Source organism: Pseudomonas sp. HP_14, from assembly GCF_055283875.1.
Map to the genome: position 1 here is coordinate 173,015 of NZ_JBTOQI010000042.1, position 115,343 is coordinate 288,357.

Here is a 115,343-nt window from a genome sequence, read left to right on the forward strand (position 1 = left end):
GACCCAAACCAGCCCAGGCGGCGCAGGCTTTAACGAGTTGCGCATCGAAGACCGCAAAGGTGCCGAGTCCATTTCCATCCGCGCTCAACGCGATTGGTCTGAGCGCATACTTAATGATCAGTCGATTCAGGTGGATAACCAACGCAAGGTCAACGTCACCGGGCTGTCCAGCCACGAGCTGCATGGCGAAGAACACCACCTCACCCATGGGGCACGCAAAACCCAGGTGCTGGCCGATGACTCGTTGACGGTAATTGGCAGTCAGCACATCAAAGCGGCCAATCATCTGGTCAGCGCTGCTACACAGGTGCATCTTCAGTCAAACGCAGATGTGGTCATTGATGCGGGACTCAGCGCCACGATCAAAGCCGGTGGCCACTGGATAAGCATTAGCCCGGCCGGAATTTTCAGCAGTGTGCCCATACAGCTCGGCGGAGTGCCGGTACAGGGAATGCCTGTGATTCCTGGCTTGCCTTCAGCGTTGATACCCCAAGTGGCGTTGCCCGCGAATCCGTCTTTGATTCCAGATGCACAACGCAAGGCTATCGTAGGCGGTACCTCGTTTTGCCAGGCGTGTGACAACGCCAGGAAGGCGTCGTCATGAGCAGCGAGCGCTCTGTGCGATCTCAACTGCCTGACGATTTCCCCTGGGGCCAGACGGTCGGACTTCTGCTTGATGCCATTCAGGTCAAAAACTTGCTCCAACGCCTGTATCAGTGGAATCCGGCACCTAAGGTGAGCGTGCTTTATCACGGGACCCGGTGGGCTGAAATCAGTCGGCTTTCACCGTGTCTGGTGCGCTTGCATGATGCTGATGACCCCGTTCTTTTGCAGTTTCTGGCCAACACTCAGGCGTTGTGGGGGTATCTGTTGATCTGCGATGGTTCATGGGATGAACTATTAGCGCACATGCGCTGGCTGACCTGTTTCAAGCCCCCTCACGGCGAAGACATGTATTTACGCATCTCTGATCCCGCAGTAGCGCGTGCGTTATTTGCAGCAGAGCGCGATCCGGGACCGGACCTTTTTGGCCCCTGCCAGCAGATTGTTGTCAGCAGCGCCGCCCGTGATGGATGGATACAACTCAAACGCCCCGGCGACAAGTACATCCCGCAGTACGACAAACCGCTTGTGGCAAGTGACGCGCAATGGGCTGCTCTGAAAGGCGTGGCTTTTGACAAATCCATGGGCGAGCTTTACCAGCACATGCAGCGCTTTTTCCCCGACTATTGCGCAGAGCTCACACCTGAGCTGCGCCTGGAACATATCCATCGGCTTGCTCGTTCCGCCATCGATAAGGGCTTCGAGACCGAGCAGGAAATCTGGTTGTACGCCAACGTTTTCGGTTTTCTGGGGGATGGCGTGCTCGAGCAGTACCCGGACATTGCTGAGTTGCTGACAGTTCGTTCGGAGCTAAGCATGCTGGAGCGTGTTGAGCACGCTGCGACGATGGCGGCAGAGATCGCTGGAACTGGAAATTTGTAGGCGTTGACCGAGCTTATCAAGCCAGCGATGGCGGTGTTTCAGACAGGTTGCCATCGCTGCCGTCGTTACCTCCGACAACTCCTACAGTACGTGAGTGGTAACCCGATCTGTAGGAGCCATCGGAGTTTACGACGGTCGCGATCGCGGTGTGTCAGACCTAACTTAATCGCTGCATCGCGCTGCTCGTGAGCTACAGAGTGCTCGCCTGCTGTACCTCGGTAAACCGCGCCGCAATGTTTTGATCAGGCTTTTGTCCGTGCAGCGTTTTGACCGCTTGGCTCATGCGCTTTAACTTTCCACTGGGCTTGGCCCATTGCTCCTCTGGCAGTGGCTCTGACCAGCTTTGCATCGCCTGCGGAATGCCGGCGCGGCGGATTTTTTTGATGCGGCGGATTTCCCATTCGGTAAGGTGATTGGGCAAAGTCCATAAGGTCAGCACGTGGTACATGTACCACCAAAACGGATAGAAGAAGCCCACCTCGCGATTCTTGCGCCGACGCCGCATGCGCTCCCGTGCGTTGTAAAACGTATGCAGCCCTTCATGAGGCGGATCACCAGGGTTTTGCAGGTCCAGCGGGTCCTGGATTTCCTTGAGGGTGTGAACCTCGTATTCCATGTACGCCCGAATCGCCTCCCAGTTGCACACCGCCAGATCAAACCCGGCACAGAAAAACTCCAGGCTGTAATGCTCGTCGTGGGGCGGATGATAAAACCCGACGCCCATAGCGTAGCGGATGTCCATGCCGTACTGCGTGACCGATTGCGCTTGAACGACCCATGCTGATAGCGATTCCCATGGCACGAAGATAGGCTCGGTATGACCGCGGGGGACGAAACAAACTTCCCGGCGTTGACGGTTGAAGCGGGTGGGGATGACTTCTTTGTATTTGAGGAGGTGGTGGAAGGTTATGGCGAGGTACATGGTCAGGGCGACTGCGGCGGCCCAGCAGCCAACTTCCATGCCAAAGGGCAGGTAATACAGAGCATTTTCCGCTGCTCGATCAAACCCATCACCCCAGGTAAGTGTCAGGAACCAAATGAGTGCTGGAGCAAAAAGGCCAGAGAACCAGACGGCCCAGAAAGGTAAGCCCAGCGTCATCTGCCATCCAAACACGGCAGGCAAACCTACACCAAAGTCCATATAAATATCGTTTACTTCGCCTACAGCGCCGCCGTAGTCCTGCGCCGGCAGATCGGTGGGTAATGGTAGTGGGGCCAGATAGGTCACCTGGCCGGTCGGGAACATCTCCAGCATGCCAGCGCTCGGCGCGTGATTGATGGGCGGCGGGCCAGTAATGTCTTTTGCCATCTTATTCTTTCACCTCTGGCATGAGGCCGGGATGGATAGCGAAGTATTCGCATTGTTCTCCCGGTGGATCGAGGTCAATCGCCGGGAAGTCGCCGCTTTCGCCAAACACCGGGAATCGCACCTCATACACGTTGGCCTCGTGCTGCCCCTTTGAAGTGATGGGTCCCAGCTGGATTGAGAGCACGATGTCAGTGTGGCTGGACAGATCTGAATTGATAAGGCTGCGCACATCCGTCAATTCCACGATCAGTGGGTTGCGCGCTTTGATGTGTAGACGATCCTCCAGGGCTGTGCCCAAGGGGCTCCATCGCTCTGGCCTGCCCATTCGGCCTTCGATCTTGCGTATCAATTGATAGCCGCCAATATTGAGCACGGAAGCACTGGCATGACTGCCAAGGGGCTTTGTCAGTTCAGCAGCAAACAGTGTCGGGAAATGCAGCAAGAACCGGCGAGGTGCATCATCGCTTCTCGGTATAATTTGTATACGCGGGGCCTGGTAATGCGCGCGTAGTTCTTTCAAATAATGATCAAGAGATAAAGAAAGGCACAGATCAGGGGCCTTGCCTTGGCCCCATGGTGTGTTCAGCAGCCAGCGATCGTGTCGGCTGAGGTTGTTGCGGTTGAAGTACCAACTGCCGGAAAGCTCCAGGGCAGTAAACAAAATCCCTGCCAGGTTGAAACGTAAAAAAACCGTGGACAGGCGAGTACCTGCTGCTGCCCATGCTGCTATCCGGGTAGGGGAGTTACTAGCGGTAGCCAGGACATTTTTGAAGGCAATACCTGTTTGTATTGCGCCATAACTATTGCTGGCCAGAAAACCGCTGTTGCCGAGCATGCTGATCACGGCACCATTCAGTGCTTCGCTGCTTCCGTTGCGAACCGCGTCCTGCCAATTGCTATGGGAGTTAGCTAGGCTCATACCTGCGGCAATTAACCCCGCAATATAGCCAGCCCCTCCTAAACCAATATGCAATTTTCCCATTTGCACATGAACGCCCAGCAGTTCAGCTTTCTTAAAGTTTTTCGCCATCTCTGCGGCATGGGCGCTTAGTGCTGTATCGGCAATGCCTTGCGCTGCACCAAATCCAGCCGCGGTAGTTGCAAATAGGCTGCTGGCAAATGCTGTCAGTTGCCTTTGTTTTTCCGCGCCAGAGAAGGTCTCTCTACTCACCACCATCAAATTCACCGCCTGCGCCACAAACACCAACAACCCAGCCCCATCCCCGAGCAGCCCGGCCTTCGGCGCCACCACCACACCCTTTCGATAACTCTCCAGCACCGACCGAACCTCACGATGCTGTTGCGCAGGGAATACCAACGCTAACCCCGGCTTGCCGGGTGACGAGAATTGCAGGTGAGTTGAGTCGGTCGGCAGCTCTGCCACCGGGCTCATGGCCTTGGCGAGTTGTTGTTCCAGTTCAGCCAAGGACTGTCGTTTGGTTTGGCGTTGCTCTTTAAACCAGTTGGCATCGGGACTCAGGTGCCAGGAACGGTCTGCGGCCCTGCGCTCGCGGGACATGCTGGTCAAGGTGCGCAGGCGATCACGATGCTGCTGCACGGCTTTGACGGTCTTGCCAAGGTTTTGCAGGTCTTCGGCGCTGGCCACCTGAAAGGTCACGTTCTCCCGGCGTGCTGCATCAAGAATCGCTACGCCCGCCGCCTTGGGCAGGCTGCGAAACAGCGCGTCCATATCCGGCAGCTGGCCTTTTTCCATCTGCTGCAAGAAGGCCTGCACCGCCTGCTGGATGCCCATCTGCAACGCTGGAGCCAGTGTGCCCCAGGCAGCCGTGAGGTTGACTTGAGAGGCGGGGGATAGCCGCCCGGTGTCGAGCACCAGCCCTGCTCCCCATTGTTTTAGGCGTTCCAGCCATTGCGGTGCGTCCTTGAAAAACAGCCAGCTCGCATTTGTGAATACTGCAAACTGCACGCCCAGCTCGGTTTGCGCGCTCAACGGCGCGGCGTAGAACATGGGGCGGGACATGGTCGGGTTGTTGTTCAGCCAATCCAGTACCGAATCAACGGCTTTGTCGCTGCGGCAGATATCTTTCAGGCAGGCGTATTCGGTGAGCAAGGCGTGATCAACCTGCTCGCTGTCTTCGACGTCGTAATACCAGATCGCTCGATGCAGGCGGTTTTTGAGCAGCAGATCAATTCGATCCTGGGTGATCTTTTCCAGTAGCTCGTTGAGTGGCTGCAGGATTGCCCGTTGCTGCTTGAGAAAGGCATCCATGCGCGGGCGATCGATCAGGTCATTGATGCCGCGCTGGCCGAATTTGGCGCCGAGGAGCAGTTCCTTCGTGCGCTTGTCCATCTGGCGATAGAGCCGCCAGAGGGGCTGGCGATGTCGGGCAATAAACGCCGGGCTGGTATTGGTAAAATGCTGCTCAAGGTAATACTGCTGAAGGGTGCGTATCCGATCCGCCTCCCCGGCATATGGATTCGACGGATCAGCGCTGGGCGGGATCTGTTTCAGCCTGACTTGCAGCTCGGCGGGCAACGATGGGTCATCGACGCTGGGCGCGGGGTGCTGACTGTTGTCCTCGCTCATCACTTCCCGCAAGGTTGCGCGGGTATCACTGCGTTCCGGCTCGGCAAGTTGCTCAATATCATCGAGCACGGATGCAAAAGCGGGATCAGCCTCAGCCCGCTTGCCGAGATCGGCCTCGCTGATCTGAGTGAGCGATTCGATGTAGCAGCCCAGCAAGTAGTCGCGCTCGACGCGACCTTCCTCGGTACCACTGTTAGCCCATTTTTCGATCTGGCCGACCACCTGATCCTGATAATGCGCCAGATCGCGCATCACACCGACGTCATCGCGAACAGCGAGAAACAGAAAATCACGCTTATGGGCGGTAGTGATCTGGCTGGTGAACTCTTCAATAATCGTCTGGCGATACAGCGGTGTGTGTTCCCAGACGTAGGGAATCTTCGTCGACGCATCGTCCGGTTTATCGGTCCAGGCCCCACTGCTTTCAGCCAGCCACACGGCCATGCGTTTATCGTCTATCAAGTCCCTGGCTTGATCTTTTTCAATACCTTCAAAGCTGACTCGCTGCATGAAGTACTCACGCTCGGTGGCGACCTTCATCACCTGCGCGCATTTGAAAGCCGTCCACTGGACCTCGGAAAAGGCGACGTGCAGCACGCTGCTGCGAGAGAACGCCAGCGCTGGATCAGTTTCAATCACATCAGTCCGACGATCCCCGGTGACCTGATCGCCCTTGAACAGCAACGCAGTCACTGAACCATGGGCTATCTGGTACTCGTGCAGCATGCCGGTGGCGCTGTCGATGATGTACAGATAGCCATCGCGCAGCAGGCGAAAGCCCAAGGGCAAGGCCTGCAATTTGTACGGCATAGTGATTTCGATGGACGGGTCGAGGTCTTCCACCAGCCCGTAACGCACCGGCAGCAGTTGCAGGGTCTGACTCATCAACGGACAAAATCCGCCCGCATCAGGTGCCTCGGCGGGTCTGGCCTTGGCAACCAGATTGGCCATATGGCCACGCGGCGTAATATGAGGGGTGGTCATGCAGGCTCCTTGCCTTGGGCTGGCGATTCGAGGAGGCCAGGGTCCAGATGGCGGAGCGCTTAATACTTGAGCCCGACCCTGAGCGAGGGCGGGAGAGTGGCTGATGCGCGGCGGGCCCTCAATCCCCGGAAATCACTTTGGGAAAAGCCCTACGCAGCGCGTCGTAGATTCATACGCCCGCTAACCAACCTGCGGCTTGCGCCAGATTTACTCACAGCCAAGCAAATCCGCGTGTCATTACGCTATAATCCCGCCCTTTAGCTGTTCCTCGCCCCGCTGCGAGGGCACATATTTTTCTCAGGCGTTTGCCGCCTGCATGCAGACTAAAGAGGCTAGACCCCAGTGGCATTGACGATTCTTGGCCTGTCCGGCGCCCTTAGCCATGATCCTTCCGCGGCGCTGTACATAGACGGCAAGCTGGTGGCAGCGGCTGAAGAAGAGCGCTTCGTTCGCGATAAACATGCAAAGAACCGCATGCCCTACGAGTCGGCGAAGTTCTGTCTTGAGCAGGCTGGCATCAAGCCATCGGACGTCGATGTAGTGGCGATTCCTTTTGCGCCGATCAGCTTGTTCGGTAAGGCACGCTGGCACTACGCCAAGCGTTACTGGTATGCCCCGGATCGTGCGCTCGACGCGCTGCTGATGGGCAACCGTCGCTATAAGCGTTATCGCAACAAGATCGTCTGGTGCCTTGAGCAACTGGGCTTCGATCCGAAGAAGATCAAGATCGAGCCGGTCGAGCACCACCTGGCTCACGCCTCCAGTGCCTATCACTGCTCCGGCTTTAAAGAGAAAACCGCGATCCTCGGTATCGATGGCAAGGGTGAGTACGCGACCACCTTCTTTGGCTACGGCGAAAACGGCAAGATCCACAAGATCAAAGAGTTCTTCGATCCGGACTCCCTGGGCGGCCTGTATGGCGCGATCACCGAATTCCTCGGCTTCGAGATGCTCGACGGCGAATTCAAAGTGATGGGCATGGCGCCATACGGCGATGCCAGCAAATACGATTTCTCGCGTCTGGCGACCTTCGAAAACGGCGAGCTGGTGATTAACACCGAGCTGGCCAACGTCATCGGCCTGCGTCGTTATAAAGAGAAGGGCAAAGGTTTCTACTTCTCGCCAAAACTGATCGAGTGGCTGGGTCCGAAGCGCGAAGGCGACATCGCCGACGAGCCTTACATCCACTACGCCGCAAGCATGCAAGCGCTGTTCGAGAAGCTGGCGCTGCAGATGATGGATCACTATCTGGGCGACATCCTCAAGGAAACCGGCAAGATCGCGTTCGCGGGCGGTTGTGCGCTGAACGTCAAGTTGAACCAGAAAATCATTGCTCGTCCTGAAGTCAAAGAGCTGTTCGTGCAGCCAGCTTCGGGTGATGCGGGCACTGCGGTCGGTGCTGCGGCTTATGTTTCCCACGCTCGTGGTGTGCCGGTCGAGAAGATGGAACACGTCTACCTCGGCCCGTCTTACACCAACGAGGATGTGATTGCCGCCTGTGCACGTCACCCGAGCAAGCCGGTGTGGCGTCAGATCGAAAACACCCCGGAGCGCATCGCGCAAATCATGGTTGCAGGCAATCCTGTGGCCTGGTTCCAGGGCCGTATGGAGTTTGGTCCTCGTGCATTGGGTGGCCGTTCGATCATCGGTTGCCCGAGCGTGGCTGGCGTGGCTGATCGCATCAACCATCAGATCAAGTTTCGCGAGCGCTGGAGGCCTTTCTGCCCGTCGATGCTCGACACTGTAGCGCCGCAAATGATCAAGATTGATCATCCTGCGCCGTTCATGACCTTCACCTTTGAAGTGGCTGAAGAGTGGAAAACCCGCGTGCCTGAGGTTGTCCATGAAGACGGCACTTCGCGAGCCCAGGTCCTGAAGCGTGAATACAACCCGCGCTATTACGACATGATGAAAGCGCTGGAAAACCTGACCGGTAACGGCGTGTCACTGAACACGTCGCTGAACCGTCGCGGCGAGCCAATGATCTGCTCGCCTACCGATGCCTTGAACATGTTCTTTGGCTCGGACCTCGAATACCTGATCATGGAAGATATTCTGGTGGTCAAAGACGGCGTGGAAGCCTATGACACGCTCGGCTGAGCGCCATGTGCTGCAGTTTTGTCACGGTTATGATGGCCCGTTTCTAGACTGTGCCCGGCAATACGCGAGTCTGTTCGTTGGCAAGGGATACCGGGTAACTACGGTATTCCTGACCGGCGCGGCTGATGCCGATGCTGCTGCCGGTTGTGCGTCCGATGAAGTGTTGTTCATGGAGTACCGCTCTGCGGCGATCCGGGGCCTGAAGCTGCGCGCTATTCGTGATTTGCGCGAGATCGTTGCTTCACGCAATTTCAGCTTCTGCATCGCGCACCGTTTCAAACCGGTGTACATCGCGCTTCTGGCGACTCGTCTGCCGGTCATTGGTGTGCACCATGCATTCGCTGACTATCGACGTCGCGGCCGCAAACTCTTTGCACATCTGTTTCGCAGGCGTTTGAGTTTGCTGGGCGTGTCCAACGCCGTACGTGACGACATGCAGAAAAGTCTGCCCGCGTGGCCGACCGGTCGTATCCAGACGCTCTACAACCGTGTTGATATCGAGCACTTGCAAGCCAGCCAGCTTAGCGCCGAGCAGGCGCGTAACGAGCTGGGTCTGTCTTCATCCGCCTGGATCGTCGGCAACGTTGGCAGGCTGCATCCAGACAAGGATCAAGCCAGTCTGCTGCGTGGCTTTGCGAAAGTGCTGCCAAGCCTGCCATCAAACAGCCAACTGGTGATTCTTGGCAGAGGCCCGCTCGAACAGGAGCTCAAGGCTTTGGCGCTGGAGCTGGGCATTGGCTCTCAGGTGCTTTTCATGGGGCAAGTGCCTCAGGCCAGTCTCTATTACAAAGCGTTTGATGTGTTCGCCCTGAGCTCCGATCACGAGCCGTTCGGGATGGTGCTGCTTGAAGCGATGGTGGCAGGTGTGCCTTTGTTGGCGACATCCTGTGGCGGGGCGAAGGAAGTGGTCGAGGGCGTGGGTGTGCTGTTCCCGCTCGGCGATACTGAACGCCTTGCTCACGGGCTGATTCATTTGTCGGCTCTCGATGCCGACCAGCGTCGCGAGTGCGCTGAACTGATGCTGCTGCGTTTGCGCGAACGCTTTTCTGATCAGGCGGTACGTGAAGTGTTCTGGCGTTTACCTCAGGTCACCAGCCTGATTGCGGAGTCCTGATGCTTAATCGATTTCAAGGCTGGCGCGAGCGTGGCTGGACGCTGATTGATGCGGCTGCTTACCAACAGGCGTGGCACCGTTATGGCGGTAGCGTGGCGACTCACCCGGTGGTGGTCGAGCGTCTGGCGGGTCTGGCGCAAATCCCGGTGCGTTACCTCGGCTGGGAAAAAGACGGTGAGATCAAGGCGGCGATCCCTACGTGGGGCCGGTCGCTCGCATTGTCGAAAGACGTGCTGAAAAGCCACGGCAAGAAAGGTCTGTTTGATCTCGGTAATGCCGAGTTGATAGTGCCGATTGCCGCCGATGTACAGGTACCGGTTCGTCACCGCGGGCGTTATTTTTCTGCCCTCAATGAAGGGCGCATCAGCACCCTCAAGCCTCAGGCCGAGTCGTTGGCCATGGCTCGCACACCAGAAGAACTGTCGAAGAAGTTCCGCTACAACCAGCGTCGTGAGCTGCGACTGCTGGAGGAAGCTGGCGGCGTTGTGCGTCCAGTAACCGATTTCAGTAGTGCCGAGCTGGCCCGTATGTACTGCGACCTGTTCCAGCGCCGTTGGGGGTTTCCTGCCACCGGTGCCGAACGTATGGCCGAGGTCATTGAGCTGCTGCGCGAACTGTTGATTGGTTCGGTGGTTTTTCTCAATGATTCGCCGATTGCCATCCAGCTGGTTTATCGGGTTGAGGCGCCAGAGTGGATCAGCGTCGAGTACATCAACGGTGGGGTTGACCCCGAAACCCGTGAGTTCAGTCCTGGCAGCGTGCTGAGTTTCCTGAACACGCAAAGCGCTTGGGAAGATGCTCGCAATCTGGGCAAGCCGCTGCGTTTTTCATTCGGTCGCTCAGACCGAGAGTACAAGGATCGTTGGTGCAACCCCGTGCCGGTATTCCAGATTTGAGCCGCAAGCAGGCTTTACTCAAGCGCCATCGCCGTAACAAGCGCGTGGCACTGCTGGTCGGGCTGCTTCTACTGATTGTCGTCGGTGTGCTGGTTGCCTGGTGGCTGCCGCTGCTGTTGGCTGTCGTTGGCTGGATCGCCCACGAAGCCTGGTTTGCCGATCACCTGTTCTATTCGCCGAAAGACGATTACCGCTATGACTTTCCGGCAGAGGCGGAGGTAGCGGGGGTGAGTCTCAAGGCCCAGACATTACACCTGCAAGCGCCTCTGGAGCTGGTCGGGGATGAAACCCTTGTTCTGGGCGTTGATGTTCAGAGTTCCTGGCTGGGGCGTTTTTTTGATCCTTGCGTTGAGCTGACTGGAGCAGATGTCGCGGACAGTCAGGCCTTCGAGCGGGGCGTTGGCGGTATGCGATACCTCAATCTGACCGGTCTTGGGCGGGGGCTGGCCGCGGGTTCGTTGCGCTTGCGGGGTCGCTTCTGCACGCTGCGCGGTGAGCCTCGGCTGTGGGTGTTCCGGCAGACAGATGCCCGCCAGCAAAGGGTCATGGTCATCGCGCCTCACGCCGATGACGCAGAGCTGGCAGCTTTCGGCTTGTACAGCCAGGCGGCCGATACCTGGATTGTCACGCTGACGGCGGGCGAAATCGAAGCCGGGCATTACCAGCAAATGGGCATGGATCAGGCCCAGGCTGCGCGTATCAAGGGGCGGCTGAGAGCCTGGGACAGTATCGCCGTGCCACGGTGGGGCGGAGTGCCTGAATCTCAGTGTGTTCAGCTGGGGTATTTCTGTCTGCAGTTGCCAGCCATGCAGGCAGCGCCGGACCAGCCTGTTGCCTCACGTGAAGCGCAGCTTGCCGATACGCGGATGTTTCGTCAGTTCAACAGCATGACGCTGCCCGGCGACGTTGACGGCGCGCCGACCTGGCACAACTTGCTGGCAGATTTGCGGGCGCTGCTTTTGCAGGCGCGACCTCAGGTATTGGTGATGCCTCATCCTGCCATCGACCCTCATCCTGATCATATTTGCGCTCAGGCTGCGGTCCTTGAGGCACTGGAAGGGCTTGAGTGGCAGCCTGAAGTGATCCTGGGGTATGCCAATCATTTGCACGACAATGACCGCTGGCCCATGGGTAATGCTTATAATGGTGTCTGTTTGCCACCATTATTTGATGCTTCGTTGAAGATGATCCCCTACTGCCTTGAACTGTCGGTTGAGCAGCAGCGTGATAAAGCCATGGCGCTAGGCATGATGCATGATCTGCAGCCACCCATGCCGTTCAAGCGGCGCGTGCGTCGCTGGTTGCAAAAGGTGCTGGCCGGGCGGCGTTGGCCTGCCGAGGGCGAAAACGAATTTTTCAGAAAGGCCGTTCGCCGACATGAGCTGTTCTGGCGCAGAGATATCTGAGCAGCAGCCTGCGGTACTGCAAGGAAAAAAATGAAAGTTTTACTTTTGGTTCAGAAAGAACAACGAGCCATTCTGGATCGCCTCTATGAGGGCATTGCCGCCCATTGCGAATGTGATGTGCGCTGGCTGACTTCTGCGGAACAACGCAATCTGCGCAGTTATTTCCGCCGCGAGGTGGACGTTACTCAATACGACCGTATTGTGTTCTTCCTGCGCTTCAAGCATGAAATCCGTCAGGTCGGTTTCATTCGCACGATCCCCAATCTGGTGATCCTCGAACACGATGCCTACCAGAACTACATCACCTGCAAGTACACCGGAAAGTTTAGTGCCCACTACCGCAAACTGCCGTGGGTGAGGGTTATGTGTTCCGGGTTCAATGTCAGTGAGCGGCTGCGCGAAGAAGGTTTTGATGCCGTATTTGTCCCGAAAGGCTACGACCAGAGCCTACTCCAGTGGCGTGATCGCGAGCGGGATATCGAGTTGGCGTTCGTCGGCAGCACCAACAGTGTGGCGTACAGTGGGCGCAAGGCGTTACTGGACGAATTGGGCCGTGTTGAAAAGCTGGTCGTGACCCGTACCAAGTCAGGTGAGGAGTATTGCGAAACCCTCAACCGGATTCGCTTTTTCGTCAGCGCCGACGTGGGTATGGGTGAATACATGATCAAGAACTTCGAGGCCATGGCCTGCGGTTGTGTATTGCTGGCCTACGATCAAGGTGCTGAAGAGAATCGCGCGCTGGGTTTCGTCGACATGCACAACATCGTGTTTTACAGCGACATCCCGCAGCTTCAGGAAAAACTGCGGCAACTAAGGGGTAACCCCGGCTTGGCAGATGAAATTTCGCGTAATGGGCAGACTTTGGTTGAACAACGCTTTACATTTCACGCCCTAGGGAAGGCCATAGTTGAAGAAATGCGTCCGCCACTGCGTACCATGCCTGCGATGGGCTGGGTGGACCGTTTGAGGTCCCGGCTGGGGCTTTGATCGCCTTTTTCAAATTTCAATGATTGAGTACACATGATGGTGTTAAGCGAAAGTAGCGATATCACACTGGTGGTCACCAGCTGTGGGCGGTTTGATTTGTTAAAGCGCACGCTTGAGACATTTGACCGCTTCAATACCGCACCAATACGCAGTGTCCTGATTACCGAAGACTCGGGCGACGCTCAGGTTGAGGCCTGTATTCCAGAGCACTGGCGGCCATTTACTCGCTTCATTATCAACAATCCCAAGCTTGGCCAGATGCGTTCGGTCGATGCGGCTTATGAGCTGATCGAGACGTCCTGGGTGTTCCACTGTGAAGACGACTGGGACTTTTATCGCCCGGGCTTCATCGAAGAGTCGATGACGCTGCTGGAGAACGATCCGCAGGCCTTGCAGGTATGGCTGCGCAGTTTCAATCACGACCTTCAGGTTCACAGCCCTTACGTTTATCTCAATGAGCGTGAAGTGTTTCAGGGCATCCCTTTCTACAAGCTTGGCTCGCACAAGCCCGAGTGGCAGGGTTTTTCTTTCAACCCTGGACTGCGCCGCCTTGTTGACTACAAACAGCATGCGCCTTATGCCTCTCATGGCGGCGAGAAAAAGTTGTCGGGTCTCTATGCCGCAGAAAACCGTTATGCATTGATTTTGGAAAATGATGCGGTGCTGCATACCGGTTTTGGAGATCATCTGGAGCTGCCACAAGAGCGCGTCAGCAAACAACGCCGTAAGAAACGTGATCGCGTCAAACTACTGGGGACACTGTTTCTCGGGCTGGTGATAGGTTGGGTAATTAGTAATGTTGTCTGAAAAATTCTATGTGAACCCGAAGGTCGCTGCTTACTTCAGTGCAGCGTTGGTTATTTTTCTGTTGAGCTTCATCTTTGGGGCTTCTTCCAAGTTAACCAATAATTTGTTTTATGCATTGATTGCGCTTCCAGGTGTCCTGTTCCTGATCAAAGAGCGTAGCGCTGGTCTATTTACCGATCGCTTGGGCTGGCTGTGGCTGGTATTCATGCTGGGTTTTCTCATGCCTGCCTATTTTGCAGGCGACTTCCAGTTCTATAAGCACATTGCCTACGTTGCATTGTTTGTTTTTGTGCTCGCCGGACTGACCAATGTCGATTTCTTCAACAGCGGTTTATTTGCCCGTAGTCAGTTCTGGGTTGTTTTTTTATACATGCTGCTTTCCGGCATCTATAGCTGGCTCACCGGGAAGTATGGATTTGGCGATCGCGTTGCGATGCTGCCCGCGCGCCTGGATAACGTTATTTATGCAAGCATCTGGTTGTTCTGCGCTCTAGGTCTTGCACTGCCCGTGATGCATCAGCAGCGCCGCTGGATAGAGGCCGTCGCGGCCATTGCTTTGTCGCTTTTTGTCGTGCTTTTCGTCGTTCAAACTCGCACAGCCATTATTGGCGCACTATTCCTCGGTGGTTTATGGGCGCTTCACGCCATGCGTCATTACAGGAAACAAGGCGTCATCGCGGTGCTTGGATTGGCCCTTGTGGCTCTGCTTCTGATCTGGCTGGTCAAGGATGAAGCATGGGTGCAGCAGTTGTTCGCACGAGGTGATTCCTATCGTCTGGAACTGTTCCATATCATGATTGGGGAGTGGCGCAATTGCGGCTGGATGATGGGCTGTGGGGTTGAGTTCCACACGACTCAAACCCTGCAGTACGGCATGCCCATTCAGCACCCTCATAACATTTTCATCGCGATGGGGCTCTATACCGGTGCCACCTCACTGGTGTTGTTCATTGCTGTGATGGCGCTGAGTCTCTGGAATGCGTGGCGCTTGCGCAGCGCATGGGGCGTTTATCTGGCCTGTGCGCTGGTGATGCTCAACTTCGATGGCAGCAAGTTGGTGGGTAACCCTGACGAGTTGTGGATTCTGGTGCTGTTCCCTGCGGCAATGATTTATGCCCAGGTCGTGCGCGAGCGCAGGCTAGAGCGGCAGTAAACCAGACAAAAAAATGGCCCTTCGAGGGCCATTTTTTTTGCGCTGATTAACGGTAGCGGTAGCGGTCAACGCATTGCCAGGGCCAACTCGTTTGCTGCGCAGAGTGCCTGTGCACCCAGGTATCCGTTAATAAATGCCTGATTGTTTTGCCCCAGCAGCCACTCGCGATCTTCGGTATAGCGCAGCATGTGTTTGAAGTTGCGCAGCCGAAGACTTTTACGCAGTGGGCCGCGGAAGGTTTTCATGTCAGCTATGTCGATCAGGCCCAACGTGCGTTCCGGGGTGAGTATCACATTCCCCAGATGGGCTGAGCGGAAGTAAATGCCTTTCTCGTGCAGTTCGGCAATGAAGCGCCCCAGTTGCGCGCGCAGTTTGTCATCGCTCTCGGGAGCGTGCATGACTTGGCGCAGCGTCAGGCCTGCCAGCGGCGTGTAATGCACCGCATCGCGCTGGATCTGTGCAATTCTGACGACGCTCAGCACTGTGGGGCAAGGAATAGCTCGTTGCGCGAGGGTGATGCAATTGTCAGCAAAGCGTCGCGCATACGGGTACCAGGCTGCCGAGCTGATCAACCGTTTGCGGCGAAATAGCTTCAGCATTGATCCATCGGTCAACCGCAGGACTTTATCACCTGAATGATCTGCTTCAAGGACTTCGGCCCCCGCGACCAAGGCAAGGTAATGTGCATGATCAAGCGCTTGCATCGATACTCCGGTTTCTGTGCCCTAGGGCTTGGACAGCCGCCTATGTTACCGCAGCAAGCCGTAGCAAAATGCGCTTGTGATACAATTCGGCCTCTTTTTATGCATGACGGATTCTCATGACATCCTCCGAATCGTCCAGCCAATCAAGCATGAAGATTTACTTCCGCTTGTTGTCCTATGTGCGTCCATATGTAGGGATATTCCTGCTCAGTATCGTCGGCTTTGTCATGTTTGCTTCGACCCAGCCTATGCTGGCGGGCATTCTGAAGTACTTCGTCGATGGGCTCAGTAATCCTGAGGCAGTATTGTTCCCCCATGTTCCGTACCTGCGCGACCTGCAATTGCTTCAGGCCGTGCCGCTGATTATCGTACTGATCGCGGCCTGGCAAGGTCTGGGGTCTTTCCTGGGTAACTACTTTCTCGCGAAAGTCTCGCTGGGCCTGGTCCATGACTTGCGCGTCGAGCTATTCAACAAGCTGTTGGTATTACCTAATCGTTATTTTGATACCCATAACTCGGGGCATCTGATTTCACGCATCACGTTCAACGTGACGATGGTGACAGGTGCGGCCACTGATGCAATCAAAGTGGTGATTCGCGAAGGCCTTACAGTCGTGTTTCTGTTCATCTACCTGCTGTGGATGAATTGGCAACTGACGTTGGTCATGTTGGCGATTTTGCCGGTGATTGCCGTGATGGTCGGCAGCGCCAGCAAGAAATTTCGTAAGCAAAGCAAGAAAATCCAGGTGGCGATGGGTGATGTAACCCACGTGGCATCCGAAACCATTCAAGGGTATCGCGTCGTTCGCAGCTTCGGTGGCGAACATTACGAAGAAACCCGTTTTGCCGATGCCAGTAACGACAACACCAAAAAGCAATTGCGCATGACTAAAACCGGCGCGATCTACACGCCGATGCTGCAGTTGGTGATCTACACGGCGATGGCTGTGCTGATGTTCCTCGTGCTTTACCTGCGTGGCGATTCCACTGCCGGTGATCTCGTCGCGTACATCACAGCGGCAGGTTTGCTGCCCAAGCCTATCCGTCAGTTATCTGAAGTCAGCTCAACCATTCAAAAGGGTGTTGCTGGCGCGGAGAGCATATTCGAACAGCTCGATGTCGAGCCGGAAGCCGACAATGGCACGATTGAACGTGATCGGGTCAGTGGGCATCTGGAGGTCAAGAACCTCAGCTTCACCTACCCGGGCACGGATCGGCAGGTGCTGGATGACATCAGTTTCTCGGTGGCGCCAGGTCAGATGGTTGCGCTTGTAGGGCGCTCGGGAAGCGGCAAGTCGACGCTTGCCAGCCTATTGCCGCGTTTCTACCAGCACAGCAATGGGCAGATCCTGCTTGATGGCGTGGAAATCAGCGACTACCGGTTGCGTAACCTGCGTCGCCATATCGCTCAGGTTACCCAGAGCGTGACGCTGTTCAACGATACCGTCGCAAATAACATCGCTTATGGCGATTTGAGCGGCGCACCGCGTGCCGATATCGAAACAGCGGCTGCCGATGCCTACGCCAAAGAGTTCATTGAGCAGCTTCCGCAAGGTCTGGATACTCAGGTCGGCGAAAACGGCGTGCTGCTCTCTGGTGGACAACGTCAGCGTCTGGCGATTGCCCGGGCTTTGCTCAAGAACGCACCGGTTCTGATCCTTGATGAAGCCACTTCGGCGCTGGATACCGAGTCTGAGCGTCACATTCAGGCAGCGCTGGATCACGCCATGAAAGGGCGTACGACGCTGGTGATTGCTCACCGTTTGTCGACCATTGAAAAGGCTGATCAGATTCTGGTGATGGATGCCGGGCGCATCGTTGAGCGTGGTACCCATGCACAGCTCTTGGCGCAAAATGGCTATTACGCACGCCTGCACGCGATGGGGCTCGATGAGCCTGCGCCGGTTGGCGCGATCTGACCAGGACAGGCGGTGTGGGAGCGAATCCGTTCCCACACCGCCTGTACAGATCGCCGCTTTCGCAATTCTCAATGTTGCGCAATCCCAAGCCTGCGCAAACCCTGTGCTAAGATTCCGCCCCTGTTCATTCTAGTTACGGGTTGTTCGATGAAGTTGTCCATGCCGCGTTTCGATCAAGCTCCAGTCTTGGTAGTGGGCGATGTCATGCTCGACCGCTATTGGCATGGCGGCACCTCGAGAATTTCGCCAGAGGCGCCCGTGCCTGTGGTCAAGGTGGAGCAGATCGAGGACCGCCCGGGCGGTGCCGCCAATGTTGCCTTGAACATCGCTGCACTGGGTGCTCCTGCTTCGCTCGTGGGGGTTACCGGTGAAGACGAGGCTGCCGAAAGCCTGTCCAACAGTCTCAAGGCTGCTGGTGTTCTGGCACGCTTTCAGCGTATTGCCAGCCAACCGACTATCGTCAAGCTGCGTGTGATGAGCCGCCACCAGCAGTTGCTGCGTATCGACTTCGAAGAGCCTTTTGCTACCGACGCCGAGGCCTTGAGCGCCGAAGTGGAAGGGTTGCTTGATGGCATCAAGGTGTTGGTGCTGTCTGATTACGGCAAAGGCGCCCTGAAAAACCATCAGGCGCTGATCAAGGTTGCCCGTGAGCGCAATATCCCGGTGCTTGCCGACCCTAAAGGTAAAGACTTCGCGATTTATCGTGGCGCCAGTCTCATCACCCCGAATCTCAGCGAGTTTGAAGCGATTGTCGGCCACTGCGTCGATGAGGCTGAGCTGGTTGCCAAGGGCGCAGAATTAATGGCCGAGCTGGATCTGGGCGCGTTGCTGGTGACTCGTGGGGAGCACGGCATGACCTTGTTGCGTCCGGAGCACCCGCCGTTGCATCTGCCTGCCCGTGCCCGCGAAGTGTTTGACGTCACCGGTGCTGGCGATACTGTTATTTCTACCCTGGCGGCCGCTATCGCTGCCGGTGAAGATCTGCCACACGCTGTAGCGCTGGCTAACCTGGCAGCTGGCATAGTGGTCGGCAAGCTGGGTACCGCTGCCATCAGCGCACCGGAGTTGCGTCGCGCCATTCAGCGTGAGGAAGGTTCAGAGCGAGGCGTATTGAGCCTTGAGCAGCTGTTACAGGCTATCGACGATGCCCGTGCTCACAACGAGAAGATCGTTTTCACCAACGGTTGCTTCGATATCCTGCATGCCGGTCATGTGACGTATCTGGAACAGGCGCGCGCGCAAGGAGATCGATTGATTGTTGCGATCAACGACGATGCCTCTGTCAGCCGTTTGAAAGGTCCTGGCCGTCCAATCAACAGTGTCGATCGGCGTATGGCCGTGCTGGCGGGTCTTGGTGCGGTGGATTGGGTGATCAGCTTCGCCGAGGGTACGCCGGAAAACCTCCTCAGCTACGTCAAGCCTGATGTGCTGGTAAAAGGTGGCGATTACAGCATTGATCAGGTTGTGGGTGCCGATATCGTTCAGGCTTATGGCGGTGAAGTGCGGGTGCTGGGGCTGGTGGAAAACAGCTCTACTACTGCGATTGTCGAGAAGATCCGCGGGCAATAACTCTGTAGGAGCGAGCTTGCTCGCGATTCGGTTTCTGGTTCGACGAATTTATCGCCTGACCTGGCGCCATCGCGAGCAAGCTCACTCCTACAGGTTCGGTGTTTGATCCGCGACTTTGCGGCGCCACTGATGCTCAACTCTTGAACGTCACCAACTGCAACAACTGCCGGGCCTTGCCGGTCAGACGCTTTAGTCCGGTTTTCTTCGGCGGTGGCGTCATGCCTTGCTGGCGTAGCCAGTCCTTCCAGCGAATTCGTTCGTCGCGCACTACCCAGCCTTCCTGAGCTGCAAAGCTTTCAGCCAGATACAGGCCGCGGGTTCCCGCAGGCGTCAGCTTGTCGCGCTTCAAGGTGTAAAGCTCGGGCAGCGGCACGCCGTTCTCGAGCGGCATCAGGTAAAGGTCAGGTTTACTGCGGTTCAACCGAGCAACCAATTGGTCTTTTTCCAGGCTTTCATCCACATGGAAAAGGCTCAGTGGCCGAGCTTCCCGAGGGACTTCCAGGCGCATGTCGTAAATGAGCTGCAGCGATGCAGTAGGAAGGTGCACGTAAGCCCGAGGTCGTTCGATCAGGGTCATGCTCCCGCAACGTACCGGCCGTGCTGCACCAGACAACGGGCTAAGGCGAAACGGCATCGCTTCGCGGTAATGCAACGCGGCTGCATAAGGCGCTGGCAGCCAGATGTCATTGAAACGTCCGCTTAACCAGCCCTGAGGCGTTTCAATGAGGCATTCCTCGGCAACCTCCTGAATGGCAGTGTGCAGCGGCAGGTTCAGCTCATGCGCCGGGACGTACCCCGAAATCAGCTTGAGCACCACGTCGCCCCGATCCTGGCGGCGTTGACGAACCAGCACCCAGTAATCACGGTTTTGCCAGTTCAGCGTCAGCCTGACTGAAACCCCAAGGTTGGCAAGCTCCGTGGAGAAGCGCTCTGTATCGGCCACCTCTATCTTGCGGCGGCGCTGCAGGGTCTGTGAGAAGTTCAGCGGCATCCCGATGCTCTGGTAGTTCAGGCCTTCGGGAGTGGCTTCGACGAATAACGGCAGGGTTTTGAAGTTGCTGGGATTCTTCCGAATCAAGGTTCGCGGCATATCGGCTCCTTCTTGCGTTGGGGTCGGCCGCCTACATCAGGCTGGACGGCGAATCACGGCAGCGGCAGTCGCTACGTTATGGGCCAGATGTAGCGGATTAATGGTCCCGACAATAGCACTGGCAACACCCGGATGGGCAAACAGCATTTCAAAGCTGGCTTGAACCGAGTCGACGCCAGGGCTCAGGCAGACGTGACCGCTGGCCAGCGCCTTCTTGACCAGAATGCCTTTACCGTGAGCAGCAGCGTAGTCGAGCACGGGTTTTTCGCCCTGCTCGGTAAGGTTGTAGGTCACCATGGCACAATCGCCGTCACGTAATGCCAGCAGGCCTCCCTCGACCGTCTTGCCGGAAAAACCGAAGCCGCGAATTTTGCCTTCACGCTTGAGCTCAGCCAGCGTCTGGTAAACATCGCTGTCGTTGAGAATGGCCAGATCATTACCGTCCGAATGGACCAGTACCAGATCAATAAAATCGGTTTCCAGACGTTTCAGGCTGCGCTCCACTGACATTCGAGTGTGGTCTGCACTGAAGTCATGGCTCGAATGACCGTTTTCGAATTCTTCTCCGACCTTGCTGACGATTACCCAGTCCTGACGCTGACCACGCAACAGCGGCCCAAGGCGTTCTTCACTGGTGCCGTAAGCGGGTGCGGTGTCTATCAGGTTGATGCCCATGTCCCGAGCCATCCGCAGCAGCATCTGTGCCTGCACGTCGTCCGGAATCGTGAAGCCGTTAGGGTATTTAACACCCTGATCCCGACCCAGCTTGACGGTACCAAGGCCCAGTGGCGATACGCTGATGCCGGTGCTGCCCAGTGGACGGTGGAGCTCGTGAAGGGTTTTTACGCTCATGGCAGTAATTGGTCCCAGACAGGTATGGCCAGTGGTGGCTTGGGCAGACCTGTCAGCAGTGGCTGTGGAGTCGGATGGATTTCCTCGTAGGACAGCGCCGCCAGTACCCGGTCAGAAAAGTCCGGCGCCAAAGCCAGCTTTGTCGGCCAGCCGACCATCAGACGGTTCTGTACGCTGAGGAACGCGTTGTCGGGACGTACCAGTCCGGATTGCGCTGGCTCTGCCCGATCAACCCGCAAGGTGGCCCACTCGACCTGAGTGAGATCAATCCACGGCAACAAAGTGCCCAGTTCTTTCTTCACCGCAGCGATTTGCTGTGCCGGATCTCGCGCCACACCATCGGCCTCAGCAACATCGCCGCCCACGTACCACACCCATTGGCCATTGGCGGCCGGGTGAGTCGTGACGGTAAGGCGCGGCTTGGGGCCGCCGCCCAGGCAGTGAGCATACAGCGGCTTCAGGCTGGGGCCTTTTGCGAGCACCATGTGCAGCGGTCGACGTTGCATCTCGGGCTGTGCCACGCCGAGCTTTTTGAGCAGGTCGGCATTGCCTGCGCCAGCGCACAGCACCACGCGCTGGGCGAGAACATCCAGGCCATCAACTTGCATGCCGACCAGATCGTCGCCATCCATCAACGGCTCCAGATGGGTCCCGGCCAGCAAGCTGCCATTGGCCAGTTCAGCCAGACGCTCAATCAGGCTCGGGACGTCGATGACCAGTTCAGCCAAGCGATAAACCTTGCCCTTGAACTTTGGGTCCTGCAGGGCTGGCGGCAGGTCAGTGCCTTTGACTTGATCAACGCGACCGCGTACGGCTTTGCTGGCAAAAAAGCTGGTGAGGTTGCCCGCCAGGGTGCCTGGCGACCACAGGTAATGTGCTTGAGAAAGTACACGTACGCCGCTCAGGTCCAGTTCGCCGGTGCCCGCCAACGCTTCACGCCAGCGGCGCGGCATGTCGGCAATCGCTTCCGATGCACCCGACAAGGCACCATGCAGCGCGTATTTGGCGCCACCGTGAATAATGCCTTGCGACTTGAGACTTTGCCCGCCGCCCAGGCTGGCGTTCTCGACGAGTACGGTCGAGAACCCTTGGCCACGCAGTCGGGCGTTGAGCCAGAGACCAGCAACGCCGGCACCGACGATCAGGACGTCAGTGGAAATAACGGAAGGCATGAGCACCTCTGTGGCCGGAAGAATGCGGCCATTATAGAGGAACGCGTTTTCAATGCCCGGCGGTTTTCGAAAACAACTGAATCACCACGACGCCCAGCACGATCAAACCCATGCCGAGCATGGCCGGAACGTCGAGCTTTTGCCCGTAGATGAAGAACGCAGCGACGCTGACCATGACAATCCCCATGCCCGCCCAGACGGCGTATGCGACGCCCACTGGAATCGTGCGCACCACCAGAATCAGCATCCAGAAAGCGATGGCGTAGCCGCAGATCACCAGCATCAGCGGTATCGGTGTACTCAAGCCTTTCACGGCTTTCATGGAAATGGTGCCAATGACTTCGGCACAAATGGCGATGGCCAGCAGGTAGTACGCAGGCATGGCGGTAACTCCTCTTTGTATGCCGCGCATTTTAGCCATCAACGAGATGGGGTAAAGTCATTACCTATCGTTCTTGGAGATAGGTTGGCAGGCGATGCAGTGGAACCTTGAACAAATGCGTTTGTTTGTCAGCGTGGCCGAGCAGCGCTCGTTTTCCGCTGTAGCCCGGGATATGCACCGGGCTCAGTCTGCGGTCAGCAGTGCGATAGCCATGCTGGAGGCTGACTTGGGTGTCAGCCTGTTTGAACGCAGCAGCGGTCGCCAGCCCCGGTTGACCGAGGCGGGCACGGCGTTGCTTGAAGAGGCGCGAGAACTGTTGCGTCAGTGCGAACGCATCGACGGTCGCGCCTTGGCGTTAATGCGTGGTCAGGAAGCGCAATTGCGTGTGGCACATGATGAAGCCATGCCTTATCAGCCCGTACTCGACAGCCTGGAGGCGCTGTCAGATCGCTTTCCCACGCTTGAAGTCCAGTTGGCCAGCGGTGCGCAGGGCGATGTTGCGCGCAAGTTGCTTGAGCGTCGCGCAGATCTGGGCCTTCTGTTTCATCATGAACAGATGCCTGCCGCGCTTGAGCGAAGAGGGCTGGGCAGTGTGGAAATGGTCACGGTCTGCTCGGTGGGTCATCCATTGGCGAGCAAGGCGCGCGTTACCCGGCAGCAATTGGCACGGCATCGACAATTGCTTATTGCGCCGCAACAGAGTGGTTATCCGGGCGGCGAGCAATTGAGCCCGCACGTGTGGCGTGCCGATAGTTTTTATGTGATGGCTGAATTGCTCATGCGTGGCCTGGGCTGGGCATGGCTGCCTCGGCATGTGGTGCAATACCCAACCTATCAGAGCCAGATGACCGAACTGGTCAGCGAATGGACACCGCCACCTTTAGTGGTGGAGATGGTCTGGCGTCGCGACGAACCTCTGGGGCCTGCTGCGCAGTGGCTGTCCGAAAGTTTTGCCCGGCATTTGCGGGCCATTGGCTGATAAACTCCGCGCCCATGAATAGAACCTTATATACCTTGCTGTTTCATCTCGGCCTGCCACTGGTGGCCGTTCGGCTGTGGCTTCGAGCGCGCAAGGCGCCTGCCTATCGACAGCGGATCGGCGAGCGCTTTGCCCTCGGCCTTCCTGCGATGCACAAAGGCGGTATCTGGGTGCATGCCGTATCGGTGGGCGAAAGCATTGCCGCTGCACCGATGATTCGTGCGCTGCTGGCACGTTATCCACAGCTGCCGGTTACCGTAACGTGTATGACGCCGACCGGTTCTGAGCGGATCAAGGCGATGTTTGCCAATGAGTCGCGCGTTCAGCATTGTTACCTGCCTTACGATTTGCCATGGGCAGCGGCCCGTTTTCTGAATCACATTCAGCCAGTGCTTGGCGTGATCATGGAGACCGAGCTGTGGCCTAACCATATCCATCAGTGCAGCAAGCGCGGCATTCCCGTCGCTCTGGCTAATGCCCGGCTATCTGAGCGTTCGGCGAGAGGCTACGCACGGTTTGCCAGGTTGACCCGGCCGATGCTCGAAGAAATGAGTTTGTTCGCGGTGCAGACGGAAACCGAGGCACAGCGTTTTCTGGAGTTGGGAGCACGTCCGGAATGCGTGTCGGTTACTGGCTCGATCAAATTCGACCTGACTATAGACCCGCAATTGTTGACCGATGCCGCGCAACTGCGTGAGCAATGGCACGCAATCCAGCGTCCGGTATGGATAGCCGCAAGCACACACGCTGGAGAGGATGAGGTTGTGTTGGCGGCCCATCGGCAGTTGCTTGTCAGCCATCCCGATGCATTGCTGGTGTTGGTGCCTCGCCACCCGGAGCGCTTTAACAGCGTGCATGATCTTGCCGTGCAACAAGGTTTCGCGACAGTGCGCCGCTCAACCGGACAGCCTGTCACCGATGAAACTGCGGTGTTGGTGGGCGACACCATGGGCGAATTACTGTTTCTCTATGCGTTGGCTGATATCGCTTTCGTCGGCGGCAGTCTGGTGCCTAACGGGGGACACAATCTGCTGGAGCCTGCTGCGCTGGCCAAACCGGTGTTGAGCGGCCCGCATCTGTTCAACTTCCTGGAAATCGCCGCGATGTTGCGAAATGCCAACGCATTGGTCGAAAGCAGCGATGCGGCGAGTCTTTCGGCTGCCGTGCAGCAACTGTTTGACCAGCCACAACAGGCTCATGAGATGGCCGAGGCGGGGTTGGCGGTGATGAAGGCCAATCAAGGCGCTTTGCAGCGGTTGCTGGACGGGCTTGGCCGCCTTCGAAGGTAGGAGGCAACTTGTTGGCGAGGGGGGCTGACGCGGTGGTTCAGATGCGCCGTCTCGCGAACAAGTTCGCTCCTACCGCAGTTGCGCGTGGCGCAGTACCTACGCGGTGATTCATTTACGCCGCGTTCAAAGGTAGGAGGCAACTTGTTGGCGATGAGGGCTGACGCGATGATTCAGATGCGCCGTCTCGCGAACAAGTTCGCTCCTACCGCAGTTGTGCGTGGCGCAGTATCTACGCTGTGATTCAGGCACGCCGCGTTCGAAGGTGGGAGGCAACTTGTTGGCGATGAGGGCTGACGCGATGATTCAGATGCGCCGTCTCGCGAACAAGTTCGCTCCTACCGCAGTTGTGCGTGGCGCAGTACCTACGCTGTGATTCAGGCACGCCGCGTTCGAAGGTGGGAGGCAACTTGTTGGCGAGGGGGGCTGACGCGATGATTCAGATGCGCCATCTCGCGAACAAGTTCGCTCCTACCGCAGTTTTGGCAAGATTGCCTCACGCTTTTCCGTAGGAGCTCACCGTTTGCGGCGCGACAGTGATCTCTACCGCTGCGGCGGCCTTTCGAAGTTCTTCTTCGCAGCCGCTGCAAGATCTGGCGGCAGGAAGTCTTTGTCCGGGTTGTAGTCGGCTTTCAGGTAGCGGGACAGGTCTTGCAGGTCGCCCGGGTTCAACGTTCCCGCAGCTTGCTTCAAGCGCAGGTTATCGAGGATGTAGTCATAGCGGGTGTTGTTGTAATCACGCACTGATGCATACAACTGACGCTGGGCATCCAGCACGTCGACGATGTTGCGAGTGCCCACCTGATAGCCGATTTCCGTGGCTTCCAGCGCGCTCTGATTAGAAATGATTGACTGTTTGCGAGCCTGGACCTGCTCCACGTCGGTGTTGACTGCACGGTGCAGGTTGCGAGTGTTTTCCACTACCTGACGACGAAGCCCCTCGCGGCGCTGCTCGCTCTGGCTCAGTCTTGAATACGCTTCACGCACTTGCGAGCTGGTCAGCCCGCCGCTATAGATAGGGATATTCAACTGCACCCCGATGCTGCGTTGCTCGACGTCGCCACGGTAGTTCTGTCCGGTGTAGTTCGGATTACTGAAGCCCAGCGCGTCGTTATCGCCACGTTGATACTGAGCCACCGCATCAAGCGTTGGGGCGTGTCCGGCCTTGCGCTGGCGCAGAGTTTCTTCGGCGGCGCTCACTGCGTAATTACTGGCAAGCAGGTTGAGATTCTGTTGCGCAGCGGTATCAACCCAGGCTTTGGCGTCGTTAGGCATCGGCGCCAGGATCGGCAAGGTGTGGACGATGCCTTCAATGGAGTTGTATTCACGATTGGTCAATGTCACCAGCGCCTGGAATGCATCATCCACCTGACGCTTGGCAACGATCCGGCTGGCTCGGGCGGTGTCATAGCTCGCCTGAGCCTGCAGTACATCGGTCTTGTCGGAGAGGCCGACATCGAAGCGCTCGTTGGCTTGATCCAGCTGGCGTCCGAAGGCCGCCTCTTCAGCCTTGGTCGAGGCCAGATTGTCCTGGGCGCGCAGCACGGTGAAGTAGCTTTGCGCGCTTTGCAGAATCAGGTTCTGCTCGGTGGCTGAGAGCTCCAGTGCTGCTTGTTCATTGACTGCTTCTGCGGCCTGCAACTGAAACCAGCGATCTGCACGGAAAATCGGTTGGCTCAGCGTCGCTTGGTAAACGGTGCCGCTGCGGGTGGCGATGGCGTTGGGCTGGTCAATGCTGGTGCGAGTATTGTTAACATTGGCACCGCCAGACAGATTGGGCAGCAGGCCTGCGCGCGCCTGGGGCACGACTTCTTTGCGGGCTGCATAATCGGCACGTGCCGCTGCGAGATCCGCGTTATTGTCGACCGCTTCCTGATAAACGCTGACCAGACCGGTTTTGGTCGGCAGCGGCAAGTCGGCTGCCCAGGCAATCGGACTGCAGGCACATGACACGGCAATGGCCAATGAAAGTTTGTGCAGCATGGGGCGTTCCCTGTTCATGATTATTGTGCCAGTCCGATATCCGAGAAGCTGGCTAGCGAGTGTAGAGGCTGGGGGGCTTGGCAACAATCCGCCATATCAACCATTTATCCAGCGTTTGAAAACGTGCTTGGCGTTCCGGCCCCGTCCCGACTAGACTGGCAGCGTTCTTGTCGGGGTGCCTTGCTTTGAGGCTGAGATCGGTTAAACCGGATCCCGTTGAACCTGATCAGGTTAGCGCCTGCGTAGGGAACAAGATTTCTCGTCTCCCGGCGAGTCCTCTTGAGTGTCGTCCGGGGTCGATGGTTCATTTCTGAAAACCTGAAATGAATCGAACACTCTCCGCTCGATACTCAGCACCAGCCTTGGTGCGTCTTTCCGTCCTCAGGTTCGCTCCGACAATTAATCCGCCGCTGGATGATGTCTGGAGAGCCCGTGATGAGTACAAATCTAAAAAACGCCGCCAATCTGAGTGAGTCCGCCCAGGTCGACTCAGGGTCGGTGCAGCCGTTTACCCGCTCGCAAAAAATTTACGTTCAGGGCTCCCGCCCGGACATTCGCGTACCGATGCGCGAAATCCATCTTGATGTCACACCAACCGATTTTGGTGGTGAGATCAATGCGCCGGTCACCGTCTACGACACCTCCGGCCCCTACACTGACCCCAACGTCATCATCGACGTGCGCAAAGGCTTGGCCGATGTACGTTCGCCATGGATCGACTCGCGCAATGACACCGAGCGTCTGGATGGCCTGACCTCGAACTTCGGCCAGCAGCGACTGGCCGATGCCGAGCTGACCCGACTGCGTTTCGCCCACGTACGCAACCCTCGCCGAGCGAAGGCCGGGGCCAACGTCAGCCAGATGCATTACGCGCGTCAGGGCATCATCACGGCGGAGATGGAATACGTCGCCATCCGCGAAAACATGAAGCTGCAAGAAGCCCGCGCTGCCGGTCTGCTCACTCAGCAACACGCCGGGCATAGCTTTGGCGCGAATATCCCGAAGGAAATCACCGCTGAATTCGTGCGCGAAGAAATCGCCCGCGGTCGCGCGATCATTCCTGCCAACATCAACCACACGGAACTGGAGCCAATGATTATTGGCCGCAACTTCCTGGTGAAGATCAACGGCAACATCGGCAATAGCGCGCTGGGTTCTTCCATCGAAGAAGAAGTCGCCAAGCTGACATGGGGCATCCGCTGGGGCTCGGACACCGTCATGGACCTGTCGACTGGCAAGCACATCCACGAAACCCGCGAGTGGATAATTCGTAACTCGCCGGTTCCGATTGGTACGGTGCCGATCTATCAGGCGCTGGAAAAAGTTGGCGGTGCCGCCGAAGACCTGACCTGGGAGCTGTTTCGCGACACGCTGATCGAGCAGGCAGAGCAGGGCGTAGACTACTTCACGATTCACGCCGGTGTGCTGCTGCGCTATGTGCCACTGACCGCCAAACGCGTGACCGGAATTGTCAGCCGTGGCGGTTCGATCATGGCCAAGTGGTGTTTGGCGCATCACAAGGAAAACTTCCTTTACACCCACTTCGAAGACATCTGCGAAATCATGAAGGCCTACGACGTCAGCTTCTCACTGGGTGATGGCTTGCGTCCGGGGTCGATTGCCGATGCCAACGACGCCGCGCAATTTGGTGAGCTGGAAACTCTGGGTGAACTGACCAAAATCGCCTGGAAGCACGACGTGCAGACCATGATCGAAGGCCCGGGCCATGTGCCGATGCAGTTGATCAAAGAGAACATGGACAAGCAGCTTGAGTGCTGTGACGAGGCGCCTTTCTACACCCTCGGCCCGCTGACCACTGATATTGCGCCAGGTTACGACCACATTACGTCAGGTATTGGGGCGGCGATGATCGGCTGGTTCGGCTGCGCGATGCTTTGTTACGTCACGCCCAAAGAGCATTTGGGGTTGCCGAACAAGGATGACGTGAAGACCGGGATCATCACCTACAAGATCGCGGCGCATGCAGCGGACCTTGCCAAGGGCCATCCGGGCGCGCAGATCCGCGACAACGCCCTGAGCAAGGCGCGTTTTGAATTCCGCTGGGAAGACCAGTTCAACCTTGGCCTGGACCCGGACACCGCACGTTCGTATCACGACGAAACCCTGCCAAAAGACTCCGCCAAGGTCGCGCATTTCTGCTCCATGTGCGGGCCGAAATTCTGCTCGATGAAAATCACCCAGGAAGTGCGTGAGTACGCGGCCAATCAGAAGATTGAAGCGGTCGACCTCGATGTTGCCCAAGGGCTGGCGGAACAGGCCGAGCGCTTCAAGCAGGAAGGCAGCCAGCTGTACAAAAAGGTTTGATCTGAAGCTGGCAGAGGTCTTGGTAGGAGCGAACTTGTTCGCGAGGCGGCTTTAGGGGTTCACATTAAATCGCCTCGCGAACAAGTTCGCTCCTACCGGGATTCGTCGCCTTTACATGTGTTCTCCTGGACTAAAACCATGACCACCCCCAGCACCTATTCACCCGATACCCCCGTCCCCTTAGACAAGCGCGTCTTCGGTGGGCGAGACCTGTTTTCTCTGTGGTTCTCCCTCGGCATCGGCCTGATGGTCCTGCAAACCGGTGCGCTATTGGCGCCGGGGCTTGGCATGTCGGGTTCGCTGCTGGCGATTTTTCTCGGCACGTTGGTGGGCGTGTTGCTGCTCGCTGCTGTTGGCGTGATCGGCAGCGACACCGGTTTATCGTCCATGGCCGCGCTCAAACTCAGCCTCGGCAGCAAAGGTGCTTCACTGCCTGCGTTGCTCAACCTGTTGCAGCTGATCGGTTGGGGCTCGTTTGAAATCATCGTCATGCGCGATGCAGCAAGCTTGCTCGGCACCCAGGCTTTTGGCGACAACACCCTGTGGACCAGCCCATTGCTCTGGACGTTGTTTTTCGGTGGTCTGGCAACGTTACTGGCGGTCAGTGGCCCGCTTACGTTCGTGCGGCAGATTCTGCGCAAGTGGGGGATCTGGCTGTTGTTGGCGGCTTGCTTGTGGCTGACCTGGAATCTGTTCGCCAAGGCTGATCTGGCCGCGCTTTGGGCTCAGGCTGGTGATGGTTCCTTACCATTCGCTGTGGGCTTCGACATCGCTATCGCCATGCCGCTTTCGTGGCTGCCATTGATAGCCGATTACTCACGTTTCGGTAAACGCGCACGAAACGTTTTTGGCGGTACCGCGCTGGGCTTCTTCATCGGTAATTTCTGGCTGATGAGCCTGGGCGTGGCCTATACGCTGGCGTTCGCCCCGAGTGGCGAGGTTAATGCCTTGTTGCTGGCGCTGGCGGGAGCAGGCTTGGGGATTCCGTTATTACTTATCCTGCTGGATGAGTCGGAAAACGCGTTCGCCGATATTCACTCGGCAGCGGTATCCAGCGGAATTTTGTTAAAGCTGAAAGTCGAGCATCTGGCCTTGGCCATCGGTGTGATCTGCACGTTGATCGCCTGCTTTGCGCCCTTGGCGCAGTATCAGAACTTCCTGTTGCTGATCGGCTCGGTGTTCGCGCCATTGTTTGGCGTGGTGCTGGTGGATCATTTTGTATTGCGCAGTCGCCGCAGCCTGGTGGCTAACGTCGGGTTTCAATGGATGACTTTGCTGGCATGGCTTGGCGGAGTCAGCACCTATCACGTGCTGGCCAATCTTTACCCGGATATCGGCGCAACACTGCCAGCGCTCATCGTCGCTGGCGTGCTGCAGTTGTTGCTGGGCAAAAACCTCAACCGCGACCTGGGAACAGTTCCGGTTTGAGGATGCCATTGAGCTGCGGATAAGGAATCTTCAGCTCGATGTGGCCCATTGAGTAGGGCGCGATAGTGTCCACCTGGTACTTGAGGATGAACGCGCCGTAGGTCAGGGCGATATGCGGCGTGCGTTTGAAGGGCCAGGTCTTCATGAACTCGGCGTCTTCATTCATCTTGGTCGAGAGCAGCCAGCCTTGATGCGCCAGTTCTGCCTTCTGCCAGAACTCGCCTTCCTTGCCCGGCACAATCATGTCGGCAAGGGTCAGCACTTTCTCTTGCTGACGTGAATAGTTGATGAACGCACGGCCGGGCGCGCCATGTGCGCCGCCGGTATCCAGATAGCTGGACAGCTCGACGACTACGATACCGTCATGTTGCTCGCGTACTTTGGCTTGCAAATAGCTGGCGTTGCGCCCTTGGGAGTCACGCAGGTATTGCTCTTGATACGCCTTGAGCGAGGTCGGCAGCGGTCCGCTGGAATCTGTGCGAGTCAGTTGCAGTAGTGTCTTCTGCACGATGGCGTCCAGCTTGGGCTCATCGGGGAAGTGCACGGTGTCGATATTCACCAGCGGGCAATCGGCGGCGGTGCAGCCCGGTTTGATCAGTTCGGAGGCATCACGCTGCACCTGCAGGGGCGCACGGTAATTGGGTTGGAACAGGCTCTGACAGGCGCCCAGCATAAGTGCCAGGCAAGCCAGTGAAGCGATCCTCAATAACGACATGTTGATCCTTTGCGGTGGCAATGAAGACGGTTACGTTGTTCGAGTTCAGGCTGCTTGGACTGCAAACGGTGACATCGGTTCGCCGCTGGGCGGATTAGAGTTCGTTTCGCTATTGGCCGTCTACCCTGCATGTTCAAGGGGGCTGCATCTGGTTGGCGATGCGCGTTAGGATGGCATCACGTTACGACTTGCCCAAAGCGAGAAACACATGACCGAACAGACCCGATCGACCCCGACTGCTTTTGAAATCACCCGGCGTGAAAACTGCTTTCAGGGCTTTTATAGACTGGACAAAGTCTTCTTGCGTCACGAACAGTTTGTGGGTGGTCTTGGCAAGGAAATCAGTCGTGAGCTTTTTGTGCGTCATGACGCGGTCTGTGTGCTGCCGTACGACGCCAAACGCGATGAAGTGGTGTTGATCGAGCAATTCCGTGTGGGTGCGCTGGAGAAAACTGCCAATCCCTGGCTGATTGAACTGGTCGCAGGTTTGATCGACAAGGCTGAGGAGCCTGAAGAGGTTGCTCACCGCGAAGCAGAAGAGGAAGCTGGAATTGTCTTCAGCGCCTTGTGGCCGATCACCAAATACTTTCCTTCACCGGGTGGCAGTGATGAGTTTGTTCATCTGTACCTGGGGCGCTGTGAAAGTGAGGGCGCGGGGGGATTGCATGGACTGGAGTCCGAAGGTGAAGATATCCGCGTTACCGTCTGGTCCTTTGACGATGCACTGCAAGCAGTGCGTGACGGGCGAATTATCAATGCTTCGACGATTATCGCGCTGCAATGGCTGGCGCTGAACCGTGTCGAAATCAGGGGGTTATGGTCGTGAGTCCATTGCGCGAGCGTTATCGTGTTGACCTTGCCGGGCTGCAAGCTGCCTGCGAGGCCAACTACGCGCGCTTGATGCGGTTGTTGCCGGACATGCGCAACGAACAACGCTCACGTCGGGTTGCAGTGACTCAAGGCGATCAAATGCTCGGCGTCCTGGCGGTCGAAGTGCTGCTCGACTGCCCATACACCACCACCCTGCAAGTGCGTCAGGAACACAGCCTGCCATGGCTGCCGGTTCCCAGCCTGGAAGTGCAGGTCTATCACGATGCGCGCATGGCCGAAGTGATCGGCGCCGAACATGCTCGGCGCTTCCGGGGGATCTATCCATACCCTAACGCTGAAATGCATCAGCCGGACGAGAAGGCTCAACTCAATCTGTTTTTGGGCGAATGGCTGAGCCATTGCCTGGCGTGTGGGCATGAGTTTGAAGCGGTGCGGTGAGTGCTGTATCCGGTGCTGCGTTAACTTTTGTGATATCCATACTGCCAGGCCCGCATTATTTCAGGGTTCAGGATAGGCTTTGATATTAAATTTTCCCGTAACGGTCTGGCGCTGCCCTTCAATCATGACAACAAACTCGAAACTGGCATGCATGTGCAGGGTTTCTTCGTCATAAGCCGTTAGTTGAATAAAGCCTTCAGACGAACTGTAGGTGGTGAGGTACCAGCCTCCCGATGTGCTTTGGCGAGCGATTGCATAACTGCCAAAGGCAGTGGTCCCGTCTCCCTCTATCGGGTAGGTGCCGGGGGGGAGGTCAAGTTGCAGTCCTACGAGGATGAACTTCCTTAGTAACGCTTCCTCCGGAGCGTGGAAGGCGACGTCTTTGGAGCAGCCCCAAGGCGAACAGCCCATGTCGATACTGGCTTCTACTGCGTGGAATCCTTCTCCGTTCAGATAAACCTCATAAGGGCCGGTGGTGCCTTTTCCGAACTTAAGGTTGCGGGTGTGAGTTTCTTTAGGTTGAACATTCATTGCTGTGCTTCCTGCGTGCAATATAAATAAAGGGGGTAGCGCCTGCATGCCTGCATGGACTATCAAACTACCCCCATTAATGGGGTCTGCAACCTGTCACTTCTGACAGGGTTTGATTGTTTACTTGATTGTCTTAATCAGGATATTAAACGGCTGTCAAGCAATGCTCAGGCTTTGTGACTCAGTGCTCATCCATTTATTTGCCGATGAGGTCGCTTCCCACCATAATCGCCAGACTCTGCCCAAGGAGATGGCTTTTGCCGAACGTTCCCGTTAAAGACTCAGTCCTGCTGGTCCAACTGTCCGACAGCCATTTGTTCGCCAAGGCGGACGGTACGCTGCTGGGCATGAAAACCCGCGAGAGTCTGCAAAAAGTCATCGAACTGGTTCTGGTCGAACAGCCGCAGGTGGATCTGGTGGTTGCCAGTGGCGATGTCTCGCAAGACGGCAGCGTTGAGTCCTACGAAGCGTTTCGGAATCTGAGCGATCAGATTCAGGCCCCCAAGCGCTGGTTTCCCGGCAATCATGACGAGTCGCTGGAAATGCAGCAGGCCGCTCAACAAAGCGACCTGCTCGACCCGATTATCGATATTGGCAACTGGCGGGTGACGTTGCTCGACTCATCGGTGCCCGGCTCGGTACCCGGTTATTTGCGCGATCAACAGTTGCAACTGCTGGCGCAAGCCGTGAGCGAGGCTCCTGAACGTCATCACCTGGTCTGCCTGCATCACAATCCTGTGCCGATTGGCTGCGAGTGGATGAATCCCATTGGCCTGCGTAACCCGGATGCACTGTTTGCGGTACTGGAGCGTTTTCCACAGGTGCGTGCAGTGTTGTGGGGGCATGTGCATCAGGAATACGACCAAATGCGCGATACGATTCGGCTTTTGGCGTCGCCTTCGACCTGCATTCAATTCGCGCCGGGCAGTGTCGACTTCAAGGTCGACACTGCCGCTCCGGGCTACCGCTGGCTGCGTCTGTTTGACGATGGACAGCTGGAAACCGGTGTGTCGCGAGTCGTTGGCATGGATTTCGAAGTGGATTACGGGGGCGAGGGGTACTGATCATTTCGTCGTGAAACACACGGGGACGAGTCTTTCAGCGTTAGTCCCTGTAAACTGCGCGGCTTTGTACCACTCAGTGATTCAGGAGCGGACGGCGTGACCAGCGAAATACCCACACTGCTTTATATCCACGGTCTGAACAGCTCCGCGCTGTCGAAAAAAGCCACTCAGTTGATCGCACTGATGCGCTCGCTGGGGCTGAGTGAGCAGGTGCGAGTCCCCGAATTGCATCATCATCCGCGTCAGGCCATGGTTCAGCTGGAATCCGCTATCGAAGAACTCGGGCGGCCACTGCTGGTCGGCAGCTCGCTCGGCGGCTACTATGCGACACACTTGGCGCAGCGCCACGGCCTGAAAGCCGTGCTGATCAACCCGGCAGTCAATCCGCACCAGCTATTCGATGGCTTTGTCGGTACGCAGCAAAACCTTTATACCGGCGAAACCTGGGAGCTGACCCACGATCACGTCAAGGCTCTGGCCGAACTGGAAGTGCCCGCACCTCAAGACCCGGCGCGTGTTCAGGTCTGGCTGCAAACCGGTGATGAGACCCTTGATTATCGCCGCGCCGAATCGTTCTATCGAGCATGCGCGTTGCGTATACAGGCAGGCGGCGACCACAGTTACCAAGGCTTTGCCGGGCAATTGCCCGCGCTGTTGAGTTTTGCCGGATTCGCCCCTGAGCTGTTACAGGCGGTAGATGTTTCCAAGCTTTGAATGTATAGCCGGATTAAATGTAGGAGCTGCTGAAGGCTGCGATTGGTTCGAAAGCCTGGCGTATGCCGGATCGCAGCCTTCGGCAGCTCCTACAGGTTTTCAACTCTGTAACTCCACGAACAACTGATGACGAGACCCCATGGCCAATCCCAGCGCTAGCTCTTATAACGCAGACGCCATCGAAGTCCTCTCGGGCCTCGACCCGGTTCGCAAGCGGCCGGGCATGTATACCGACACCTCGCGGCCGAATCACCTTGCCCAGGAAGTGATCGACAACAGCGTCGACGAAGCTCTGGCGGGCCATGCCAAATCGGTGCAGGTGATTCTGCATGCCGACAATTCGCTGGAAGTGTCCGACGATGGTCGCGGCATGCCAGTGGACATCCACCCGGAAGAGGGCGTTTCTGGTGTCGAGCTGATCCTCACCAAGCTTCACGCGGGCGGCAAGTTCTCCAACAAGAACTACCAGTTCTCCGGTGGTTTGCACGGTGTGGGTATCTCGGTGGTCAACGCGCTGTCGACCCTGGTCAAAGTCCGGGTCAAGCGTGACGGCAACGAATACGAAATGAGCTTCACCGATGGTTTCAAAGCATCGGAACTGGAGATAGTCGGCACCGTTGGCAAACGTAATACCGGGACCAGCGTTTACTTTGCGCCGGACCCTAAATATTTCGATACTCCCAAGTTTTCGGTCAGCCGCCTCAAGCACGTGCTCAAGGCAAAAGCCGTACTGTGTCCGGGACTGCTGGTCAGCTTTGAAGACAAAGCCACAGGTGAAAAAGTCGAATGGCATTACGAGGACGGCCTGCGTTCTTATCTGCAGGATTCGGTCACTGATTTCCTGCGCCTGCCGGATGAGCCGTTCTGTGGCAGTTTTGCCGGTAATAAAGAAGCCGTCGACTGGGCATTGCTCTGGCTGCCTGAAGGCGGGGACAGCGTTCAGGAAAGCTACGTCAACCTGATCCCGACGGCGCAGGGCGGCACTCATGTGAACGGTTTGCGTCAGGGCTTGCTTGATGCCATGCGCGAGTTCTGCGAATACCGCAATCTGCTGCCGCGTGGCGTGAAGCTGGCGCCGGAAGACGTTTGGGAGCGCATTGCTTTCGTCCTGTCGATGAAAATGCAGGAGCCACAATTTTCCGGCCAGACCAAGGAACGCCTGTCCTCTCGGGAAGCCGCGGCGTTTGTGTCCGGTGTCGTAAAGGATGCATTCAGCCTGTGGCTCAACGCCAACTCCGATCTGGGTATGCAGCTGGCCGAACTGGCAATCAACAACGCCGGTCGTCGCCTCAAGGCCAGCAAGAAGGTCGAGCGCAAGCGCATCACTCAGGGCCCGGCATTGCCTGGCAAACTGGCTGACTGTGCCGGTCAGGATCCGATGCGCTCCGAGCTGTTCCTGGTCGAGGGTGATTCCGCGGGTGGCTCCGCCAAGCAAGCCCGGGACAAGGAGTTTCAGGCGATCCTGCCGTTGCGCGGCAAGATCCTCAATACCTGGGAAGTCGACGGCGGCGAAGTGCTTGCCAGCCAGGAAGTACACAACATTGCTGTCGCCATCGGTGTTGATCCGGGCGCTGCGGACATGAGCCAGTTGCGCTACGGCAAGATCTGCATCCTCGCCGACGCCGACTCCGACGGTTTGCACATTGCGACGCTGCTGTGCGCGTTGTTCGTCCAGCATTTCCGTCCGCTGGTTGACGCAGGCCATGTTTATGTCGCCATGCCGCCGTTGTATCGCATCGACTTGGGTAAAGAAATCTACTACGCGCTTGATGAAGCCGAGCGCGACGGGATCCTTGACCGTCTGGTGGCCGAGAAGAAGCGCGGCAAGCCGCAGGTCACACGATTCAAAGGTCTGGGTGAGATGAACCCGCCGCAGCTTCGTGAAACCACCATGGACCCGAATACTCGTCGTCTAGTGCAATTGACCCTGGACGATTTTGAAGTCGCGTCGGAAATGATGGACATGTTGCTGGCCAAAAAACGCGCTGGCGACCGCAAGAGCTGGCTGGAGTCCAAAGGCAACCTCGCCGAGGTTTTGACTTGATGCGAGGCCCCACGGTGTCTTCGACACCGCGTGATTCCTTTGCTGCCCCTGTAGGAGCGGGCTTGCTCGCGACAGCGTCAGTTCAGGCACCGCATTCAGCGCCTGGCAGACCGAATCGCGAGCAAGCTCACTCCTACAGGATTGCGCGTTTGATACAAAACCGCGTTGCAAACATTGGGACCTGTAGGAGCGCACGAGCAGCGCGAGGCCGCGATAGCGGTGTATCAGACAGGACGCCATCGCTGCCTCGCGGTGCTCGTGAGCTCCTACAGAAAAGCATTCCAGGTCAGGTAGCCAGATTTTTTTCGATAGGAGTGAGCTTGCTCGCGAAGGCGTTGGGTCATTCAATGAATGCCACGGTTGAACGACCGAATCGCGGGCAAGCGCGCTCCTACAGGCGATCTGTGTGGGCCGGGCTGCTTGCAACTCTGCTGGTGGCTCCGGCATTCGCAGCATCACTGCCAGAGCTGACGCTCGTTTCAGAGCATCCGGTGGACGGCATGGCCGGTGGCAATCTGTCAGGGCTGGCGGTGTGCAGTGGCCAGTTATGGGCCATTTCGGACCGCGACGACGACTTACTCTACCGTATGGATATGACGAGCACCGTCTGGCTGGCTCAGTCTGAGAAGATTGATGTACCACCTGCGCCGGAGAGTGATTTGCCGGCCAACTTGCGTTCGCTGGCAAAACTGTCGTCCTTCGTGCGTGGCGGGAGTCTGGATTTCGAAGGCATCAGCTGTGATGCGGCTGGCAATAAATATGTCGTCAGCGAGGCCCACGCGGAGGTGCTCAAGGTGCCTGCCGAGGGGCCGCCCGTCTGGCTGAAATTGCCGCCCGAACTGGTAGCACAGGCGCGGGCCAAGGGCATGTTGCAACACTTCAACGCTATTTTTGAAGGCTTGGCCATTAGCCCGCAAGGTGACCGTTTGTGGTTGGCTGCCGAGCGCAGTCAACGCGGGTTGCTGGTGGTCAGCCGCGACAAGGATGCCTGGCGCTGCAAGGGCAGTTGCGTGTTGCGTACCGAGCCCGGCAGTGAAGTTTTACCGCCGCAGGTGGGTGGAAAATCGGTATCCCGTGATTTTGCCGACCTGTCGCTGTTCAACGGCAAGCTGTTTACGCTGGAACGTTCGGCGTATCGCATTTGCCGACGCTCCCTGGAGACTGGCAAGAGTGAGCAATGCTGGTCGTTCGCCAAAGAGGCGTTGATGCCCAACCGGCTTTACGACCAGCCGTTCGCCCTGACCGAGGCTCTGGTAGTGGATGAAACGGGCGCCTGGGTAGGCATCGATAACAATTTCGATGAGCGCGCCGATGGCGAGAAGCGCCCGATCGTATGGCGCTTCGCAGCACCTGCTGGCGGCTGGAGTGCGCAACCATGAGTTCGCAACCTCCCGGCAAACGCGCGGGCAAGGTGCTGATGATCATGGCCTGCGGCGCAGCGCTATTTCTGGCGACGCGCTTTTTTGGCGAGTGGGAAGATCGCCAGGTAAACCCTAACTCGGTGGTCACCTCGCAACACGGTGATGGATATATAGAAGTGCAACTGGTGGGCAATCGTCAGGGGCATTTTGTCAGCTCGGGCAAGATCGATGATCACCCCGTAGAGTTTTTGCTGGATACCGGTGCCACTGATGTGGCGGTCCCGGGCAAGGTGGCAGACACCTTGCAGTTACAACGGGGTGCGCCGGTTTGGGTCAGCACCGCCAATGGCCGCAGTGAGGGCTTTCGAACGTCAATCGAACGTCTGCAACTGGGCGACATCGTCCTGTACAACGTGCGCGCCCTGGTGGTGCCCGGTCTGGACGGAGAGCAGGTGCTGCTCGGTATGAGCGCAATGAAACAACTCGAATTCACTCAGCGCGGTGGCACCATGCTGCTGCGTCAGACCACGAAATAATGAGGCACGCATGAGCGACTCCCTTGACCTCAGTCTGGATGGTGTAGAACGCCGGTCACTGGCTGACTTCACCGAACAGGCCTACCTCAACTACTCCATGTACGTGATCATGGACCGTGCCTTGCCGCATATCGGCGACGGTCTCAAGCCCGTGCAGCGACGCATCGTCTATGCCATGAGCGAGCTGGGCCTGGACGCTGATTCCAAGCACAAGAAGTCGGCGCGTACCGTCGGCGACGTGCTCGGCAAGTTTCACCCCCACGGCGACTCGGCCTGTTATGAAGCCATGGTGCTCATGGCCCAGCCATTCAGCTATCGCTATACGCTGGTGGATGGGCAAGGCAACTGGGGTGCGCCGGATGATCCTAAATCCTTCGCGGCCATGCGTTACACCGAGGCGCGTTTGTCGCGTTACTCCGAGGTGCTGCTCAGCGAGTTAGGCCAGGGCACTGCTGACTGGGTGCCGAATTTTGACGGTACTCTGGACGAGCCTGCTGTGTTACCAGCACGTTTGCCGAATATCCTCCTCAATGGCACGACGGGTATTGCCGTGGGCATGGCCACTGACGTGCCGCCGCACAACTTGCGTGAGGTCGCGACTGCCTGCGTGCGTCTGCTTGATGAGCCGAAAGCTACCGTCGAACAACTGGTTGAGCATATTCAGGGCCCGGATTACCCGACCGAAGCGGAGATCATCACCCCGCGTGCCGACCTGCTGAAAATGTATGAAACCGGCAAAGGTTCGGTGCGCATGCGCGCCGTGTACCACGTTGAAGACGGCGACATCATCGTCACTGCGCTACCGCATCAGGTTTCCGGTGCCAAGGTGCTGGAGCAGATTGCTGCCTTGATGCAGGCCAAGCCTTCCAAGGCACCGCAGGTCGCTGACCTGCGCGACGAGTCTGACCACGAAAACCCTTGCCGAATTGTGATCATTCCGGTGAACAGCCGGGTTGATCATGAAGCGCTGATGCAGCACTTGTTCGCCAGTACCGATCTGGAGTCCAGCTACCGGGTCAACATCAACATCATCGGGCTGGACGGCAAGCCGCAACTGAAGAACCTGCGTGCATTGCTGGTGGAATGGCTGGAGTTCCGTGTACGCACGGTGCGCCGTCGCCTGCAGTTCCGCCTCGACAAGGTTGAGCGCCGTCTGCACCTGTTGGACGGTTTGTTGGTTGCATACCTCAATCTGGATGAAGTGATTCATATCATCCGCACCGAGGAGCATCCGAAGGCGAAGTTGATCGAGCGCTTCGAACTGAGCGAAATCCAGGCTGACTACATTCTGGACACCCGTTTGCGTCAGTTGGCACGCCTCGAAGAGATGAAACTGCGCAATGAGCAGGATGAACTGAACAAAGAGCGGACCAAGCTACTGGCGTTGCTGGGCAGCGAGGCCAAGCTGAAGAAGCTGGTCCGCACCGAGCTGCTGAAAGACGCCGAAACCTATGGCGATGACCGCCGCTCGCCAATCGTCGAGCGCGCTGAAGCCAAGGCCATGACCGAGCATGATCTGCTGCCGAATGAGAAAGTGACCGTCGTATTGTCGGAAAAAGGCTGGGTGCGATCCGCCAAAGGTCACGATATCGACGCGACCGGGCTTTCCTACAAGGCGGGGGATGGTTTCCAGACGGCTGCAATGGGCCGTTCCAACCAATACGCAGTGTTTATCGATTCCACGGGCCGCAGTTATTCGCTGGCCGCTCATACCTTGCCATCTGCTCGGGGGCAGGGTGAGCCGTTAACAGGCAAGCTTCAGCCACCGCCAGGCGCGACGTTTGAATGTGTGTTGCTGCCTGAAGATGACGCGTTGTACGTCATCGCGTCGGATGCGGGTTATGGGTTCGTGGTCAAGGGCGAGGATCTGCAGGCCAAGAACAAGGCGGGCAAGGCGCTGCTGAGTTTGCCGAACGGGGCTAAAGTGATGTTGCCGCGTCCGGTCGCTGATCGTGAGCAGAACTGGCTCGCTGCTGTAACCACTGAAGGGCGTCTGCTGATCTTCAAGATCAGTGACTTGCCTCAGTTGAGCAAAGGTAAAGGCAACAAGATCATCGGTGTGCCGGGTGATCGGGTCGCCAGCCGTGAAGAATATGTAACTGATATTGCGGTGATACCACAGGGCGCTACTCTGGTCTTGCAGGCCGGTAAACGCAATCTGTCACTCAAACCTGATGATCTGGAACATTACAAGGGCGAGCGTGGGCGTCGGGGTAATAAGCTGCCTCGTGGCTTCCAGCGGGTCGATGCGCTTTTGGTAGAAAACGCCTCTTAATCCTGCTTTAGAGCTATTGGTCTTCGTTTTGCCATGAAGATCGACGCATAATCGCTGGAGTCATGACGCATATTCACGGATGATATGACGTCTTGAGGCGCAAGCGTGGCTGAGTGCCTGCACGAATTTGTTGAGTTATACACTGTGGCTTGCCTGACGGCGGCCACCTGGATGGGATGATGAATCTTCTACGCCTTCCCGTTGTTTTGTTGATGACCGGTGTTTTGGGTCTGGCTGGTTGCAGTGTGCATCAGCCGACTGCGCTATATCAGCTGGACAGTGGCACACCCGGGCAACCTACACATGATAAGGGACTGGCTGTTTTGCTGGGGCCTGTCTCAGTGGCTGACTACCTGCAGCGCGAAACGCTGCTGCAGCGACAGCCTGACGGTAGCCTGACGGCTTCGAGCGATGGTCGCTGGGCAGGTAGCCTGTCTTCGGATATCGATCAACTGCTGTTGCGTCAACTCGCCTGGAAGCTGGACAGCCAGCGCGTTGTTCTGGCCCCTGCGGCGGCAAACTTCACGCCTGACGTGCAAGTGGTGTTGTCCATCAGTCGTCTGGACTCCGGTGCGAAACAACCTGCGATTCTTGATGCTCAATGGCGTCTGGTGGATCGTAAAGGTAATGTTCGTGACAGTCGTATTGTCCACCTTGAAGAGCTTCACGCCGGGACCTCTGCCGATCAGGTAAGAGCTCAGGGTTTGTTGCTCCAGCGTCTGGCGGATCAGGTGAGTTCTGCGGTGAAGCCGATTTCCTGGCAGCCTGAGGAGCCAAAGAAAGCGCCAGTGGCTCGTGCCAAAGAGCCTGAGAAGCCAAAGATTCCAATGGCCTCTCCAATTCGTACTGATCTGGAAGTGTTCCGCTTCTAGGATTGGCGCAAACAAAAAGCCCGCAGCGATGCGGGCTTTTTTGTGGGCTGCTATCCGGAATTCGCTGTACGAGCTGCCGAAGGCTGCGAATGGCGGTATTTCGGAGAAATCGCTTTCGCAGCCTTCGGCAGCTCCTACAGGCTCTATGTCTTTCAGATGCATCCGCGATTTGGCCAAGGTTGCATACGGCCGTCAATCGCGGTGAGAACGGCGCGTCGCTATCGCGGCGTCGCGGTGCTCGTGCGCTTCAGGTCAGTTGAATCAAACCTTCCGGGCCGTCTCGTGCATGCGCGCCAACTGGCGTTCAAGCATCGAAGGGTAGGGCTCCATCAGGCGCTCTACGCAGCAGGCGCCTTCAGGGCTGGCAATCGGGCGGATACGTGCGCGCTGACGGATCAGAGCATCGTCATTGATCTTGCGCTCTACCAGCAACAGGTTGCGGCTGTGTTGCGAGAGGGCCAATGCGTCTTGTGCCGTTTCGGTCAGCAACAGGTCGATTTGACTCAGCCCCGCCAGACCTTCGCCCAATGTCAGGCCGAGTTGCAATTGCAGGGTGATGCCGCTATCGGCGACTTCAATCTGCAATGCGTGACTCAGCGCCCGCAACAGTTCACCACAGCAGATAGCGTTGGTTAGGTAGTCATCCCCGCTTTCCTGGCTATGGAACAGCATCAGTGTGCTGCCGTCGTTCAGGGTATGCAGTTCGCCATCGTAGAGCGACGACGCCTGATCCAGGCAGTCGCGATAACGCTGTAGCAGGTCTGTCAGGCGTGCGCGGGGCAAGCGACGCAATTGATCCTGCGAGCCAAGCTGAATCGCCAGCACCGCACTCGGTTGTGGTGTGCTCGGGACTGCCGCCTTGCTGACCTGAGGCGCAACGCTGGAGTGGTCGCGCAGGTCGGCAAAAGGATCGTCCTCGTCTTCTTCATCCTCTTCGGCGACCAGACGGCGCTGCACCGGTGGTGCCGGCAAGCGCGGTTTGGCCGGTTCATCAAAGCCCGGCTCGCGTGAGGATCTGCCTGTGGAAGCCGGTTCAACGTCTTCTTCGGCGTCTACGTAGTGATCGTCCGAGTCATCTTCAGCGTATTCCGGCTCTGGTTCGGGCTCCGGCTCCGGCATTGGCGGCGCGAAAGATGCGCGTAGCTGACGGGCCAGATCACCGATTTCATCCTGGCGTTCAACTGCCGGAGTGTACGGGTCGATGTCGCGCAGCCAGATCCGCAATTGCATCAGCGGAGTGGAAATGTGTCTGCCCAGGCGCAGGCTCAGAGCCAGCGCCAGCGCCAGCAGGATACCCGCAAGGATGCCCATGCTTTGCAGGCTGATGGTCATCGGCTGTTGAAACTGTGACATGTCCAGGCTGATGCGCAGATGCCCGGCCATGGTGTCCTGAAAAGTGATTTTGATCTCGTACAGGCCTTCGGCTTCGCCGAGCAGCCCGTTTTTCGGGCGCTGACCCGCTTCCGCGAGAATACGGTTGTCCACGCTGTAGATTGCGGCATGGGCCACCAGCGGGTTTTTCACCAGATTGCCCAGCAGCACGTTAAGACTGAGGATGTCGTTGGACACCAGCAGCTCTGTGGCAGAGGTCGCAGTTTGCGTGGTGAGAGCCTGACCTAGCGCATCAGCCTGCTCGTGCATGGCCTGCTTGAATTGCAAACCCATTACACCGGCGTAGATCAACAGCGCCAGAGAGACGAGGATCACGTTATGGCTGGCAATGCGCAAAGCAATCGGTACACGGCGATGACGCAATGCCCGGAAGATCAGCAGGAAGAAATTATCGGTTTTAACGGGCGTGGGCCGGTTCACAGAGCACGGCTCTTTCGAAGAAGTTGCCGCGCAGTATAACGACCGACCCAGTGACGGCAAAGCGCTGCCTGTGCCCGATGGTCACTGAAAGTGGTTAGAATGCGGTTTTTTTCCACTGCTGGGGTGTCCCTTGCGCGAAATCGTCCTGATTAACATCACCGGTGAAGACCGTCCCGGTCTCACTGCGGCTATCACTGGCGTGCTTGCACAGGGCGCAGTGAACGTCCTTGACGTCGGCCAGGCGGTGATCCACGACGTCCTGTCGTTCGGCATTCTGATTGAAATTCCTGACTCCGGACAAGACTCTTCTGTCCTCGAAGATCTCCAGTCCATCGCCCACAAGCTGGATCAGCAGGTGCGTATTACGCCGGTATCCGAGGCGGATTATCAGCAGTGGGTAGACGATCAGGGTAACTCCCGGCATATCGTGACGCTGCTGACTCGCAAGGTCACCGCCCAACAGCTGCAACGGGTCAGCTCGATTACGGCGCAACACGGCCTGAACATTGACAGGATTGATCGTCTTTCACGGCGCATGCCACTGGATGCGCCGACTGAACAGGGCAAAGGCTGCATTGAGTTTTCAGTGCGTGGCGAGCCTGCTGACGCCAAAGCCCTGCAGGCTGAGTTTTTGCAGGTGGCGCAGGAGTTGAACGTCGATATAGCGTTCCAGCAGGATTCGCTGTTCCGCCGCAACCGTCGTCTAGCTGTGTTCGATATGGACTCGACGCTTATCGAGGCTGAAGTCATTGATGAACTGGCCAAGGCTCATGGCGTGGGCGATCGGGTTTCGGAAATTACAGAGCGCGCCATGCGTGGCGAGCTGGATTTCAGTGCCAGTTTCAAAGAGCGTCTGGCCTTGCTCAAAGGTCTGGACGTCAGCGTGCTGGACGAAATCGGTGCTTCGTTGCGTTTGACCGAAGGTACCGAAATCCTCTTTGCCGAACTCAAGCGTCTGGGCTACAAGACTGCGATTCTGTCGGGCGGCTTTACTTACTTCGCCAAACAGTTGCAGGCCAGACTCGGTATCGATTATGTCTTCGCCAATGAGCTGGAAGTGGTTGATGGCAAATGTACCGGCGTGGCCGTTGAGCCCATCGTCAATGCCCAGCGCAAGGCAGACCTGTTGCGTGAACTGGCAGCGAAGGAAGGCTTGAGCCTGGAGCAAACCATCGCCGTCGGTGATGGTGCCAACGACTTGCCAATGCTGGCTATTGCCGGGCTGGGTGTAGCGTTCCGGGCCAAGCCGTTGGTCAAGCAGTCAGCCAGACAAGCGATCTCGACCCTTGGTCTGGATGGCGTGCTGTATCTGCTGGGTGTCAGGGAGCGGGAAGGGCGCGGCTGACAGGTTTGTAGCGCTGGATGGCCTGTGGGCGATTCAATGTCCGTAGGACCGGCTTTAGCCGGGAGAGCAGTATTCCCGGCGAAGCACATCTAGCGGATGTCCCGACGTTCTCCCGGCTAAAGCCAGTCCTACGGGGTTGTAATCTTTACAGTGACGACCACAGCGAATCGAACTCCTGATCCGCCTTCGGCGCGCTGCCGCCCGCTGCACCGGGCACTTCGAAGGTCTCGTACTCAAACTGGTTGTAGCTACCGCTGCTGGTGCGCTGATGGCCCAGCAGACCGCGGTGTTCTTGTCCGGCAATATTGATCATGACGTTGTTGCCCTCTTTGAAGGGCAAGCGCGGCGCCAGCATGGTGGCCGGTTGTCCGATGGCGCGGATTTCGGGCAGCAGCAGAGCACGCATGTAAGGGCTGTTCTGCTCGGGGCGAATGATCTGCAAGCCGCAAGGCTGCGCGAATGGAGCGATCAGCTCGATACCCATTTGGGTGCCGCCGCTGCGGACCTGACGAACCCAGCGCACGACCGCAACACTCCAGCCCTGACCTGCATCATCCTGAATCCCGACTAATTCTCCGGCCTGCAACTGCTGTGGCACTTCCTTGGGCCACGCCAGACAGTAACCGCCGGGGCTGTGGTTGACGATGTTCAGGTCAAAGGTCGGGAATGTCTGCTGGGCGTTGGATGCCGCATCACCGCCGTCCGCTTCAGGCTGTTCGTACTGGATTTCTTCATAAGGCAGCATCAGCGCCGAGGTGTTGCCACGCTGGGTGTCAAAAGCCTTACCCCAAGGGTCGTCGGCTTTATCGTCCACCAATTGCAAGGTGAACTCGGCGGCTTTGGTTGCCGGTACTTGCAGCATGTCACTGAAAGAGCGTTTACCGCCCAGATAGTAATGCAGGGCACTCATGCCGATGCACAGGCTCAGGGTGCCTTGGCCGGGCGTGCGCTGAAAGGTTCTCTCTGCAACATCACCCCATGCGGCAGCCAGATGCTCAAGCAGGTCGGGGGTAAAGCCCTGAGGGACCAACAGTGGCGATTGCGCTCGCTGATCTATAGGGGTTTCCAGATAGCGGCTTATCATGGCTGCCAATGCCTGGGTGTTAAGGCCCAGCAAAGTAGGGTACTGATCCTCCGGAAACAACGACTTGTAGAGCGGCGGTTTGTCCTGTCTGGCTGAAAGTGCGTAGAGGCTGTTTTCGTCTACCGGTGATTGCAAGCGGACAAACGGGCTCCAGGCATCCAACACATCAGCAAGGCGGCCAATATTGAGCTGGCGCATCTGGTTGCAGCGTGAGCACCCCATCAGCAGCGCAATGATGTAGGTCTGTTCCACCGTCAGCGCGCGGGCGTGACTGGCCTGTTCATCCGCGACCTGCATATTTTGCAATTGGTGTTCGCAGGCAATTTGATAGATCTTGTGCAGCTCAAGCCAAAGACCCTCCTGCACGGGACAATACAATTGATTGGCGCGAATCAGCGGGCCGTTCAGGCACTGCAGGGCACGTTGCAGTGCAGTGGCGAGCAGCGGAATCCGGTCTTTATTGAGCCGTGAGCTGACACGTTCGATGATCAGTTTGTAGCCGACCGCCAAGTGGTTTTGCAGTGCCTGGCAAAGGTTGGCGACCTTGCGTGGACGTTCGTCGAGCACGACGGCCTGATTGAGGAAGTGGCGTTCCAGGTGCTTGCAGACGAAATGCACTTCGGGGCGCAGCAGCTCAAGCAGTTGCAGGCGATTGTCGCTGGGCGTGAGCAGTTGGTTGAGCTCGGCAAGCGCCTGGTAGAGCTGACGGGCGGTTTCACCGAGGTTTGCTTTGGGCAGCGTGGAGATCCACCGCTTGAGATCCTTGGGCGTCGCTTCACAGAATGTCAGGCTCGACTGCGTTGGCGCAGGCACGCGCAACAACACAGGAAGGCTCAAATTACTCATGTGACAGGCTAACTCCAACTACCCACTCTGGCCCGAACGGCGGCTTTTGGTCAATGCAGTACTACCAGCTACCCCGCACGGGAGCCGAAATCTACATCAACAAAATGCGAAGTTTCCTACAGCGCCGGTGCTAGAACTCTAGCAGTATCGGCCTGCCGTCGCAGCACCGAAATCCTCCGGTACTGACAGCAATAGTGGCACATAGTGCCACCATTTGCTTTCTTCAGGCCTCGACAGGTACTGCCAGAGCCTGACCCATGCGCACCGGCGTCATGGCAGTGAGTTGCTCGGCCCACTTCACCTGGTTCGGGCCAAACAGCACGATGGCGGTAGAGCCCAGTTTGAAGCGACCCATTTCTGCACCTTTCTCCAGATGGATTGGCGCACGTGCGGCTTCGTCGTAGCGGAAAGTCTTCAGTTCGCGCTTAGGCGGTGTCACCAACCCGGCCCAGACCGTTTCGACGGAAGCAACGATCATTGCGCCAACCAGCACCACAGCCATCGGTCCGCGTTCGGTGTCGAAGACGCAGACGACGCGCTCGTTACGGGCGAACAGCTCAGGAACGTTTTCGGCTGTGGTCTGGTTCACCGAGAAGATCCGGCCAGGCACGTACACCATTTCACGCAAGGTACCGGCGAGCGGCATGTGCACGCGGTGGTAGTCCTTGGGCGACAGGTAAACGGTCGCAAACTCGCCACCCATGAAGGGCGCCGACAGGGCAGGGTCACCGCCAAGCAATTCCAGTACGCTGAAGCTATGGCCTTTGGCCTGGAAAATACGGCCCTGCTCGATACGGCCCAATTGGCTGATTGCGCCGTCTGCCGGGCTCAATATGGCGCCGGGTGTTTCATCAAGCGGGCGTGCGCCGGGTTTCAGGGCGCGGGTGAAGAAGGCATTGAAGTGTTCATAGGCGCTCAAGTCCTCGACCTGCGCTTCCGTCATGTTCACCTGATAGCGACGGGCGAACCATGCGGTGAAGGCATTCTTGAACCAGCGTACGCGGCACTCGGCAACGCAGCCAGCCAGACGCGACAGCAAGTGGTGCGGAAGCAGGTACTGGCTGAGGATAAACAGACGCTCTTTCATCAAAATTCCTGAATGTAATGCTTAAAGTGGGCAAGTTTTTAGCGTTCAACCGGCGTATCGGGGTGGTTGCCCCATTCGCCCCAAGAACCGGCATAGCCTTTGACACGAGGGTAACCCAGTGCTTTGGCCACCAGGTACGTGAAACCTGAGCGGTGGTGTGTCTGGCAGTGGGTAATGATTTCTTTGTCTGCGGTAATCCCCAGGCTGTCGAGGATCTCTGCGATGTCTTCACGGATGCGCAGGTCGCGTGACTTGTCCATGCCTGCGGTCCACTCGAAATTGATCGCGCCGGGGATGTGTCCACCTTTGGCGGCGACGACTTTTTCGCCGGAGTATTCAAGCGGCCCGCGAGCGTCCCAGATTGCCAGATCAGCAGCACCCAGGCGACTTTGCAGATACTCGCGGGTGGCGGTAGGTTCATCGTGCAACTGCAGTTCAACAGGCGCCCCTGCCGAGGCTGGAACATCCGTGGATAAAGGCAGACCATCCGCTTGCCAGGCCAGCAGGCCACCGTCGATGTAGTGGTATTGGCTGTGACCAATCACATCCAGTAACCAAATAAACCGACCGGCCCAGCCGCCGCCTTCGTCATCGTAGACCACATACACCGCATTGGCGTTGTGCCCCAACTCGCCGAACAGTGCTTGCAGATCGGTTTTGGAGGGGAGCAGACCGGGTGCTGGAGGCTGGCCCAACTGAGTGCGTTTCGGATCAACGAAGCGCGCTCCGGGTATGTGCCCTGCGTCATAGCGGGCACTGCTGGTCAGGTCCACCAGAATCAGTTCCGGGGCATCCAGACGATCCTTCAGGTCGCTTGGCTCAATGACCAGCGGCAAGTCAGAGAAGACGGACATGTGCAGCCTCCAATTCGAAAAAAGAGGCGAATTGTAGCCCAGCTGTCAGGCTTTGCGACCACTAAAGCTCGTCAGCGCCCGTTCAATGCACTGGCAGGTTTTGCCGAAACCCTGCACTGAGGTTTCCGAAAACTGCCCGCCGCCCTGATCGGCCACGACCAGCATCAACACCTTGTTGTTACTGCTCAGGGATCGAATCAGCCAGTGTTTACCGGGAAACAGAGCGCGCAGGTTGCCCGGCAATAACGCCGAGAACTGCTCGATGTTGGCAGGTGTCATGCGTAATTGAGTTGGTTGTGCCAACAAACGCTGCAACACAGTGCTTTCCTTTATAGAGAGCGCGAGAGACGCCGCCTCATTTCGCAGCCCTGCGATCTGGTGAACACGCAGGACGGTACCGGTCTTGTCTGCCATCAGCAGCATCACCCGCTCCATGCCGCAGGAAACCAGCGCGTCCCTTGCCGTTGTGGTCAAGTGCATGGCGTTGCTGAAGGGGCTCGGTGTAGCAAGCAGCTCGGCACATTGCTTGCGCCAGTTTTGCAGGGCATCGGGGGAGGGTGGTGGGGCCGCCTGCAGTTTGCTGTGAATCCGGCGGGTCGCCCACGGCCAGATAAGGGCTTCGGCCGGGTGCCACAGGACAGGGTCGTTATGGTTGCGAGCGCTGCTGGCGGCGTTCTGGTGGGCCTGCTGCTGCACACTGTCCATAGTTTGTTGTAGATACAGGCTGCACAGTAATTCCCAGCGCAGGCAGTGCGGGCTGTCCCAGGCCTGTTGAGCCGAGAGTGCAAGGCCATTGCCCAGCAGAACCGTGTTGGCCGGCTGGTTGAACCAGCGCCGCAGGTTCGGATCGGCGTCCATCAGTTGCTGTTGCTGTAGCGGGTCATCGTTAGCCCGGGCCACATGCAGCGCTTTGACCAGTTGGCGTCGCTCGCTGATCAGTAATTTGTAACCTTGAGTGACCCACAACGGCAGGCGCCATAAGGTTGCCAGCTCCATGCACAGTTCCAGCAGGCTGACACCAAACAGCGCTTTCTCCACCGTGCGTGATGATTCGCCTTTATGGATCACCCGCAGTTCCCACTCATCCAGCAATTTCGGGTGCGCCAGGGCTATCGGCCACAGCGGCGCCAGAAACAACAAACTACCGAGGTGGATGTCTTGCCACAGGCGAGCAAGACGGCTGGCAAACAGACCGTTGGCCTGCTGTGTGGCGTGTTGGCTGATCAGCAGTAATTGCCGAAAAGTCACCGGGATTTTTTCGTTCTCCAGCGCGGGCAGTCGATTAAGCAGCACTTCGGTGCGCGCCAGACCCAGGCGAGTTATTGCCACTTCCAGGCTTTCAGCAGGTTCGGTCAGGCCGGTACCGTTGCTATTGGCTTCGCGCATCACGCTCAGGACCAGGGCCGGGCTGTCCTGCATCATGTCGGCGATGTCCCGCAGCGAGCGGCGACTATCGTTCAGCGCGCTGCGGACTTTGCTGTGACTGGCGAGAGGCACTGGCAACGCAATGCTGTCCAACTGTTTGATCCACGCATCAAGCGTGTTCGGAACGGGAAGCTGTGACGACGTTTCTGGAGGCATGCATCAAGGCCCGTGCGACTGAAAATTTAGGCAGTGGACACTGCGAAATCAATGGGTAAGACCCCTGTGTCAGGGCCCCCGTTCACCGGTCAACTGGCTTTTCGATTTATCTGGCTATAGTCTGGCTCACATATGCCGATAAGTAGAAGAAGAGTTTCAAGAACTTCCGCACATGTCCCTGAACCCGACTCAGTAAGTACTTTCTACCTATGGCTAAAATTATCGGCATCATCGTCGTTTTCGCGAGCGTGCTTGCGGGATACGTCCTTTCACACGGCAAAATTGCCGCGCTGATCCAGCCTTTCGAGGTGTTGATCATCGGTGGTGCGGCATTTGGCGCGTTTTTGCAGGCCAACCCTGGCTACATGACCATGCACGTGATGAAGAAGTCGCTGAAGATGTTCGGCACTCGCTTCACCCACGCGTTTTATCTTGAAGTACTGGGTCTGGTGTACGAAATTCTCAACAAGAGTCGTCGTGAAGGCATGATGGCGATTGAAGGGGATATCGAAGATGCGGCAGCCAGTCCGATTTTTGCCAAGTATCCCGGCGTGCTCAAAGACGAGCGCATGACGGCTTACATCTGTGACTACCTGCGCATCATGTCGTCGGGCAACATGGCTCCTCACGAACTGGAAGGCCTGTTCGATATGGAGCTGCAAAGCATCAAGGAAGAGCTGGGTCATCCTTCCCACGCCATTACCGGTATTGCTGACGGTATGCCCGGTTTCGGTATCGTGGCGGCGGTACTGGGTATTGTTGTGACCATGGCTTCGTTGGGCGATGGTGACAAGGCAGCGATCGGTAACCACGTAGGTGCGGCACTGGTGGGTACCTTCTTCGGTATTCTGGCGGCTTACGGTTTCTTCGGCCCGCTGGCAACATCCCTGGCTCACGACGCCAAGGAAGAACTGAACGTTTACGAATCCATCAAGGCTTCGCTGGTCGCTTCGGCTTCCGGCATGCCACCTTCGCTGGCCGTCGAGTTCGGTCGCAAGGTTCTCTATCCAGCGCATCGGCCCAGCTTCAGTGAGCTGGAACAAGCGGTTCGCGGTCGCTGAGTCATGGAAAATAATCAGCCGATAATCATCAAGCGCGTCAAGCGCTATGAGGGCGGGCACCACGGCGGCGCATGGAAGATTGCGTTCGCCGACTTTGCCACGGCCATGATGGCTTTCTTTCTGGTGTTGTGGCTGATGTCTTCGGCGACCCCGGAGCAGTTGGTCGCTATTGCCGGTTACTTCAAGGACCCGGTCGGGTTCTCGGAAAGTGGCTCGCCCTATGTAATTGATTTGGGCGGCTCGCCGGAAATGTCCCCTGACCAGACCCTGAACCCGGAAATCAAGAACACGCCGACGCCGGACACGGTGCCAATCGAAGCCGAGACAGCTGAAGCAAAAGCGGAAGAGGTAGAGCAGGAGCGCCTGGAACTGCTGCTTCAAGAACTGCAGAACAAGGTCAACGAGAACCCTGAACTGCAGAAATTCAAGGATCAGATCCATTTCGAGATTACTCAGGATGGTCTGCGGATCCAGATCACCGACGCGGATAACCGTCCGATGTTCGATCTGGGCAGTGCGCGACTGAAGCCGTATTTCGAAGACATTCTGCTGGCCATGGCTGACACCATCAAAGCAGTGCCGAACAAGATCAGTGTGAGTGGTCATACCGACGCCAAACCGTATGCAGGCAATGGCGAGTTCGGTAACTGGGAGCTTTCGGCCAACCGCGCCAACGCAGCGCGACGCGCTCTGGTGGCAGGTACTTACCCTGAAGGTCAAGTGGCGCGCGTGGTGGGTTATGCGTCATCGCTGCTGTATGACCGCAACCTGCCGCTCAACCCGGTCAACCGCCGCATCGACATCGTGGTCATGACCAAGAAAGCGTTGCAGCGCATGGAAGGCAGCCAGAACAGCGGCGCCGGGGATTCAGCACCAAAAACGCCGACCCCTGCTCCGGGCGCAGCGCCCGGTGCGTCGAACGGACAGCCAGCTGACCCGCAGGCATATGCCCAGCCACGTGAGTTGCGCCAGAAGCTGAACCTGTTCGAAGACGGCACGTTGAAGCTGGATGAGACCAAGAACTAAGGTTCAGCCGCAAGCTGCAAGCCTAAAGCTGCAAGTAAAAAGCCCGGACTCGTGAGAGTCCGGGCTTTTTTGTTCAACCTGTAAATTGCCAGGCGAAGCGGCTAGCTTGTAGCTTCAAATCAATAACTGCTTTCCGGCAAGCTGGCGATGATCGAGCGGTAGCTGTTCATGCGTTGTTGTTGCACGCGGCCTTCTTCCAGTGCAATCAGCAATGCACAGCCAGGTTCACGGTCGTGCTTGCAGTCGCGGAAGCGGCAGGTGCCGATCAGCTCGTTGAACTCGATGAAACCAGCTTCAACATCCGCACGACTGACATGGCCCAGACCGAATTCACGGATACCCGGTGAGTCGATCAGGTCGCCGCCACGAGGGAAGTGAAACAGACGGGCGGTGGTCGTGGTGTGCGTACCTTGTCCAGACAACTCGGACAGCGGGCCCACACGGGTTTCGACCTCCGGCAGCAAGCTGTTGACCAGCGATGACTTGCCCACGCCGGACTGACCCACGAAGACGCTGATATGCCCGTCCAGCTGAGCCTGCAATTGCTGCATGCCGTCGCCGTGATGCGCAGAAACCTCCAGCACCGGATAACCCAGCGTCCGGTAAACCTCCAGCAACGCATTAAGCGCCGGGGCGTTCTGTTCGTTGATCAGGTCGAATTTGTTCAACAGTAACAGCGGGCGAATGCCTGCGTGCTCGGCTGCGACCAGATATCGGTCAATCAGGTTGGCATGAGGTTCTGGCATTGGCGCGAACACAATCACGATCAGATCGACGTTGGCGGCAACCGGCTTGAGTTGCCCGCGGCTATCGGGGCGGCACAGCTCAGTAGTGCGCGGCAGTTGCGCGACGATAACGCCGATGCCCTGGTTGCCAGCGCGCCAGACCACTCGATCGCCGGTCACCAGTGCAGGAAGGTTGGCGCGCAGGTGGCAGCGGAAAACCTGACCGGCCTGATCGCCGTCCTGCGCTTCGACTTCGACTTGCACGCCGAAGTGGGCGATCACCAGCCCGGTCTGCTCAGGACCAAGGTCGCCGCCCTCGAGTGTTTCCAGAGTTTGTGATTCGCGTTTGGCGGCACGTGCAGCGCGCTCGCCTTGAATTTTTTCGATGCGCCAGTTCTGACGACGATTGAGTTGGCGTTTGGCCATGGGTGTTCCGAGTGATAAAGCAGCTGATAAGTAAACGCGGGGGAGTCTAGCACGCCGGGGTGAGCTAAACTGCGCGCCTACGCTGAGGAGCCAAATATGCAGAACAAGCAGAATCTGATCTGGATCGATCTGGAAATGACCGGCCTGGACCCGGACACCGACGTCATTATCGAAATGGCCACGATCATTACTGACAGCCAGCTCAACACCCTGGCTGAAGGTCCGGTCATCGCCATTCACCAGAGTGATGAAACCCTGGCCAGAATGGACGAGTGGAATACCCGTCAGCACGGCGGTTCGGGCCTGACCCAGCGGGTTCGCGAGAGCACTATCAGCATGGCTGAAGCAGAAGCTCAGACCCTTGAGTTCATCAAGCAATGGGTGCCGGAGCGCAGTTCGCCGATCTGCGGCAACAGCATTTGCCAGGATCGTCGCTTCCTTTATCGGCACATGCCGACCCTGGAACACTACTTCCACTACCGCAATCTGGACGTTTCCACGCTCAAAGAGCTGGCTGCCCGTTGGTCGCCTGAGCTGAAGTTCCAGAAGGGCAGCACCCATCTGGCGCTGGATGACATCCGCGAGTCGATCGCCGAGCTGCGCTTTTATCGCGAGCATTTCATTAAAGGCTGATGCTTCCATCGCGTCGATTTCTGCTTTTGCAGGAGCGCGCGCGATGGCTATGGATCAGGCAATTAATTTGTCGACCCTGATATCGAATCGCGGGCAAGCGCGCTACCACGGGAAATTGTCGATCTGACGGCTTTGCCCTCTTTTGGTGCTTGCCCTAAACTGCGCGGCTTCGTCGCAGGGACTGCCGCCATGTTGTTGATGCTCTATCTGATCGCTATTACCGCTGAAGCCATGACCGGCGCGCTGTCTGCTGGCCGGCGGGGCATGGACTGGTTTGGGGTGGTGTTGATCGCCTGCGTCACAGCCCTTGGCGGCGGTTCGGTGCGTGATGTATTGCTGGGCCATTACCCGCTGACGTGGGTCAAGCACCCGGAATACCTGATCCTGACCAGCGTCGCAGCCTTGCTGACGATCTTCATCGCACCGTTGATGCGCCATCTGCGCTCGCTGTTTCTGGTACTCGACGCGCTTGGTCTGGTGGCTTTCACCCTGATCGGCACGATGACCGCACTGGAAGCCGGGACCGGCTTGCTGGTGGCCTCTGTCTGTGGCGTGATCACTGGGGTCTTTGGCGGCATCCTGCGGGATATCTTCTGCAACGACATCCCTTTGGTATTCCGTCGCGAGCTATACGCCAGCGTCTCGTTCCTCGCGGCCTGGTGCTTTCTGCTGTGTCAGCATCTGCAGTTGCCTGAAGAGCAGAGCATCCTGATTACGTTGTTTGGCGGCTTGCTGCTGCGGCTATTGGCTATCCGGTTTAACTGGAACATGCCCAAGTTTGTCTACAAGGGTGATGAGCACTAACCGGTAGGAGCGAACTTGTTCGCGAGGATTTCTGTCAGGCAACACGAATTCATCGGTTGAAATAATTTCTCGCGAACAAGTTCGCTCCTACCATTAACTGCGGTGTTGGTGCTGCCGCAACGCCCACTCCACATGCTCCCTCACCAGCTCCGACGGATACTCCCGTCGCGCCTCCAGCGCCTCCAGCACCGGAATCGTCGACGGTGCATTGCCCAGGCCGACTGCCAGATTACGCAGCCAGCGCTCATAGCCCGCACGGCGCAGGGGGGAGCCTTCGGTACTGCTGAGGAATTTATCCTCATCCCACATGAACAGCTCGGCCAGGCCTGCGTTATCCAGATTATGTCGTGGCTGGAAGTCGCTCTGATCGGTCGGACGGGCGAAGCGATTCCACGGGCAGACAATCTGGCAGTCATCACAACCAAATACCCGATTGCCGATCAGCGGACGTAGCTCTTCGGGTATCGCGGTTTTCAGTTCAATGGTCAGATAAGAAATACAACGCCGGGCATCCAGCACATAAGGCCCGACAAAGGCTGCGGTGGGGCAAATGTCCAGGCACGCGGTGCAGCGCCCGCAATGCTCGGTCGCATGGGGTGGATCCACCGGTAACGGCAGGTCGACAAACAGCTCGCTCAGAAAGAAAAAGCTTCCGGCTTTGCGATTGAGCACCAGTGTGTTTTTACCGATCCAGCCCAGCCCGGCCTGTTCAGCAATGGCTTTCTCCAGCACCGGGGCGCTGTCAACGAAGGCCCGATAGCCAAACGTTCCAATGGCTTGCTGAATGCGTTCGGCCAATTGCTGCACACGCTTGCGAATCAGCTTGTGATAGTCGCGGCCAAGGGCGTAACGCGACACATAGGCTTTTTCCGGCTCAGCCAGACGCTGAGCCATCTCGGTATCGCCGGGCAGGTAATCCATGCGCAACGACACAACCCGCAAGGTGCCAGGCACCAGTTCTTCAGGGTGCGAACGTTTGCTGCCATGCGCTGCCATATAGTCCATCTCGCCGTGATAGCCCGCTTCGAGCCAACGCTCAAGGTGCTGCTCGTGTTCGGCGAGATCGAGCCCGGCAATCCCGACTTGCTGAAAGCCCAGCTCGCGGCCCCACTCCTTGATCGACTGAGCAAGGGTGGCGAGGTCAACAGTATTGGGTGAATCAACAGTAATAACGGGCATGCGCAAGGAGAAACCGGGTGGAGGTGCGTATAATTCTGCCAGACATCGGAGCCAAGAGACGCATGGTCAATACGAAACCCCAATTACCCGACGCGCTGTATAGCGCTGCGCAGGTCCGTGACCTCGACGCACAGCTCATCGCTGCGGGCACTTGCGGCAGTGAATTGATGCAGCGCGCAGCCCATGCAACCTGGCGAGCACTGCGCAGACGCTGGCCTGATGCGCATGAGTTAAGCGTCTTGGCCGGACGCGGGAATAACGCTGGCGACGGGTATCTGGTCGCTGTTCTAGCGCGCAATGCGGGTTGGAATGTGCAGGTGTTTGCCGTGACAGACCCCGCTGGGCTGACTGGCGATGCCGCTAATGCCCATGCCGAGGCACTCGCGGCGGGTGTAGACGTCCAGAACTGGGCCAGCCAACCGTTACGCGGCATTGTACTGGACGCGCTGTTGGGCACCGGCTTGACCGGTGATGTGCGTGAGCCTTACGCGGCTGTTATCGATGCGATCAATAACAGCGGTCAGCCCGTCGTGGCTGTCGACATCCCTTCTGGCCTGAGCGCTGACACCGGGCGCACCCTTGGTGTGGCCGTACATGCCGATCTTACGGTGACTTATATAGGCCTGAAACTCGGCCTGCTGACCGGCGATGCGGCCGATCTTATCGGTGAACTGGTCTTTGACGACTTGCAGGCAGACCCGGCTATCGTTGCTCAGGCACCCCGCAGCGCTATCCGTCTGGATACGTTCAATCTGCCGCGTTTGCCCGGCCGTCCGCGCACGGCCCATAAAGGCATGTACGGTCGTGTTCTGATTATCGGCGGCGATCATGGCTTTGGCGGTGCCAGCCTGTTGACTGCCGAAAGCGCGCTGCGCAGCGGCGCAGGCATGGTGACGCTGGCAACACGCGCTGAACATATTCCTGCGGCGCTGACTCGTTTGCCTGAAGTCATGAGCGCGGCGATCCGGTCCGCTAACCAGTTGATGGCGTTGATCGAGCCAGCCAGCATTCTGGTGGTCGGCCCCGGGTTGGGGCGGGCTCCTTGGGGGCGTAGCCTGCTGTCCGCTGCGGCCAATGCCCAAAAGCCGCAAGTCTGGGACGCCGACGCACTGAATCAGTTGGCTCAGGGATGGGTTTCGTTGCCTGCAAACAGCGTCATTACCCCGCACCCCGGAGAGGCGGCGCGCCTGCTGGGGATCACTACCCGGCAAATTCAGGCTGATCGCCCTGCTGCCGCGCGGGCGCTGGCCGATAAATTCAAAGCGGTCTGTGTTCTGAAGGGGACGGGCAGCCTGATCTCCGACGTCGATGGTCGACTGATGTTATGTGATCGCGGCCATCCCGCCATGGCCACCGGTGGTCTGGGGGATGTATTGGCAGGTCTGATTGGCGCCTTGATGGCGCAAAAAATGAAGCCGTTCGACGCGGCGTGTCTGGCGGTGTGGCTGCATGCCAGTGCCGGGCAGCAAGTCGGCGAGGCGGGTCGCGGGTTGGCGGCCAGTGATGTTATTCCAGCCATTCGTCAGTTATTGGAGGAGCAGCAACCGTGTCTGAGTTAACGCTGCATTTGGCCGGTGAAGAGGCCATGACCCGCTTTGGTGAGCGCATTGCCCAAGTGACTCAAGGGGTCGGCGTGATTTTTCTTGAAGGTGATCTGGGGGCGGGGAAAACCACGCTTTCGCGCGGCATCATCCGTGGGCTCGGGCATGAGGGTGCGGTCAAGAGCCCGACGTTTACCCTGGTGGAACCCTATGAAATAGGCTCCATTCGCGTGTTCCACTTTGATCTCTATCGGTTGGTTGATCCCGAGGAACTGGAGTACATGGGCATTCGTGATTATCTGGAAGGCGATGCCCTTTGTTTGATCGAGTGGCCCCAGCTCGGTGCAGGCTTTTTGCCAAAGCCTGACCTGACCATTACCATTAGCCCGCATGCGCAAGGTCGAGCACTGACTTTGAGCCCAATTGGCTCGCGTGGCGAAACCTGGTGTGCCGCTTTGGCGCAGGAATTCAAATAGATATGGGGTTAGGTATGCGCATGCGCGCGCTGGTTACTGTAGTGGGTCTGCTTTTGACAGCCCTGGCTGTTGATGCGCTGGCCGCAACACAGGTAAAAAGTGTTCGCTTATGGCGTGCACCGGATAACACACGGCTGGTTTTTGACCTGTCCGGTCCCGTCCAGCACAGCGTTTTCACCCTGACTTCTCCTGATCGACTGGTGATTGATATCAACGGCGCCACGTTGGGCGGCCCGTTGAACGTCCCGATGGCCAACACTCCGATTACCAGCATGCGCTCGGCACAGCGCACGGCTACGGATTTGCGGGTGGTCATCGACCTGAAAAAGGCCGTGACGCCCAAAAGCTTCACCCTGGCCCCGAATCAGCAATACGGTAACCGCCTTGTCGTTGACCTTTTCGATGAGCCGGGTGATGCCAACCCGAGTCCGACCATTCCAGATACGGCCGCGAATACAGCGCCTGCTGTACCGGTCAGCCCTGCCAAGCCCGAGATAAAGCTCACGCCAGTGCCTAACGGCAAGCGCGACATCGTGATCGTGATCGACGCTGGTCACGGCGGCGAAGACCCGGGTGCTTCGGGCAGTAGCGGGCAGAAAGAGAAAAACCTCGTTCTGGCTATCGCCAAAGAGCTGCAGCGGCAGATCAATGCTGAAAAGGGCTACCGTGCCGAGCTGACCCGTACTGGCGACTACTTCATCCCGCTGCGCAAGCGGACGGAGATCGCCAGGGCCAAAGGCGCGGACTTGTTTGTGTCGATTCACGCGGATGCTGCGCCTTCGCGCGCGGCTTTTGGTGCCTCGGTGTTCGCGTTGTCTGAGCGTGGTGCAACATCTGAAACTGCACGCTGGCTGGCAGACAGTGAGAACCGCTCTGACTTGATCGGTGGTGCTGGCGCGGTGAGCCTTGATGACAAGGACCGGATGCTGGCGGGCGTGTTGCTGGACTTGTCCATGACCGCTTCGCTGTCCTCAAGCCTCAATGTCGGACAGAAGGTTCTTACCAACATTGGCCGAGTGACGTCGCTGCACAAGTCCAGGGTCGAGCAGGCGGGCTTCATGGTGCTCAAGTCGCCTGATATTCCGTCGATCCTCGTAGAAACCGGGTTCATCTCTAACAATGCCGAAGCTGCGAAGCTCAGCGCCGCCTCGCACCAGCAGGCACTGGCGCGCTCGATCAATTCCGGCGTGAAGCAGTTCTTCCAGCAAAACCCGCCACAAGGCACCTACATTGCCTGGTTGCGTGATAACGGCAAGCTCGCTCAGGGGCCGCGCAACCACGTAGTTCGCTCGGGCGAAAGCCTTTCGATGCTGGCTGCCCGCTACGATATGAGCCCTGCCGCATTGCGCAGCGCCAATAACCTGAAGACGGATGAACTGCGTATCGGGCAGGACCTGAAAATCCCTAGCTCCGAGGTGGCGGCTCAACCATGACCGATCTACTACTCGACAGTGTTGAGCCTGACGTACAGGCGCACACCGGCAGTGCAGCCCTCAATGCTGCGCGCATTGAATTGCTCAGCCCACGACTGGCCAACCAGATCGCGGCGGGTGAGGTGGTTGAGCGGCCAGCGTCCGTCATCAAAGAGTTGCTGGAAAACAGCCTGGACTCGGGCGCCAAACGTATTGACGTCGACGTCGAGCAGGCCGGGATCAAGTTACTGCGGGTGCGTGACGACGGCAGTGGCATTTCTTCAGATGACCTGCCATTGGCTCTGGCTCGCCACGCCACCAGCAAGATTCGCGAGCTGGAAGACCTTGAGCGGGTCATGAGCCTTGGGTTTCGGGGGGAGGCGCTGGCGTCGATCAGTTCCGTAGCGCGGCTGACCCTGACCTCTAGAACTCGCGATGCCGATCAGGCCTGGCAAGTTGAAACCGAGGGGCGCGACATGGCCTCCCGTGTTCAGCCTGCTGCGCACCCTGTGGGTACGTCGGTAGAAGTCCGTGACCTGTTTTTCAACACCCCGGCGCGGCGCAAGTTTCTCAAAGCGGAAAAAACCGAATTCGATCACCTGCAGGAAGTGATCAAACGCATGGCGCTCGCACGTTTCGACGTGGCGTTCCACCTGCGGCACAACGGCAAGACGATCCTCAGCCTGCACGAAGCCAACGACGACACTGCCCGAGCCCGACGCGTTTCAGCGATTTGCGGTCCCGGTTTTCTGGAGCAGGCGCTGCCCATCGAGATTGAGCGCAATGGCTTGCACCTGTGGGGGTGGGTCGGGTTGCCGACGTTTTCCCGCAGTCAGGCTGATTTGCAATATTTCTTTGTAAACGGTCGGGCAGTGCGCGACAAGCTTGTGGCCCATGCCGTGCGTCAGGCGTATCGCGATGTGTTGTTCAATGGCCGTCACCCGACTTTCGTGCTGTTCTTCGAGGTTGATCCTGCGGTCGTCGACGTCAACGTGCACCCGACCAAGCACGAAGTCCGCTTCCGTGACGGGCGGATGGTCCATGACTTCCTGTACGGCACTTTGCACCGGGCGCTAGGCGATGTTCGGCCTGAAGATCAGTTGGCTGGGTCAGTGCCGGTTACCGCCGTGGAGCGCCCGACTGGCCCACAAGCCGGTGAATTCGGGCCGCAGGGTGAAATGCGTCTGGCCAATAATTTACTGGAGCAGCCGCAGGCTCAGCCCTATGCGCCACCAGCGGGTTCAGGTGCGGGCGCCGGTTATCAATATCAGTACACGCCGCGCCCTACGGCGACGTTGCCTGCCGCCGAGGCGCAAAGTGCCTATCGCGAGTTTTATGCACCGTTGCCCGGCACGCCTGCCGTTTCGCTACCGGAAACTCAGGGCGATATTCCCCCCTTGGGCTACGCCTTGGCGCAACTCAAAGGCATTTATATTCTGGCGGAAAACGCTCACGGTCTGGTGCTGGTAGACATGCACGCCGCACACGAGCGCATCATGTATGAGCGCCTGAAGATTGCGATGGCCAGTGAAGGCCTCAGCGGTCAGCCTTTATTAGTGCCTGAGTCCATTGCGGTGAGTCAGCGTGAAGCCGATTGCGCTGAAGAGCACATCGAGACATTCCAACGCCTGGGCTTTGAGTTGCAACGTCTTGGCCCTGAAAGTCTGGCAATCCGGCAGATTCCGGCCTTGTTGAAGCAGGCCGAGGCCAATCGGCTGGTCAGCGACGTGCTGGCCGATCTGATGGAATACGGCACCAGTGACCGTGTTCAGGCTCACATGAACGAATTGCTGGGCACCATGGCGTGCCATGGCGCAATCCGGGCCAACCGCCGTCTGGCGATCCCGGAAATGAACGGTCTGCTGCGCGACATGGAAAACACCGAGCGCAGCGGTCAATGCAACCATGGCCGACCTACCTGGACCCAAATGGGCCTGGATGATCTGGACAAACTCTTCCTGCGCGGTCGTTGAATGAGCGCTCTACCTCCGGCCATCTTTCTGATGGGGCCGACGGCTTCGGGTAAAACCGATCTGGCCATGGAACTGTGTAAAGTCCTCCCTTGCGAGCTGATTAGTGTCGATTCGGCGCTGGTCTATCGTGGCATGGACATCGGAACTGCCAAGCCTTCCAAGGCACAATTGGCCGAATTTCCTCACCGACTGGTGGATATTCTTGATCCGACCGAAAGCTATTCGGCGGCTGATTTTCGCGCGGATGCACTGTTTGCGATGGCTGAAATAACCGCTCGGGGTAAAATTCCGCTGCTGGTTGGCGGCACTATGTTGTATTTCAAGGCTCTATTGGACGGGCTGGCAGATATGCCAGCCGCTGACGCAGGTGTTCGGGCGGAGCTGGAAGCGCAGGCAGCAGCCCATGGCTGGCAGGCTTTACACGACCAGTTGGCCATAGTGGATCCGGTATCTGCGGCTAGAATCCACCCCAATGATCCGCAGCGATTGATACGCGCGCTGGAGGTTTATCGGGTCAGTGGGTTAAACATGACAGCACATAGAGAACAACAAAGTGCGCAAACTACTGATGCTGCGGCTTCTGGTAGACCGCAATTGCCCTATACTGTCGCCAGCCTGGCCATTGCTCCGGCAGATCGCAAGGTGTTGCACGGCCGTATAGCGTCAAGATTTTCAGCAATGCTGGACCAGGGATTCCTGGACGAAGTTCTGGCGTTACGCTCAAGAGGCGACCTGCATGCGGGTTTGCCGTCTATAAGAGCCGTCGGTTATCGCCAGGTCTGGGATCATCTGGATGGAAAACTGACATGGGCCGAGATGCAGGAGCGTGGGATCATTGCCACGCGCCAACTGGCCAAACGACAGTTTACCTGGCTACGCAGTTGGGACGATTTACACTGGCTAGACAGTCTGGCCAGCGACAATTTGCCACGCACCTTGAAATACCTGGGGTCGGTCTCCATATTGAGCTGAGTCCTTGCAATAGCCGTCTATCCTTGGGGGGTGGCGGTTCAAGCCAATTGAATTCGAATTATTATTGATCCTTAAAGGAGTGCGGCACATGTCAAAAGGGCATTCGCTACAAGACCCTTACCTGAACACCCTACGTAAAGAGAAGGTTGGGGTTTCGATCTATCTCGTCAACGGTATCAAGCTGCAAGGCACCATCGAGTCCTTTGACCAGTTCGTTATTTTGCTGAAGAACACTGTCAGCCAAATGGTCTACAAGCACGCCATCTCTACCGTTGTACCGGTTCGTCCAATTCGTCTGCCAAGTGCAAACGAAGGTGAACAGGGCGACGCCGAGCCAGGTAACGCCTGATAGGAGTCTGCTTTGTTCTTTGAGCGCCACAGTGGTGGTGAACGCGCGATACTCGTTCATCTGGATGGTCAGGACCCTGAGGCGCGCGAAGATCCGCAGGAGTTTCGGGAGTTGGCCATATCGGCTGGCGCCGATACCGTCGCGTTCGTCAACGTGCCGCGTCATCGGCCATCGGCCAAATATCTGATTGGCAGCGGCAAGGTCGAGGAACTTCGCGATCAGGTCAAAGCTGAAAAAATCGATATCGTCATCTTCAATCACGTGCTTACACCCAGTCAGGAACGTAACCTCGAACGTGTTTTCGAGTGTCGCGTACTTGATCGCACGGGCTTGATCCTCGACATCTTTGCGCAGCGTGCGCGTACTCATGAAGGTAAATTGCAGGTCGAGCTGGCTCAGCTCGAGCATATGAGTACGCGGCTGGTCCGTGGCTGGACTCACCTTGAGCGTCAGGGCGGTGGTATTGGCCTGCGTGGTCCCGGTGAAACCCAGCTGGAAACTGACCGGCGTCTGTTGCGGGTTCGTCTGCGGCAGATCAAAGGCCGTCTTGAAAAGGTTCGCAGCCAGCGTGAGCAGGCTCGTCGCGGGCGCAAGCGCGCCGACATCCCTTCGGTTTCACTGGTGGGCTATACCAACGCCGGCAAATCGACACTCTTCAATGCTGTGACCGATTCCGACGTGTTTGCTGCGGATCAGCTCTTCGCCACGCTCGACCCGACCCTGCGCCGTCTGCAACTCGACGACCTGGGGCCTATCGTGCTGGCTGACACCGTGGGCTTTATTCGCCACCTGCCGCACAAGCTGGTTGAGGCCTTTCGCGCTACGCTCGAAGAGTCCAGCAACTCTGACCTGCTGCTTCACGTCATCGACTCTCACGAGCCTGATCGCATGGAGCAGATCGAACAGGTTATGGCTGTACTTGGCGAGATCGGTGCCGAGGGCTTGCCGATACTTGAGGTCTATAACAAACTCGACCTGCTTGAAGGGGTAGAGCCGCAGATACAGCGTGATGCCGATGGCAAACCGCAACGTGTCTGGGTGTCCGCCCGTGATGGTCGAGGGCTGGATCTGCTCAAGCAGGCGGTTGCGGAATTACTGGGTGATGACTTGTTTGTCGGCACCCTGCATCTGTCTCAGGATTTCGCCCGGCTGCGTGCCCAGTTCTTCGAGCTGGGTGCGGTGCAGAGCGAAGAATATGACGAGCAAGGCAGCAGCCTGTTGGCAGTACGTTTACCGCGCGTTGAGTTCAATCGTCTGGTGAGTCGCGAAGGACTGCAGCCGCTGGAATTCATCGAGCAACACACTTTGCAATAAAAGCGTGAGAAAGCCGTTGTACGGCTCTCTTGGGCATTCTGTAGCATTGGTCGGCGCGCCGCGGGCGCGTCTTTGCTTTATCAGATGGAGAGCGCTATGGCTTGGAATGAGCCGGGTGGCAACTCGAATAATCAGGATCCTTGGGGTGGTAAGCGCAAGGGCGGCGACCGCAAGGGGCCACCGGATCTCGACGAGGCCTTCCGAAAGCTGCAGGAAAGCCTGAATGGGTTGTTCGGTGGTGGTAAGAAACGCAGTGGTGGTGACGGTGGTGGTGACAGCAACCCTGGCAAGGGTGGCGGTTTCGGCTTGCTGGGCATTGGTCTGGTCGTGCTGGTCGCGATTTGGCTGTACAGCGCCATTTACGTTGTGGACGAGCAGGAGCAGGCCGTCGTGCTGCGCTTCGGTCAGTACCACGAGACAGTAGGCTCGGGTCTTAATATCTATTTCCCGCCGTTTGATCGCAAGTACATGGAAAACGTGACTCGCGAACGTGCCTACAGCAAACAAGGCCAGATGCTGACTGAAGACGAAAACATCGTTGAAGTGCCGCTGACCGTGCAGTACAAGATTTCCAACCTGCGTGATTTCGTGCTGAACGTTGATCAGCCGGAAGTCAGTCTGCAGCACGCCACTGAAAGTGCCCTGCGCCATGTCGTGGGTTCCACTGCCATGGACCAGGTGCTGACTGAAGGTCGTGAGCTGATGGCGAGTGAAATCAAGGAGCGTCTGCAACGCTTCCTCGATACCTATCGCACCGGTATCACCGTGACTCAGGTGAACGTACAAAGCGCTGCTGCGCCACGTGAAGTTCAGGAAGCATTCGATGACGTGATTCGTGCCCGTGAAGACGAGCAGCGTTCGCGTAACCAGGCTGAAACCTACGCGAACGGTGTAATCCCGGAAGCACGTGGTCAGGCTCAGCGCATTATCGAAGACGCTAACGGCTATCGTGACGAAGTGATCTCGCGCGCTAAAGGTGAAGCTGATCGCTTTACCAAGCTGGTTGCCGAGTATCGCAAGGCTCCGGAAGTGACGCGTGAGCGTCTGTATCTGGACACCATGCAAGAGCTGTTCACCAATACCAGCAAAGTGCTGGTGACCGGTGATAAAGGGCAGAACAACCTGCTTTATCTGCCGCTCGACAAGATGATCGAAAATGGCCGTAGTGGTAACAGCACTGCCCCGACTACCGGTGCAAACACTGCTGGAGCTGATGTTGGTGCCCGCGCCGCAGAGATTCAGCAGCCGCGTACAAGGGAGACTCGCTGATGAGCAATAAATCGCTGATCGCCCTGATTGTTGCTGTGGTGCTGGCAGTGGTTGCCTGGAACAGCTTGTTTATCGTGTCCCAGACTGAACGTGCCGTAATGCTGCAATTTGGCCGCGTGGTTGAGCCCAATATTCAACCGGGTCTGCACGTGAAGATTCCTTACGTCAACCAGGTGCGCAAGTTTGATGGTCGCCTGCTGACGCTGGACGCACCGACTCAACGTTTCCTGACGCTGGAAAAGAAAGCGGTCATGGTTGATGCCTACGCCAAGTGGCGTGTGAAGGATGCAGAAGTGTTCTACACGGCTACATCCGGCCTCAAGCAAATCGCTGATGAGCGTCTGTCGCGTCGTCTCGAATCCGGTCTGCGTGACCAGTTCGGTAAGCGCACCCTGCACGAAGCTGTGTCGGGCGAGCGTGACGCGTTGATGGCTGACATCACTGCTTCGTTGAATGCCATGGCGAGCAAGGAACTGGGCATCGAGGTTATCGACGTTCGGGTCAAGGCTATCGACTTGCCGAAGGAAGTGAACCGCAGCGTTTTTGAGCGGATGAGTACCGAGCGTGAACGTGAAGCGCGTGAGCATCGTGCCAAGGGTAACGAGCTGGCTGAAGGTATTCGTGCCGACGCCGATCGTCAGCGTCGTGTGTTGCTGGCTGAAGCCTATCGCGAGTCGGAAGAGGCGCGCGGTGATGGTGATGCACAAGCTTCCGCGATCTACTCCAAGGCGTACGGCCAGGATCAGGAGTTCTATGCGTTCTACCGCAGCCTGCGCGCCTACCGTGAAAGCTTCGCGAACAAGAGCGACGTGATGGTTCTGGATCCAAGCAGTGATTTCTTCCGCTACCTGGAAAAATCCAAGCCGTGATCTGAAAGCTGCAATTCACCCGCCGGGCGGCAAAACCGTCTGGCGGGGTGATCATGCGGTAAAACGTGTGTATGATGCGGCAGCCGGGAAATTCCCGGCTTTTTTGCGTCTGCACGATTGATTGGCCACGGCAGTGGCATGATTTTCGAGGACAGTGGTCTGAAAGAGCCATTCTCGGGCGCTCGCCGTGCCCGCAAGAATGCGCGCAGCACCTGACCACTCTCTGCTTTACTCAAGGCCCGCCTCGGCGCGGGTCGCCCGGATCATAGGGGAAAGGCGTAATGGCAACGGTTGACCGCTGGCTGCTACCAGATGGCATCGAAGAAGTACTGCCACCTGAAGCGGCGCGCATTGAAGTAGCGCGTCGTCAGGTGTTGGATCTGTTCCAGAGCTGGGGCTATGAATTCGTAGTTACCCCTCATATCGAATACCTTGAATCCTTGCTCACTGGCGCGGGCTCCGACCTGGATCTGCGCACCTTCAAAGTGATCGACCCGCAGTCCGGTCGCCAGATGGGCTTTCGTGCCGACATCACGCCACAAGTGGCGCGCATCGATGCGCATACCCTGCGCCGTGAAGGCCCGAGCCGTCTGTGCTACGCCGGTAGCGTGCTGCATGCGCAGCCGCGTGCCCTGTCTTCTTCTCGCAGCCCGATTCAGCTGGGCGCGGAGTTGTACGGTGATGCGAGCCCAAGCAGCGACGTTGAAGTCATTAGCTTGATGCTGGCCATGCTGCAACTGGCCGATGTGCCAGATGTGCACATGGACCTTGGTCACGTGGGTATCTACCGTGGCCTGGCACGCGCAGCTGGCTTGTCTGGCGAGGTCGAGCAATTGCTGTTCGATGCCCTGCAGCGCAAGGCTATCGACGAAGTGATCGAGCTGACTGCCAGTCTGCCTGCTGACCTGGCGTCTATGCTGCGTGCGCTGGTCGATCTGTGCGGCGGTCGTGAAGTGCTGGCTGCGGCCCGCGATCGTCTGGCCAGTGCGCCGGCGCCGGTGCTGGCAGCGCTTGATGACCTGCTGACTGTGGCTGAGCGTCTTGCGACCCGCTTCCCTGAGCTACCGTTGTACTTCGACCTCGGTGAACTGCGCGGTTATCACTATCACACGGGTGTTGTTTTCGCCGTGTTCGTTCCGGGCGTGGGTCAATCCATTGCTCAGGGCGGTCGCTATGACGACATCGGTGCGGATTTCGGTCGGGCTCGCCCGGCCACCGGTTTTTCCACGGACCTGAAAACCCTCGTGACATTGGGTCGTGCGGAAATCGAATTGCCTTCCGGCGGTATCTGGATGCCGGACAGTACGGATGCAGCACTCTGGCAGCAGGTTTGTCAGTTGCGCAGTGAAGGTCAGCGTGTTGTGCAGGCATTGCCTGGGCAGCTTGTGGCTGCAGCGCGTGAGGCCGATTGTGATCGGCAATTGATTCAGCATGGCGAGCGTTGGCAAGTCGTGCCGCTGGCTTCTTGAGTTTTCCTGTCGGCGGCCGCCGACACCAAGTTTGCGTGAATGAGGACAAGTGTTATGGGTAAGAATGTCGTAGTCCTGGGCACCCAATGGGGTGATGAGGGCAAAGGCAAGATCGTTGATCTGCTGACCGAACATGCTACCGCTGTAGTGCGTTACCAGGGTGGCCACAACGCGGGTCACACTCTGGTGATCGACGGCGAAAAAACCGTATTGCACCTGATTCCGTCCGGTGTACTGCGTGAAGGCGTGCAATGCCTCATCGGTAACGGTGTGGTGGTTGCGCCGGACGCACTGATGCGCGAAATCATCAAGCTGGAAGAGAAAGGCATCCCGGTGCGTGAGCGTCTGCGCATCAGCCCGTCCTGCCCGCTGATCCTGTCGTATCACGTTGCGCTGGATCAGGCGCGTGAAAAGGCGCGTGGCGAGTTCAAGATCGGTACTACCGGTCGTGGCATTGGCCCGGCTTACGAAGACAAGGTTGCACGTCGTGGCCTGCGCATTGGCGACCTGTTCCACCGCGAGCGTTTCGCGGCCAAGCTGGGCGAGTTGCTCGACTATCACAACTTTGTGCTGGTCAATTATTACAAAGAGCCTGCCATCGACTTCCAGAAGACTCTGGACGAGTGCATGGAATACGCCGAGCTGCTCAAGCCACTGATGCTCGACGTCACCGCTGCGCTGCATGAAATGCGTCGTGACGGCAAAGACATCATGTTCGAAGGTGCTCAGGGTTCGCTGCTGGACATCGACCACGGTACCTACCCGTATGTCACCAGCTCCAACACCACCGCTGGCGGTATTGCCACTGGTTCGGGTTTTGGTCCGATGTACCTGGATTACATCCTGGGCATCACCAAGGCTTACACCACTCGTGTAGGCTCGGGTCCATTCCCGACAGAGCTGTTCGATGACGTGGGTGCTTTCCTGGCCAAGCGTGGGCACGAATTTGGTGCAACTACCGGCCGTGCTCGTCGTTGCGGCTGGTTTGATGCCGTGATCCTGCGTCGCGCTATCGAAATCAACAGCATCTCCGGCATCTGCCTGACCAAGCTCGACGTACTGGATGGCCTCGAAACCATCAATATCTGCGTAGGTTACGAGAACGAGCAGGGCGCAGTCATCGAAGCGCCTACCGATGCCGACAGCTACCTGGGCCTCAAGCCTGTGTACGAGCAAGTGCCGGGCTGGTCTGAGTCGACGCTGGGCGCCAAGACGCTTGAAGAGCTGCCAGCCAATGCTCGCGCTTACATCAAGCGTCTGGAAGAGCTGGTCGGTGCGCCAATCGACATTATCTCGACAGGTCCTGATCGCAACGAAACCATCGTGTTGCGTCACCCGTTTGGTTGATAAGTCGTTGAAATAAAAACAAAGGGTCGCTTATGCGGCCCTTTGTTTTTTCTGTTTTCCCGTGACCACCGGAACGGCACGGCGATTGCTGTAATAAGCGTCAGAAAAGGTGCCATCATTTTAATGGCGCCGATGGTGGAGGGATTCCCCGTGTCAGCTGTCCTTTCTCTTTTGCGCAGCCGCTTGCTGCGTCCTGTATTTATTGCCTTGGGTGTCGCTCTTTTGGTGCAGGTGCTCGTTGCGGTCGCTCTTACCCGGAGCACTGTTACGGCGCTTGAAGCCGACCTTGCGAGTCGTCTTGGGGTAGATTCGCAACACTTGTCTACCGAACTGGAGCAAGCCAGTCGCGAAGTAACCTCCAGTCTCGACAGTCTCTCGACCAGTACCAGCCAGCGTCTGAGTGCCGGCCTGGCTGATCGCTTGAAAGGCGAGCAGGGGCAATTGCGTGCCACTCTTGAAAAAGACCTGAAAGAGTCCGCCACTGATATGGCGGAGCTTCTCGCTGCTGTGGCGCCTCGCGCCATGTGGGATAACGATACGCCAACGCTCTCCGAGTTTGCCCGTCGCGCGCAGCGTAATCCCAATGTGTTGTTCGTGGTTTATGACGATGCGGCAGGAGAGCATCTAACCCGCTACCTGAATCGCGAAAACCCTCTTATCCAGGCGTTGCTTGCCAAGGGAGAAGGTGAGCGGGCCATGGACAAGGTGCTTAGTGCGGCCAAAAACGACGCATCGGTTTACTACGTTGAGGCTTCGATAAGCCCGAACGGGGTCGAAATCGGCAAGGTGCGTATGGGTGTTTCCACTTCCGCAGTCGAAGAGAACCTTGCTGCTCTGGACAAGCGTTTTGCAACGCTTATCACCAGTGGTGGGCAGTTGGTCTCTGAAAGTCTTGGTGGTGCCTCGAAAGATAGCTCGGCGGCACTGCGAGCGCGTCTGGATTCCGCTCAAGCTGCGGCTTCGGCGATGGCGACCAACACGGCGTCAGCAGTAAAGGAAGCATCTGAAACACTGCGCTGGCGGATCGGCATGGGTCTGGCGCTGGTCGGGCTGGGGGTACTGTTGGTGTTGGCGGTAGTGTTGGGTCGTCGGGTCGTCAACAAGCTGCTGTTGTTGATCGCAGCGCTGGATGATCTGGCAGCTGGCGAGGGTGATCTGACCAAGCGGGTCAAGCTCGACAGCAATGACGAAATTGGCGACATGGCGGCAGCGGTCAATCGTTTTGTCGCCAAGCTTCAACCGATTGTCCGCGAGGCGGGGGATGTGGCGCAGCGCACGGGTGTTGAAATCAATGCGATGAGCCAGCGTAACGCCGGTGCGGGAGCTGCTGCAGCGCTGCAACGCGATGAAGTTGCTGCGAGTCTGCAAGCCCTTGAGCATATGGCTGAAGAGGCTCAGTCCGAGAGCCACGCGATGCAGGCAGCTTTGCGGCAGGTAGTGGATATTCGTCAGGCAACCGATGAAAACACGCGCACCTCAAATCAGGTCGGTGGGTTGATCGAGGCTCTGGCCGGTCAGGTCGAGACGGGTTCTAAAGTCATTGAGCGGCTCGCTCAGCAAAGCGAGCAGATCGAAGTGGTGCTGGAAGTGATTCATGGCATTGCCGAACAGACCAATTTGCTGGCGTTGAACGCAGCCATTGAGGCGGCGCGTGCAGGGGAGACGGGTCGAGGCTTTGCTGTGGTGGCAGACGAGGTTCGTGCACTGGCGAGCAAGACGCAAAGCTCCACTGGGGATATTCAGGCGCACATCGGTGCTTTGCAGTCGGGTGCGAAAGAGGCGGTGGCGGCCATTGGTCTGGCTGGACGGCAGGCTAATGAGGGGCTGACAGTGCTGCGCAACAGCGCAAGATTGCAGCAGACGGTTCAAGAATCTGTAGAGCAGGTGCATGCGGCGATTGGTCTGGCAACCAAGGCGGCAGTGCATCAGGCCGAAGGTGCTCACGCGGTGAGAGGGCGTGTCGAGGTGATTCATGCCCAGGCTCAGCGTGCGGCGCAGGTCGTTGAAGAGACTACGGCGAGCGGCAAAGTGCTGGATGGCCTGGCTGCGCAGTTGAAGGCGAGTCTGGGTCAGTTCAGGGCTTGATTACAAGCGGGTAACGTTGTGGGAGCAGGCCAGGCTCTGTCCCCACAAAGGCACTGTCACTTTCCAAACCCCAGAAAGCACAAAACCGAGCACATGGCTCGGTTTTGTTTGAAATGGTGCCCAGAAGAAGACTCGAACTTCCACGACCTTGCGGTCACCAGCACCTGAAGCTGGCGTGTCTACCAATTTCACCATCTGGGCAGCATCAGCAGCGTTGCACGCCGTTGATGGAGCGCACTATACGGAGCGGGTTTTGATCTGTAAACCCCTGTTTTGGTTTTAATAAATGCTTTTCAGCTTCAGGAAACAAAAAAGCATAAAACTAAAAGCCAACCCAAACCCTGAAATGCAAAAACCCGCTTTCGCGGGTTTTTGGTGAGTCACCAGATTTTGAAATCTGTTGCTCTGAATTGGTGCCCAGAAGAAGACTCGAACTTCCACGACCTTGCGGTCACCAGCACCTGAAGCTGGCGTGTCTACCAATTTCACCATCTGGGCAGCATCGACAAGCGTCTGCCTGTCGATGGCGCGCACTATACGGAGCGTAATTTGTACTGTAAACCCCCGGTGTAAAAAATATTCGGAAAAATTCGCGAACGGCGTTTTCCGGGACGTTTTTGCATCTTGTCGCAGCTTTTCCTGCGCTGTTGAAGTCTGAAATTTCCCGTTTCAATAGGTGTATGCCAAACTAGCCCGCATATAGACAAGGTGAAAACTATCTAATGGCCGATTGGCAGTCCCTCGATCCCGAGGCCGCTCGTGAAGCGGAAAAATACGAAAACCCTATCCCCAGCCGTGAATTGATTCTGGCTCACCTCTCCGATCGCGGTTCGCCTGCGAGTCGTGAGCAACTGGTGGAAGAATTTGGCCTGACAACTGAAGATCAGTTCGAGGCCCTGCGCCGCCGTTTGCGAGCCATGGAGCGCGACGCTCAGTTGATCTACACCCGTCGTGGCACCTATGCCCCGGTGGACAAGCTGGACCTGATCCTGGGGCGTATCTCCGGGCATCGTGATGGTTTCGGCTTCCTGGTACCCGATGACGGCAGTGATGACCTGTTCATGAGTCCGGCCCAGATGCGTCTGGTGTTCGACGGCGACCGTGCTCTGGCGCGCGTTTCCGGCCTGGACCGTCGTGGTCGCCGCGAAGGCGTGATCGTCGAAGTGATTTCCCGTGCCCACGAAACCGTTGTCGGCCGATACTTCGAAGAGGCCGGCATTGGTTTTGTCATTCCTGACAATCCAAAAATCCAGCAGGAAGTGCTGGTCACACCGGGTCGTAACAGCAACGCGAAGATCGGTCAGTTCGTAGAGGTGAAAATCACCCACTGGCCAACGCCGCGCTTCCAGCCTCAGGGCGATATCGTCGAAGTCGTGGGCAACTACATGGCTCCCGGTATGGAAATCGATGTCGCGCTGCGCACCTACGATATTCCTCACGTCTGGCCAGAGGCCGTGCTTAAAGAAGCCGCCAAACTAAAGCCGGAAGTTGAAGAAAAAGACAAAGAAAATCGCGTCGACCTGCGCCATTTACCGTTCGTCACCATCGACGGTGAAGATGCTCGCGACTTCGACGATGCGGTTTATTGCGAAGCCAAACCCGGCAAACTGCGCCTGTTCTCGGGCGGCTGGAAGCTCTACGTCGCTATCGCTGACGTGTCGAGCTACGTGAAGATCGGTTCTGCTCTGGATGCCGAGTCGCAGGTGCGTGGCACCTCGGTTTACTTCCCTGAGCGGGTCGTGCCAATGCTGCCTGAGCAGCTTTCCAACGGCTTGTGCTCGCTGAATCCGCACGTCGATCGCCTGGCCATGGTTTGTGAGATGACCATCTCCAAAACTGGCGAGATGACTGATTACGTGTTCTATGAAGCTGTCATCCACTCCCATGCCCGCCTGACTTACAACAAAGTCAGCACCATGCTGGAGCAGCCGAAAAGCAGCGACGCTCGCCAGTTGCGTGGTGAATACCCGGACGTGCTGCCTCACCTGAAGCAGCTTTATGCGCTGTACAAGGTTTTGCTGGGTGCTCGTCATACGCGCGGCGCGATCGATTTTGAAACGCAGGAAACCCGGATCATTTTCGGTACCGAGCGCAAGATCGCTGAAATCCGCCCGACCACTCGTAACGACGCTCACAAGCTGATCGAGGAGTGCATGCTGGCTGCTAACGTAGCCACTGCCGAGTTCCTCAAGAAGCACGAAATTCCTGCTCTGTACCGCGTGCACGATGGTCCGCCACCCGAGCGTCTGGAAAAACTCCGTGCGTTCCTCGGTGAGCTGGGTCTGTCTCTGCACAAAGGCAAGGACGGTCCAACTCCGAAGGATTATCAGGCACTGCTTGAGACTGTTCGGGATCGTCCGGACTATCACCTGATTCAGACCGTCATGCTGCGTTCGTTGAGTCAGGCGGTATACAGCTCTGACAACAACGGCCACTTCGGCTTGAATTACGAGGCGTATACCCACTTTACCTCGCCGATTCGCCGTTATCCTGACTTGCTGACTCACCGCGCAATCCGCAGTGTGATCCGCTCGAAGCAGGACACGCCGCACGTGCGCCGAGCGGGTGCTGCCGTAATCCCGAAAGCTCGTATCTATCCGTACGACGATGCCATTCTCGAGCAGTTGGGTGAGCAGTGTTCGATGAACGAGCGCCGCGCCGATGAAGCTACGCGTGACGTGGTCAACTGGCTCAAATGTGAGTTCATGAAAGACCGCGTAGGCGAGTCTTTCCCTGGGGTGATCACGGCTGTGACTGGTTTTGGTCTGTTTGTTGAACTGACTGATATCTATGTCGAAGGTCTGGTGCACGTCACCGCTTTGCCGGGCGATTATTACCATTTCGATCCGCTGCATCACCGCCTGGCGGGCGAGCGCACCGGTCGCAGCTTCCGTTTGGGCGATACCGTTGAAGTGCGCGTCATGCGTGTTGATCTGGATGAGCGCAAGATCGACTTCGAGATGGCCGAAAAAACCATCAGCGCGCCGATTGGCCGCAAGCGTCGCGGCGCCGAGCCGCAGGCTGTTGAAAAAGCCGCTGCTCCGGAGCGTGCGCCGAGCAAGCGTCCGGCAAAGGCTAAAGCCAAGGCCAGTGCCGAGCCAGAGGCCTACCGGCCTAGCGATGCAGCCGCGAAAAACGCTGAAGTGCGTAAAAGCCGCGAACTGAAACAGGCTCTGCTGGCTGAAGCGAAGGGTGGTAGCAAGGCATCGTCGGGAAAGTCCGGTAAAGCTGGTTCTGCCCCTTCGTCGGACAGACCTGCTAAGCCCAGTAAACACCGTAAAGGCCCGCCTAAAGCGGGCTCTGCACCCGCTGCGAAGAGCGGCGGGGTGCGCAAGCCTAAGGCCAAGTCATGAGTTCGTTGGAAAAAATCTACGGCGTGCATGCTGTAGAAGCGTTGTTACGTCACCACCCTAAGCGGGTCAAGCAAATCTGGCTGGCCGAGGGTCGTAATGATCCTCGCGTTCAGGTGCTGGTTGCGCTGGCCGGTGAAAATCGTGTTTCGATCGGTCAGGCCGAGCGTCGCGAAATGGACGCCTGGGTTGAAGGTGTTCACCAGGGTGTTGTTGCGGATGTCAGCCCTAGCCAGGTCTGGGGCGAGGCAATGCTCGATGAATTGCTGGATCGTACCGAGGGTGCCCCGCTGATCCTCGTGCTCGATGGCGTCACCGATCCGCACAACCTCGGTGCGTGCCTGCGCACGGCTGATGCTGCTGGTGCTTTGGCAGTTGTCGTGCCCAAGGACAAGTCGGCAACGTTGACTCCGGCCGTGCGTAAAGTTGCTTGCGGCGCTGCTGAAGTCATTCCTCTGGTTGCTGTAACTAACCTGGCCCGCACCCTGGAAAAACTCCAGCAGCGCGGTCTTTGGGTTGTCGGTACGGCGGGGGAGGCTGAGCAGGAGTTGTATCAGCAGGACCTGACCGGCCCGACCATCCTGATCATGGGGGCCGAAGGCAAAGGCATGCGTCGTCTGACCCGTGAACACTGCGATTATCTGGTTCGCCTGCCGATGGCTGGCAGTGTCAGCAGCCTTAACGTATCGGTTGCGACAGGTGTCTGCCTGTTCGAGGCCATGCGTCAGCGCAACGTAAAAGCGGCTGGAACCAAGAAGTAATATCCCTGTAGGAGCTGCCGCAGGCTGCGATTGGCCTTCAATCGCGACGAGGGTTCTTCGGACCTTCGCAGCCTTCGTGAGCTCCTACATAGGCTTTGTGGTAATTGCTCAAATAATCACCAATTACCTTGCACCTCTGCATCCCCTTCTCTACAATTGCGCCCCTTGCTGTCACGGCAGGCGCTCATGTGCCTGTCCCTGAGCAAGACTAACAGTGTCATTCACTCCTTGTCTGACCGCTTATTGGCGGCAGGCTACAACCCGTAAGGAGCATTCATGCGTCATTACGAAATCATCTTTTTGGTCCACCCGGATCAAAGCGAGCAAGTCGGCGGCATGGTAGAGCGTTACACCAAGCTGATCGAAGAAGACGGCGGCAAAATCCACCGTCTGGAAGATTGGGGCCGTCGTCAACTGGCTTACGCAATCAACAATGTTCACAAGGCTCACTACGTGATGCTGAACGTTGAGTGCACTGGCAAGGCTCTGGCCGAGCTGGAAGACAACTTCCGCTACAACGATGCAGTGATCCGTAACCTGGTCATCCGTCGTGACGAAGCCGTAACTGGCCAGTCCGAGATGCTCAAGGCTGAAGAAAACCGCAGTGAGCGCCGTGAGCGTCGCGACCGTCCTGAGCACTCCGACAGCGCCGATGGCGTTGATGGTGATGACAGCGACAACAGCGATAACGCTGACGAGTAATCCACGGACCTTTTAAGGAGCCAATCACATGGCACGTTTCTTCCGTCGTCGTAAATTCTGCCGCTTCACCGCTGAAGACGTGAAAGAGATCGACTACAAAGATCTCAACACTCTGAAAGCATACGTATCCGAGACCGGCAAAATCGTTCCAAGCCGTATCACTGGTACCAAAGCACGTTATCAGCGTCAGCTGGCCACCGCTATCAAGCGTGCCCGCTTCCTGGCCCTGCTGGCCTACACCGACAGCCACGGCCGCTGAGACCGGGCAGTCGACAAAGTAGTAAGGATCTAATGCATGCGCGCCTTGGCTGAATTCATCATGCGGGGACGTTTGCAGGCCATGCTGGTTGTGGCCGGATTTGCGGCATTGCCGCTGTTGTACTGTGTGAGTGCCGCTGCAGCTAGTCTTGTACTACTGCGGCGCGGTTCGGACGCCATCGGCGTCATTGGTGTGGGAGTGCTTTCAGCGTTGGTTTGCTGGTACTTCCAGAAAGATCCCGGTGCACTTTTAGTGTTGCTGGGGGCTTGTGGTCTGTCGCTGGTTTTACGCGCAGGCCACACCTGGAATCGCGCGCTGCTGGTCAGCGTGGTAGTCGGGTTGTTGTGTGCAGTGAGCCTGGGAACGGTGTTCAGTCCCATGGTTGACAGTTTGAGTCAGGAGTTCGAGAAACTCATGCCTCAGGCTTTCGGTGAGGTCTACGAGAAACTCTCGGCTGACCAGCGAGTTACCTTCGCTTCACTGATTCCACCCCTGATCATCGGTTCGATGGCGGTTACGCTTCAGGTTTTCAGTGTGTTGTGCCTGATTCTTGGGCGCTATTGGCAGGCGTTGTTGTACAACCCCGGTGGTTTTGGTCGCGAATTTCGTCAGATCAGAACCCCGAAAGGACTGGCGTTATTGTTGCTGGCAGCGATGTTTGTAGGGCCGATGATTGGCGTACAGATGTTGATTTTGTTGCCGTTGTTGAGCATACCGTTGGCCTTCGCCGGGCTGGCCCTGATTCACGGGCTGGTGGCGCAGAAAAAACTGGCCGGTTTCTGGCTGGTGGGGATGTACGTCACGCTAGTGCCATTCATGCACCTGATAGGTCCGTTGCTCGTGGTTATTGCCATTGTCGACAGCCTGATTGATTTTCGCGGTCGTCTGGGATCGAAAGACTCCGATAGCGCGAACGGTGAAGGTTAAAAGTTAAGAGGATTTTCACATGCAACTGATCCTTCTGGAAAAAGTCGCGAACCTGGGCAACCTGGGCGACAAAGTAAATGTTAAGGCCGGTTACGGTCGTAACTACCTGCTGCCATACGGCAAGGCTACCGCTGCGACCGCTGCTAACATTGCTGCGTTTGAAGAGCGTCGTGCCGAGCTGGAAAAACTGGCTGCAGACAAAAAAGCTTCTGCCGAAACTCGCGCTGCCCAACTGGCTGAGCTGGAAGTGACTATCACTGCCACTGCTGGTGACGAAGGCAAGCTGTTCGGTTCGATCGGCACCCACGACATCGCTGATGCACTGACCGCCTCTGGCGTTGAAGTTGCAAAAAGCGAAGTTCGTCTGCCGAACGGCACCATCCGTAACGTTGGCGAATTCGACGTAGCCGTGCACCTGCACAGCGACGTAGAAGCAACCGTTCGCGTTGTTGTGGTGGCTGCTTAAGCAGTACGTAATCGTCTGGCGACTTGCTCGTCAGAGGATTAACATCGGGCACGATCCTGTTTACAGGTCGTGCCCTTTGTCTTTCTGTACCGATGGTTTTTACCATCCCTGATTTCGAGTGGATATGAACGATATCTCCGCCCCCGAGCAATATGATCTGCAAACCGCTGCCCTCAAGGTGCCGCCGCATTCCATCGAGGCCGAACAGGCAGTACTCGGCGGTCTGATGCTGGACAACAACGCCTGGGAACGTGTGCTTGATCAGGTGTCGGACGGCGATTTCTATCGGCATGACCACCGCTTGATCTTCCGTGCCATTGCACGTCTGGCTGACCAGAATCAGCCAATCGACGTGGTAACTCTGGCCGAGCAGCTGGAAAAGGAAGGCCAGACTTCGCAAGTTGGCGGTCTGGGCTACCTCAGTGAGCTGGCGAAAAACATTCCGTCGGTTGCCAACATCAAGGCCTATGCGCAAATCGTCCGTGAGCGGGCGACGTTGCGACAATTGATCAGTATCAGTACCGAGATCGCCGACAGTGCGTTCAACCCGGAAGGGCGTAACGCATCAGAGATCCTCGATGAGGCCGAGCGTCAGATCTTCCAGATCGCTGAAGCGCGGCCAAAGACCGGTGGCCCGGTCGCGGTGACTGACCTGTTGACCATGGCCATCGACCGTATCGATACGCTGTTCAACACTGATAACGCGATCACCGGCCTGTCCACCGGTTATACCGACCTTGATGAAAAAACCAGTGGCCTGCAACCGGCTGACTTGATCATCGTCGCCGGTCGTCCGTCCATGGGTAAAACCACCTTCGCCATGAACCTGGTGGAGAACGCTGTATTGCGCAGCGACAAGGCAGTACTGGTTTACTCGTTGGAGATGCCAGGTGAATCGCTGATCATGCGTATGCTGTCGTCCCTGGGGCGCATCGATCAGACCAAGGTCCGTGCCGGTCGCCTGGAAGATGACGATTGGCCGCGTCTGACTTCGGCGGTCAATTTGCTCAACGAGCGTAAGTTGTTCATCGACGATACGGCGGGTATCAGCCCGTCGGAGATGCGCGCCCGGACCCGCCGTCTGGTGCGGGAACATGGCGACATTGCCTTGATCATGATCGACTACCTGCAGTTGATGCAGATCCCCGGCTCCGGCGGTGATAACCGGACTAACGAGATTTCCGAGATTTCCCGCTCGTTGAAAGCCCTCGCCAAGGAGTTCAATTGCCCGGTTGTTGCCCTGTCGCAGCTCAACCGCTCCCTGGAGCAACGACCGAACAAACGCCCGATCAACTCCGACTTGCGGGAATCCGGAGCGATCGAGCAGGATGCTGACGTGATCATGTTCGTTTACCGGGACGAGGTGTACCACCCGGAAACCGAGCATAAAGGCATCGCTGAAATCATTATCGGTAAACAGCGTAACGGGCCGATCGGTACCACGCGGTTGGCGTTTATCGGTAAGTACACCCGTTTCGAAAATCTCGCGCCGGGCAGTTACAACTTCGACGACGAATAATATACGGTGACTGTTTTACGTGGGAGCGGTGCGTGGGTTGGTAGCATCTCAAGCTTATGCAAAACCTGTGGGACCGAATTTATTCGGGAAAGGGCCGGCAGATTCAACACTTCTGTCGCCTGACAAGACGCATTCGCGAATGAATTCGCTCCCACCGGGATCAACCTTTGCAGGCCACCATGGAATCTCCCACAGATAACCGTCTCAGGCGGATCGCAAATCCCTGTGGGAGCCGGGCTTGCCCGCGATACTGGCGACTCGGTTTCATGGCCATACCGCCTCATCGTTCATCGCGAGCAAGCTCAGCTCTCACAGGTAATGGGCAGTCCCGCCACCAGTAACTCAATTCCGACCATTACCGTCGGACTTGATCAAAATTTGTGCTATATTCCGCGCCCGCGATTTTTCCAACGTGCAAACGTAGGTTCCGACATGCAAGCAGCCAAGCCGTTATTTGACTATCCGAAGTACTGGGCCGAATGTTTTGGGCCAGCGCCTTTCCTGCCAATGAGTCGGGAAGAAATGGATCAGCTTGGCTGGGATTCCTGCGACATCATTATCGTGACCGGTGATGCCTACGTGGATCACCCGTCGTTCGGTATGGCGATCATTGGCCGGCTGCTGGAGTCTCAGGGCTTTCGCGTCGGGATCATCGCCCAGCCAAACTGGCAGTCCAAAGACGACTTCATGAAGCTCGGCGAGCCGAATCTGTTCTTCGGTGTTGCGGCTGGCAACATGGACTCGATGATCAACCGCTATACCGCGGACAAGAAAATCCGCTCCGACGACGCCTATACCCCAGGCGGCATGGCTGGCAAGCGTCCGGATCGCGCCAGTCTCGTTTACAGCCAGCGGTGCAAGGAAGCCTACAAGAACGTGCCCATCGTGCTTGGCGGCATCGAAGCATCGTTGCGTCGTATCGCACACTACGACTATTGGCAGGACAAAGTCCGCAACTCGATCCTGATCGACGCCTGTGCCGATATCCTGCTGTACGGCAACGCCGAGCGGGCGATCGTCGAAGTGGCTCAGCGTCTGTCCTATGGTCACAAGATCGAAGACATCACCGATGTGCGCGGCACCGCGTTCATTCGCCGTGACACGCCTAAAGACTGGTACGAAGTGGACTCCACCCGTATTGACCGTCCGGGCAAGATCGACAAGATCATCAACCCGTACGTCAATACCCAGGACACCCAGGCCTGCGCCATCGAGCAGGAAAAGGGGCCGGTTGAAGATCCGAACGAAGCCAAAGTTGTGCAGATTCTGGCCAGCCCGCGCATGACCCGTGACAAAACGGTTATTCGTTTGCCGTCCGTGGAAAAAGTGCGTGGCGATGCGGTTCTCTATGCTCACGCTAACCGCGTATTGCACCTGGAAACCAACCCAGGCAACGCTCGGGCATTGGTGCAGAAGCATGGCGAAGTGGACGTCTGGTTCAATCCGCCACCGATTCCGATGACCACTGAAGAAATGGACTACGTGTTCGGCATGCCGTATGCACGCGTCCCGCATCCTGCCTATGGCAAGGAGAAGATCCCGGCTTACGACATGATCCGTTTCTCGGTGAACATCATGCGTGGCTGTTTCGGTGGCTGCACGTTCTGCTCGATCACTGAACACGAAGGCCGGATTATTCAGAACCGCTCTGAAGAGTCGATCATCCGCGAGATCGAAGAGATCCGCGACAAGGTTCCAGGTTTCACAGGGGTCATTTCCGACCTCGGCGGGCCTACCGCCAACATGTACCGTATCGCCTGCAAAAGCCCGGAAATCGAATCCGCCTGCCGCAAGCCGTCCTGTGTGTTCCCGGGCATCTGCCCGAACCTGAATACTGATCACTCTTCGTTGATTCAGCTGTATCGCAGTGCCCGTGCGTTGCCTGGCGTGAAGAAAATTCTGATTGCTTCCGGCTTGCGCTATGACCTCGCGGTCGAGTCGCCGGAGTATGTCAAAGAGCTGGTCACCCACCACGTCGGTGGTTACCTGAAGATCGCCCCGGAACATACCGAGGAAGGTCCGCTCAACCAGATGATGAAGCCGGGCATTGGCAGCTATGAAAAATTCAAGCGCATGTTCGAGAAGTATTCGAAGGAAGCTGGCAAGGAACAGTACCTGATCCCTTACTTCATCGCGGCCCACCCGGGCACCACTGATGAAGACATGATGAATCTGGCGCTGTGGCTCAAGGGCAATGGTTTTCGTGCAGATCAAGTACAGGCTTTCTATCCTTCGCCAATGGCTTCGGCGACCGCGATGTATCACTCCGGCAAGAACCCGCTGCGCAAAGTGACGTACAAGAGTGATGCGGTCACCATCGTCAAGAGCGAAGAGCAGCGTCGTCTGCACAAGGCATTCTTGCGCTATCACGACCCTAAAGGCTGGCCAATGCTGCGCGAAGCGCTGGAGCGCATGGGGCGTGCTGACCTGATCGGGCCAGGCAAGCATCAGTTGATCCCGCTGCATCAGCCGACCACTGACAGCTACCAGAGCGCCCGTCGCAAGAACTCGACGCCTGCTGGCAGTCATAAAGTGGGTAAGACCACGCTTATCCAGACCCAGCACACCGGCCTGCCACCACGCGGCAGTGACGGCAGCAAACCATGGGACAAGCGCGAAGAAGCCAAGGCTGCGGCCATGGCCCGTAACAAGCAGGCTGCCAAAGAGCGTATGGACGCTGCGAAGGGTAAAGGCCCCAAGCCGCCCAAGCGCAAGCCAGTAGTCCCGCGCTAAATCGCGTCGTCTATATCGCGGGCAAGCCTCGCTCCCACAGAGACCTTATCCTTGTGGGAGTGGTGCTTGCCCGCGATAGCCGCAATCAGAACCTCCTCCGCAAAATTTCCATCCTCCTGCCTTATTTCTGTGCAACGCTTGCACCGCGGGGCACGGTGGGCGCTTTAATAGTGCCTGGTTCTGCCTCGCCGTCGAGGAACCGCCGTATTTGCCCGGATGGCATAAGTCTTGCGCGGTTCCATTACCGTCCAGGCTCGCAGGAGGCACGCCGTGTCGATTCATATTGCCTTGCACCACGTTACGCACTACCGCTACGAACGAGCGGTTGAACTTGGTCCGCAGATTGTTCGCCTGCGCCCGGCGGCCCATAGCCGTACCCGGGTTTTGTCGTACTCACTGAAAGTCCTGCCTGAAAATCACTTCATCAACTGGCAGCAGGATCCTCAAGGCAATTATCTGGCGCGTCTGGTCTTTCCAGAAAAGACCAATGAGTTGCGTGTTGAAGTCGATTTGGTCGCCGAAATGGCCGTCTTCAACCCATTCGACTTCTTCCTCGAACCCTACGCCGAGAAAATCCCGTTTTCCTATGCCGGCGAAGAGCAGCGCGAACTGGCGCCGTATCTTGAAAAGCTGCCGCTGACTCCTCGCTTTGCTGCCTATCTGGCCAGCATTGATCGCACGCCGTTACCCGCCATCGACTTTCTGGTCGGGCTCAATCAGCGTCTGAGTCAGGATATCGATTACCTGATCCGCATGGAGCCCGGTGTACAGACGCCAGAGTTCACGCTGGAAAACGCCTCTGGCTCCTGCCGTGACTCGGCCTGGTTGCTGGTGCAGTTGCTGCGGCATCTCGGCATGGCAGCGCGTTTCGTGTCCGGCTACCTGATTCAGCTCAAAGCCGACGTTGAAGCCCTTGATGGCCCCTCCGGAACTGACGTCGACTTCACCGATCTGCACGCCTGGTGCGAGGTTTATCTACCCGGCGCAGGCTGGGTCGGCCTTGATGCCACGTCCGGTTTGTTCGCAGGCGAAGGGCATATTCCGCTCGCCTGCAGCCCCGAGCCCTCATCGGCGGCACCGATCAGCGGGTTGGTCGAACCGTGCGAAACTGAATTCAGCCATGAGATGTCCGTTGAGCGGATCTGGGAGGCACCTCGTGTCACCAAACCGTACACCGAAGAACAGTGGGCCGAGATTCAGACGCTGGGCCATCAGATAGACCGTGATCTGGCTGACAACGATGTTCGTCTGACCATGGGCGGCGAGCCGACCTTCGTTTCGATCGACGACCGTGATGGGGCTGAGTGGAACACGGCTGCACTGGGGCCGAAAAAGCGTGCCTTGTCGGCTGAGCTGTTCCAGCGCATGCGCAAGCACTACGCGCCACTGGGGATCGTGCATTTTGGTCAGGGCAAATGGTACCCGGGCGAGCAATTGCCACGTTGGTCGCTCAATTGCTTCTGGCGTAAAGATGGGCAGCCGGTCTGGCATAACAACGCGCTGATTGCCGAAGAGACCGAAAGTTACGGTGCAACCGGTGAGTTGGCCGGAAAGTTTCTCGCCAGCGTGGCCGAACGGCTAAAGCTGCCGACGCGCTTTGTATTCCCGGCCTACGAAGACAATTTCTACTACTTATGGCGTGAAGGTGCGCTGCCTGCCAATGTTAGCGCGGAAGATTCGCGGCTGGGTGACGAGCTTGAGCGTGCGCGACTGCGCAAAGTCTTTGCTCAGGGTCTGGACAAGGTGATCGGCCAGGTTTTGCCATTGGCGCGCTCCGTTGACGGTGATCGCTGGCAGAGCGGCCGTTGGTATCTGCGCGACAACCACTGCCGTCTGGTGCCTGGCGATTCTGCGCTCGGTTATCGGTTGCCGTTGGCATCGCAGCCCTGGGTCAAGGCGGCGGAATATCCTTTTATCCATCCCACCGACTTCAACCAGGACTTTCCCGAGTTACCGGATGACGGGCAGGTTCAAGCGCAACTGACCGGGCTTACAGAACATCCAGACACCAACGCCGAGCGGATGCCTAAGATCGACGAGTCTGCCGACTGGCTGACCCGTACGGCGTTGTGTGCTGAGGCGCGGGAAGGGCGGTTGTACCTGTTCATGCCGCCGCTGGAAAAGCTCGAACATTATCTGGAACTGGTAGCTGCCATCGAGGCCAGTGCCGAAGAGCTGAACTGCCCGATTCTGCTTGAAGGCTACGAGCCGCCGAGCGATCCGCGCCTGGCGAATTTCCGTATCACGCCTGATCCGGGCGTCATTGAAGTTAACGTACAGCCGTCCGCATCATGGGACGAGTTGGTGGAGCGCACCGAGTTTCTCTACGAGCAGGCGCGCCTGACGCGTCTGACCACTGAAAAATTCATGATCGACGGCCGTCACACCGGCACCGGCGGTGGCAACCACTTCGTACTGGGTGGCGCTACGCCAGGTGATTCACCATTCCTGCGGCGTCCCGATGTGCTGCGCAGTCTGCTCAGCTACTGGCACAATCATCCGTCGCTGTCGTACCTGTTTTCCGGGCTGTTCATCGGTCCGACGTCGCAGGCTCCACGGGTCGATGAGGCGCGTAACGACTCGTTGTATGAGCTGGAAATCGCCTTCGCACAAATGCCCGCGCCCGGCGAAGAAGTCGCGCCTTGGGTGGTCGACCGTCTGCTGCGCAATTTGCTGATCGACGTCACCGGCAATACCCATCGGGCCGAGTTCTGTATCGACAAGTTGTACTCCCCGGATGGTGCGACTGGTCGTCTCGGCCTGTTGGAGTTGCGTGCTTTTGAAATGCCGCCTCATGCGCGGATGAGTCTGGCTCAGCAATTACTGCTTCGAGCGTTGGTTGCGCGCTTCTGGCGCGAACCCTATGCGCCCGCCAGGCTGGCTCGCTGGGGGACAGAGTTGCATGACCGGTTCATGCTGCCGCACTTCATCGAGCAAGACTTTGCGGACGTTATCGAGGAGTTGAACAGCGCCGGTTACCCGGTGCGTGCCGAGTGGTTTGCGGCGCATCTGGAGTTCCGCTTTCCCAAGGTTGGCGATTATGCGGTCAGCGGTATCGAACTGGAGTTGCGCCAGGCGCTTGAACCCTGGCACGTACTGGGTGAAGAAGGTTCGGCGGGTGGCGCCGTGCGTTACGTGGATTCGTCCCTTGAACGCCTGCAAGTCAAGATTAACGGCATGCCGCCGAAACGGTATGTATTGACCTGTAATGGCATTGCGATACCGTTGCAGCCCACTGGGCGAGTCGGTGAGTTTGTCGCGGGTGTGCGTTATCGCGCCTGGCAACCTGCCAACTGCCTGCAACCTACCATCCCGGTGCACGCGCCGCTGGTATTCGACCTTGTCGATACCTGGATGCAGCGCTCACTGGGCGGCTGCGAGTATCATGTCGCGCATCCTGGCGGCCGCAATTACGAGACCCTGCCGGTTAATGCCAACGAAGCGGAAAGCCGTCGTCTGGCGCGGTTCTTCAGGATTGGTCATACCCCCGGCAAACTGGAAGTGCCACTGCTTAGCGTTAATGATGAACTGCCGATGACGCTGGATATGCGTTTGCATAAATAAAAGGGCGTCAGTCACAGCCGGCTCGGACTGGTAGGAGCGAACTTGTTCGCGAGGTTGCGTATCAGGTATGACGTCTCGCGAACAAGTTCGCTCCTACCGGGCACGTTGATTCATTCGTTTTTATAAAAATGGTTTCGTCAGCCGGAGCAGCCATCCAATGGCTGACATCCGACTACGCTACTCTGAATTTTTAGTCTCTGCCGAGCCTTCCATGCACGACTTGCTTGACCATTACCCTGTGTTTGCGGGTACCTATCATGAAATGCTTGATGCCGATGGCGCTGTTCGCCCTCATTGGCAGCGCATGTATGAGCAATTACAGCGTAGTACTCCCGCACAACTGATCCAGCGTCAGGCCCTGCTCGCCAGGCAGATTCAGGAAAATGGCGTGACGTACAACGTCTACGCCGACCCCAAAGGGGCTGACCGGCCGTGGGAGCTGGATCTGCTGCCGCACCTGATTCCCGCTGAAGAATGGCAACAAGTGGCTGCGGGCATCGCCCAGCGGGCGAAGTTGCTCAATGCCGTGCTGGCAGACCTGTATGGTCCGCAAACCCTGATCTCCAAAGGGCTATTGCCCGCTGAGCTGGTGTTCGGCCACAACAATTTCCTGTGGCCGTGCCAGGGCATCGCGCCTCCGGAAGATGCGTTTCTGCATATGTACGCGGTCGATCTTGCGCGCACGCCCGATGGGCGTTGGTGGGTGACAGCCGATCGTACCCAGGCGCCATCGGGCGCTGGCTACGCGTTGGAAAACCGCCAGATTGTGTCTCGTGCATTTCCCGAAACCTACCGGGATCTGCAGGTTCAGCACCTGTCCGGGTTTTTCCGCGCCTTGCAGGAAACCCTTGCCCGTCAAGCGCCCGCCAGCAATGAAACACCGCTGATCGTCTTGCTGACGCCGGGACGTTTCAACGAAAGCTACTTCGAACATCTGTATCTGGCGCGCCAGTTGGGCTATCCGCTGGTCGAAGGTGGTGACCTCACCGTGCGCGACGCAACTGTTTACCTGAAAACCCTCAGCGGCCTGCGCCGGGTGCACGCGATCATGCGGCGTCTGGATGACGACTTCTGCGATCCGCTGGAGCTGCGTACTGATTCGGCGCTCGGCGTACCGGGTTTGCTGGAGGCTGTGCGTCAGGGCAAGGTGTTGGTCGCAAATGCCTTGGGCAGCGGCGTTCTGGAGTCGCCGGGCCTGCTGGGCTTTTTGCCGAAAATATCCCAGCACCTGTTCGGCGAAGACCTGATCCTGCCATCAGTGGCGACCTGGTGGTGTGGCGAGCCTCCTGTTCTCGCTCAAGCGCTGGAGAAGCTGCCGGAGTTGTTGATCAAGCCCGCGTTTCCATCCCAGAGTTTCGCGCCGGTATTTGGCCGGGACTTGAACAAGGCCCAACGTGAAGCGCTTGCACTGCGTATGCAGGCCAGGCCTTACGCTTACGTGGCGCAGGAGCTTGCACAGCTATCCCATGCGCCAATCTGGCAGGCCGACGGCGAGCAATTGCAGCCACGAGCGATTGGCATGCGTGTATACGCAGTGGCCAGTTCCGAAGGGTATCGCGTTCTGCCAGGAGGTCTGACCCGGGTCGCCGCCGAAGCGGATGCCGAAGTGGTATCGATGCAGCGCGGTGGTGCCAGCAAGGATACCTGGGTGCTGGGCGAACTCTCGCAAACCGGCGAACCCTGGAAAGGTCAGCGCACCCTGGGTGTACATGATCTGATTCGTCGCGATCCTTACCTGCCGTCACGCGTGGTGGAGAACCTGTTCTGGTTCGGTCGGTATTGCGAGCGCTGTGATAACAGCGCGCGCTTGCTGCGCATCATGCTCGCGCGGTATGTGGACGGCGATGATCCTGTGGCTCTTGAGGCCGCCGTGGCGCTGGGCGAGCGTCTGAACCTGCTGCCTGATGAAGAAGAAGGTGGATCGTTGCCTGATCGGCTTCTTGCGGGGCTTCTCGGCGAAGAGTGGCCGTTCAGCCTGCGCGCGAACCTGCAACGCTTGCAATGGGCTGCGTCTCAGGTGCGCGGCAAGCTTTCCCGGGAGAACTGGCAGGCGCTGGTTGAATTGCAGCGTGAAGCCATCAGTCTGGACAGCAAGGATCCGGATTTCGGCCAACTGCTGGATTTCCTCAATCGACTGGTGATGTCCCTGGCGGCCCTGTCCGGGTTCGCCCTGGACGACATGACCCGTGACGAAGGCTGGCGCTTTCTGATGATCGGTCGGCGTATCGAGCGTCTGAAGTTCCTCAGCAACAGCCTCGCGGCATTCTTGCGCAGCGCGGCAGTGACAGACCAGGCAGGGCTGGAGTGGCTGCTGGAACTGGGTAATAGCAGCATCACCTATCGCTCGCGTTACCTGGCCGTGCCGCAACTGATTCCGGTGCTTGACCTGCTACTGCTCGATGATCAGAACCCTCACGCGGTGCTCTTCCAGCTCAAACTGGTATCCAAGTCTCTGAATCGTTTGAACGAAGAGTTTTGTGCGCCGCGAGATGCGAGCCTCGGCACGTTGGTTCGACGACTGTCGAGTTTCGACCTGGGTTGTCTGGAGAATCCGTTGTTTGGTGAGAGCAGTATTCAGGCAGTGTTGGAGGGGCTTGCGGACATGCTGCAAAGCATTGGTGATGCCGCCGGGCAAGTCTCTGACCGTCTGGCCTTGCGTCACTTTGCCCATGTCGACGATATCAGCCAGCGTACGGTGTCCGTCTGATGAGTGCCCATTACCAGATTTTTCATGACACGCATTACAAATACGACAGCCCGGTTTCTCTGGCGCAGCAGTTGGCGCATCTGTGGCCAAGGGCTAATCCGTGGCAGCGCTGTTCCGAGCAGCAGTTACTGGTCAGCCCGATTCCGACTATTCGCCGTGATGAGTTCGACGTGTTCGGCAACCCGCTGACGCGCCTGGCGTTCGAGCGGCCTCACGATGAGCTGCAGGTGAGTGCCCGCCTGCGGGTGGAAGTCCTGGAGCGTGCGCCCCTTAACTTCGATCATTCGCCCGCTTGGGAAATGACTCGCAGCATCATGACCTACAACGCCAGGCCGATGTCTGCAGATATCCTCGAAGCTTGTCGCTATCGTTTCGAGTCGCCTTATGTGCACTTGAAACAGTCGTTCATCGAGTTTTCGGCGGATTGTTTCGTACCAAGCCAGCCGCTGATGTTATGCGTGCAGGCATTGATGGAGAAAATCTTCACTGAATTCACCTTCGACGGCGAAGCTACGCAAGTGGCGACACCGCTGGTGGAAGTGCTGGAATCCCGACGTGGTGTCTGTCAGGACTTTGCTCACCTGATGCTGGCCTGCTTGCGCTCACGCGGTTTGTCGGCGCGCTATATCAGTGGTTATTTACTGACCCAGCCACCACCGGGGCAGCCACGATTGATTGGCGCAGATGCTTCCCATGCCTGGGTTTCGGTGTTTTGTCCGGTGCTGGGCTGGGTAGATTTTGACCCCACCAACAATGTGCAGCCTGCGCTGGAGCACATCAGCCTGGCCTGGGGGCGGGATTTTTCAGACGTCTCGCCGTTGCGCGGGGTGATTCTGGGCGGTGGTAATCACGACCCGGAAGTGCGGGTGACGGTGATGCCGGTTGAGGTGTGAAAGAACATCCACGCCTGTAGGAGTATTCGCGAAAGCGGTGTTTCAGGCATTGATATGTTTCTGGTCGACACCCTTCGCGAATAAAGCGTTCACAACGCCTACGGTCCGTCGGATGACCAACGGACCCGCTGTGTTGCTTCAGCTAGCCGGCTTGTCGTCAGTAGTGGTTTGCTCTACGGGCGCAGCTTCGTCGGTAGCTTCAGTTGTCTCTGCGTCGCCTTCGGCTGTGGTTTCGGCCAGGGCAGCATTTTTGCGCTGAAGCTTTTCCTCTTTCTTCTGCTCTTTAGCCAGATCTCGCTGACGCTTTGCGAAGGAATAGTTAGGTTTAGCCATGGGCGATCCTCTGTTTAGGCGGTTAATGGCGCCATTCTGCCTGAGAACGGCGTCGGGCACACGGCGTTGTATGTCCTCCGGTCCAAAGCCCTAATTCCCAAGCCCCGCTTTTCGTCAATTAAGTCGTCACTAAACCTGATTTGATTCTTCAGCACTGCTGCCGGTGGCACCACAGGCATAAGCCGCGAGCAAGCTACGGAAAAAGCTGTTGAGCTGCATGATGGTCTTCCTGAAATATGGCGATGAGGCATCTTGCGCGGTTGGATGAAAGACGGCCCGTTGATTGTCTCGATGGCCTCGATAGCTAACTGTCACTGAGCCTTGTTGACGCAGGTCATTGGAACCTGGCGTTATATCAGGCAGTCTTTGCCGGAATAAACAAAATACCCAGCCTTGGAGATTCCCCATGATTCGCAAGCTTGTTGCTGTATCCCTGCTGACATTGGCCAGCGGGCAGTTGCTGGCGGCAGAGTGCAGTACGACTGTCGACTCCACCGATCAGATGTCCTTCAACACCAAGGCCGTTGAAATCGATAAAAGCTGCAAGACATTCACGGTAAACCTTACCCATTCCGGTAGCCTGCCAAAGAATGTCATGGGCCATAACTGGGTGCTGAGCAAAGAGTCGGACATGCAGCCTATCGCCACTGATGGCTTGGGCGCTGGTATCGACAAGGATTACCTGAAGGAGGGCGACGCCCGCATCATCGCTCACACCAAAATCATTGGTGCTGGTGAAACGGATTCGGTGACGTTTGATGTTTCCAAGCTGGACCCGGCTGAGAAGTACGGTTTCTTCTGCTCGTTCCCTGGCCACATCAGCATGATGAAAGGCGCCGTGACGCTGAAATAAGCGCGTCTGATGCTCAAAAGAAAACCCGGCGATTGCCGGGTTTTTTGTTGGGAAGACGCTGGATCGCAAATCTCGTGGGAGCGAATTCATTCGCGAAGGCTGCATCACAGGCGAAAAATCTCTATCGGATGTACCGGCCTATTCGCGAATGAATTCGCTCCCACAGACCCCACGTCAGCTTTCGATATGCTGACTTTTCTGCGGCAACTTCACCGGTCAAGGCGCGTACGGCAATTCCCGCTTGTGCTGGGTCTTGGCGTAGGTGTCACAGATGATCTTGAACGCTTCCTCTCGGACTGGCTCGCCATGCAGGAAGGCGTCGATTTCGGCGTAGGTCACGCCATGTGACGCTTCGTCCGGTTTACCGGGCATCAAGTCTTCCAGGTCCGCAGTCGGCACCTTCTCGACCAACGATTCTGGCGCACCGAAGTGCCGGGCAATGGCCCGAACCTGATTCTTGACGAGCCCGCTCAGCGGCGCGAGGTCGCAGGCACCGTCACCGAATTTGGTGAAGAAACCCATCACTGCTTCTGCTGCATGGTCGGTACCAATCACCAGGCCTTGATGTGCGCCAGCGATGGTGTACTGCGCAACCATGCGCATGCGCGCTTTGGTGTTGCCCAGTACGAAGTCCACGGCGCTTGCATGTTGACCCTCGAACGCCTTGATCTCGCTTGCCATCGCCTTGACCGCGCCGCCGATGTTGACCGTGTGGCGAATGTCCGGGTTGATGAAGTCCACCGAAGCCTGAGCTTCATGCTCGTCATGTTGCACGAGGTAAGGCAGACGCACGGCAATGAAGCGGTAACTGTCGTCGCCGGTGCTGCTGCGCAGCTCTTCAACGGCGCGCTGGGCAAGCAGGCCTGCCGTCAATGAATCCACTCCGCCGCTGATGCCCAGCACCAGCGTCTTGAGGCGGGCGTTGGTCAGGCAGTCCTGAATGAAAACGATACGCCGGGCGACCTCGGCCTGAAGTGCGTTTTCGTCGGCGAAAGGCGGTTGCACCTTGAGCTGCTCAGCGATCTGGAGCTGTACGGCTTGCATGATTCACTCCTTGTTAAGGATGGTAGCGACGGGTTCTGTTTGCGGATTAATCCGCCACTTTGAACACATGTCGCAGGTACGAGACAAAATTGGGGTCCTTGCATTGCGTCTTGCCGGGCTCGTCGGAGATTTTCGCCACCGGTTGCCCGGCGCAGGCGGTCATCTTCAGGACGATACTCATGGGTTCAACGCCTGGTATGTCTGCTGTCAGATTAGTGCCAATCCCAAAGCTGACATTGATGCGACCGCGCAATGCGCGAAATATTTCCAGCGCCTTGGGCAATGTCAGGCCGTCGGAAAACACCAGCGTCTTGCTCATCGGATCAATACCAAGCTTCTGATAGTGCGAGATGCATTTTTCGGCCCACTTCACCGGATCACCGGAGTCATGGCGCAGGCCATCGAAGAGTTTGGCGAAATACAGATCGAAGTCCCTGAGGAAAGCATCGGTGGTAATGCAGTCTGTCAGCGCAATCCCCAGCAATCCCCGGTATTCATGGACCCAGCAATCGAGGGCAGCGCTTTGGCTGTCGATCAGGCGTGGACCGAGTTGCTGATGGGCCATGATCCACTCATGGGCCATGGTACCTAGCGGTTTCAGGTCGAACTTGCGCGCCAGCTGCACATTGCTGGTGCCGACGAACTGCCCGGGGAAGTCACGTTTGAGGACATCAACGACTTCTTCCTGAACACGGTAAGAGAAGCGTCGACGGGTGCCGAAGTCTGCGACTTTGAGCTCTGCCAATTCATCCGCTTGTGCATTGGCGGCCAGCCAGTCGAACTTGCGATACAACTGGTCGCGGGCCTCACTGAGCAGGATTTCAGGATGACGATGGCGGTTGCGTACTTCACTGACAATCGCGAGCACCGGGACTTCAAACAGGATCACATGCAGCCATGGTCCCTGTAGGCGAATGCACAGTTGATCATCTTCGATCGTGGTTTTGACGTATCGCGTGTTGAAGCGGAACAGTCCGAGAAACCGCAGGAAGTCCGGCTTCATGAAGTTGATGCGCTCCAGAAAACTCAGCTCCTGGGCGCTCAGTGACAAATCACAGAGCTGCTTTATCTGGTGCTGGATTTCACTGAGATAGGGACGCAGGTCCTCACCGTTGCGGCAGCGAAACTCCCACTCAACGTCGACGTTGGGGTAGTTATGCAACACCGCCTGCATCATGCTCAATTTGTACAAGTCGGTGTCGAGCAGGTTTTGCACGATGCGATTGGAGAAAGCGCTCTCGCTCATTGGGTCGCTCCAGCAGGACCGGCCGCCAGACGCGGCCAAACGAAATGAATCAGATAGTCACGGGCGTCCCGGGGCAGAGCCATCGAGCGTCCATTGAGCTTTATGACCGACATAATGCCAGCCGAGGCGGGATAGGGGCAGTTTTCTTTGGTGGGGGATAGTTCGTGGGGGCTGTAGGAGCTGCCCCAGTATCCATAGCCCCGCGCTGTCTTGCGCGAAACGGTAGATCTGTAGGAGCGCACAAGCACCGCGAGGCGCAATGGCGGTGTATCAAGGGGAAAGCTATCGCGGCCTCGCGGTGCTCGTGCGCTCCTACAAGTCATGCGTGGTGTATGTCAGTGCACCGCCGCAACCACTGGAAAATTCAGGGTGAATTTCCCGTTTGGGGTTTCGTCACGAAACCGCTCCATCACCGCCTTGAGCTTTTTCGCCGATTCCTCGTCGGTCGCGTAGTAAAAAACGCTTGAAGCTGCGGCTGAGGCGCGAGGAATGGTCAGGCGCATTTCGGCCACCTCGATCCAGTTCTTCGGTCTTTCGGGGAACCACTCGTTGTAGACAAATGCGTAGTGAACGTCTTTCTCGTCCATCAGCGTGGTCATCCACTCGACGTCGGTCCGGGTCTTGCGATAGTGCAGCGCCTGAATGCTGCCCAGTCCCCATAAGTCCAGGATGTACTGATTGCCATTGAGCGCTACGAGGCCCAGGTCGTTGACGGCAACGGGCTCACCCAGTTCCCGGACAATCTCCCCGCTGGAGTACTGCTGGTTGTAAATCGCCGCTGAGGAAAGCGGTACGCGCAACGTCGTATACACCGGAATTGCGAAGGCGATGGGCAGCATTGCAAACAGCGCGGTCATGTAGCGTTCACTCATGCGGGTGGCGCAGGCGTAGAGCACGAACACCCCGACGAACGTTAGCCAATACGCTTCATAACGTCCTTGCCCCGACCTACCGAAAATAGTGTGCAGCGCGGCGACGGTCAGCAACATCAGGATCAGCGGCTTTCTGTCGAAGAACAGCACGCATACAAAAAGCTGGGCAAGCAAGACCCAGCCATAAGCATCGAGTTGGTTGGTGAGGTTGAAAAACAGAGCGTTCAGGCCGGTTCCTGTTTTCGCCTGCACAGAGGAGGGGATATAGCCCAGCCCCAGGTGGTTAAGGAACAGGGAAAACGCAATGACCAGCACGCCGATGATTGCCACGCTGATCAGCGTCGAGCGTCGCTCACCGAGCCAGAAAAGATAAGCCAGTACAGGCAGGGAAACGGCCAGACCTTCGTACCGCACCAGCGGTAATACAATCAGCGCGATGTAAATAGGCAGCGGCGTTACCGCGATCTGGCCGAACTCTTTTTGCACGACGGCGCAGGCTATCAATGCAACCAGATAGACCTGCAGCGTGTGCTCCATCCCCGCGAAAATCAGGCCATAAAGATTAGTGGCGAGGAAGAAGCCGCCGAGAATGAGGACCTTGCTGACCGGATGCAAACCCTCCAGCAACTTGATCAGTGGTCCAATGGTCAGGTACGCGAAAGTCAGATTGAGGACAAAGGGCGCGAGGACCATTCCGTTACCGAGCAAGGCAAAAGGTGCAAGCAGGAATGGCCAGAGAATGCTTGATGAGGGCGCTGAAAATTCGCCGGGGTTGATCCCGTAGTGACCGCTGAACATCTGCTTTGCCAGCGCAAGATGGATGTAAGGATCGTCCAGCGTATAGATGAACATCCCGTGATTATTAATCAGGATCGCCAGTGTCATCAGCGCCACAGGGGCCACAAGCAGAAAAACCGCCAGGTGCCTGTCTGTGAGCCAGGGCAGTGAGCTTGCCTTTGCAATGTTAGCGGTCGCCATAGCTTCATAACCTGTCAGGGGATCAAGTCAGGGAAACTACGGAGCGATCGACATGCGTGGCGCGAAGGCTTCTACCCAAGGTTGCTGGAATATAGGTTCAACACGGGGCGGCACACAGCCATAAAAAACTATTTAGTGGGTCGAAGCAGCCGTAATGCTGACGTCAGGATTTGGTTGGGTTGTTGAGGGGATTAGTAGATTCCCTTCGGGAGATTCTATGGTGGCCGACGAGCACAATTATCGCGGAGTTCATTCGCGAATTACCGGTACCTCTGTCGCTTTTATCGCCTGAAGTACCGTTTTCCCGAATAAATTCGGTCCTACAGGATTGCGCAGATCTATGTGGGAGCGAGGCTTTCCCGCGATGTATGAGACGCAGGCAGAAGACATACCGCTTTATTGTTTATCGTCGGAATGCCACCAGACCAAGCACCACTACAACCGAATTGCTCTCTCCTGTGAAAGAAGTAACCGTTATTGGTTGTAGGAATTTTCTTAAAATTATCGAGAGCTCAGTGGTATGGGCTTATTTGATTGATGGTGTGACAACTTGAATCTAGACTCCGGCCGACTCCTGAAAGGAGAGTGTTTTTAATTTAAATTCCGTTGGTGCACCATGAAATTACAGATGATCGCCCTATCCTTTCTGGTTTTACTTTTGGGGTGCGACAAGGAGCGTTCGTCCGATAGTGATAAAGCAGGGCGTTACGCGACTTTGTATTTTGATAAGCCCGTCAATCAGCTTTACATGGAGCCGGGGAGAGCTGCCTTTACGCTTTATCCTGATAATGTAATCGAATCGCTACGTGGTTTGGGTGTTCAGGTTGAAGGGCTCGACTTTCAGCTTGATAAGAAGCAATCCAGCATCATACATGTTGCTATCAAGGATGAGTCATTTGGGCCCGATCAGCAGCAGGCGCTTAAGCATGCCTTGCAGGATGTTCTTGAGGCCAAGCGGATGCCTGCTTTCAGCGGTCACGTAATAATGGATCCGGATTCACCTGGCTATAAATTTTCTCAATCTCAGCTTTACGAACGATCCGATACCGGCGTTTACATCTATCCGCAGTCTGAAATGACAATCAGGCTTAAATATAACTCCGCTGGATTATCCGATCTCTTGCACAGTCATGGGAAGTCGGAGTTCTACTGCTATGTTTCTTCGAGAATAAATCATGATCTGCCTTTCCGGTCGGCTGCATCAAGGGGGATCGATAAATTCGAAAATATGGGTGCTTTCGATATGGGGGTCATACTGTGGAATTATCAGCGTATGGGCGTCAAGATGACGGTCGAGAACAGATATTTTCGCCGCTTACTCTCTGAGGATAAGGTAGCGTTGGTCATGACTTCACAGCGCTCCGTTGGGTCTGTAAATGAGGTAACCGTGGGAATAGGCAGCTTGGGGGTACATTCCCACAACTATCACAAGTATGAGCAGTTCGGCAAACTTTCGCCCCAGATGTACGCTCATCTTGAGGCCAAATGCCAATCTATGGTCGCCAAGCTCGGTCGTCCTTTTACGTTCCACTTCGGGGACGGTATTGATCGGTTGAAAGCTGTTGTTTATACGGAGCAGCCTGCGGCTTGATTGTCGATTGCTGCGCATCATTTTTATTAGAACCTGCCGTATGGGAAGCATCTGAACTGCAAAAGTGCAGTGCTGAGAGATTTTACGCGGTGAATCAGGTCTGCCGTTCGCGAACAAGTTCGCTCCTACCGTTTGGTGCGGTGTCAGGCAGGAGGCAACGTGTTGGCGAGAGGCTTCGCGCATTTATTCTGCTTCCAGCTGCTCCAGCATCCACTCGGCAAAGTCCCTGATCTTTGGCACTTCAGCAGCGTGCTCCGGGTAGGCCATGTAATACGCGTCGCTGCTTGGCAAGGCGTGTTGCCACGGGATGACCAGCTTGCCGTCGGCCAGCTCTTCTTCCACCAGAAACCGCGGCAGCAGGGCGACGCCGCAGCCGACCTGCGCTGCGCGAATGCACATGTAGAAGGTTTCGAAGCGTGGCCCGTGGTAGCTGTGTTCTGTGTGATAGCCCTGACTGTCGAACCAGTCATGCCAGCCTTGCGGGCGATTGGCGTTTTGCAGCAGGACCAGATCGGCCAACTGTGTCGGATCGGTAAACGGTGTGGCGGGTAGAGCGCCCGGTGCGCAGACGGGCACCAGTTCTTCGCCAAACAAGCGCACGCTCTCTGCCCCGGGCCTTGCACCCTGGCCGAAGTAGAACGTGAAATCGCAGCGGCTTTGAATCAGGTCATCGTTTTCCTGCTCGTTGACCAAATCCAGATGGATATGCGGATGACGCAGACGCCAGCCTTTCAAGCGCGGCACCAGCCAGCGGGCGCCGAAGGTCGAGGGTGTGGAAACCCGCAGCACCTCGGTCTCGCCGCCATAGGAGCGCAGGAAGTGCGTGGACATCTCCATCTGGCTGAGAATCTTGCGCACTTCGCCCAGGTACAGCGCGCCTGCCGGGGTCAGTTGCAAGCGACGACGCACCCGGCGAAACAGCAGGTGCTGCACCAGCTCTTCAAGCTGCGCCACTTGCTTGCTGACCGCACTTTGCGTGAGGTTCAGCTCTTCAGCGGCACGGGTAAAGCTCAGGTGTCGGGTAACCGCTTCGAAGCATTGCAGCGCCGTAATAGAGGGCAGGTGACGTCTGTTGAGCATTGTTCGGGCCTTTTTCGATCCAGAGGCGGCTCCATCCCTGGGAGCATGAATAAAAGGAATGATATCTCGCCTAATGGTCGTTTGTTGATGGCGTTAAGGCCAGCTATTACTAGAGCCTGAAGATTTACCGTTATTTCAGCATTCCCGAATTCAGGAGAGAACATGCTTACCGACCTGCTAAACCGACTCGGTGTCGACCCCGCGAAATATCAGAAGGGCGACCAGCCTGTTCATACCCCCATTGATGGCAGTCGCATCGGCGCAGTGAGCTGGGAAGGCGCTGCTGAAGTGGAGCAGCAGGTCACGCGTGCCGATGCGGCTTTCCAGGCCTGGCGCAAAGTACCGGCCCCACGGCGTGGCGAGTTGATCCGTCTGTTCGGCGAAGCGCTGCGCAAGCATAAGGCTGATCTGGGCGAGCTGGTCTCCTGGGAAGCTGGCAAGATTACTCAGGAAGGTCTGGGTGAAGTGCAGGAGATGATCGACATCTGCGACTTCGCCGTCGGCCTGTCCCGTCAGTTGTATGGTTTGACTATTGCCTCCGAACGTCCAGGCCACCACATGCGTGAAACCTGGCATCCACTGGGCGTGGTCGGTGTGATCAGCGCGTTTAACTTCCCTGTCGCGGTCTGGTCGTGGAACACCGCGCTGGCGCTGGTGTGCGGCAACTCGGTGATCTGGAAGCCCTCGGAGAAAACACCGTTGACTGGTCTGGCATGTCAGGCGCTGTTCGACAAGGTTGCCGCCGACTTTGCTGATGCACCGGATTACCTGGCTCAGGTGGTTATTGGTGGTCGCGATGCCGGTGAAGCGTTGGTCGATGATCCGCGCGTGGCCCTGATCAGTGCAACCGGCAGCACCCGAATGGGGCGTGAAGTGGCTCCGAAAGTGGCCGCGCGCTTCGCTCGCAGTATCCTCGAACTGGGCGGTAACAACGCCATGATTCTCAGCCCGACAGCTGACCTGGATCTGGCCGTACGCGCCATCCTGTTCAGTGCCGTGGGTACTGCCGGGCAGCGCTGCACGAGCCTGCGACGTTTGATCGCCCATGAATCGGTGAAAGCCGAAATCGTCTCGCGTCTGAAAACTGCTTACGAAAAAATCCGTATCGGCCACCCGCTGGAAGGCAATCTGATCGGTCCGCTGATCGATAAACACAGCTATCAGGCCATGCAGGATGCGCTGGAACAGGCAATGAGCGAAGGCGGCAAGGTGTTTGGTGGCAAGCGCCAACTGGAAGATAAGTTCCCGAACGGCTACTACGTTTCTCCGGCCATTGTTGAGATGCCAGAACAGAGCGACGTGGTCTGCACCGAAACCTTCGCGCCGATTCTTTACGTCGTGGGTTATGAGGATTTTAACGAAGCGCTGCGTCTGAACAATGCCGTGCCACAAGGCCTGTCGTCGTGCATTTTCACAACGGATGTGCGGGAAGCCGAGCAGTTCATGTCGGCGCTGGGCAGTGACTGCGGCATCGCCAACGTCAACATCGGCCCGAGCGGTGCTGAAATCGGCGGCGCATTTGGTGGCGAGAAAGAAACCGGTGGCGGTCGTGAGTCCGGCTCGGATTCGTGGCGCGGCTACATGCGTCGCCAGACCGCGACCGTGAACTACTCGCTGGAGTTGCCGCTGGCGCAGGGTATTACGTTCGATTGAGGTCTATCTCGAACTCCATGCAGCCTTGTGGGAGCCAAACTACTTAGGCTGCTGACACATACCCTGTAGGAATGAGCTTGCTCGCGATAGCTGTCTGATAAATAGGAAAAGCGTTGCCTGATCAGACGCTATCGCGAGCAAGCTCGCTCCTACAGGTTTAACGTTTGTTGTCATACACCGCGCGGGTCAGGCATCGAAGTCGTGCCTATAGGGTAGAGATTCGTGCATCGCGTAATAATCTTCACTAACCTCATATGGTGCGTCCCGTAGCGCACGCGCACCGCCGGTGTGCAGTTCGGTGACGCATGCTGTTACAGCAGGGTTGTACGTGGCTGGATGCGTAGGTTGCTACTTATTTTGTCAGTGGTTGCACCTTTTTAATCAAAGGTTGCACATTGCTTGATGTAGAGGGTTGCATGCCCTTTGGTCAAAGGCTCTAGCTGGGCCGAACGCAACAAGTTCATGAGTTTCATCAGAATAAAAAACGAATGGCACGCCACTTGCTCAGAGCAACTCTGTAGTTGCAGTGCTAATCAAAAAAATCTCAGGAGCACCACTCATGTCGCAGACGTTTTACAGAAAAGGCTTTCTTGCAATTGCAGTCGCTACTGCATTGGGCGTGTCTTCGTTTGCTCAGGCTGATGTAAAAATCGGCGTCGCGGGGCCAATGACTGGCGCCAACGCATCGTTTGGTCAGCAATACATGAAAGGCGCTCAGGCAGCTGCCGACGCGATCAACAAGGCGGGCGGTGTTAACGGGGAAAAGATCGTACTGACCGCCTATGACGACGCTTGTGAGCCAAAGCAAGCCGTCGCGGTCGCTAACAAAGCGGCTTCGGACAAGGTAGCTGGTGTTGTCGGCCACTTCTGCTCGTCGTCGACCATTCCAGCGTCGGAAGTCTACGACGAAGCGGGCATCATCGCGATTACTCCGGGGTCGACCAACCCGACTGTTACCGAGCGCGGCTTGAGTGCGATGTTCCGTATGTGTGGTCGTGACGACCAGCAAGGCATTGTGGCTGGCGATTACATCGTTGATGTTTTGAAAGGCAAGAAAATCGCCGTCATCAACGACAAGGACACCTACGGTAAAGGCCTGGCCGATGCTACAGCCAAGCAACTGACCACTCGCGGCGTTAAACCAGTGCTTGAAGAAGGCCTGACCCGTGGCGAGAAAGACTTCAGTGCTCTGGTCACCAAAATCCGCTCGGTAGGCGCCGACGTTGTTTACTTCGGCGGCCTGCACCCGGAAGCCGGTCCGCTGGTTCGTCAGATGCGTGAGCAAGGCTTGAAAGACGTCAAGTTCATGTCCGATGACGGCATCGTAACGGATGAGCTGGTCACCACCGCTGGCGGCGCGCAATACGTTGATGGCGTCTACATGACGTTCGGCGCCGATCCACGCGTACTGCCAGACAGCAAGGCCGTCGTGGACGAGTTCCGCAAATCCGGCTACGAGCCAGAAGGCTACACCCTGTATGCCTACGCGTCGGTTCAGGCCCTGGCTGCCGGCTTCAATGGTGCTAAATCCAACAAGGGCGAAGATGCCAGCAAGTGGCTCAAAGCTCACCCGGTTAAAACCGTAATGGGCGAGAAAGCCTGGGACACCAAAGGTGACCTGAAAGTCTCCGACTACGTGGTTTACCAGTGGGACAAAGACGGTAAATACCACCAGCTTGAAAAACAGAAGTAAGCAACGTGCATAGCCGCACGAGTGTTTCGAATGCTCGTGCTGCTTGGTAATGGGGGCGCAAGGTTGCGACCCCGAAGATCTTCTGTCAGCTAGTGAATGACGGCTCGTTGCGCCTCACAAGGGTGCCGCGGGCCTGCATCACTAGCCTTTCAAGTTCGTGAGCGTGCGTGATGGACGGTATTTTCCTGCAGCAAATGATCAACGGTCTGACCCTCGGGTCGGTCTACGGTTTGATCGCCATCGGTTACACGATGGTTTACGGCATCATCGGCATGATCAACTTCGCCCACGGCGACGTGTACATGATCTCGGCTTACCTGGCCGCCATAGGCCTGGCCGTCCTGTCATTTTTCGGTCTGGAGTCTTTCCCTTTCCTTATTCTCGGCACGTTGATCTTCACCATTGTGGTGACCGGCGTGTATGGCTTTGTCATTGAACGAGTGGCTTACAAGCCACTGCGTAACTCGACACGCCTTGCTCCTCTGATCAGCGCCATTGGTATCTCGCTGATCCTGCAAAACTACGCACAAATCAGCCAGGGTGCCCGTCAGCAAGGCGTACCGACTTTGCTCGAAGGCGCGTGGCGCTTTGAAGTGGGCAGCGGTTTTGTACAAATCACTTTCACCAAGATATTTATCCTGATTGCTGCGTTCGTTGGCATGGGCGTGCTGACTTACATCATCAAGTACACCAAGTTGGGCAGGATGTGCCGCGCGACCCAACAGGATCGCAAGATGGCCTCGATTCTGGGCATCAACACCGATCGGGTGATTTCCTACGTGTTTATTATCGGCGCCGCCATGGCTGCGCTGGCCGGTGTGTTGATCACCATGAATTACGGCACGTTCGACTTCTATGCTGGCTTCATCATCGGCATCAAGGCGTTCACCGCTGCGGTACTGGGCGGTATTGGCTCACTGCCGGGTGCGATGCTCGGCGGGTTGATCCTGGGGGTTGCAGAGTCGCAGTTCTCCGGTCTTATCAACTCGGATTACAAAGACGTGTTCAGCTTCGGCCTGTTGGTACTGATCCTGATTTTCCGTCCTCAAGGCCTGCTGGGTCGCCCACTCGTGGCGAAGGTATAACGTATGTCCGAAACTATAAAACCCATCAACTTCAAACAAAGCCTGATTGATGCCGTGATCGCTGGACTGTTGGCGCTTATTGTCTTCGGTCCGATAGTCGGTGTGGTACTCGACGGTTATAGCTTCAACCTGGAACCCGCACGCGTAGCGGTCCTGGTCGCTGTGGTAATGGTCGGTCGTCTGTTGCTCAGCCTATTCATGCAGACGCCCAAGGGCGTCACTGTTGCCCAGAGTTTCGAGAGTTCAGACTCTGGCGTGCATGTGCTGCCACCGGATTACAAATCACGCCTGCGCTTCATCATTCCAGCCATGATTGTCATCGCCATGGTCTTCCCGGTGTTTGCCGACAAGTACGTGCTGACGGTCGTCATTCTGGGGTTGATCTACGTGTTGCTGGGCCTTGGCCTGAATATCGTGGTCGGTCTGGCTGGCCTGCTTGACCTTGGTTACGTGGCGTTCTACGCCATCGGTGCTTACGGTCTCGCATTGGGCTATCAGTATCTGGGGCTCGGTTTCTGGTCGGCATTGCCACTGGCGGCCATTGCCGCAGCGTTGGCTGGCTGCATACTGGGCTTCCCTGTGTTGCGCATGCATGGTGACTACCTGGCCATCGTGACGCTGGGCTTTGGTGAGATCATCCGGCTGGTGTTGAACAACTGGCTGTCTTTCACGGGTGGACCGAATGGCGTAGCGGTTCCTTCGCCGACCTTTTTCGGTCTGGAGTTCGGACGTCGCGCCAAAGACGGCGGGGTGCCCATCCATGAGTATTTCGGGTTTGAGTACAGCGCGAACCTCAAATTTATCTTTATCTATGCGGTGCTCTTCCTGGTCGTCCTGGCGGTGCTGTACATCAAGCATCGTCTGACCCGCATGCCGATTGGCCGTGCCTGGGAAGCGCTACGTGAAGACGAAATCGCCTGTCGGTCGATGGGCTTGAACCACGTGCTGGTCAAACTTTCGGCGTTCACCATCGGCGCATCGACTGCCGGTCTGGCCGGGGTGTTTTTTGCCAGCTATCAAGGCTTCATCAACCCGACCTCGTTCACCTTCTTCGAGTCAGCCTTGATCCTTGCCATTGTGGTGCTGGGCGGTATGGGGTCGACAATGGGCGTGGTCATTGCCGCGTTTGTGTTGACGGTTGCTCCTGAGCTGCTGCGTAGCTTTGCGGAATACCGTGTGCTTCTGTTCGGGATACTCATGGTGTTGATGATGATCTGGCGGCCACGCGGCCTGATCCGTGTCTCACGTACCGGGGTCACTCCACGCAAGGGGGTTGCGCCATGAGCAACGACATCATTCTTTCGGTCGAGCATCTGATGATGCACTTTGGCGGCATCAAGGCGCTCAGTGACGTCAGCATTCAAGTGCGGCGTAATTCGATTTTTGCCCTGATCGGCCCCAACGGCGCAGGCAAAACCACGGTGTTCAACTGCCTGACCGGCTTCTACAAAGCCACCGGTGGTCGTATTGAATTGCACACCCGCGGGCAGACCACCAACGTCATCAAACTGCTGGGCGAGCCATTCAAGGGCACGGACTTTGTCTCGCCGAAAAGCTTCCTCAGTCGCGTCTACTACAAGATGTTCGGCGGTACCCATCTGGTAAACCGGGCAGGGCTAGCGCGGACTTTCCAGAACATTCGTTTGTTCAAGGAAATGTCGGTGCTGGAAAACCTGCTGGTTGCGCAGCACATGTGGGTCAACCGCAGCCTGTTGGCGGGCATTCTCAATACCAAGGGTTACCGCGAGGCAGAAGAGGTCGCCATCAATACGGCGTTCTACTGGCTCGAAGTGGTGGACCTGGTGGATTGCGCAAACCGTCTGGCGGGCGAGCTTTCCTATGGTCAGCAACGTCGTCTGGAAATTGCGCGTGCCATGTGCACACGGCCTCAAGTGATTTGCCTGGATGAGCCGGCAGCGGGGCTCAACCCGCAGGAAACCGAAGCACTGAGCGGCATGATCCGCCTGCTGCGTGACGAACATGACATGACCATCGTGCTGATCGAGCACGACATGGGCATGGTCATGGGCATTTCAGACGATATCGTGGTGCTCGATCATGGCAACGTGATTGCCACTGGTGGGCCTGAACAGATCCGCAACGATCCGAAAGTGATCGCAGCCTATCTGGGCGCTGATGAAGAGGAGTTGGTATGAGTAAGCCGATCCTCGAAATGAAAGAGATCGATGTGTTTTACGGGCCGATTCAGGCCCTGAAGAAAGTCTCGTTGCACATCAACGAAGGTGAAACGGTCAGCCTGATCGGCTCCAACGGCGCGGGTAAATCCACGCTGCTGATGTCAATCTTCGGTCAGCCCCGGGCGGCTGGTGGGCAGATCATTTATCAGGGCACTGACATCACCCAGAAGTCCTCGCACTACATCGCGTCCAACGGCATTGCGCAATCGCCGGAAGGGCGTCGGGTATTCCCCGACATGTCAGTCGAGGAAAACCTGATGATGGGCACTATCCCGATTGGCGACAAACACTCGGCCGAAGACATGCAGCGCATGTTCGAGTTGTTCCCGCGCCTCAAGGAGCGTCGTAATCAGCGCGCCATGACCATGTCTGGTGGCGAGCAGCAAATGCTCGCTATTGCACGGGCCTTGATGAGCCGTCCGAAACTGTTGCTGCTTGATGAGCCAAGCCTCGGCCTGGCACCCATCATCGTCAAACAGATCTTCGCGACCTTGCGCGAACTGGCGCAGACAGGCATGACTATCTTCCTTGTCGAGCAGAACGCCAATCATGCCCTCAAGCTGTCGGACCGGGCTTACGTGATGGTCAACGGCGAAATCCGCCTGAGCGGCACGGGGCAGGAGTTGCTGGTCAACGAAGAGGTGCGTAACGCTTATCTGGGCGGGCATTGATAGGCTGACGTGACGCCTGCGACAACGCAATTTCTGGGTAGGAGCGAACTTGTTCGCGAGGCGGCGTGCCTGAAGAACCGCGTCAGGTCCTCTCGCCAACAAGTTGCCTCCTACCTTTGAAGGCGGTGCGATGCCTGAGAGATCGCATTTTAATCGCTTCGTTTTTGTGTCGTCTCAATTCACAACGGAATCATCGTCGTCGACAGCACCGAACGCAGCCCCATGAATGAACGGATCTGACGCACTCCGGGCAGGTATAGCAGCTGCTCGGCGTGCAGTCGGTTGAAGCTCTGGCTGTCGCGCGTGCGCAGCATCATCAGGTAATCGAACTCTCCCGTCACCACATGCAGCTCCATGCAGCCCGAGATCTTCTGTGCGGCCGTCTCGAACGCCGAAAATGACTCGGGAGTCGAGCGATCCAGCACGACGCCGATAATCACCACCATCCCCGCATCCAGCGCTTCGTAATCAAGCACCGCCACAATCTTCTTGATCAGCCCGGCCTGTTTAAGGCGCTCGACCCGACGCAAGCATGCCGGGGCGCTGAGTTTGACCTTTTCCGCCAGCGCGACGTTGGAGATCGAAGCATCTTTTTGCAGTGCTTTAAGGATCGCGCGGTCGATTCTGTCGGTGCTGGTTGCGTCTGGGCTTGAGGACATTTCGAAGGCGCTCTTTTATTGCGTAGGAATAGATGATTAAGCAACGTTGTTAGGTTAATCAGGATTCTGATTAATTTAAAGCCGAAAATAGCGTTAACTTTGCAACCCGTTTTTTTGCGTAGTTCCTTAGCATTGAGTCATCGCCAGCACGGCAAAACGTGCCTGGATTTTTTCAATACTGAGGAGCCCTCTCATGAATCTGAGTAAGTTCAAGCGCTACCCTTTGACGTTTGGTCCATCGCCCATCACGCCTCTGAAACGACTAAGCGCGCACTTGGGCGGCAAGGTCGATCTGTATGCCAAGCGTGAGGACTGCAACAGCGGCCTGGCCTTCGGCGGCAACAAGACCCGCAAGCTGGAATACCTTATTCCCGAAGCGCTGGAGCAAGGCTGCGATACGCTGGTTTCCATCGGCGGCATCCAATCCAACCAGACCCGCCAGGTCGCTGCGGTTGCTGCGCACCTGGGCATGAAATGCGTGCTGGTTCAGGAAAACTGGGTCAACTATTCCGACGCGGTGTATGACCGGGTCGGCAACATCGAGATGTCGCGCATCATGGGCGCGGATGTACGTCTGGATGCAGCGGGATTCGACATCGGCATTCGTCCGAGTTGGGAGAAGGCCATGTCGGACGTTGAGGAAAGCGGCGGCAAACCTTTCCCGATTCCTGCCGGTTGTTCCGAACATCCATACGGCGGCCTGGGTTTTGTCGGCTTTGCTGAGGAAGTTCGCGAGCAGGAAAAAGAGCTGGGCTTCAAGTTTGATTACATCGTCGTCTGCTCGGTAACCGGCAGCACCCACGCCGGCATGTTGGTGGGTTTCGCAGCGGATGGTCGTGCACGCAAAGTGATCGGGATTGATGCCTCGGCCAAGCCGGAAAAGACCAAGGCGCAGGTGCTGCGTATTGCTCAGAACACCGCGAAGCTTGTGGAACTGGGGCAGGAGATTACCGAGGACGACGTCATCCTCGACACACGCTTCGCCTATCCTGAATACGGTCTGCCGAACGAAGGCACCCTGGAAGCCATCCGCTTGTGCGCTCGCACTGAAGGCGTCCTGACCGACCCGGTGTACGAAGGCAAGTCGATGCACGGCATGATCGAAATGGTCCGCAACGGCGAATTCCCGGAAGGCTCGAAAGTGCTCTACGCCCACTTGGGTGGCGTGCCTGCACTGAGTGCTTACAGCTTTATCTTCCGTAATGGTTGATTGAAAAACCTGTAGGAGCTGCCGAAGGCTGCGAATGGTGGTGTGTTAGAAAGCCCCGATCGCAGCCTTCGCACTACCGTGGCGCGGTATCAGGTAGGAGGCAACTTGTTGGCGAGAGGTTTCACGCGGTGATTCAGGCCTGCCGCCTCGCGAACAAGTTCGCTCCTACCATGTGGTGCGTATCAGGTAGGAGGCAACTTGTTGGCGAGAGGTTTTACGGGGTGATTCAGGCCTGCCGCCTCGCGAACAAGTTCGCTCCTACCATGTGGTGCGTATCAGGTAGGAGGCAACTTGTTGGCGAGAGCTTTTACGGGGTGATTCAGGCCTGCCGCCTCGCGAACAAGTTCGCTCCTACCATGTGGCGCGGTATCAGGTAGGAGGCAACTTGTTGGCGATGGGCCTGACGCGGTGATTGAGGTATACCGTTTGGCGAGCATTTTTAGCTAAAGGGTGACTTGAATAGCCCCCTCATCAAACCCCAATAAACCGCTCTTCCAGAATGCTCTTCGCCAAGGCGCTGACCTTTACCAGAATCTCTTCAACCTGCTTATCCATTGCCGCTGGCGATAACTCTGTCTCCCCAAGCCTGATCACATGCAATTTGTGGCCGCATACTGAGCCTAGCCAGGTGAGTTGGGGCGACGGGCTTTCTTCGATATCCAGTAAATAACAACCTTTCGACACCGAGCGCAGCAATTGACTGGCGTGGCAAGAGGTGTCCAGGTTTGGTGCGCTCTGCGCCGACTCTGCCCGCAGCCAGTCTTCCAGGAACTCATGAGCGTGTTTGACGTGCAGGTAAGCGACCTGATCCCAATCGTCTATCGCGCTGCGCAGACGTTCACTGATGTAACCCGGCAGGCCGGCACGGGTGACGATCACCACACCGACCTCCGGAGAGGGGGCTTTTACCCAGACTGCAGATTCGGATATCCCAAGCATTACAGCGCTCCCGGCGGGTTAAAGGTGCAGGTATTTCTCACCTCTAAGCTACTGAAACTGTGCTGGGGTTTCCTACATATTTGGGCCTTCAAATCGGAACGTCGTCCATAAAAAAATGGCGTCACGGATGAACATTCCTCCTGCAGGCATTTTCCTGAACGTTTGTTCGTCGCCCGGCATGATTTGCGCATAACGGCTATTCCCCCTCATCCATTTCACGGGTGCAAACGAGGTCTCGGGCGATGAAAGAACAGTCCCAAACGCCGGAATTGACGGTGCAGGAGCGCAAGATCCTGCGGGCGTTGCAGATCGATGGCCGCATCAGCAATGCGGACCTCGCCAAAAAGGTCGGGCTGAGCACTACTGCATGCTGGAATCACACCCGGCGTCTCTATGAAAACGGCGTTATTAAAAGCGTGCGAGCGCAGATAGACCCTCATGCGGTGCAGCAAAGTACCGTTGTGCTGATCGGTGTCGTGCTTGACCGTTCCACCCCGGAAAGTTTTGCCACCTTCGAGGCCGCCGCCCGCGAGTTGCAGCAGGTGCTGGAATGCTGGCTGGTTGCGGGGGATGTGGATTACTTCATGAAGATCAGAGTTCGGGATCTACCGGCGTTCAACCATCTGCACAACACGAAAATTATTGCCCTGCCCGGAGTGCGCCAGGTGCGGACTTTTTTCGTGCTGAACGAGGTGAAATCTGATGGGCTGTTGTTGATCTGATGTTGCGTGCCAGACACTGCAAGGCGAATTGTGGAAAACAATTTTGGCGAGGCTTCAAACCGCGACATAAAGCCGCTGCAAATGCTTGTTTTGTCACGCTTTTGACTTGTTCAGGATTACTGTGGAACTGCCTGTGAATAACGTGGGAGCATTTGACTGGAGGCCTTTATATACGTGGCCTGCAGGCTTGTGGTTAAATTTTGATCAGTGGTTTTTGGGCTTGCTTTCGGCAGGTTTGTCAACGTTCAGAGGGCTGGTTTTTCATACAGGTATTTTGATCTGTGTGCCTGTGGATAAGTCTGTGGGCAAGCATTGGAAAGAGTCCGCAAACCAGCAGCGGATAAAGGCTACAGGCATTACCGATGAATTCTATAGGCCATTATGTTTCACCGGCTTTACATGCGTGCGCGATAACGTCAAGGGAAAAACGCTTCCGGCGTTCCTTCAGCCCGCGTAATACGTGGCCTGTGCAGAAAAGAGTTGCCCACGGTTATTGTGGGCCTGGCTGTGGATAACGTGGGTAAAACCCCGTCAGACCCAAGCCCTGCCTGGTCCGGTCGGGGTTGGTTGTTTTTTGTCCAAAGTATGGATTGTTTATCCACAGACTTGCCCGTAACCGGTCTGGGCGGGCATTCTGCTGGGCTTGTTTATTTATCGACATCAACCGGCTGCACGCGGGTGCGGCACTTCAGGAGAATGAAATGACTTCCACTGTGTTCATTACTGGTGCTACTTCAGGTTTTGGCGAAGCCTGCGCACGTCGCTTCGCGCAAGCGGGCTGGTCGCTGGTACTGACCGGTCGCCGTGAAGAGCGTCTCAATGCTCTCGGCGCCGAGCTGTCGAAACAGACCAAGGTACACACGCTGGTACTGGACGTGCGCGACCGTGCGGCCATGGAAGCTGCCATCGAAAGCCTGCCTGCCGAATTCGCAACCATTCAGGGACTGATCAACAACGCGGGTCTGGCGCTCGGTATCGATCCTGCACCCAAGTGCAGCCTGGATGACTGGGACACCATGATTGATACCAACATCAAGGGGCTGGTCTACAGCACGCGCCTGCTGCTTTCGCGCCTGATCGCCCATGGTCGCGGCGCCAGTATCGTCAACGTGGGGTCGGTGGCGGGTAACTATCCGTACCCGGGCGGCAACGTCTACGGCGGCACCAAGGCATTTGTTGGCCAGTTCTCGCTGAACCTGCGTAACGACCTGATCGGTACTGGGGTGCGGGTTACAAACCTCGAGCCAGGCTTGTGTGAAAGCGAGTTTTCGCTGGTGCGTTTCGGTGGCGATCAAAGCAAATACGACGCTACCTACGCAGGCGCTGAAGCCATCCAGCCGCAGGACATCGCAGAGACCATCTTCTGGATCATGAACACCCCGGCTCACGTCAACATCAACAGCCTGGAATTGATGCCGGTCAGCCAGACCTGGGCAGGCTTTGCGGTTGATCGTAATCGCGGTTGATCAAGTGATGTGCAGGAGGCAACTTGTTGGCTCCTGTCAAACGAAGCCGGTCCTTCAGTTGCAACGTATTCTTGTAGGAGCTGCCGAAGGCTGCGAAGCATTTATCCTGACATACCGTGATCGCAGCCTTCGGCAGCTCCTACAGGTCATCTGTTTGATACGCGACAGTGTGGTGTCAGCGATGGCTCTGGAAATACTCCGCCAACCCGATATAACAGGTCGCCAGGTGATAAGGAGTAGTGGACGGCATGTCACTGCGGCTGATCTGACCATCCGCGTCCAGGCACTCATTCCAGCCACTCGGATGCAGGAATCGCGATTGCAGCGCCAACAACTGCTTACTCAACGCCGCTTCACTGCCGGGCCGCAAAGTCAGTGCCCTCAAGTACTCGGCTTGCGCCCAGATACGTTGAGTAGCGTCTTTGATCTGTCCATCGCTGGCCAGAGCAGCCGCCACGGCGCCGGTCTGCGAATCAACACCTTGAGCTTCGGCGTGGGTAAACGCCGTGCACAGTGACTGATACAGGGCGCTGCCGCGCAGATGCGGGGACGACTCCAGCAGGAAATACCATTCGAACTGATGGCCCGGCTCGTACCAGTTATCCACAGCCCCTAGCGGTTTCTCGAGCATCACGCCGTGTTTGCTGTCCACGAAGCGCCGTTGCATCGCTGACGCGAGCTCGTTGAGCGTGGCCAATGTCGCCTCGTCGTTACGCACCTCGACGGTGGTCAATAAGGCTTCAGCCAGATGCATCAACGGGTTTTGCAAAGGACCACTGCCAAGCGTTGTCCAGTCTTCACCCAGCACCGCTTCGTATAGTCCGTCATCGTCGGCAAATTGCTCTGCAACGACATCCAGCGCGGCATTGAGCACGGACTCCACCAAGGGTTCGCGAACCTTGGCCCAGTAGTGTGCGCAAGCAAAGATGATGAAGGCGTGGGTGTAGAGATCCTTGCGGCGGTCCAGCGGCGCGCCTTGCGGGTCGATGCTGTAGAACCAGCCGCCGTGTTCCGCATCATGAAAATGCCGCTGCAGAGACCGAAACAGGGCTGCCGCACGGGTTGCCGCCTCGGGCACCGAGGGATGGTCGATCAGGCTGGAGAACAGGAACAACTGCCGGGCGCAGGCCATTGCCCGATAACGCTGTGGTGGCAACGGCTGATGCGCGGCATCGACCGCTTCATAGGGCAGCGCCAACTGAGCATTCCAGCCAGGGCCAAGCCATACCGGCACAATGGTTTGCAGGAAGTGCGCCTGAACGGTGGCGAAAACGGCGTTCAAATCAGGCTGAATGGCGGAGCTGGAAACATCTGGCATCGGCAGGCGTCACGGCAGGGGTGAATTGCGCGACATGGTAGCAGTTAGTACCAGCCTGTAGGAGCGCGCTTGTAGGGAGAGGGGTTGCCGCGGGTGAATCGGGTTTGCCGTCTCGCGAACAAGTTCGCTCCTACCTTCTGGCGCGGTGGCTCAGCCTGACGCTTTCAAGGTAGGAGGCAACTTGTTGGCGAGAGGTTTTGACGCGGTGAATCAAGCCGCCAGCAACCACACACCCGCAGCAGCCGAGATAGCACCGGCAATCCGCACCAAAGGCGCAGCCGCTGTAGGCAGATAGCGCACGACGGCATAACCGGCAGCGTGCAGGGCAGCAGTGGCGACTACGAAGCCGATGGCATAAGCCGCCGGGCTGGACATGTCCGGCAGCTCAAGACCGTGAGCCACGCCATGGAACAGGGCGAACAATGCGGTAGCGCCGACAGCCATAAACAGTGGCGGACGAATCGCCAGTGCCACAGCAAGACCCAGCGCCAGCACCGATGCCGCAATGCCGCTTTCCAGCGCTGGCAGGTTCAGGCCTTCAAAACCCAGCAGCCCGCCGATCAGCATGGTACCCACGAACGTAACAGGCAGCGCCCAGCGAGCTGCGCCTTTTTGCTGTGCCGCCCACAGGCCGACGGCCAACATCGCCAGCAAGTGATCCAGGCCGCCAATCGGGTGACTGATGCCCGCCACCAGGCCGTTGTCGCCATGGCCGGGGTGAGCGAAGGCCAGTGCTGGAACCAGCAGCAGGGCAAGGGTGCCAAGGGCTTGTTTGTAGTTCATGCGAAGCTTTCCTTGTGAGAGTGAAATCATGCCGCGTGGGTGAGCAGACCCTGGCGTTCGATGAAGGCGATGATCTGTTCCAGACCCTGGCCGGTTTTCTGATTACTGAAGACGAAAGGTTTTTCACCTCGCATCTTTTTAGTGTCGCGATCCATCATGTCCAGTGACGCACCCACCAGCGGGGCCAGGTCGATTTTATTGATCACCAGCAAGTCGGATTTACAGATACCCGGTCCGCCTTTGCGAGGCAGCTTGTCGCCAGCAGACACGTCGATCACGTAGATGGTCAGGTCTGAAAGTTCAGGGCTGAAGGTGGCCGAAAGATTATCCCCGCCGGACTCGACGATGATCAGGTCCAGACCTTCAAAGCGGCGATTCAACTGGTCGACTGCTTCGAGGTTGATCGATGCGTCCTCGCGAATGGCCGTGTGCGGGCAGCCGCCGGTTTCAACACCGATAATTCGCTCTGGTGCCAGGGCTTCGTTGCGCACCAGAAAGTCTGCGTCTTCACGGGTGTAGATGTCGTTGGTGACGACCGCCAGGTTGTAACGCTCGCGCAGCGCCAGGCACAGCGCCAATGTCAGGGCTGTTTTGCCCGATCCGACCGGACCACCGATGCCGACGCGCAGAGGTTGGCTATTCATTGAATTCTCCGTTGAGCTCTAGTGCGTAAGTTCTTTTAGGTAGCTGTGTTGTGTAGCTGTGTTAGGTAGAAAATCAGGACCGAAACAGTCGGCTGTATTGACGTTCATGGGCCATGCTCGCCAATGACAGTCCAAAAGCGGCGCTGCCAATATGGTGTGGATCAAGTTCTGTAGCGTGCTGTTGGGCTTGTTGCAAAAGGGGCAATAACTCACTGGTCAGGCGTTGAGCAGCCTGCTGGCCCAGCGGCAGGGTTTTCATCAGTACGGCCAACTGGTTTTCCAGCCAACTCCACAACCAGGCGGCCAGCGCATCCTGAGGGCTGATCTGCCAGGCACGAGCGGCCAAAGCCCAGCCCAGCGCCAGATGCGGTTCTTCGGTTTGTGCCAGGAATGCGCGCGCGGGGCGGTCCAGTTCGGGCAGGCCGTTGAGCAATTGCTGCAACGAATAGCCCATCTGGCGGCTTTCCTGATTCAGCTCACGGGTTTCCCGGCTGGCACGGTGTTCGTTGCTCAGTTGCAGCAACTGACACCAGTCATCTTCGGCAGCTGCCGTGCAGTGGGCCAAAAGCAGCGGGGCTTCAAAGCGCGCCAGGTTGAGTAGTAATTGATCGCTTATCCAGCGTGACGCGGTGCTCGGGTCGACAACGACGAGGTTTTCCACCGCCATTTCAAGACCCTGGGAGTAGCTGTAGCCGCCAATCGGCAGTTGCGGACTGGCCAGGCGCAGCAGCGCCCAGGCGCTGTTCATATACGCACGCCAAACTGGTGCAGTTTCGGTGGGTAGTTGAAATCTTCCTCACCCGCCCGGGAGTGGTGGTGACCGCCGCCATAGGCACCGCTTTCCGGAGAGAAGGGTGCTTCGATGGATTCGGTCGTTGCGCCCAGTTGATCGAGCATGGCCTTCAGCACGTAGTCGTCCAGCAGGCGTAGCCAGCCGTCACCGACTTGCAGCGCTACGTGACGGTTGCCCAAGTGGTAGGCGGCACGAGTCAGTTCGAAAGTGCTGCTGCAGGTCACGTGCATCAGTTGCTCGGGACGGGCGCAGACACGGACGATACGTCCATCTTCAGCTTGAAGGCATTCGCCGTCGTACAGCGGTGGCTGGCCGCGCTCCAGAAAGAGGCCAACATCTTCACCGTCAGCGCTATAGCAACGCAGGCGGCTTTTGCTGCGCGCCTCGAAATTCAAATGCAGCTCGGCGGCCCATTCGGGTTGAGATTCGATTCTTTTGTGAATCACCAGCATTGGAAGGCATCCAGCTAATTGCGATGCTTCAAATCAGAGCAAGGGGCTTGCCAACAGGGCGTGTTGTGGGAAAAAGCTGACGGAAAAGGCAGGAAAGAGGTTCGGGGGTGTCATGCTGCGCACTAAATGGGTGCCTTGTGGTGCGGCTGCACCAATATGTATCAGGATGGTTCGGAGCTTCCCAGTCCACGCCAGTGCTTGGCACCGCTAAAAATGAAACGCAATTGATGGGTGATCTTGGCTTGCGGCTTCAGGTGCGCAGGCAGCGCGTCGCTAGGCGGATCAATCAATTCGGGGAGCATGGCGAAGACGCTTTTGACCACCAGGTCAGCGAGGATTGAAAGCGCTGCCGTGTCCAGATGTTGCCATTTGGGCATGGTGCCCAGGTCAGTCGCAAGGTCGGCACTGATGCCATCGCGCAGTGCGCAGAGCGCCTGTCGCACTTGTCGCGACCCACCGTATTGCTCTCTAGCCAGGAATAGAAATTGCGCCCGCTTGGCTGCGACCACTTCAAGGAAGATTCGCACCGAGGCTTCGATGAGGCCGCCCATGACAAATTCGTTGTGCCTGACCAGACGCAGGGTTTCCCGAAACGTCTGGCCGACTTCGCTGACCAGTGCCAGACCCAACTGGTCCATATCATCGAAATGGCGATAGAAACCTGTAGGGACGATGCCTGCGGTGCGCGCTACTTCTCGCAAGCTCAAGCTGCCGAACCCGCGCCCACTTTCCATCAGGGTATGGGCGGCGTTGAGCAGGGCGTGACGCGTTTGTTGTTTCTGTTCAGCGCGGGGCAGCATGACGATAGACAAATCAGGGATGACAGAGCAGCACTCTAGCAAATGAGCTTTGGCTGCGTCGAAGGGGTTTTAGCCTGGGGCAGTTGATCGGTCACCCGCAGGCGCTGCCACCTCGTCTACGCCGCCGCTGTCGCGTGGCAAACGCAGGACCTGTAGGAGCGCGCATGCCCGCGATAGCGTCAATGCAGCCGACAAATTTATCGCCTGATATACCGAATCGCGGGCAAGCGCGCTCCTACAGGATAAAAAAGCATTCCAAATCAAATGGTTGAATATTGTTTGGATGGGAGATTTTCAGTTTCTAAACCCGCTGAAACTGCTTGATCAGCTGCGCATGGCCGTCTTGAGCCAAAGTTTCGTGTACAGCCTGAATCTCCAGCTGCGCTTCAGCACTAGGCTCGCGTTCGGGCGCAGGTACAGCCCAGACGTTGGCTACCAAAAGAGAAAGGGTCAGGCTGAGCCACACGTGGCGTTTCATGATATTGGCTCCTCGCAAGAGCTTCCGGGGTTGTGTATGGCAGCGATATTACTCCCGGTCTGTCGATATAAAAGTTCGTATTCCTAATGGTGGAAATCAACAATATTGATTGATCCGCCAGCCCTTGTGGGCTGCGGCTTGCAGGCATGCGGGGAAGGTAGGCATTGGGTTTTCAGCCCAATGCTGTAATTTGCACATCCGACCAAACCCTCAGGGTTTTTATCAGTCGAACTTCAAAGTCGACTGCAACAGGCCAGGGCCGACCTGTTGTTATCTGGAGAGTCATGCAATGACGCGCAGCCGTAAAATCTTTGCCTGGACCGGTGCCATTCTGTTTTTGGTGCTGGCCGTATTGGTCATTGTGATCGCCACGTTTGACTGGAACCGCATCAAGCCAACGCTCAACGAAAAAGTCAGTGAAGCGCTGCACCGGCCCTTTGCAATCAACGGCAATCTGGCCGTGATTTGGGGCCGCGAACCGGAAGAGGGCGGTTGGCGTGCCT

General features: G+C 57.3%; 95 protein-coding genes, 2 tRNA genes, 1 pseudogene and 1 riboswitch (2 of these 99 running past the window's edge). Of the genes and pseudogenes, 65 read left to right on the forward strand and 33 right to left on the reverse strand.

What is annotated here, in order from left to right; genetic code table 11:
• Both tssI and ACYASS_RS21275 read left to right on the forward strand, forming a co-directional pair.
• Positions 1–604, forward strand: partial view of a type VI secretion system tip protein TssI/VgrG gene (tssI, locus tag ACYASS_RS21270; RefSeq protein WP_463587577.1) — the final stretch only. The gene continues 1,412 nt to the left of window position 1, outside the view; only the last 604 of its 2,016 coding nucleotides appear in the window; its start codon lies off the left edge, out of view; its stop codon occupies positions 602–604.
• Positions 601–1,485, forward strand: coding sequence for a DUF4123 domain-containing protein (locus ACYASS_RS21275; RefSeq protein ID WP_463587578.1), 885 nt, complete (start codon positions 601–603; stop codon positions 1,483–1,485). The genes tssI and ACYASS_RS21275 overlap by 4 nt, the downstream gene beginning before the upstream one ends.
• A gap of 190 nt (positions 1,486–1,675) precedes the next feature.
• Here ACYASS_RS21275 and ACYASS_RS21280 read toward each other — a convergent pair whose 3' ends face one another.
• Both ACYASS_RS21280 and ACYASS_RS21285 read right to left on the reverse strand, forming a co-directional pair.
• Entirely contained in the window at positions 1,676–2,794 is a 1,119-nt protein-coding gene (locus tag ACYASS_RS21280; RefSeq protein ID WP_463587579.1) for a hypothetical protein, read from the reverse strand.
• 1 nt (position 2,795) lies between these two features.
• A complete protein-coding gene (locus tag ACYASS_RS21285) occupies positions 2,796–6,326 on the reverse strand; it encodes a toxin VasX (RefSeq protein WP_463587580.1) in 3,531 nt (1,176 codons plus the stop codon).
• 342 nt (positions 6,327–6,668) lie between these two features.
• On the opposite strand from ACYASS_RS21285, the gene ACYASS_RS21290 reads away from it, so the two are divergent.
• The 7 genes from ACYASS_RS21290 to ACYASS_RS21320 are packed head-to-tail and all read left to right on the forward strand — an operon-like array spanning position 6,669 to position 14,789.
• Positions 6,669–8,426 (forward strand): carbamoyltransferase family protein, encoded by a 1,758-nt coding sequence (locus ACYASS_RS21290; protein WP_122663189.1) that lies wholly within the window; start codon positions 6,669–6,671, stop codon positions 8,424–8,426.
• On the forward strand, positions 8,410–9,540 hold the full coding sequence (locus ACYASS_RS21295) for a glycosyltransferase (protein ID WP_463587581.1): 1,131 nt from the start codon (positions 8,410–8,412) through the stop codon (positions 9,538–9,540). Before ACYASS_RS21290 ends, ACYASS_RS21295 begins: the two co-directional genes overlap by 17 nt.
• Positions 9,540–10,436: an antimicrobial resistance protein Mig-14 gene (locus ACYASS_RS21300; protein WP_463587582.1), complete on the forward strand. Its 897-nt coding sequence runs from the start codon at positions 9,540–9,542 to the stop codon at positions 10,434–10,436. The genes ACYASS_RS21295 and ACYASS_RS21300 overlap by 1 nt, the downstream gene beginning before the upstream one ends.
• A complete protein-coding gene (locus ACYASS_RS21305) occupies positions 10,433–11,842 on the forward strand; it encodes a PIG-L deacetylase family protein (protein ID WP_463587644.1) in 1,410 nt (469 codons plus the stop codon). The genes ACYASS_RS21300 and ACYASS_RS21305 overlap by 4 nt, the downstream gene beginning before the upstream one ends.
• 30 nt (positions 11,843–11,872) lie before the next feature.
• On the forward strand, positions 11,873–12,829 hold the full coding sequence (locus ACYASS_RS21310; protein WP_463587583.1) for a glycosyltransferase family protein: 957 nt from the start codon (positions 11,873–11,875) through the stop codon (positions 12,827–12,829).
• A 33-nt stretch (positions 12,830–12,862) separates the two neighbouring features.
• Positions 12,863–13,636 carry a glycosyltransferase family 2 protein gene (locus tag ACYASS_RS21315; RefSeq protein WP_463587584.1) on the forward strand — a complete coding sequence of 258 codons (774 nt, stop codon included), beginning with the start codon at positions 12,863–12,865 and terminating at the stop codon, positions 13,634–13,636.
• Positions 13,626–14,789, forward strand: a complete 1,164-nt coding sequence (locus ACYASS_RS21320) for an O-antigen ligase domain-containing protein (RefSeq protein ID WP_463587585.1) — start codon at positions 13,626–13,628, stop codon at positions 14,787–14,789. Before ACYASS_RS21315 ends, ACYASS_RS21320 begins: the two co-directional genes overlap by 11 nt.
• Before the next feature lie 65 nt (positions 14,790–14,854).
• Here ACYASS_RS21320 and ACYASS_RS21325 read toward each other — a convergent pair whose 3' ends face one another.
• Positions 14,855–15,493 carry a phosphotransferase gene (locus ACYASS_RS21325; protein ID WP_463587586.1) on the reverse strand — a complete coding sequence of 213 codons (639 nt, stop codon included), beginning with the start codon at positions 15,491–15,493 and terminating at the stop codon, positions 14,855–14,857.
• 116 nt (positions 15,494–15,609) lie between these two features.
• Between ACYASS_RS21325 and msbA the strand changes: the two genes are divergently transcribed.
• Together msbA and hldE are read left to right on the forward strand one after the other, a co-directional pair.
• The gene (gene msbA / locus ACYASS_RS21330; protein ID WP_463587587.1) at positions 15,610–17,412 is read left to right on the forward strand and encodes a lipid A export permease/ATP-binding protein MsbA; all 1,803 of its coding nucleotides are present in this window, start codon (positions 15,610–15,612) and stop codon (positions 17,410–17,412) included.
• 147 nt (positions 17,413–17,559) lie between these two features.
• Positions 17,560–18,981: a bifunctional D-glycero-beta-D-manno-heptose-7-phosphate kinase/D-glycero-beta-D-manno-heptose 1-phosphate adenylyltransferase HldE gene (gene hldE, locus ACYASS_RS21335; RefSeq protein ID WP_243245294.1), complete on the forward strand. Its 1,422-nt coding sequence runs from the start codon at positions 17,560–17,562 to the stop codon at positions 18,979–18,981.
• Between the two features lie 133 nt (positions 18,982–19,114).
• On the opposite strand, the gene ACYASS_RS21340 is transcribed toward hldE, so the two are convergent.
• Genes ACYASS_RS21340 through ACYASS_RS21355 form a run of 4 tightly spaced genes read right to left on the reverse strand, consistent with a single transcriptional unit; the run spans position 19,115 to position 22,477 of the window.
• Positions 19,115–20,071 carry a metal ABC transporter ATPase gene (locus ACYASS_RS21340; RefSeq protein WP_243245293.1) on the reverse strand — a complete coding sequence of 319 codons (957 nt, stop codon included), beginning with the start codon at positions 20,069–20,071 and terminating at the stop codon, positions 19,115–19,117.
• A gap of 36 nt (positions 20,072–20,107) precedes the next feature.
• On the reverse strand, positions 20,108–20,923 hold the full coding sequence (locus ACYASS_RS21345) for an aldo/keto reductase (RefSeq protein WP_243245292.1): 816 nt from the start codon (positions 20,921–20,923) through the stop codon (positions 20,108–20,110).
• Positions 20,920–22,095: an NAD(P)/FAD-dependent oxidoreductase gene (locus ACYASS_RS21350; protein ID WP_463587588.1), complete on the reverse strand. Its 1,176-nt coding sequence runs from the start codon at positions 22,093–22,095 to the stop codon at positions 20,920–20,922. Before ACYASS_RS21350 ends, ACYASS_RS21345 begins: the two co-directional genes overlap by 4 nt.
• Positions 22,096–22,144: 49 nt before the next feature.
• Complete coding sequence (locus ACYASS_RS21355; RefSeq protein WP_463587589.1) at positions 22,145–22,477, reverse strand: DMT family transporter; 333 nt, start codon at positions 22,475–22,477, stop codon at positions 22,145–22,147.
• A 94-nt stretch (positions 22,478–22,571) separates the two neighbouring features.
• Here ACYASS_RS21355 and ACYASS_RS21360 point away from each other — a divergent pair, with 94 nt between their 5' ends.
• Both ACYASS_RS21360 and waaA read left to right on the forward strand, forming a co-directional pair.
• Entirely contained in the window at positions 22,572–23,456 is an 885-nt protein-coding gene (locus ACYASS_RS21360) for a LysR family transcriptional regulator (RefSeq protein ID WP_463587590.1), read from the forward strand.
• 14 nt (positions 23,457–23,470) lie between these two features.
• Complete coding sequence (waaA, locus tag ACYASS_RS21365) at positions 23,471–24,745, forward strand: lipid IV(A) 3-deoxy-D-manno-octulosonic acid transferase (RefSeq protein ID WP_463587591.1); 1,275 nt, start codon at positions 23,471–23,473, stop codon at positions 24,743–24,745.
• A gap of 540 nt (positions 24,746–25,285) precedes the next feature.
• On the opposite strand, the gene ACYASS_RS21370 is transcribed toward waaA, so the two are convergent.
• Positions 25,286–26,725 carry a TolC family outer membrane protein gene (locus ACYASS_RS21370; protein WP_463587592.1) on the reverse strand — a complete coding sequence of 480 codons (1,440 nt, stop codon included), beginning with the start codon at positions 26,723–26,725 and terminating at the stop codon, positions 25,286–25,288.
• Between the two features lie 161 nt (positions 26,726–26,886).
• Positions 26,887–26,991, forward strand: a riboswitch (TPP riboswitch).
• Between the two features lie 169 nt (positions 26,992–27,160).
• Between ACYASS_RS21370 and thiC the strand changes: the two genes are divergently transcribed.
• Both thiC and cytX read left to right on the forward strand, forming a co-directional pair.
• Positions 27,161–29,050: a phosphomethylpyrimidine synthase ThiC gene (gene thiC, locus ACYASS_RS21375; RefSeq protein WP_463587593.1), complete on the forward strand. Its 1,890-nt coding sequence runs from the start codon at positions 27,161–27,163 to the stop codon at positions 29,048–29,050.
• 138 nt (positions 29,051–29,188) lie between these two features.
• Complete coding sequence (gene cytX / locus ACYASS_RS21380) at positions 29,189–30,478, forward strand: putative hydroxymethylpyrimidine transporter CytX (protein WP_463587594.1); 1,290 nt, start codon at positions 29,189–29,191, stop codon at positions 30,476–30,478.
• Here cytX and ACYASS_RS21385 read toward each other — a convergent pair.
• Complete coding sequence (locus ACYASS_RS21385; RefSeq protein ID WP_243245285.1) at positions 30,447–31,193, reverse strand: RsiV family protein; 747 nt, start codon at positions 31,191–31,193, stop codon at positions 30,447–30,449. The genes cytX and ACYASS_RS21385 overlap by 32 nt on opposite strands.
• Positions 31,194–31,401: 208 nt before the next feature.
• Here ACYASS_RS21385 and ACYASS_RS21390 point away from each other — a divergent pair, with 208 nt between their 5' ends.
• Positions 31,402–32,019: an NUDIX domain-containing protein gene (locus tag ACYASS_RS21390; RefSeq protein WP_122663169.1), complete on the forward strand. Its 618-nt coding sequence runs from the start codon at positions 31,402–31,404 to the stop codon at positions 32,017–32,019.
• Positions 32,010–32,462, forward strand: a complete 453-nt coding sequence (locus ACYASS_RS21395; protein WP_122663168.1) for a DUF1249 domain-containing protein — start codon at positions 32,010–32,012, stop codon at positions 32,460–32,462. The genes ACYASS_RS21390 and ACYASS_RS21395 overlap by 10 nt, the downstream gene beginning before the upstream one ends.
• Before the next feature lie 60 nt (positions 32,463–32,522).
• On the opposite strand, the gene ACYASS_RS21400 is transcribed toward ACYASS_RS21395, so the two are convergent.
• On the reverse strand, positions 32,523–32,993 hold the full coding sequence (locus tag ACYASS_RS21400; protein WP_463587595.1) for a hypothetical protein: 471 nt from the start codon (positions 32,991–32,993) through the stop codon (positions 32,523–32,525).
• A 287-nt stretch (positions 32,994–33,280) separates the two neighbouring features.
• On the opposite strand from ACYASS_RS21400, the gene cpdA reads away from it, so the two are divergent.
• The 7 genes from cpdA (at position 33,281) to ACYASS_RS21435 (ending at position 41,859) form a co-directional block, all read left to right on the forward strand.
• Positions 33,281–34,057: a 3',5'-cyclic-AMP phosphodiesterase gene (gene cpdA / locus ACYASS_RS21405; protein ID WP_463587645.1), complete on the forward strand. Its 777-nt coding sequence runs from the start codon at positions 33,281–33,283 to the stop codon at positions 34,055–34,057.
• Positions 34,058–34,153: 96 nt separating this feature from the next.
• Complete coding sequence (locus ACYASS_RS21410) at positions 34,154–34,771, forward strand: YqiA/YcfP family alpha/beta fold hydrolase (protein WP_463587596.1); 618 nt, start codon at positions 34,154–34,156, stop codon at positions 34,769–34,771.
• A 139-nt stretch (positions 34,772–34,910) separates the two neighbouring features.
• Positions 34,911–36,815 (forward strand): DNA topoisomerase IV subunit B, encoded by a 1,905-nt coding sequence (gene parE / locus ACYASS_RS21415; protein ID WP_463587597.1) that lies wholly within the window; start codon positions 34,911–34,913, stop codon positions 36,813–36,815.
• A gap of 347 nt (positions 36,816–37,162) precedes the next feature.
• Positions 37,163–38,194, forward strand: a complete 1,032-nt coding sequence (locus tag ACYASS_RS21420; RefSeq protein WP_463587646.1) for an esterase-like activity of phytase family protein — start codon at positions 37,163–37,165, stop codon at positions 38,192–38,194.
• Positions 38,191–38,712 (forward strand): retropepsin-like aspartic protease family protein, encoded by a 522-nt coding sequence (locus ACYASS_RS21425; RefSeq protein ID WP_463587598.1) that lies wholly within the window; start codon positions 38,191–38,193, stop codon positions 38,710–38,712. Before ACYASS_RS21420 ends, ACYASS_RS21425 begins: the two co-directional genes overlap by 4 nt.
• 10 nt (positions 38,713–38,722) lie before the next feature.
• Positions 38,723–40,987 carry a DNA topoisomerase IV subunit A gene (gene parC, locus ACYASS_RS21430; protein WP_243245279.1) on the forward strand — a complete coding sequence of 755 codons (2,265 nt, stop codon included), beginning with the start codon at positions 38,723–38,725 and terminating at the stop codon, positions 40,985–40,987.
• 179 nt (positions 40,988–41,166) lie between these two features.
• Positions 41,167–41,859 carry a PqiC family protein gene (locus tag ACYASS_RS21435; RefSeq protein ID WP_463587599.1) on the forward strand — a complete coding sequence of 231 codons (693 nt, stop codon included), beginning with the start codon at positions 41,167–41,169 and terminating at the stop codon, positions 41,857–41,859.
• 261 nt (positions 41,860–42,120) lie between these two features.
• Here ACYASS_RS21435 and ACYASS_RS21440 read toward each other — a convergent pair whose 3' ends face one another.
• Positions 42,121–43,671 (reverse strand): AhpA/YtjB family protein, encoded by a 1,551-nt coding sequence (locus ACYASS_RS21440; RefSeq protein WP_243245277.1) that lies wholly within the window; start codon positions 43,669–43,671, stop codon positions 42,121–42,123.
• A 130-nt stretch (positions 43,672–43,801) separates the two neighbouring features.
• Here ACYASS_RS21440 and serB point away from each other — a divergent pair, with 130 nt between their 5' ends.
• A complete protein-coding gene (gene serB, locus ACYASS_RS21445; RefSeq protein ID WP_463587600.1) occupies positions 43,802–45,016 on the forward strand; it encodes a phosphoserine phosphatase SerB in 1,215 nt (404 codons plus the stop codon).
• A 145-nt stretch (positions 45,017–45,161) separates the two neighbouring features.
• Here serB and ACYASS_RS21450 read toward each other — a convergent pair whose 3' ends face one another.
• The 4 genes from ACYASS_RS21450 to ACYASS_RS21465 all read right to left on the reverse strand — a co-directional run bounded on the left by ACYASS_RS21450 (position 45,162) and on the right by ACYASS_RS21465 (position 50,468).
• Positions 45,162–46,946, reverse strand: coding sequence for a molecular chaperone (locus ACYASS_RS21450; RefSeq protein ID WP_463587601.1), 1,785 nt, complete (start codon positions 46,944–46,946; stop codon positions 45,162–45,164).
• Between the two features lie 223 nt (positions 46,947–47,169).
• Positions 47,170–48,039: an archaetidylserine decarboxylase gene (asd, locus tag ACYASS_RS21455; protein WP_463587647.1), complete on the reverse strand. Its 870-nt coding sequence runs from the start codon at positions 48,037–48,039 to the stop codon at positions 47,170–47,172.
• A 32-nt stretch (positions 48,040–48,071) separates the two neighbouring features.
• Entirely contained in the window at positions 48,072–48,887 is an 816-nt protein-coding gene (rhdA, locus tag ACYASS_RS21460) for a thiosulfate sulfurtransferase (protein ID WP_463587602.1), read from the reverse strand.
• A 45-nt stretch (positions 48,888–48,932) separates the two neighbouring features.
• Positions 48,933–50,468, reverse strand: coding sequence for an HDOD domain-containing protein (locus ACYASS_RS21465; RefSeq protein WP_243245273.1), 1,536 nt, complete (start codon positions 50,466–50,468; stop codon positions 48,933–48,935).
• Between the two features lie 209 nt (positions 50,469–50,677).
• On the opposite strand from ACYASS_RS21465, the gene motA reads away from it, so the two are divergent.
• On the forward strand, positions 50,678–51,529 hold the full coding sequence (motA, locus tag ACYASS_RS21470) for a flagellar motor stator protein MotA (protein WP_122663154.1): 852 nt from the start codon (positions 50,678–50,680) through the stop codon (positions 51,527–51,529).
• Positions 51,530–51,532: 3 nt separating this feature from the next.
• Positions 51,533–52,555 carry a flagellar motor protein MotB gene (gene motB, locus ACYASS_RS21475; protein WP_463587603.1) on the forward strand — a complete coding sequence of 341 codons (1,023 nt, stop codon included), beginning with the start codon at positions 51,533–51,535 and terminating at the stop codon, positions 52,553–52,555.
• Between the two features lie 119 nt (positions 52,556–52,674).
• Here motB and rsgA read toward each other — a convergent pair whose 3' ends face one another.
• Positions 52,675–53,706 (reverse strand): small ribosomal subunit biogenesis GTPase RsgA, encoded by a 1,032-nt coding sequence (gene rsgA, locus ACYASS_RS21480; protein WP_087269894.1) that lies wholly within the window; start codon positions 53,704–53,706, stop codon positions 52,675–52,677.
• Positions 53,707–53,802: 96 nt separating this feature from the next.
• On the opposite strand from rsgA, the gene orn reads away from it, so the two are divergent.
• On the forward strand, positions 53,803–54,339 hold the full coding sequence (gene orn / locus ACYASS_RS21485; RefSeq protein WP_463587604.1) for an oligoribonuclease: 537 nt from the start codon (positions 53,803–53,805) through the stop codon (positions 54,337–54,339).
• Between the two features lie 189 nt (positions 54,340–54,528).
• Positions 54,529–55,143, forward strand: coding sequence for a trimeric intracellular cation channel family protein (locus ACYASS_RS21490; protein ID WP_087269888.1), 615 nt, complete (start codon positions 54,529–54,531; stop codon positions 55,141–55,143).
• A 93-nt stretch (positions 55,144–55,236) separates the two neighbouring features.
• Here ACYASS_RS21490 and queG read toward each other — a convergent pair whose 3' ends face one another.
• Positions 55,237–56,322 carry a tRNA epoxyqueuosine(34) reductase QueG gene (queG, locus tag ACYASS_RS21495; protein WP_463587605.1) on the reverse strand — a complete coding sequence of 362 codons (1,086 nt, stop codon included), beginning with the start codon at positions 56,320–56,322 and terminating at the stop codon, positions 55,237–55,239.
• 62 nt (positions 56,323–56,384) lie between these two features.
• Here queG and ACYASS_RS21500 point away from each other — a divergent pair, with 62 nt between their 5' ends.
• The 13 genes and pseudogenes from ACYASS_RS21500 to ACYASS_RS21560 all read left to right on the forward strand — a co-directional run bounded on the left by ACYASS_RS21500 (position 56,385) and on the right by ACYASS_RS21560 (position 71,398).
• Positions 56,385–57,881: an NAD(P)H-hydrate dehydratase gene (locus ACYASS_RS21500; RefSeq protein ID WP_463587606.1), complete on the forward strand. Its 1,497-nt coding sequence runs from the start codon at positions 56,385–56,387 to the stop codon at positions 57,879–57,881.
• Complete coding sequence (gene tsaE / locus ACYASS_RS21505; RefSeq protein WP_243245265.1) at positions 57,869–58,339, forward strand: tRNA (adenosine(37)-N6)-threonylcarbamoyltransferase complex ATPase subunit type 1 TsaE; 471 nt, start codon at positions 57,869–57,871, stop codon at positions 58,337–58,339. Before ACYASS_RS21500 ends, tsaE begins: the two co-directional genes overlap by 13 nt.
• A gap of 14 nt (positions 58,340–58,353) precedes the next feature.
• Positions 58,354–59,772 carry an N-acetylmuramoyl-L-alanine amidase gene (locus tag ACYASS_RS21510; protein ID WP_463587607.1) on the forward strand — a complete coding sequence of 473 codons (1,419 nt, stop codon included), beginning with the start codon at positions 58,354–58,356 and terminating at the stop codon, positions 59,770–59,772.
• Positions 59,769–61,724: a DNA mismatch repair endonuclease MutL gene (gene mutL / locus ACYASS_RS21515; RefSeq protein ID WP_463587608.1), complete on the forward strand. Its 1,956-nt coding sequence runs from the start codon at positions 59,769–59,771 to the stop codon at positions 61,722–61,724. Before ACYASS_RS21510 ends, mutL begins: the two co-directional genes overlap by 4 nt.
• Complete coding sequence (miaA, locus tag ACYASS_RS21520) at positions 61,725–62,696, forward strand: tRNA (adenosine(37)-N6)-dimethylallyltransferase MiaA (RefSeq protein WP_463587609.1); 972 nt, start codon at positions 61,725–61,727, stop codon at positions 62,694–62,696.
• A gap of 88 nt (positions 62,697–62,784) precedes the next feature.
• Entirely contained in the window at positions 62,785–63,045 is a 261-nt protein-coding gene (hfq, locus tag ACYASS_RS21525; protein ID WP_032631228.1) for an RNA chaperone Hfq, read from the forward strand.
• Between the two features lie 12 nt (positions 63,046–63,057).
• On the forward strand, positions 63,058–64,359 hold the full coding sequence (gene hflX / locus ACYASS_RS21530; protein ID WP_027900443.1) for a ribosome rescue GTPase HflX: 1,302 nt from the start codon (positions 63,058–63,060) through the stop codon (positions 64,357–64,359).
• A 96-nt stretch (positions 64,360–64,455) separates the two neighbouring features.
• The gene (hflK, locus tag ACYASS_RS21535) at positions 64,456–65,628 is read left to right on the forward strand and encodes an FtsH protease activity modulator HflK (RefSeq protein ID WP_122663146.1); all 1,173 of its coding nucleotides are present in this window, start codon (positions 64,456–64,458) and stop codon (positions 65,626–65,628) included.
• Positions 65,628–66,497: a protease modulator HflC gene (hflC, locus tag ACYASS_RS21540; RefSeq protein ID WP_087269871.1), complete on the forward strand. Its 870-nt coding sequence runs from the start codon at positions 65,628–65,630 to the stop codon at positions 66,495–66,497. Before hflK ends, hflC begins: the two co-directional genes overlap by 1 nt.
• Positions 66,498–66,778: 281 nt before the next feature.
• Positions 66,779–67,966 (forward strand): ATP phosphoribosyltransferase regulatory subunit, encoded by a 1,188-nt coding sequence (locus tag ACYASS_RS21545; RefSeq protein ID WP_463587610.1) that lies wholly within the window; start codon positions 66,779–66,781, stop codon positions 67,964–67,966.
• A gap of 54 nt (positions 67,967–68,020) precedes the next feature.
• On the forward strand, positions 68,021–69,313 hold the full coding sequence (locus ACYASS_RS21550; RefSeq protein ID WP_122663144.1) for an adenylosuccinate synthase: 1,293 nt from the start codon (positions 68,021–68,023) through the stop codon (positions 69,311–69,313).
• Positions 69,314–70,342: 1,029 nt separating this feature from the next.
• Positions 70,343–70,492 (forward strand): annotated as a pseudogene (locus tag ACYASS_RS21555) (hypothetical protein); the annotation flags it as partial.
• Between the two features lie 201 nt (positions 70,493–70,693).
• Complete coding sequence (locus ACYASS_RS21560) at positions 70,694–71,398, forward strand: methyl-accepting chemotaxis protein (protein ID WP_463587648.1); 705 nt, start codon at positions 70,694–70,696, stop codon at positions 71,396–71,398.
• A gap of 114 nt (positions 71,399–71,512) precedes the next feature.
• Here ACYASS_RS21560 and ACYASS_RS21565 read toward each other — a convergent pair.
• Positions 71,513–71,599: transfer RNA gene (locus ACYASS_RS21565), tRNA-Leu, on the reverse strand.
• Positions 71,600–71,809: 210 nt separating this feature from the next.
• Positions 71,810–71,896, reverse strand: a tRNA-Leu gene (locus ACYASS_RS21570).
• A gap of 224 nt (positions 71,897–72,120) precedes the next feature.
• Between ACYASS_RS21570 and rnr the strand changes: the two genes are divergently transcribed.
• From rnr to ACYASS_RS21625, 11 genes are all read left to right on the forward strand, one after another.
• Positions 72,121–74,751, forward strand: coding sequence for a ribonuclease R (gene rnr / locus ACYASS_RS21575; RefSeq protein WP_463587611.1), 2,631 nt, complete (start codon positions 72,121–72,123; stop codon positions 74,749–74,751).
• Complete coding sequence (gene rlmB, locus ACYASS_RS21580) at positions 74,748–75,509, forward strand: 23S rRNA (guanosine(2251)-2'-O)-methyltransferase RlmB (RefSeq protein ID WP_463587612.1); 762 nt, start codon at positions 74,748–74,750, stop codon at positions 75,507–75,509. Before rnr ends, rlmB begins: the two co-directional genes overlap by 4 nt.
• Before the next feature lie 276 nt (positions 75,510–75,785).
• Positions 75,786–76,211 (forward strand): 30S ribosomal protein S6, encoded by a 426-nt coding sequence (gene rpsF / locus ACYASS_RS21585; RefSeq protein WP_027900435.1) that lies wholly within the window; start codon positions 75,786–75,788, stop codon positions 76,209–76,211.
• 28 nt (positions 76,212–76,239) lie between these two features.
• Positions 76,240–76,470, forward strand: coding sequence for a 30S ribosomal protein S18 (gene rpsR / locus ACYASS_RS21590; protein ID WP_002551829.1), 231 nt, complete (start codon positions 76,240–76,242; stop codon positions 76,468–76,470).
• A gap of 36 nt (positions 76,471–76,506) precedes the next feature.
• Positions 76,507–77,397 carry a hypothetical protein gene (locus ACYASS_RS21595; protein ID WP_463587613.1) on the forward strand — a complete coding sequence of 297 codons (891 nt, stop codon included), beginning with the start codon at positions 76,507–76,509 and terminating at the stop codon, positions 77,395–77,397.
• Between the two features lie 19 nt (positions 77,398–77,416).
• Positions 77,417–77,863, forward strand: a complete 447-nt coding sequence (rplI, locus tag ACYASS_RS21600) for a 50S ribosomal protein L9 (RefSeq protein ID WP_020293665.1) — start codon at positions 77,417–77,419, stop codon at positions 77,861–77,863.
• A gap of 124 nt (positions 77,864–77,987) precedes the next feature.
• Entirely contained in the window at positions 77,988–79,382 is a 1,395-nt protein-coding gene (gene dnaB, locus ACYASS_RS21605) for a replicative DNA helicase (protein ID WP_463587614.1), read from the forward strand.
• Between the two features lie 432 nt (positions 79,383–79,814).
• Complete coding sequence (locus tag ACYASS_RS21610) at positions 79,815–82,115, forward strand: YgiQ family radical SAM protein (protein WP_463587615.1); 2,301 nt, start codon at positions 79,815–79,817, stop codon at positions 82,113–82,115.
• A 270-nt stretch (positions 82,116–82,385) separates the two neighbouring features.
• Positions 82,386–85,679: a transglutaminase family protein gene (locus tag ACYASS_RS21615; protein WP_463587616.1), complete on the forward strand. Its 3,294-nt coding sequence runs from the start codon at positions 82,386–82,388 to the stop codon at positions 85,677–85,679.
• A gap of 211 nt (positions 85,680–85,890) precedes the next feature.
• Positions 85,891–88,386, forward strand: a complete 2,496-nt coding sequence (locus ACYASS_RS21620) for a circularly permuted type 2 ATP-grasp protein (RefSeq protein ID WP_463587617.1) — start codon at positions 85,891–85,893, stop codon at positions 88,384–88,386.
• Positions 88,386–89,279, forward strand: coding sequence for a transglutaminase family protein (locus ACYASS_RS21625; protein WP_463587618.1), 894 nt, complete (start codon positions 88,386–88,388; stop codon positions 89,277–89,279). Before ACYASS_RS21620 ends, ACYASS_RS21625 begins: the two co-directional genes overlap by 1 nt.
• Positions 89,280–89,417: 138 nt before the next feature.
• Here the strand turns inward: ACYASS_RS21625 and ACYASS_RS21630 are convergent, their stop codons facing one another.
• Complete coding sequence (locus ACYASS_RS21630; RefSeq protein WP_463587619.1) at positions 89,418–89,612, reverse strand: hypothetical protein; 195 nt, start codon at positions 89,610–89,612, stop codon at positions 89,418–89,420.
• A gap of 406 nt (positions 89,613–90,018) precedes the next feature.
• On the opposite strand from ACYASS_RS21630, the gene azu reads away from it, so the two are divergent.
• Complete coding sequence (azu, locus tag ACYASS_RS21635) at positions 90,019–90,465, forward strand: azurin (RefSeq protein WP_463587620.1); 447 nt, start codon at positions 90,019–90,021, stop codon at positions 90,463–90,465.
• Positions 90,466–90,681: 216 nt separating this feature from the next.
• Here azu and nadE read toward each other — a convergent pair whose 3' ends face one another.
• The 3 genes from nadE to ACYASS_RS21650 all read right to left on the reverse strand — a co-directional run bounded on the left by nadE (position 90,682) and on the right by ACYASS_RS21650 (position 94,605).
• Positions 90,682–91,509, reverse strand: a complete 828-nt coding sequence (gene nadE / locus ACYASS_RS21640) for an ammonia-dependent NAD(+) synthetase (RefSeq protein ID WP_122663133.1) — start codon at positions 91,507–91,509, stop codon at positions 90,682–90,684.
• A 46-nt stretch (positions 91,510–91,555) separates the two neighbouring features.
• The gene (pncB, locus tag ACYASS_RS21645) at positions 91,556–92,755 is read right to left on the reverse strand and encodes a nicotinate phosphoribosyltransferase (protein WP_463587621.1); all 1,200 of its coding nucleotides are present in this window, start codon (positions 92,753–92,755) and stop codon (positions 91,556–91,558) included.
• Between the two features lie 335 nt (positions 92,756–93,090).
• Positions 93,091–94,605, reverse strand: a complete 1,515-nt coding sequence (locus ACYASS_RS21650) for a hypothetical protein (RefSeq protein ID WP_463587622.1) — start codon at positions 94,603–94,605, stop codon at positions 93,091–93,093.
• 616 nt (positions 94,606–95,221) lie between these two features.
• Between ACYASS_RS21650 and ACYASS_RS21655 the strand changes: the two genes are divergently transcribed.
• Positions 95,222–96,196, forward strand: a complete 975-nt coding sequence (locus ACYASS_RS21655) for a hypothetical protein (protein WP_463587623.1) — start codon at positions 95,222–95,224, stop codon at positions 96,194–96,196.
• Between the two features lie 183 nt (positions 96,197–96,379).
• Here ACYASS_RS21655 and ACYASS_RS21660 read toward each other — a convergent pair whose 3' ends face one another.
• On the reverse strand, positions 96,380–97,276 hold the full coding sequence (locus ACYASS_RS21660) for a LysR family transcriptional regulator (RefSeq protein ID WP_463587624.1): 897 nt from the start codon (positions 97,274–97,276) through the stop codon (positions 96,380–96,382).
• 162 nt (positions 97,277–97,438) lie between these two features.
• Between ACYASS_RS21660 and amaB the strand changes: the two genes are divergently transcribed.
• From amaB to ACYASS_RS21690, 6 genes are all read left to right on the forward strand, one after another.
• Complete coding sequence (gene amaB, locus ACYASS_RS21665; protein WP_463587625.1) at positions 97,439–98,929, forward strand: L-piperidine-6-carboxylate dehydrogenase; 1,491 nt, start codon at positions 97,439–97,441, stop codon at positions 98,927–98,929.
• A 559-nt stretch (positions 98,930–99,488) separates the two neighbouring features.
• Complete coding sequence (locus tag ACYASS_RS21670) at positions 99,489–100,622, forward strand: branched-chain amino acid ABC transporter substrate-binding protein (protein ID WP_463587626.1); 1,134 nt, start codon at positions 99,489–99,491, stop codon at positions 100,620–100,622.
• Between the two features lie 170 nt (positions 100,623–100,792).
• On the forward strand, positions 100,793–101,707 hold the full coding sequence (locus ACYASS_RS21675; RefSeq protein ID WP_122663127.1) for an ABC transporter permease subunit: 915 nt from the start codon (positions 100,793–100,795) through the stop codon (positions 101,705–101,707).
• 3 nt (positions 101,708–101,710) lie between these two features.
• Entirely contained in the window at positions 101,711–102,991 is a 1,281-nt protein-coding gene (gene livM / locus ACYASS_RS21680; RefSeq protein WP_463587627.1) for a high-affinity branched-chain amino acid ABC transporter permease LivM, read from the forward strand.
• Positions 102,988–103,863, forward strand: coding sequence for an ABC transporter ATP-binding protein (locus ACYASS_RS21685; protein ID WP_122663125.1), 876 nt, complete (start codon positions 102,988–102,990; stop codon positions 103,861–103,863). The genes livM and ACYASS_RS21685 overlap by 4 nt, the downstream gene beginning before the upstream one ends.
• Entirely contained in the window at positions 103,860–104,576 is a 717-nt protein-coding gene (locus ACYASS_RS21690; protein ID WP_243245224.1) for an ABC transporter ATP-binding protein, read from the forward strand. The genes ACYASS_RS21685 and ACYASS_RS21690 overlap by 4 nt, the downstream gene beginning before the upstream one ends.
• Positions 104,577–104,755: 179 nt before the next feature.
• On the opposite strand, the gene ACYASS_RS21695 is transcribed toward ACYASS_RS21690, so the two are convergent.
• On the reverse strand, positions 104,756–105,235 hold the full coding sequence (locus ACYASS_RS21695) for an Lrp/AsnC family transcriptional regulator (RefSeq protein ID WP_122663122.1): 480 nt from the start codon (positions 105,233–105,235) through the stop codon (positions 104,756–104,758).
• Positions 105,236–105,428: 193 nt separating this feature from the next.
• Here ACYASS_RS21695 and ACYASS_RS21700 point away from each other — a divergent pair, with 193 nt between their 5' ends.
• The gene (locus tag ACYASS_RS21700) at positions 105,429–106,445 is read left to right on the forward strand and encodes a 1-aminocyclopropane-1-carboxylate deaminase (protein ID WP_122663121.1); all 1,017 of its coding nucleotides are present in this window, start codon (positions 105,429–105,431) and stop codon (positions 106,443–106,445) included.
• 471 nt (positions 106,446–106,916) lie between these two features.
• Here the strand turns inward: ACYASS_RS21700 and ACYASS_RS21705 are convergent, their stop codons facing one another.
• The gene (locus ACYASS_RS21705; protein ID WP_463587628.1) at positions 106,917–107,384 is read right to left on the reverse strand and encodes a transketolase; all 468 of its coding nucleotides are present in this window, start codon (positions 107,382–107,384) and stop codon (positions 106,917–106,919) included.
• Positions 107,385–107,626: 242 nt separating this feature from the next.
• On the opposite strand from ACYASS_RS21705, the gene ACYASS_RS21710 reads away from it, so the two are divergent.
• Both ACYASS_RS21710 and ACYASS_RS21715 read left to right on the forward strand, forming a co-directional pair.
• Positions 107,627–108,106: an Lrp/AsnC family transcriptional regulator gene (locus tag ACYASS_RS21710; RefSeq protein ID WP_243245219.1), complete on the forward strand. Its 480-nt coding sequence runs from the start codon at positions 107,627–107,629 to the stop codon at positions 108,104–108,106.
• Positions 108,107–108,807: 701 nt separating this feature from the next.
• Entirely contained in the window at positions 108,808–109,572 is a 765-nt protein-coding gene (locus ACYASS_RS21715; protein ID WP_243245218.1) for an SDR family oxidoreductase, read from the forward strand.
• Positions 109,573–109,747: 175 nt separating this feature from the next.
• On the opposite strand, the gene ACYASS_RS21720 is transcribed toward ACYASS_RS21715, so the two are convergent.
• From ACYASS_RS21720 to ACYASS_RS21750, 7 genes are all read right to left on the reverse strand, one after another.
• Positions 109,748–110,890, reverse strand: a complete 1,143-nt coding sequence (locus tag ACYASS_RS21720; protein WP_463587629.1) for an AGE family epimerase/isomerase — start codon at positions 110,888–110,890, stop codon at positions 109,748–109,750.
• Positions 110,891–111,100: 210 nt separating this feature from the next.
• Positions 111,101–111,673, reverse strand: coding sequence for a HupE/UreJ family protein (locus tag ACYASS_RS21725; protein WP_463587630.1), 573 nt, complete (start codon positions 111,671–111,673; stop codon positions 111,101–111,103).
• A gap of 26 nt (positions 111,674–111,699) precedes the next feature.
• Complete coding sequence (gene ureG / locus ACYASS_RS21730; RefSeq protein ID WP_463587631.1) at positions 111,700–112,317, reverse strand: urease accessory protein UreG; 618 nt, start codon at positions 112,315–112,317, stop codon at positions 111,700–111,702.
• Positions 112,318–112,390: 73 nt separating this feature from the next.
• Positions 112,391–113,065 carry an urease accessory protein UreF gene (locus ACYASS_RS21735; RefSeq protein ID WP_243245211.1) on the reverse strand — a complete coding sequence of 225 codons (675 nt, stop codon included), beginning with the start codon at positions 113,063–113,065 and terminating at the stop codon, positions 112,391–112,393.
• Complete coding sequence (gene ureE / locus ACYASS_RS21740; protein ID WP_243245209.1) at positions 113,062–113,562, reverse strand: urease accessory protein UreE; 501 nt, start codon at positions 113,560–113,562, stop codon at positions 113,062–113,064. The genes ACYASS_RS21735 and ureE overlap by 4 nt, the downstream gene beginning before the upstream one ends.
• 161 nt (positions 113,563–113,723) lie before the next feature.
• Complete coding sequence (locus tag ACYASS_RS21745; RefSeq protein WP_122663113.1) at positions 113,724–114,362, reverse strand: TetR family transcriptional regulator; 639 nt, start codon at positions 114,360–114,362, stop codon at positions 113,724–113,726.
• 301 nt (positions 114,363–114,663) lie between these two features.
• Positions 114,664–114,840 (reverse strand): hypothetical protein, encoded by a 177-nt coding sequence (locus tag ACYASS_RS21750; protein ID WP_463587632.1) that lies wholly within the window; start codon positions 114,838–114,840, stop codon positions 114,664–114,666.
• A 289-nt stretch (positions 114,841–115,129) separates the two neighbouring features.
• Here ACYASS_RS21750 and ACYASS_RS21755 point away from each other — a divergent pair, with 289 nt between their 5' ends.
• Positions 115,130–115,343: the 5' portion of an AsmA family protein gene (locus ACYASS_RS21755; protein ID WP_463587633.1), read on the forward strand. The gene runs 1,856 nt beyond the window's last position; the window shows 214 of its 2,070 coding nt (coding positions 1–214); its start codon is at positions 115,130–115,132; the stop codon falls past the right edge of the window.

Excerpts from the sequence above, each read along its gene's own strand:
- ACYASS_RS21275 (WP_463587578.1), top strand. The coding sequence starts at position 601 with ATGAGCAGCGAGCGCTCTGTGCGATCTCAACTGCCTGACGATTTCCCC.
- ACYASS_RS21280 (WP_463587579.1), bottom strand. The coding sequence starts at position 2,794 with ATGGCAAAAGACATTACTGGCCCGCCGCCCATCAATCACGCGCCGAGC.
- ACYASS_RS21285 (WP_463587580.1), bottom strand. The coding sequence starts at position 6,326 with ATGACCACCCCTCATATTACGCCGCGTGGCCATATGGCCAATCTGGTT.
- ACYASS_RS21295 (WP_463587581.1), top strand. The coding sequence starts at position 8,410 with ATGACACGCTCGGCTGAGCGCCATGTGCTGCAGTTTTGTCACGGTTAT.
- ACYASS_RS21300 (WP_463587582.1), top strand. The coding sequence starts at position 9,540 with ATGCTTAATCGATTTCAAGGCTGGCGCGAGCGTGGCTGGACGCTGATT.
- ACYASS_RS21310 (WP_463587583.1), top strand. The coding sequence starts at position 11,873 with ATGAAAGTTTTACTTTTGGTTCAGAAAGAACAACGAGCCATTCTGGAT.
- ACYASS_RS21315 (WP_463587584.1), top strand. The coding sequence starts at position 12,863 with ATGATGGTGTTAAGCGAAAGTAGCGATATCACACTGGTGGTCACCAGC.
- ACYASS_RS21320 (WP_463587585.1), top strand. The coding sequence starts at position 13,626 with ATGTTGTCTGAAAAATTCTATGTGAACCCGAAGGTCGCTGCTTACTTC.
- ACYASS_RS21325 (WP_463587586.1), bottom strand. The coding sequence starts at position 15,493 with ATGCAAGCGCTTGATCATGCACATTACCTTGCCTTGGTCGCGGGGGCC.
- msbA (WP_463587587.1), top strand. The coding sequence starts at position 15,610 with ATGACATCCTCCGAATCGTCCAGCCAATCAAGCATGAAGATTTACTTC.
- hldE (WP_243245294.1), top strand. The coding sequence starts at position 17,560 with ATGAAGTTGTCCATGCCGCGTTTCGATCAAGCTCCAGTCTTGGTAGTG.
- ACYASS_RS21340 (WP_243245293.1), bottom strand. The coding sequence starts at position 20,071 with ATGCCGCGAACCTTGATTCGGAAGAATCCCAGCAACTTCAAAACCCTG.
- ACYASS_RS21345 (WP_243245292.1), bottom strand. The coding sequence starts at position 20,923 with ATGAGCGTAAAAACCCTTCACGAGCTCCACCGTCCACTGGGCAGCACC.
- ACYASS_RS21350 (WP_463587588.1), bottom strand. The coding sequence starts at position 22,095 with ATGCCTTCCGTTATTTCCACTGACGTCCTGATCGTCGGTGCCGGCGTT.
- ACYASS_RS21355 (WP_463587589.1), bottom strand. The coding sequence starts at position 22,477 with ATGCCTGCGTACTACCTGCTGGCCATCGCCATTTGTGCCGAAGTCATT.
- ACYASS_RS21360 (WP_463587590.1), top strand. The coding sequence starts at position 22,572 with ATGCAGTGGAACCTTGAACAAATGCGTTTGTTTGTCAGCGTGGCCGAG.
- waaA (WP_463587591.1), top strand. The coding sequence starts at position 23,471 with ATGAATAGAACCTTATATACCTTGCTGTTTCATCTCGGCCTGCCACTG.
- ACYASS_RS21370 (WP_463587592.1), bottom strand. The coding sequence starts at position 26,725 with ATGCTGCACAAACTTTCATTGGCCATTGCCGTGTCATGTGCCTGCAGT.
- thiC (WP_463587593.1), top strand. The coding sequence starts at position 27,161 with ATGAGTACAAATCTAAAAAACGCCGCCAATCTGAGTGAGTCCGCCCAG.
- cytX (WP_463587594.1), top strand. The coding sequence starts at position 29,189 with ATGACCACCCCCAGCACCTATTCACCCGATACCCCCGTCCCCTTAGAC.
- ACYASS_RS21385 (WP_243245285.1), bottom strand. The coding sequence starts at position 31,193 with ATGTCGTTATTGAGGATCGCTTCACTGGCTTGCCTGGCACTTATGCTG.
- ACYASS_RS21390 (WP_122663169.1), top strand. The coding sequence starts at position 31,402 with ATGACCGAACAGACCCGATCGACCCCGACTGCTTTTGAAATCACCCGG.
- ACYASS_RS21395 (WP_122663168.1), top strand. The coding sequence starts at position 32,010 with ATGGTCGTGAGTCCATTGCGCGAGCGTTATCGTGTTGACCTTGCCGGG.
- ACYASS_RS21400 (WP_463587595.1), bottom strand. The coding sequence starts at position 32,993 with ATGAATGTTCAACCTAAAGAAACTCACACCCGCAACCTTAAGTTCGGA.
- parE (WP_463587597.1), top strand. The coding sequence starts at position 34,911 with ATGGCCAATCCCAGCGCTAGCTCTTATAACGCAGACGCCATCGAAGTC.
- ACYASS_RS21420 (WP_463587646.1), top strand. The coding sequence starts at position 37,163 with ATGAATGCCACGGTTGAACGACCGAATCGCGGGCAAGCGCGCTCCTAC.
- ACYASS_RS21425 (WP_463587598.1), top strand. The coding sequence starts at position 38,191 with ATGAGTTCGCAACCTCCCGGCAAACGCGCGGGCAAGGTGCTGATGATC.
- parC (WP_243245279.1), top strand. The coding sequence starts at position 38,723 with ATGAGCGACTCCCTTGACCTCAGTCTGGATGGTGTAGAACGCCGGTCA.
- ACYASS_RS21435 (WP_463587599.1), top strand. The coding sequence starts at position 41,167 with ATGAATCTTCTACGCCTTCCCGTTGTTTTGTTGATGACCGGTGTTTTG.
- ACYASS_RS21450 (WP_463587601.1), bottom strand. The coding sequence starts at position 46,946 with ATGAGTAATTTGAGCCTTCCTGTGTTGTTGCGCGTGCCTGCGCCAACG.
- rhdA (WP_463587602.1), bottom strand. The coding sequence starts at position 48,887 with ATGTCCGTCTTCTCTGACTTGCCGCTGGTCATTGAGCCAAGCGACCTG.
- ACYASS_RS21465 (WP_243245273.1), bottom strand. The coding sequence starts at position 50,468 with ATGCCTCCAGAAACGTCGTCACAGCTTCCCGTTCCGAACACGCTTGAT.
- motA (WP_122663154.1), top strand. The coding sequence starts at position 50,678 with ATGGCTAAAATTATCGGCATCATCGTCGTTTTCGCGAGCGTGCTTGCG.
- motB (WP_463587603.1), top strand. The coding sequence starts at position 51,533 with ATGGAAAATAATCAGCCGATAATCATCAAGCGCGTCAAGCGCTATGAG.
- rsgA (WP_087269894.1), bottom strand. The coding sequence starts at position 53,706 with ATGGCCAAACGCCAACTCAATCGTCGTCAGAACTGGCGCATCGAAAAA.
- orn (WP_463587604.1), top strand. The coding sequence starts at position 53,803 with ATGCAGAACAAGCAGAATCTGATCTGGATCGATCTGGAAATGACCGGC.
- ACYASS_RS21490 (WP_087269888.1), top strand. The coding sequence starts at position 54,529 with ATGTTGTTGATGCTCTATCTGATCGCTATTACCGCTGAAGCCATGACC.
- queG (WP_463587605.1), bottom strand. The coding sequence starts at position 56,322 with ATGCCCGTTATTACTGTTGATTCACCCAATACTGTTGACCTCGCCACC.
- ACYASS_RS21500 (WP_463587606.1), top strand. The coding sequence starts at position 56,385 with ATGGTCAATACGAAACCCCAATTACCCGACGCGCTGTATAGCGCTGCG.
- ACYASS_RS21510 (WP_463587607.1), top strand. The coding sequence starts at position 58,354 with ATGCGCATGCGCGCGCTGGTTACTGTAGTGGGTCTGCTTTTGACAGCC.
- mutL (WP_463587608.1), top strand. The coding sequence starts at position 59,769 with ATGACCGATCTACTACTCGACAGTGTTGAGCCTGACGTACAGGCGCAC.
- miaA (WP_463587609.1), top strand. The coding sequence starts at position 61,725 with ATGAGCGCTCTACCTCCGGCCATCTTTCTGATGGGGCCGACGGCTTCG.
- hfq (WP_032631228.1), top strand. The coding sequence starts at position 62,785 with ATGTCAAAAGGGCATTCGCTACAAGACCCTTACCTGAACACCCTACGT.
- hflK (WP_122663146.1), top strand. The coding sequence starts at position 64,456 with ATGGCTTGGAATGAGCCGGGTGGCAACTCGAATAATCAGGATCCTTGG.
- hflC (WP_087269871.1), top strand. The coding sequence starts at position 65,628 with ATGAGCAATAAATCGCTGATCGCCCTGATTGTTGCTGTGGTGCTGGCA.
- ACYASS_RS21545 (WP_463587610.1), top strand. The coding sequence starts at position 66,779 with ATGGCAACGGTTGACCGCTGGCTGCTACCAGATGGCATCGAAGAAGTA.
- ACYASS_RS21550 (WP_122663144.1), top strand. The coding sequence starts at position 68,021 with ATGGGTAAGAATGTCGTAGTCCTGGGCACCCAATGGGGTGATGAGGGC.
- ACYASS_RS21560 (WP_463587648.1), top strand. The coding sequence starts at position 70,694 with ATGGCTGAAGAGGCTCAGTCCGAGAGCCACGCGATGCAGGCAGCTTTG.
- rnr (WP_463587611.1), top strand. The coding sequence starts at position 72,121 with ATGGCCGATTGGCAGTCCCTCGATCCCGAGGCCGCTCGTGAAGCGGAA.
- rlmB (WP_463587612.1), top strand. The coding sequence starts at position 74,748 with ATGAGTTCGTTGGAAAAAATCTACGGCGTGCATGCTGTAGAAGCGTTG.
- rpsF (WP_027900435.1), top strand. The coding sequence starts at position 75,786 with ATGCGTCATTACGAAATCATCTTTTTGGTCCACCCGGATCAAAGCGAG.
- rpsR (WP_002551829.1), top strand. The coding sequence starts at position 76,240 with ATGGCACGTTTCTTCCGTCGTCGTAAATTCTGCCGCTTCACCGCTGAA.
- ACYASS_RS21595 (WP_463587613.1), top strand. The coding sequence starts at position 76,507 with ATGCGCGCCTTGGCTGAATTCATCATGCGGGGACGTTTGCAGGCCATG.
- rplI (WP_020293665.1), top strand. The coding sequence starts at position 77,417 with ATGCAACTGATCCTTCTGGAAAAAGTCGCGAACCTGGGCAACCTGGGC.
- dnaB (WP_463587614.1), top strand. The coding sequence starts at position 77,988 with ATGAACGATATCTCCGCCCCCGAGCAATATGATCTGCAAACCGCTGCC.
- ACYASS_RS21610 (WP_463587615.1), top strand. The coding sequence starts at position 79,815 with ATGCAAGCAGCCAAGCCGTTATTTGACTATCCGAAGTACTGGGCCGAA.
- ACYASS_RS21620 (WP_463587617.1), top strand. The coding sequence starts at position 85,891 with ATGCACGACTTGCTTGACCATTACCCTGTGTTTGCGGGTACCTATCAT.
- ACYASS_RS21625 (WP_463587618.1), top strand. The coding sequence starts at position 88,386 with ATGAGTGCCCATTACCAGATTTTTCATGACACGCATTACAAATACGAC.
- ACYASS_RS21630 (WP_463587619.1), bottom strand. The coding sequence starts at position 89,612 with ATGGCTAAACCTAACTATTCCTTCGCAAAGCGTCAGCGAGATCTGGCT.
- azu (WP_463587620.1), top strand. The coding sequence starts at position 90,019 with ATGATTCGCAAGCTTGTTGCTGTATCCCTGCTGACATTGGCCAGCGGG.
- nadE (WP_122663133.1), bottom strand. The coding sequence starts at position 91,509 with ATGCAAGCCGTACAGCTCCAGATCGCTGAGCAGCTCAAGGTGCAACCG.
- pncB (WP_463587621.1), bottom strand. The coding sequence starts at position 92,755 with ATGAGCGAGAGCGCTTTCTCCAATCGCATCGTGCAAAACCTGCTCGAC.
- ACYASS_RS21650 (WP_463587622.1), bottom strand. The coding sequence starts at position 94,605 with ATGGCGACCGCTAACATTGCAAAGGCAAGCTCACTGCCCTGGCTCACA.
- ACYASS_RS21655 (WP_463587623.1), top strand. The coding sequence starts at position 95,222 with ATGAAATTACAGATGATCGCCCTATCCTTTCTGGTTTTACTTTTGGGG.
- ACYASS_RS21660 (WP_463587624.1), bottom strand. The coding sequence starts at position 97,276 with ATGCTCAACAGACGTCACCTGCCCTCTATTACGGCGCTGCAATGCTTC.
- amaB (WP_463587625.1), top strand. The coding sequence starts at position 97,439 with ATGCTTACCGACCTGCTAAACCGACTCGGTGTCGACCCCGCGAAATAT.
- ACYASS_RS21670 (WP_463587626.1), top strand. The coding sequence starts at position 99,489 with ATGTCGCAGACGTTTTACAGAAAAGGCTTTCTTGCAATTGCAGTCGCT.
- ACYASS_RS21675 (WP_122663127.1), top strand. The coding sequence starts at position 100,793 with ATGGACGGTATTTTCCTGCAGCAAATGATCAACGGTCTGACCCTCGGG.
- livM (WP_463587627.1), top strand. The coding sequence starts at position 101,711 with ATGTCCGAAACTATAAAACCCATCAACTTCAAACAAAGCCTGATTGAT.
- ACYASS_RS21685 (WP_122663125.1), top strand. The coding sequence starts at position 102,988 with ATGAGCAACGACATCATTCTTTCGGTCGAGCATCTGATGATGCACTTT.
- ACYASS_RS21690 (WP_243245224.1), top strand. The coding sequence starts at position 103,860 with ATGAGTAAGCCGATCCTCGAAATGAAAGAGATCGATGTGTTTTACGGG.
- ACYASS_RS21695 (WP_122663122.1), bottom strand. The coding sequence starts at position 105,235 with ATGTCCTCAAGCCCAGACGCAACCAGCACCGACAGAATCGACCGCGCG.
- ACYASS_RS21700 (WP_122663121.1), top strand. The coding sequence starts at position 105,429 with ATGAATCTGAGTAAGTTCAAGCGCTACCCTTTGACGTTTGGTCCATCG.
- ACYASS_RS21705 (WP_463587628.1), bottom strand. The coding sequence starts at position 107,384 with ATGCTTGGGATATCCGAATCTGCAGTCTGGGTAAAAGCCCCCTCTCCG.
- ACYASS_RS21710 (WP_243245219.1), top strand. The coding sequence starts at position 107,627 with ATGAAAGAACAGTCCCAAACGCCGGAATTGACGGTGCAGGAGCGCAAG.
- ACYASS_RS21715 (WP_243245218.1), top strand. The coding sequence starts at position 108,808 with ATGACTTCCACTGTGTTCATTACTGGTGCTACTTCAGGTTTTGGCGAA.
- ACYASS_RS21720 (WP_463587629.1), bottom strand. The coding sequence starts at position 110,890 with ATGCCAGATGTTTCCAGCTCCGCCATTCAGCCTGATTTGAACGCCGTT.
- ACYASS_RS21725 (WP_463587630.1), bottom strand. The coding sequence starts at position 111,673 with ATGAACTACAAACAAGCCCTTGGCACCCTTGCCCTGCTGCTGGTTCCA.
- ureG (WP_463587631.1), bottom strand. The coding sequence starts at position 112,317 with ATGAATAGCCAACCTCTGCGCGTCGGCATCGGTGGTCCGGTCGGATCG.
- ACYASS_RS21735 (WP_243245211.1), bottom strand. The coding sequence starts at position 113,065 with ATGAACAGCGCCTGGGCGCTGCTGCGCCTGGCCAGTCCGCAACTGCCG.
- ureE (WP_243245209.1), bottom strand. The coding sequence starts at position 113,562 with ATGCTGGTGATTCACAAAAGAATCGAATCTCAACCCGAATGGGCCGCC.
- ACYASS_RS21745 (WP_122663113.1), bottom strand. The coding sequence starts at position 114,362 with ATGCTGCCCCGCGCTGAACAGAAACAACAAACGCGTCACGCCCTGCTC.
- ACYASS_RS21750 (WP_463587632.1), bottom strand. The coding sequence starts at position 114,840 with ATGAAACGCCACGTGTGGCTCAGCCTGACCCTTTCTCTTTTGGTAGCC.